This window comes from Flavobacterium sp. UBA7682, assembly GCF_002482945.1.
GTDB lineage: Bacteria > Bacteroidota > Bacteroidia > Flavobacteriales > Flavobacteriaceae > Flavobacterium.
The window spans coordinates 57672-173014 of the sequence record NZ_DLGY01000009.1; the positions used below are offsets into that span (position 1 = coordinate 57672).

A 115343-nucleotide genomic window follows, 5' to 3' on the forward strand; every position below is an offset into this window, starting at 1 on the left:
GAGCAATCTGAAAGTGTTTAATTATCCTTTGATTCAATATGTAGAAGATCCAACGCAAAAAAACAGTTTGATTGCCAACGTATATTTGACGCCGAGAAAAAAATACACTTTCGGATTTTCCACGGATTTTACGCATTCCAACATTCAGGATTTCGGGATAACCGGAAATACTTTTTTAGGCATTCGTAATGTATTCAATGGAGCCGAAACGTTTGAAATTGGGTTTAGAGGCAATATTGGTTCGTCTAAAGATTTGGCCAATCCAAACAATACTTTCTTCAATATTTCCGAAATCGGAGTGGATGCCAAGTTGAATTTTCCTCGTATCTTTTTGCCTTTCAAAACAGACAAAATCATTCCGAAAACAATGATTCCTTATACCACTTTGAGTGTCGGTTATTCTAAACAAACGAATATCGGATTAGACAAACAAAACTTTACAAGTTCACTCAGCTATAATTGGACACCTAAAAGAAACACCACATTCAAATTTGATTTAATCAACATACAGTTCGTTAAAAATTTGAATCCGTCTAACTACTTTAACATTTACAAATCTTCATACAACACGGTTAACGAAATAGCACAAAGTTATCCAACCGTAAATCCGGCGCATTTTGAAGATGGAAATCTCAGAATCGAAGACGGTGTTTTGTCGTTCTTTGATGATGTTGGTGACGGACTTGTACCGGTAACTTTAGCGGATGCCAAATCGTTATTGAGTATCGTAGAAAGGAGAGCAAGATTGATTGAGAACAACTTAATTTTTGCTTCGAATGTTACTTTTACCAAAACATCCAAAAAAGATTTATTCGACAACGAATTTTATGCCATCAAAGCCAAAGTAGAATCTGCCGGAAATGTACTGGCATTAATCGCAAAAGCTTCTGAGCAATTAAAAAATCAAAATGGCGCCAATACCTTTTTGGACGTCGAATTTTCTCAATACATCAAAACCGAATTTGAGTACATCAAACATTGGGATTTGAGTCGAAAAAAAGTGGTGGCTGTTAAAGCTTTTGGAGGCATAGCGATTCCTTACGGAAATTCGGATGACGTTCCTTTTTCACGAAGTTACTTTGCCGGAGGAACCAATGATATCAGGGCTTGGCAATCTTATAGTTTAGGGCCGGGTGCAAGTGGTAGCTTTTTAGATTTTAATGAAGCGAATATGAAACTGACTTTTAGTGCTGAGTTTAGATTTAACATTTTTCAAAAATTAAACGGCGCGCTCTTTTCTGATGTGGGTAATATTTGGAATGTATTGGACAATACTGAAGAAGAAGATTATATTTTTAACGGATTAAAATCACTCGAAAATATAGCGGTCGGTACCGGATTCGGATTCCGATACGACTTCAATTTCTTCATCATTCGATTGGATTTAGGATTTAAAACCTATAACCCGGCATTGGAAGAAAATGAAAGATGGTTCAGAGAAATACGTTTTAACAAATCAGTTCTAAATATTGGAATAAATTATCCTTTCTAAAATTAGAAATTATTATTTTTGTAACCTTAACTTAAAAACGACACAAAACAATGGCTCACAATATCAAACCAGGAGTTGCAACCGGAGATGAAGTACAAGCGATTTTCAACTATGCTAAAGAAAAAGGATTCGCACTTCCCGCGGTAAACGTAATAGGTTCGAGTACTATCAATGGCGTTTTAGAAACGGCCGCTAAATTAAACGCACCCGTGATTATTCAATTTTCCAATGGTGGCGCACAGTTTAATGCCGGAAAAGGATTGTCAAATGTTGGCGAAAAAGCAGCCATTGCCGGTGGAATTGCCGGAGCCAAACACATTCATACTTTAGCGGAAGCTTATGGCGCGACTGTGATTCTTCATACTGACCATTGTGCCAAAAAATTATTGCCTTGGATTGACGGTTTGCTTGATGCTTCTGAAAAACATTTCGCAGAAACCGGAAAACCATTATACTCTTCACACATGATTGATTTATCTGAAGAGCCTATCGAAGAAAACATCGAAATCTGTAAAGAATACTTAGCTCGTATGAGCAAAATGGGCATGACTTTAGAAATCGAATTAGGAATTACCGGTGGTGAAGAAGATGGTGTTGACAATTCAGATGTGGATAGCTCAAAATTATACACCCAACCTGATGAAGTAGCTTACGCTTATGAAGAGTTGATGAAAATCTCTCCTAAATTCACTATCGCTGCAGCTTTTGGAAACGTACACGGTGTTTACAAACCGGGCAACGTAAAATTGACGCCGAAAATCTTGAAAAACTCTCAAGATTATGTTCAAAATAAATTCAGCACCGGAACAAATCCGGTTGACTTTGTTTTCCATGGTGGTTCAGGTTCGACTTTGGAAGAAATCAGAGAAGCGATTTCTTATGGGGTAATCAAAATGAACATTGATACCGACTTACAATTTGCTTTCACCGAAGGCATCAGAGATTATATGACTTCAAAAATTGATTATTTAAGAACCCAAATCGGAAGTCCAGAAGGCGCTGATTCACCTAACAAAAAACACTATGATCCAAGAAAATGGATTCGTGAAGGTGAAGTAACTTTCAACACGAGATTAGAGCAAGCATTTGCTGACTTAAATAACGTAAACACATTATAAATTATGAGTTATGAATTATGAGTTATAAGCTGATGCTTTTAACTCATAACTTATAACTTTTAACTCATAACTATAAAATTATGGCTTGGTTTAAAAGAACAGAAAAAGGGATTACCACCGCAACAGAAGATAAGAAAGACGTTCCTAAAGGACTTTGGTACAAATCGCCTACCGGAAAAATTATTGACCAAGACGAATTGGCTAGAAATCTATGGGTAAGTCCGGAAGATGATTTCCACGTAAGAATTGGCAGTAAAGAATACTTCGAAATTTTGTTTGACAATAATGAATTCATAGAGTTAGATGCCAAAATGACTTCTAAAGATCCTTTGAATTTTGTGGATACCAAAAAATATGCTGACCGATTAAAAGACGCTATCGACAAGACAGGATTGAAGGATGCTGTTAGAACGGGCGTCGGAAAATCAAAAGGTAAAGACTTGGTCGTTTGTTGTATGGACTTTGCCTTTATCGGAGGTTCAATGGGTGCTGTTGTAGGTGAAAAAATTGCTCGAGGTATTGATTATTCCATCAAAAACAAAATCCCTTTTGTAATGATATCTAAATCGGGTGGTGCTCGTATGATGGAAGCGGCTTATTCTTTAATGCAATTGGCCAAAACTTCCGCAAAATTAGCCCAATTGGCCGAAGCTAAAATCCCATACATTTCATTGTGTACTGATCCAACTACCGGAGGAACAACAGCTTCTTATGCGATGTTAGGCGACATCAATATCTCTGAACCTGGTGCTTTGATTGGATTTGCCGGACCAAGAGTTGTTCGTGATACAACCGGAAAAGATTTACCGGAAGGTTTTCAAACGGCTGAATTCGTTTTAGATCACGGTTTCCTTGATTTTATCGCACCAAGAAAAGAACTGAAAGACAAAATCAACTTATATATCGATTTGATTTTGAATCAGGAGATAAGATAATAACTTCTAAAGAAGTAAAAAATAAAGGCACAAAAAATATATTTTGTGCCTTTATTATGCTTTATATTTGATTTACAGGAAACTGAAAACTGCAATTGAACTGTGAACACTCATCTATTGCCCACTTCTTATCGCTTCCACCGGATCTAATTTAGAGGCTGAAATAGCTGGTAAAATTCCGGAAATTAATCCCACTACTGCTGACAATCCGGTTCCGATGATTATATTGTTAAAGCCCAATATGAATTCAAATTCCAGCACATTGGTCATCAGCATGGCTAAAAGCCAAACAATAAGCAAACCAATCATTCCACCAATCAAACAAAGTATAATCGCTTCAAATAAGAACTGCAATAGGATAAACTTGTTTTTGGCACCCAATGATTTCTGAATTCCGATTAAACTGGTTCGTTCTTTTACCGAAACAAACATGATATTGGCAATTCCAAATCCGCCTACCAAAAACGACAAAACACTGATTAGAATTCCACCAACCCTTACTTGCCCGATAGCACCATCAATCAAATCAGCAAATCCGGAAAGCACACTGATAAAAAAGTTGTCAATATCGCCTTGTTTTACGCCTCTAAAATTGCGTAGTTTTTGAGTAATTTCACCTTTTAACGCTTCAATATCAATATCTTTTTCCGGTTTTATGATAATAATAGCTGACACTTTTGGGTTGTTATCACCATAAATTCTTCTCAAAAAATTAGAAGGTAAAAAAGCAGATGCATCATCGCCTCCACCAACACCGATAGCGGATTCACCTTTCTTTTTGGTGACACCAATTATGGTAAATTCTTGTCCATACATACGAATCGATTTCCCAAGCGGATCAACAGCTCCAAAAAGTGACTCAGCAATATCGTGTCCTAAAACCACCACTTGTTTCCCTGAATTGGACTCTGACTCGTTGAAAAATCGTCCTGAAGAAAATTCCATTCTTTGAATATCCGTAAACTCAGAAGTAACCGGAACCATATTTACATTATCCACTGTATTGGCTTCAAATTTTAAGGTTTGGTTTAAAGTAAAATATTGAAAACAAACGTCTTCTACATTATTCAAAGAATTCTTTAAATATTGGTATTCATCATAACTTACTTTTGGAAATTGGTCGCGCTTCCATCTCGGAATATCAGTTGGACCGAAAGACATGCTTGTCAAATAAATGGTATTTTTATCTAGCGAGCTTAAATCATCTTTTATTTTGCGATCTAAAGAATCTACTGCTGCTAAAACCGCAATGATGGAAAATATTCCAATGGTAACGCCTAATAAGGAAAGCATCGTACGCAATTTATTGTTTCGCAAAGCATTCATGGCAAAGGCAAAACTTTCTTTTAGCAGTCTTAGGTAGAGTAACATTTATCGCTGATTTTAGTCATGGTAAATTTCAATAAAAATATTGAAAATCCCTATTGTTTTGTACACAGACTTATTTGTGTCAAAAAACAAAATATTGTTACAATTCTTGCTTGAATTTTGCCATTAAAAAAACTACTTTTGTCCCCTTAAACACAACTACACAATGAGCACACAAAAAACAATCCAATCAGCCTTAATTTCAGTCTTTTCAAAAGACGGTTTAGAGCCAATTGTTCGCCAACTACACGAACAAAATGTAACCCTTTATTCAACGGGTGGAACTGAAGAATTCATCAATAAATTAGGAATTTCTGTAGTTCCTGTTGAAAAAATCACTTCGTTCCCGGAAATTCTTGGCGGAAGAGTAAAAACATTACATCCAAAAATTTTTGGCGGCATCTTAAATCGTCAAGACAATTCTTCGGATGTAGAACAAATGAAGGAGTTTGACATTCCTCAAATTGACTTAGTGATTGTGGATTTATACCCATTTGAAAAAACGGTAGCTTCAGGAGCAAGTGAAGCAGATATTATAGAAAAAATTGATATCGGTGGGATTTCTTTGATTCGTGCTGCAGCGAAAAATTTCAAAGACACTGTAATTGTAGCTTCGGTAAATGAATATGCTCTTTTGTTGGATTTGATATCGACTCAAAATGGCGCTACGACATTGGAACAAAGAAAAATGATGGCCTCAAAAGCATTTCATGTTTCTTCAAATTATGACAGTGCTATTTTCAATTATTTCAATACAGATGAAACGATTTTTAAAGCCAGTATTGATAACGGACAAGTATTGCGTTATGGAGAAAATCCACATCAAAAAGGATTTTTCTTTGGCGAATTTGACAAAATGTTCACCAAATTACACGGTAAAGAATTGTCATACAACAATTTGTTAGACGTTGATGCTGCGGTAAACTTAATATTAGAATTCAAAGAAAACGAACCAACCTTCGCCATCTTAAAACACAACAATGCTTGCGGATTGGCAACAAGAAGCACAATGAAAGAAGCTTATTTAGCAGCCTTAGCGGGTGATCCGACTTCTGCTTTTGGCGGTGTTTTGATTGCTAACAATAAAATCGATTCGGCAACAGCCAATGAAATCAACAGCTTATTCTGCGAAGTTGTAATCGCGCCAAGTTATGATGACGAAGCCATTGTCATTTTATCTGAAAAGAAAAACAGAATTCTTTTAGTGCAACATGATGTAGCATTGCCAAACCGTCAAGTAAGAACCTGTTTGAACGGTTTATTAGTACAAGATAGAAACAACATTACGGACAATAAAACACACCTAAATTACGTTACTACTACAAAGCCTAGTGAACAAGAAATTGATGATTTATTATTTGCTTCAAAAATTTGTAAAAATACCAAATCAAACACGATTGTATTTGCAAAAAACAGTACATTAGTAGCATCGGGAACCGGTCAAACTTCGCGAGTAGATGCTTTGAAACAAGCAATTGAAAAAGCAAACACTTTTGGATTTGATTTGAACGGTGCTGTAATGGCAAGTGATGCATTTTTCCCTTTTCCGGATTGTGTAGAAATTGCTCACAACGCAGGAATTACGGCGGTTATTCAACCCGGCGGTTCGATAAAAGATGAGTTGAGCATTAATTTTTGCAACGAAAATAAAGTTGCGATGGTATTTACAGGCACACGTCATTTTAAACATTAATTTGTTTAACTTTGTGCGTTAAAATTTTATATAAACGTTTAAACCCTTAAAAGACTTATGGGATTTTTTGATTTCATGACCGAGGATATAGCAATTGACCTTGGTACAGCAAACACACTGATAATTCACAATGACAAAGTTGTAATTGATAGCCCCTCAATTGTAGCTCGTGACCGAATATCAGGTAAAATCATAGCGGTTGGTAAAGAAGCCAATATGATGCAGGGTAAAACCCATGAAAACATCAAGACCATTCGTCCTTTGAAAGATGGGGTTATTGCTGATTTTGATGCATCTGAAAAAATGATCAGTATGTTCATCAAAAGCATTCCGGCTCTAAAGAAAAAAATGTTTACTCCGGCACTTCGCATGGTCGTTTGTATCCCTTCGGGTATTACCGAAGTAGAAATGCGTGCTGTAAAAGAATCGTGTGAGCGCGTAAACGGAAAAGAAGTATACTTAATCCACGAACCAATGGCCGCAGCCATTGGTATCGGTATCGATATTATGCAACCCAAAGGAAACATGATTGTTGATATTGGTGGTGGAACTACTGAAATTGCGGTTATTGCTTTGGGCGGAATTGTTTGTGACAAATCGGTTAAAATTGCCGGTGACGTTTTTACCAATGATATCGTTTACTACATGAGAACCCAACACAATTTATTCGTTGGGGAAAGCACTGCTGAGAAAATTAAAATTACTATTGGAGCGGCTACGGATGATTTAGAAACACCACCGGATGATATGTCGGTACAAGGCAGAGATTTATTGACCGGAAAACCAAAACAAGTTGAAGTATCCTATAGAGAAATCGCCAAAGCTTTAGACAAATCTATCCAACGTATCGAAGATGCGATTATGGAAACCTTATCACAAACACCACCTGAATTAGCTGCCGATATTTATAATACAGGTATTTATCTTGCTGGTGGAGGTTCGATGCTGAGAGGTTTGGACAAACGTATTTCTCAAAAAACAGATTTACCGGTATATATTGCTGAAGATCCATTAAGAGCGGTAGTTCGTGGTACTGGAATGGCGCTTAAAAATATTCCGAAATTCAGAAGTATTTTAATTAAATAATCAGCGGATAAGACTAATTATTTTTTACCTTTATTTCTGAGGATATTTACAACAAACATTATACAGTTTAAAAATGCAGCAAATTTTTAATTTTATACTTAAAAACAGTAATCGCTTACTGTTTTTGCTGCTTTTGGTAATATCCCTTTCTTTAACGATTCAATCGCATTCGTATCACAAAAGTAAGGTGATTAGCTCGGCTAATTTCTTTACCGGCGGAATTTATGAAAAGGTCAACAACATCGACGAATATTTTCATTTGAAATCTCAAAACGATGAATTGGCCCAAGAAAATGCCCGTTTGAAATCGCTTTTGTTTAATCAAAAAGACACCACTAAATTACCGCAAATTGACACAATCAAAGGCGTTAAGAAAACAGACATTATCGTTTCCAAAGTCATTCGCAATTCTTACAGTGTACACGAAAACTATCTGACCATCAACAACGGTTCAGCTTCCGGAATTAAACCTAACATGGGCGTGATTAACAGCGCCGGTATTATCGGAATTGTAGAAAACACCTCTAAAAACTATTCGACTATCATTAGTATTCTGAATGTCAAATCTCAAATCAATGCTAAAATCAAAAAATCGAATCACTTTGGTTCTTTAGTTTGGAACGGAAAAAGCACAGGGTTTGTTCAACTGATTGACGTCCCAAGATTGGCAGGTGTTCGCAAAGGTGATACCATTGTAACCGGTGGACAATCGATTATTTTCCCGGAAAATATTGGCATTGGCACTATCGACAATGTTTACGTTGACGACGAAACAAATTATTATACCCTAAACATCAAATTGTTTAATGATATGACCAATTTAGGCCATGTGTATATCATTAAAAACAAAGATGCAGAAGAAATTTCTACTTTAGAAAATAAAGGCAAAAAAAATGAATAGTGCGTTGTTAGGAAATATCGCTCGCTTTATCTTGTTGCTTGCAGCACAAGTTTTGATATTCAATAGAATTGACCTGTTTGGGTTTATCAATCCGTTTCCTTATGTTTTATTCATTATCCTTTTTCCTGTAAACGGAAACAAAACCGGACTTTTAATGGCGAGTTTCTTTTTGGGGATTTTGATGGATATGTTTTGTAATTCCGGCGGAGTGCATGCGGCTGCTTGTATCATGTTAGCTTATTTCAGACCGGCTATTTTTAAATTTTCCTTCGGATTGAGTTACGAATATCAAACCGTCAAACTGAACGATGTTTTAACACCTGAGCGCTTTTCATTTATATTAATAGCCGTTGTTTTGCATCACATCATATTGTTTGTATTGGAAGTGTTTAAACTAAGCTTTCTTTGGGAAATTTTATTACGCACGGTTTTAAGCACTATTTTTACTCTAATCACTTGTATTATTATCATCTACATCATTAAGCCAAGTAAGCGATGAGAAAAGTTTTGTTGCCCACAATCATTTTTATTGTTGCTATTTTATTGGTAATAAGATTATTTTATCTACAAGTAATTGATGATACTTTAAAATTAAAGTCCGACAATAATGCCATAAAAAAATTATACGAATATCCCGAAAGAGGTTATATCTACGATAGAAACAATAAACTTTTAGTAGCCAACCAACCCTCTTATGACATCATGGTAATTCCAAAAGACGTCAAAGATTTAGACACCACTGAATTTTGTTCTTTACTCAATATTACCAAAGAAGATTTTATAAAAAAAATTGAGAAAGCCAAGGTATACAGTCCTCGCCTTCCGTCGGTATTTTTAGCACAGTTGAACAAAAAAGAATATGCCGCCTTTCAGGAAATGCAAAGAAAGTTTATCGGGTTTTATATTCAAAAGCGTTCTTTGAGAGATTACCAAGTAGCTTTTGGAGCCAATGTTTTTGGCTTTATCACCCAAGTAAATGAAGGTATCATTGCCAAAAATAAATACTACAATAGTGGAGATTTAATTGGAAGACAAGGTGTTGAAGAGAGTTACGAAGACATTTTACGCGGGATAAAAGGGATAAAATACATTCAAAAAGACAAATACAATCGTGACATTGGTTCCTATAAAGAAGGCCGATTTGATACGATTGCCGTACAAGGAAAAGACATTACGCTAACCCTTGATGCCGAATTGCAAAAATATGGCGAAGAATTAATGATTAACAAACGTGGCGGAATCGTGGCAATTGAACCCAGCACAGGTGAGATTTTAGCCTTAGTTACAGCACCATCTTATGATCCTGCGATTTTGGTTGGAAGACAACGTTCCAAAAATTACACCATGCTTTATCATGATTCTATTGCCAAACCATTATATGACCGCGGACTTTTAGCAGAATACACACCCGGTTCTCCATTTAAAATCTTAACAGGATTAGTAGCCTTACAAGAAGAGGTAATCGATGAGAATACCAGTTTTGTTTGTCACCATGGTTTTAGTTATGCTCCGGGAAGATTTATGAGATGCCATGATTCAGGAGTATCTGTTTTGCACAATGGAATATACAATTCGTGCAACACTTACTTTGCCAGCATTTACATGAAAACCATCAATAAATTCCAAAGCGCTCCTGCTGGTGTTGATGCTTGGAGCAAACATTTAAAAAGTTTTGGGTTAGGACAATTTATGGGTTACGACTTACCAACCGGTAAAAAAGGAAGTCTTCCCACTTCTAAAACCTATAAAAAAATGTATCCCGGCTGGGGTTGGTCTAGTAAAACTATTGTTTCCAATGCCATTGGTCAAGGAGAAGTTTTGATGACGCCAATTCAATTGGCTAATATGATTGCGACGGTGGCCAATAGAGGTTTTTATTATACACCTCATATCATCAAAAAGATTAAAGGTGGTCAAATTGATAAAAAATTCACAACAAAGCACGTAACTACCATTGATAAAAAATATTTTGAACCAATGATTAGCGGTTTATTTGATGTTTACAATCTTGGAACTGCGCATGGGTTGAACGTGGAAGGCATTGACATCTGTGGGAAAACCGGAACGGCTGAAAATTACACCAAAATAAATGGTAAAAGAGTCAAGCTTCAAGACCACTCTATTTTTGTTGCTTTTGCACCAAAAGACAATCCAAAGATTGCGATAGCTGTATTTGTAGAAAACGGCTATTGGGGTTCGCGTTGGGCTGGTCCTATCACGAGTTTGATGATTGAAAAATACATCAAAAGAAAAATTACCCGAAAAGATTTAGAGAAACGAATGTTAGAAGGAAGTCTTCAAGCGGAATACAACAAGTACATTGTTAATCCGATTATTGACACTTTAATCAATAAGAGTATTAAAGCTCCGGTAAAAGCTGCCGTTAAAGACACCAACGAAATTAAAAAGAGTACATCTCCACAATAATTTCAACCAAAAATGAAAAATCAAAGTGTAACAAATAATTTAGATTGGATAAGTATCGTCATCTATATTGTCTTAGTGATAATGGGTTGGTTGAATATTTATTCGTCTTCCTTGTCTTCTATAGAACAAGAAACTTCGATTTTTGATTTTAGTCAGATTTACGGGAAGCAGTTTTTGTTTATCCTTTTTTCGATTCCTATGATTTTCGTGGTACTTTCGGTAGATGCCAAGTTCTATGAAAAATATTCCAGTATCATTTTTGCCGTTGCCTTATTGTCCTTGGCCGGATTGTTTCTCTTTGGAAAAACCATCGCCGGACAACGTTGTTGGTATGGCATAGGAAGTTTTACACTTCAACCTTCAGAGTTTGCCAAAGCCGCTACCTCGTTGGCTTTAGCCAAATATTTGAGCGACGTACAAGTCAATTTAAAAGACTTTAATCGTCAGATACAAGCACTAATTATTATTTTTCTTCCCGTAATGCTCATCTTGCCACAACCCGATCCCGGGAGTGCTCTGATTTATACGGTTTTCATTTTAGTGCTTTATCGCGAAGGATTGCCGGCATGGTATGTTTGGACCGGTTTTATAGCCATCTTATTATTTGTTTTAGCTTTAGTCATTAAACCTTTAGCACTAATTGGAATTGCGTTGGCTGTTATCCTTTTTATTTACTATAGAAGCCGAATAATAGACCGAAATTGGATTTTGAGTGCAATCATTTTAGTAGGCGTATCCGGATATGTTTTTTCTGTAGATTATGTCTTTGAAAATGTATTCAAGCAGCACCACCGCGACCGTTTTAATATTCTCTTAGGGAAAGAAGTTGATATGAAAGGCGTTGGATATAATACTAATCAGTCCGAGATTGCTATTGGTTCCGGTGGTTGGTTTGGAAAAGGATATCTGGAAGGAACGCAAACCAAAGGAGGATTCGTACCCGAACAACACACCGATTATATCTTCACCACCGTTGGCGAAGAATGGGGATTCACCGGTTCGCTATTTGTCATTGCCTTATTTGTCATCCTGATCACACGTATCATTTATCTCGCTGAACGGCAAAAGACCAAGTTTAGTCGGGTCTATGGTTATTGTGTTGCCGGAATTTTATTTATCCATTTCTTCGTAAACATTGCTATGGTTGTTGGGGTTTTTCCAACCATCGGAGTACCATTGCCTTTCTTCTCTTATGGCGGTTCCGGTCTATGGGGATTCACTATTTTGCTTTTCATCTTCCTCAAGATGGATGCTAATAAAGTAAATGAATGGTAATTGCGGAATGGTTTTTGTAACTTTGAGATTACACTAAATAGTCCAAGTCATGAAAACAAAATTAACTTTATTATCCTTACTCACTTTTTGCTGCAGCTTTTCATTAACTGCCCAAGTAGCCACTGATTCGGTTTACAGGCCTACAGACTCCATTGCTTTAAAACAAGTTGAATTGGTGAAGGCCAAAGAGCAAGCCGCTGCAACTTTATCCCCTGAACAAGCAGCCGCCATTAAGAAAGCAGCTTTAGCCAAAGAAAAAGAGGCTGAAAAAATGAAAAAAGCAGCTGAAAAACAAGCCAAGGCTTTAGACAAAGAGCAAAGAAAACTGGAGAAAGAGCAAAAACAATTCGCCAAAGAACAAAAGAAAATTGCTTCAGGAGAAAAATCTTTAATCAAAACAAAAGAAAAAATTAATAAAGAGACAAAGAATCTCGAAAAACTAAAAGCCAAGCTAGAGAAAAGTAAACGAAAAGGAAAAATTTCTGAGATTGATATCGAAAAAGAAAACATCAAAATCAGTAAAAAATTAATCAAAATTCAAGAGTTACAGGATGACCTTGATAAAACAGAAAAGAAAGTAAATAAACTCAGAAATTAAAAAAAGCCTCCAAATTGGAGGCTTTTTTATTATATAAATTCAATTAAGATTTAACTACTTTGTCCTTTTTCAATTTAGAAGACAAACCTTTGTTGTTTTCAGATTGCAAGTCATTTAAAATGTGAATCGCTTCTTCTATATAAATATCTTTTGACAAGCTTTCATGCCATCTGTCTCTTTTCTCTTTAAGTACAGGATCATTTTTCATGCTTTCCACTTCATAAGGAAGCGAATTAAAGTCGAAAGCATTTTTGTAATCTACAATAGGTTTGTACTTTTTATTCTTTTCTTCCAAAGATTTTTGCTCCGCTTTGAATTTATCTATGTTCAAACTATAAACGTTCTCTTTGTTTCTCTCGTCTAACCATTTGGCATTGTCATCAATCAATTGCAATTGCGGGTTATTTTGCATTCTGTTTTTGCTTTTAGATATGGTCAAATCAAAATTGTTTTGCTTGTCCCAAATTTTATAATCGGCAGCATCAATTTTGTCCCAAGGCATAGCATTTTCGATATCTCTTTCACCCATTTTTAGATAAGAATATCTGTCCGGAATAGCAATGTCGCTCTTTACGCCTTCTAGCTGAGTTGAACCACCATTAATTCTATAGAATTTCTGAGTTGTGGTTTTTAAGGCTCCTAAATCACCATAAGTACTACCGCGAACAAACTGATTCAAATCGATTACATTTTGAACTGTTCCCTTACCATAAGACTGCTTGCTTCCAATGACAACGCCGCGTTTGTAATCTTGAATTGCTGCTGCTAAAATTTCAGAAGCCGAAGCCGAAAACTCATTAATCATCACTACTAACGGTCCGTCCCATTGTACTTTTGCATCTCTGTCATACAACACTTCTTTTTTACCGGCAGCCGATTTGATTTGTACAATCGGACCTTGCTCAATAAATAATCCGGCAATATCAACAACGGTTTTCAAAGAACCGCCACCATTATCTCTAACGTCCATTACAATTCCTTGTACACCTTCTTTTTTTAATCTTTCTACTTCAATGGCCACGTCTTTCCCGGCGTCACGACTATTTACATCTTCAAAATCAATATAGAATTTTGGCAAATAAATGATGCCGTATTTGAAACCATCTTTTTCAACAACACTTGATTTCACATAGGTTTCTTCAATTTCCACTTCATCTCTGATGATGGTAATTACTTTTATGGTTCCGTCTGTTTTCTTAACGGTCAAACGAACTTCAGTTCCTTTTGGTCCTTTGATTTTTTTCACCACATCATCCAAACGCATGCCGACTACATCCACCGGTTCTCCATCGGCTTGTGCTACTTTTAAAATAACATCACCTGATTCTAATTCTTTTCCTCTCCAAGCCGGACCGCCTGAAATCAATTCAGAAATCTCAGTGAAGTCATTCTTCTTTTGCAAACGAGCACCGATTCCTTCTAACTTTCCGCTCATACTTAAATCGAATCGCTCTTTTTCATTTGGACCAAAATAAGAAGTGTGCGGGTCAAAACGAGAAGCAATGGCATTTACATAAACTGAAAACCAATCTTCGCGATCTAAATCTTTAATGAAATTGAAATTGTCATTCAAAGAACTCAAAGTGCTTTCACGCGTTTCTTTTTCTAATTGTTCGTATGTTTTTGGCGCTTCCGATTGTTTTTTCTTAGCATTCTCCACAAATTTATTTTCCAATTCAGGCGTTATTCTTTCCCCTAAACTTTCTTTGTATTCTTTGAGTCTTTCTTCGATTGATTTTTTAGAATCTTTGGCATAATCCTCTTGCAGTTTTTGCTTTTCAACCAATGAAGACAAAGCTGATAATTTGACTTGCAAACGCCATCTTTCCTTTAATTCCTTAACCGATTTTGCATAAGGCATAACTTCATAATCTGCATTGAAAGTCTCGTCTTTTTTATAGTCAAAAGGTTTTTCTAAAGCTTCTTTATAATAGCTTTTACTTTCCTCCATACGCTTCATTAATCGAGTGTAAGTCAAGTCGAAAAACGATAATTCTTTGTTTAAAATCTGATCATCGATTTGCGTTTCATATTTGGCAAAATCCTCAATATCCGATTGCAAAAAGAATCGCTTTGACGGATCTAAAGCATTCAAATAATCCTTGTAAACACCTTTTGAAAAGGTATCGTCAACAGTCGCCGGATCGTAATGTCCTTTTTCTATGACAAAAGCCAATAATTCAATTAATAACTTATCTTTTTCCGGGTCTGATTCTTTCTTACTCGGGAATAAACTAAACCCCAATAAGGCCACTGATAGTGTCAAAACTATCAATAGTGCTTTATAATTTCTTTTCATAAACTGCATTATAACATTCATTAATTATTGGTCTAAATTAAACAAAAAACCATGCCAAGGATTTACTGATCAGATAATTTTTTGTTAAAAATCATTTCATTCATTCACTTAAGAATCGCAATTGGTTCAAAGTTATAAAAATTTGTATCGCTGTAAAGCCTTAAAATGGTTAATTTTGCCTTAATAACAAGACAGTCAAAAACTGTGCTAAAAACCGGAAATTAAAAACATGATTACCAAACCTACTATTTTAGTTACCAATGACGATGGCATTAATGCTCCGGGAATTCGCGCTCTGATTGCCGTTATGGCTGAAATTGGCAACGTAATTGTTGTTGCTCCTGACAGTCCGCAAAGCGCCATGGGTCATGCCATTACCATCAACAGTACTTTGTATTTAAATAAAATTTCTGCCGAAAACGCAGCGATTTTGGAATATGCTTGCTCCGGAACGCCGGTGGATTGTGTAAAATTGGCAGTTAATGAAATTTTGAAAAAGAAACCTGACTTGTGCGTGTCAGGCGTTAATCACGGCTCTAACTCTTCTATCAATGTGATTTATTCGGGAACTATGAGTGCAGCAGTTGAAGCAGGCATTGAAGGTATTCCGGCAATTGGATTCTCTTTATTAGATTATGACTGGAACGCCGATTTTGAAACCATCAAACCATTTATCAAGAAAATTGCTTTAGAAGTTTTGACCAAAAAACTACCGGAAGGTACGGTTTTAAACGTCAACTTCCCGAAATTGAAATATGATGATATCAAAGGCATCAAAATTTGTCGCCAAGCGAAAGCCATTTGGATGGAAAAATTTGACAAAAGACAAACCCCTTACGGCAAAGATTATTATTGGTTAAGCGGCGAATTTGTCAATTTAGATAAAGGCGAAGATACCGATGAATGGGCTTTGTCGAAAGGCTATATTTCCGTAGTTCCGGTTCAGTTTGATTTGACGGCGCATCATGCCATTCAACAATTAAATTCTTGGGATTTATAAAATATTACGAATGACACGAGCGTAGCGACTGCATTTTTACCAATAGAAAATAAACACGCAAAAAATGAAATACTACATCATTGCCGGCGAAGCTTCGGGCGATTTGCATGGATCCAATTTGATGAAAGCGCTTTATAAAGAAGATGAATCTGCCGAGATTCGTTTTTGGGGTGGCGATTTGATGCAAAGTGTCGGAGGTACTTTGGTTAAACACTACAAAGAATTAGCCTTTATGGGATTTACTGAAGTAGTAATGAATCTGAAAACCATACTAAATAACATAAAATTTTGTAAAGCCGATATCGAAAAATTTAATCCAGATGTGATTATTTTTATAGATTATCCGGGATTTAATATGCGAATTGCCAAATGGGCGAAAGAACGCGGTATCAAAACCCATTACTATATTGCGCCACAAATTTGGGCCTGGAAAGAAAACCGAATCAAAGCGGTCAAAAGAGATTTCGACAAACTATTTGTAATTCTGCCTTTTGAAAAAGATTTCTTTGAAGTCAAACACCATTTCAAGGTTGATTTTGTTGGGCATCCTTTGATAGATGCCATTCACAACCGTGTAAAAACTGACGAAGTTACTTTTAGAAAAGACAATAATCTCGATGACAAACCTATTATAGCCATCCTGCCCGGAAGTCGCAAGCAAGAGATTTCAAAAATGCTCAGCGTCATGCTTAGCATTGTGAATGATTTTAGCGATTACCAATTTGTGATTGCCGGTGCGCCTAGCCAGGATTATCATTTTTACGAACAGTTTTTGACCAATAAAAATGTCAAATTCATTTCGAATAAAACGTATGATTTGTTGAGTGTTGCCAAAGCAGCGTTGGTAACCTCAGGAACGGCGACTTTGGAAACAGCCTTGTTTAAAGTACCAGAAGTAGTTTGTTATAAAGGTGGTTTTATTTCGTACCAAATTGCCAAAAGAATCATCACCTTAAAATACATTTCTTTGGTGAATTTAATCATGGACGAAGAAGTGGTGACCGAGTTAATTCAGGACAAATTCAATACAAAAAATCTAAAAAAAGAGCTTTCTAAGTTACTTAACGAAGAACACCGAAAATCACTTTTGGAAAAATACAACCAATTGGAAACCAAATTAGGAGGTATTGGTGCCAGTGAAAAAACTGCTAAATTTATCATAAATGATTTGAAGTAGTTTTGATTCCAAACTCTATTTTTTACTTTTGTAAAAACACTTTTATTTGAAAAACATAGTCTATATATCGCTTATCTTACTTTTGTTTACCGCTTGTAAACCTACGTCTAACATTGTAACTTCAAAGGAAGTTGCAGTTAAAAAAGGACTTTATACCGAACCAAAAAACCTTGCTGTTTCAGAAGTGAAGAGTGCTGAAAAGAAAAAGAAAAACCAAAACAAAGACCTTACTCAAAAGCAAAACACCTCCAAAAAAACCGGCGGCGTTAACCATAAAAATGACGAAGATATTGTCATCGAAAGTGAAGATGCGAGTTATTTAATCAAGCAACTTATCAATAGTGCTTCAGACAATTTAGGGGTTAACTATCGTCCCGGCGGCACATCAAAATCCGGTTTTGATTGTTCAGGCTTAGTTTATTCAACTTTTAAAAAATTTGACATTACTTTACCGCGTTCGTCTCATGAAATGGCGACTGTTGGTACTAAAGTTGACTTATCAGATGCCAAAAAAGGCGACCTGATTTTCTTCATCAATCGTGGGCGAAGAATCAACCACGTTGGTATGGTCGTTGAAGTCAGCCATGATGAAGTCAAATTTATTCACTCTTCTACCCAAAGTGGCGTTATCATTTCATCGACTAAAGAACCTTATTACAATAGAACTTTCGTACAAATAAATCGTGTTTTAATGTAATTTTCTTTCATATTTTAAAAATTTCATGTAATTTAGTTACATGAAAATCTTACAATTTCCATTAGCAAGAGTTACGCTAACTTTTATTCTAGGCATAATTTTCTATCAAAAGTACCAACCTGAGCCGTTTTTGGTGTTTATAAGTCTTTTGATTGGAATTCTATTTTTATTGTTTTTTCATTTTTTATCTAAAAAAAAACCGATTTACCGATTCATTTTTGGGACTTTAACTTTACTGATTTCATTCAATATTGGTATTTCGACTTGTATTTTTCACAAAGAAACTTTAAGCCAAAATCATTATCTCAATCAGATTGAAGATGATTCATTTCATGAAATCAAACTTGTTGTTCATGAAAAATTAAAAAGTACTCCCAAAAATTCCCGTTATGTCTCGGTAATACATACCATTGACAACCACCAAAGTTTTGGCAAAATCATTCTCAATATTAGAAAACCTAATCAGATTGAAGATTTCCCAATTGGCAGCCATGTCAAAGTTACAGGCAGTATTTATAAAAGCAAAAATCCATTTAACCCTAATCAGTTTGACTATGGTAAGTATTTGGAAAATCAAGAGATTTATGCACAAGTTTATATTGATGAAAAACAAATGACAATTGGTAAATTCGAGTCAACGCTTTGGTCAGGTTTTTCTAATTTTCGCACTAAAATCATTCAAAATCTGAAAGCTTCTCGTTTTAAAACAGAAGAACTCAATATAATGATTGCTTTGTTATTAGGGCAACAACAAGACATTTCACCGGAAGTTTTGAAAGATTACCAATTGGCCGGCGCTGTCCACATTTTATCTGTTTCCGGACTTCATGTTGGTTTCATTTTACTGTTTGTTACTTTTCTTTTGAAGCCAATGGCGAATACCAAAAGAAATGCTGTAATCAAACTTATTATTATTCTTTTATCGCTATGGAGTTATGGGATTTTAGCCGGATTAGCGCCTTCGGTAGTGCGTTCTGTGACTATGTTCTCCTTTGTAGCTGTTGGGAATCATTTCAGAAGAACCGTAAATAATTTTCATACGTTATTAGTATCTATGCTATTAATTCTCCTTTGGAAACCTTCATTTTTGTTTGATATTGGATTTCAGCTGAGTTATTTGGCCTTGTTTTTTATTCTTTGGTTACAACCTTTACTATCTGAAATTTGGCAACCAAAATATAAAATCACCCAATACATTTGGGACATCGTAACGGTTTCATTTGCGGCACAAATTGGCACCATGCCTTTAAGCCTATACTATTTTCATCAATTCCCCGGATTGTTTTTTGTAACCAATATCATCGTGCTGCCTTTACTCGGAATTATAATGATTGTAGGTTTGATCGCCATCATAACAGCTTGTTTCGGAAAAGTCTCTTTTCTTGTGGTGAAACCCTTGGAATTCCTGATAGAACTTCAGAACCATATTATTAATTGGATAGCTTCTTTTGAGGATTTTGTCCTCAGCAATATTTCGTTTACCACTGCAATGCTTTGGGTTTCCTATGTAATGATTATCGCTATAATAGTTTGGTTAAAAAAACCTGAATTCAAAAGATTGTCAATAGCTTTACTGAGCACTATAGCATTACAAATTGTTTATATTGACACTAAATTCAAAACAAACAACGTGAAAGAATTGATTGTTTTCAATACAAAAAAGAGCACTATTATTACCCAAAGGCAAAATAGATTTGTGACAGTTTACAGCAATGATAGCATATTGAAATCATTAGAAAACAATCTTGCTGTACAATCGTATTTGGTTGGCAACTTTTGTGAAGCCAAAGAAAAAAAGAAACTACAAAATGTATTCTATTTCAAAAACAAAAGAATAATGTTGATTGACAGTTATGCCGTTTATTCAGAGAAAATAAAACCCGATGTTTTAATCATTACCCATTCGCCAAAGCTCAATTTTGAACGCTTACTCACAGTATATAAACCCAAAGAAATTGTTGTAGATGGCTCGAATTTTAAAAGCTATGTAAGACTTTGGGAATCGACTTGCCGAAAAGAAAAAATCCCTTTTCACTATACTAATGAAAAGGGATTCTATAAAATTTAATGCTGATTAGTTATGCTTTTTTTGGTGCTAATATTTGTTTGGCACCTTCTAACCAAGGTGTTGGTCCACCGGCAACATAACCTGTACTTCCTAATTGTTCTAAGTTTATTTTTCCGTCTTTTTTAGTAGCATTAACAAACCAAACTGTTGGATAACCTCTTACCCCTAAAGCTTGTTGCAACTCCATGTTTTGTTTTTGAATCTCGGGTTGTTGTGCAGTTCTTCTAGGAAAATCTAATTCAACTAAAACAACATTGTCTTTGGCCCATTTAGCAAACTCAGGTGTTTTTAAAACTTCTTTTTGCAAACGGATACACCAACCACACCAGTCACTTCCGGTAAAAAATAACATTAATGGCTTTTTAGATTTTTTTGAAATTTCCATGGCTTTATTGATATCGGTTTGCCAGGTTAATTCTTGTGCTTGTATCGTTAATGACCCTAAAACCAGGAATAACGTAAGGATTAATTTTTTCATGTGTTATTATTTTTTTTACAAATATAAACAAAAACAGTACCAAAAACTGTCGGCTATTTTACATCTTGCCTTAATTTTTCTCTCAGAAAATGAAATTAATGACATCAATAAACAAAATATTAAAGTTATGGAATTAATTAATTCCTTTTTCTTTCATCACTTTATTCAATTTTTTCACCAAAGCAAACATCAATAAAGTAGCAAACATCAACAAACCGAAATTCACCCAAAAAAAGTCTGCTTTATCATCGTAAGTATCCCACATACTGGCCAAAACGCCACTCAATTTGTTTCCGATAGAAGTTGATAAAAACCAACCGCCCATCATCAAGGCAGTAATATTTTTTGGGGATAACTTAGAAACAACGGATAATCCCATTGGACTGAGGAAAAGTTCTCCAATAGTAATTACGCCATAATTAGCGACCAACCACCAAACGGAAACTTTCTCGCTTCCATTGTTACCAATATGAACCGCAGCGACCATTACTAAAACAGATAAGGCTGAAATTAATAATCCAAAAGCAATTTTTGTTGGTGTACTCGGCTCTTTTTTTCTACTTCTCAAATAGGTAAAAAAGGCGACTATCAATGGCGTCAAAATAATTACCCAACCCGGATTGATGGACTGACTCAAATTGGTGGCCCAAATACTGATTTTGTTTCCTTCTTCAGGTTTCTTTTCTTCTTTTACGTTTCTGAAATAAATTGGATAATCAACTACCTTTTTTACTTCTCCATTCTCTTTTTGAAGACGGAATCCGGAATCATACAACTCTGTAGAATCCTTTTTATATTCAACTTCTTTAGATAATTTCAAGCTGTTAAAAACCGTTTGCGTTGTACCTGTGATTTCTCTATCGGTATAACGGTCAGCCCAAGTATTTAGTGCAGAACCATTCAATTTGAATACTGCCCAAAATAAAATCACCACCGCAAAAATGGCCAACAAAGCGCCTATGGGTCTTTTGTCTTCGGCTTTGGCTTTGAAATACAAACTTCCGTAAAAGAAAATCACCGGAATACAAGCGAAGATAAACGCATCGGTACTATCCGAACCAAAGATGGAGCTATCCGGATTGGCCTCTGAAAGTACTCCTTTTAAAAACCAACCGATTACTCCGAAGATTACCGATGGAACCAAAATAAACAACACGATTTTATAAAATGGCATATCGCCTTCTTGAATCCCCTTTTTCTCGGTTTTATCTCCGTAATGTTTGGTTCCCATTAAGAATACCACAACACCGATAAGCATTCCGACACCGGCAGCCATAAAAGCGTATTGCCAACCTAATACTATTTGCAAAGCGGCTCCAAAGAAATTACAGATAAAAGCACCGACATTGATTCCCATGTAGAAAATGTTGTAACCTTCGTCTTTCTTGTCTTTGTATTGCTCGTCGTTGTAAAAATTCCCTAAAAGTGTAGAAATATTGGGCTTAAAGAATCCGTTTCCAACAATAACCAAAGTCATAGCGACATAAAGCATAGTAATGTCATGAATTCCCATCAGCATATATCCGGCACCCATCATCAAACCTCCAATCACAATTGATTTTTTATAACCGAAATAACGATCGGCAACCAAGCCTCCAATAAAAGGTGTTAAGAATACCAAAGCGATAAAAGTGCCATACAAATCAGACGCTTCTTTCTCGGTCATGGCAAAACCTGCCTCAACATCTTTAAGATACAAGGTAAAAATACCAATCATTAAATAGTATCCGAATCGTTCCCACATTTCGGATAAAAACAAATAAGGCAGCGCTTTAGGGTGACTTTTCCACATAATTTCTTAATTTAAAAAACAAACCTACAAGGGTTTCTTGTAGGTTTGAAAGATATAAAAAATATTTTTAATCTGTGATTATCTCACGCCGTGCATCATTTTTTTGATTACCGGTGTCAATAAGAATAAAATAATAGAAGCAATTCCACAAAGCACTACAAACACCATAAAGAATTCATACAAACTAGTAATTTCAAAGCCTGCAAATGATGGATAATGATCAGTAATTTGGTTTTCCGCCAATAATTTAGTTTGCTCTGCAGTTGGTATGACTGACTTGTCTAAAACACCTTGCAAATCAATCCCTAATTCAGACGCTTTTTTGAATTTATCTCCTGTTGCTGGTAAAATTGAGCCTAAAGTTCCGGATAAAGCATATCCGGCTGCACTCGAAATAAAGAAAACACCATAGGCTAATGAAGCAAAACGCTTTGGTGCTAATTTACCAACCAAAGACAATCCGATTGGAGATAAACACAACTCAGCAAATGTTTGGATTAAATATAACAAAATCAACCATTTGATGGCTAATAACCCTGAGTTCCCCAAATCTTTTACATTATTGGCTATGATAAAATAACTCAATGCAATTAAAAGCAATCCTATCGATTGTTTCACTGTTGAAAGCGGCTCTCTATTTTTGGCTCTTAACTTGTCCCAAAGCACGCTGAAAGGGAAAGCGAAGATTACAACGAATAAACCGTTAAAAATCTGAACCATTGATGGTGGCATATTCCAACCAAACATATTTCTGTCGGTTTGGTTGTCAGCAATGAATGTTAACGACGAACCTGCTTGTTCGAAAGCCGCCCAGAAGAAAATGATAAAGAACGACATAATGTAAATTACCCAAATACGTTGGGTTTCTACTTTGGTCAATGTACTATCTAACAATATTAAAGTGGCAAGTGAAACGCCACTAGCATAAATAAATGGATAAATGTAGATTTTTACCACATTTTCACCTTCAGTAAAATAATTAAAAATAAAGAAGACAACTGCAAAAACAGCAAGTGCAGTAACAATTGACTTCATAGAAAACACCGCTTTTTGTGATTCGCCTTCTTCATAATCTCCTGCATCATTTCCTGATGGAATACCACCAATTGGTTTGCCTTCCGGTGTAACTACATATTTATTTTTCAAGAAAAAGAAAATAGCCGTTCCAATAATCATCGCTATCGATGCTGCCAAGAATCCCCATTTGAAAGCATGAACATCTCTTATACCGCCCGGATCTTTTACATCTCCAATAAGCGGACAGATAAACTGACCTAAAAATGCTCCAATATTTATTCCCATGTAGAAAATAGTAAAAGCAGTATCCAATTTTGATTTTTCTTGTTTTGGATACAAACTTCCCACCATTGAAGAAATATTTGGTTTGAAAAATCCATTACCAAAAACAATTACACCTAAGGCTGTCCACATTAAGGTATTCGCCAAACCTAAATTGGTACTAAAAACGCTGGCACTAAAAAACAGCATCAATTGTCCAATCGCCATCATGGCACCTCCAAGCATAATACAATTTCTATTTCCGAAAAAACGGTCAGAAATAAAGCCTCCTAACATTGGTGTCAAATAACAAAGCCCAAGAAATCCTCCATAAATAATAGAAGCTTCCTCTTCTTTCATCATCAATGAATTCACCATAAATAAGGTTAGAATTGCTCGCATTCCGTAGAAGTTGAACCTTTCCCACATCTCGGTTCCGAATAATACCCAAAGTCCTTTTGGATGTCCTGTTTTTACTGTAGCTTCACTCATAAAATTGGTTTTAGTATGTATTGATTAGTTATAAATTCTCTTTGATAAAATTCGTCATTTTGTTATACAATTGGATTCTGGTTTTGCCACCATAAATTCCATGATTTTTGTCGGGATAAATCGCCCAGTCAAATTGTTTGTTGGCTTGCACCAAGGCTTCAATCATTTGCATCGTGTTTTGAACATGTACATTGTCATCAGCGGTTCCGTGAATTAAAAGGAATTTTCCCTTCAATTTGCTTACATGATTAATAGGTGAATTATCATCATAACCACTGGCGTTTTCTTGTGGTGTTTGCAGATATCTTTCAGTGTAAATGCTATCATAGAATCTCCAATTGGTTACCGGAGCCACCGCAATCGCCATTTTGAAAACATCAGCACCTTTAAAAAGACAGTTGCTACTCATAAATCCGCCATAAGACCAGCCAAAGATACCGATTCTGGCTTTATCTACATAAGTATAATTTCCGATGACTTTTGCGGCATCGATTTGGTCTTCAACTTCAAATTTACCTAATTCTTTTTGGGTACATTTCTTGAAATTAGCGCCTTTAAAACCGGTTCCTCTTCCGTCCACACAAGCTACAATATAGCCTTGTTGCGCCAACATCATAAACCACATGTCGTTGGTGTCTAACCAATTATTAGCCACTTCCTGCGAACCGGGACCGGAATATTGAAACATAAAAACCGGATATTTTTTTGAGGCGTCAAAATCTTTGGGTTTGATCATCCAAGCATTTAACTTGTGCCCTTTTTCGGTAGTTAACTCGAAGAATTCTTTATTTGGTAAATCGTATTTTTTAAGTTTTTCAGCTAAAGCTTTGTTGTCAACTATGGATTGAATTTGTTTTCCGTCTTTAGAACTGTTCAAAGTATAAGCTGTTGGTTGGGTCGCGCTCGAATAGGTGTTGATAAAATACTCAAAATTCGGACTAAAAGTCGCAGCATTCGTTCCTACTTGTTGTGATAATTTTACTTTATTTTTTCCGTCTAACCCAATTCGGTATACATCTCTCACAATTGAACCATTCTCAACCGATTGATAGAAAACTGTTTTTGTTTTTTCATCAAAACCATAATAAGACGTGACTTCCCAATTGCCTTTGGTCACTTGGTTTTTCAACTTACCGGTTTTGTCATACAAATAAATGTGATTGTAACCGTCTTTTTCGGATGTCCAGATAAAACTATTATCTTTTAAGAATGTTAGGTTGTCGGTTACATCTACATAAGCTTTGTCTTTTTCGTTCAAAACTACTTTCGCAGTTCCGGTAGTTCCGTCAATAAAAAGCAAGTCTAAATTATCTTGGTGACGGTTTAAGACTTGGGCCGAAAGAACATTGGCATCATTAGTCCATTTCATTCTGGCGATGTAGAAATCATTGTAATTACCTAAATTGATAGTTTTTGAAGCAGCCGAAGTCACATCGTAAACATATAAAGAAACTAAAGCATTCTTCTCGCCTGCTTTTGGGTATTTGAAGGTTTCCACCGTTGGATACAAATCTTTTTTGAAAACATTCATTGAAAACTCAGGGACTTCGCTTTCGTCAAAACGGATGTATGCCAGTTTTTTCCCATCGGCACTCCAATCATAAGCTCTCACGAAAGCAAATTCTTCTTCGTAAACCCAATCCGTGATACCATTAATGACACTGTTTTTCTTTCCGTCTCTCGTAACCTGAGTAACTTTTGCGGAAGCGACATCATAAATAAAAAGGTTGTTGTTCTTCGCAAAACCTATTCTAAAACCATCCGGAGAAAAGGTTGGTTCTTGGGCTTGCTCTAACACTTTGGTTAACTTTTTAGTCTCTAAATTGTAAAGGAAATAATCTGCGGTAAAGGAGTGACGAAAAATTGGGTTGGTATTATTAGCAATCAACAATTGCTTTTCGTCTTTGCTGAAAACGTAGCTGTCAATACCGTTGGCTAATTCTGAGAAGTTCTTAGTGTCAATTAAAGTATTGATTTTTTTTAGGGTTGCAAAATCATATAAATCGATTTGCATAGTTCTCGTGTTTCTGTCAAAGTTGAGCACGGTGTATTGGTTGGTATTTTTCATGGCAATGAGTTCGTCCATGCCTTGAGCTCTGAATGCTCCTGTGTAAATTTCTTCTACACTTATTTTTTGTTGTGCCGATACTGAAAAGCACGATAATAGGAACAGTACAACTGCTTGTTTTAATTTCATTGTAAAGATTGATTATAAAAGAGGTCAATTTTAGTGAAAAAATTAGAAACTACCTCATATTTTTATGTTAAATGCAGTTTCAGATGGGTTTTTGACTTGTAGAATTATCGAAAACAAAAAACCCCGATAATTTCTTATCGAGGTTTTGTGGTGGTATCTCCAGCCCCGAAGCTTAGGGGAAACCAGTGACATATGGATTAAAAATTATTTTTTGAAATAATATCTATCAAGATTTCTGGATTAACAATGATTTTTTCAATGAAGATTTTACTTTTCATTTTCTTTATAAATTTCTCAAGTCTAAAAGCTTGATCTTTTGAAATACATTCAAACAATAAAACAACTTTCCAGTCTCCAGCTATTTTAGTAAAAGAGCCATCATATGAGTGATTATTATGTTTCAATAACCTATTATCTATATCATTAGTTTCTCCGACATAGAATTTATTGGCTGAAGCGGAATAAAGTACATAAAGAAAATGCATATTGTAAAAATAACAAAAAACCCCGATAATTTCTTATCGAGGTTTTGTGGTGGTATCTCCAGGAATCGAACCAGGGACACATGGATTTTCAGTCCATTGCTCTACCAACTGAGCTAAGATACCTTGCTTTAGCTACGCTTCTTTCGGCTGTATGCCTTGGGTGTTGCGGGTGCAAATATAGAACGATTTTTAATTTATCCAAAACAAATAATAAAAAAAATCTATTCGTACCTTAGCCTCATTAAAAATCGATGTATGCTATTAGCCATAGATGTTGGAAATACTCGTATCAAAACAGCTGTATTTGAAGACAATACTCTTTTAGAGGTTTTTGTTTTTGACAAAAAAGAAATGATTGAAAAACTTGAATTTATTTTAGAACAATATTCGAAAATTAAGTCAATTGTTGTTGCTTCTGTTGGAAATATCGACAAATCGGTCTTTTTGACTTTTGAAAAAACCACTTCAATTCATTTTATTTCTCATCAAAGTCAATTCCCCTTTGATAATTTATACACTACTCCAAAAACACTTGGCATTGACCGATTGGTTTTAGCTACAGGCGCTACTTTGCAATTTCCCAATCAAAACCGATTGGTAATTGATGCCGGTACTTGTATTACTTATGATTTTATCGATGAATACAATCAATATTTGGGCGGTGCTATTTCTCCCGGTATTCGTTTGCGTTATGAATCGTTACATCAATTCACAGCGAAGTTACCCTTATTAACACAAGCCTATCCGGAATATGTAATCGGAAATTCGACAGAAGAATCTATACATTCAGGCGTTGTCAATGGCGTGACTCTTGAAATTGATGGCTTTATCGAACAGTATAAAGCGCAATACGCTAAATTTATCATAATTTTAACGGGTGGCGATGCAGAATTTTTGGCTAAACGATTAAAAAATACCATATTTGCCAATTCAAATTTTCTGTTGGAAAGTTTGAACCAAACTTTTCAATACAATCAAAAATGATTAAAAAAATTGCAGTAAGCCTTTGTTTACTTTTTTCATTCTCTGCCTTAGCTCAAGAGGGAACTTCTTCCCCGTATTCTTTTTACGGAATTGGTGATATTAAATTTAAAGGAACCATTGACACTCGCTCTATGGGTGGTGTTTCTGTTTTTCCTGACAGCATTCACTTAAATTTACAAAATCCGGCCCAATTAGCGAGTCTAAAATTGACCGTTTTTGCTCTTGGCGGTACTTACGCAAACACGACATCTAAAACAGAAACCCAAGAAGCAAAAGCCCGTAGAACTGCTTTTGATTACCTAGCCATTGGAATTCCGGTTGGAAAATTAGGATTTGGATTTGGTTTGATTCCTTATTCTTCTGTTGGATACAAAATCCAAACTTTGTCGGATGACGCAACTCCAATCTATTCAAGATACAGTGGTATAGGTGGTGTAAATAAAGTATTTGTTGGCGCAGGTTATCAATTGACAAAAAAAATCAACATTGGTGCAGACATCCAATATAACTTTGGTACTATTGAAACAACCAATTTAAGATACCAAAGTGATATCCAATATGGCACCAGAGAAATTAACACTTCAGAAGTAAGCGGATTTAATGCAAACTTCGGAGCAACTTATCAAACAAAAATAAACAGTAAATTCTCCTTTTTCAGCAGTCTAACCTACACCCCCGAATCGGAATTAAGATTGGGTAATGGGCGTACCATTGACATCATACAATTTTCAGGCTCAGGAAGTATCAACGTTATTGAAAGAGAAGAGGTTGAAGGCATTGGCGACACTAAAATTAAATTACCTTCAAAATTAGCTCTTGGCTCAGGTTTTGGCCAAGTAAAAAAATGGCTGATTGGTGGAGAAGTAACCTTTTTGAACACCAGTGTCACGTCAAATCGATTTACAGATATTGAAGGTGCTTCATTCGAAAATGCTACTCGATATAGCTTAGGCGGTTATTTTATTCCTAACTTTAACTCTTATTCAAGTTATTTTAAAAGAATTACTTACCGTGGTGGGTTGCGATATGAAAATACAGGCTTGGTCATTCAAGGTAAATCCATTACTGATACTGCTGTAAATGTTGGTTTCGGCCTTCCGTTAGGTGGTAGTTTTTCCAAAATTAACATCGGATTGGAAATGGGTAAAAGAGGTACTACTTATTACAACTTGGTAGAAGAAAATTATTTTAATATCAGCGTTGGGTTATCATTAAGTGACAGGTGGTTTGTGAAGCGTAAAATTGACTAAAAATTTCATTATGAAAGCATTTTTTTCTCTAATTGCTATCTTGTTCATTACCAATAGCAATGCTCAAAAGTTTGACTGTTCATCAACAATTACAACTTACCAAGAACTTTTCCAGGCGAGGAATATTGCAGATGCCTATGACACTTGGAGTTTGGTGAGAAAAAATTGCCCAAAACAAAGCGAAATCGTTTATACTGACGGAATCCTTATTCTACAATACAAAATCGATAATGCTGCTAATGCTGAAGAGAAAGAATCTTTGGTACGCGACCTGATGAAATTGTATGACCAATACAACAAAAATTTTCCGTCAACGACAACCGATTTTGAAGTCTACAAAGCGATGGCTTTACACGACAATAAGATGGAAGCAACAGACGAGATTTTAAGTTTACTCGACAACGCTTTTTCAAGAGCCTCAGACAGCATTACCAATGCGAATGCCATTTATACTTATTTCAGTTTGTGCCATGAAAAATACAAAGCCGGAAATCAAAAGTTTAATGCCGAATTGGTTTTGGACAAATACACCTTGGTTAATGCCATGCTTTCCAATTTACAGAATACAAATCCGGATAAAGCCAATGAATACAGAACAGCCCAACGCGGTATCAATTCTTTGGCAAAAGATTTAACAACCTGCGATAATTTGGCCACTTACTATGAAAATAAATACCAATTGAATTCCGACAATAACGATTGGATTTTAGGTGCTTTAACAAATCTTGGTGACAGGTGTAGCGCCAAACCGATTTTCAACAAAATGGCTCAAAATTTCTATGCGACCAAAGCTACTTCTCAATCGGCTTACTTTATGGCCTTAGCCTCTTTAAAACAAAAGAATTTTGAAGAAGCCATAAAATTCTACTCCCAATCAGCAGATTTAGAAGCCAATCCACAGGCAAGAGCAAAAATATATTACACTTTAGCCACCGGATTATTATTTGGTGACAAAGCCAAGTCTAAAGAAAGTTTGAATAAAGCTTTACAATATGACCCAACTTTGGGAAGTGCTTATTTGTTTTTAGCAGAACTCTACGCTAATGCTGCTGACGAATGTGGAAAAACTGATTTTGAAAAAAAAGCCATTAAGTATTTAGCTTTACAAACCGCTAAAAAAGCTATTGTAGCAGAGCCAAAAATGAAAGCTGCCGCTGACAAAGTTGTAGAAAGATTAGCTTCAAAATCTCCTTCTCAAGCCGAGATTAACAAAGAAAAAATGAATGGAAAATCGTTGACCATCGGATGTTGGATTAACGAAACAATCACTTTCCCTGCTAAATAATGAAACGCGCTATCAAAAATAGTATTCCGCTTTTAGCCCTATTGTTTTGCTTGATGATTGCTTCATGTGAAAGCAATTTCAAAGACGTTCAAAAAATGAGTGTTTCCGAATTTACCCCAAGCGGTGATGCAGATTCCATCAATTTAAAATATACCGATTCAGGTCGGATTACGGCCAATTTAATCAGCCCGAAAATGCTCGATTATGCCACAGTGGAATTCCCTTATACCGAATTTCCTAAAGGCATGCATTTGACTTTGTTTGACAAAAACGGAAAACAAACCCTAATCGATGCCAATTATGCCGTTTCGCACAAGGCGACTAATATCATTGACCTGCAAGGCAATGTAAGAATCTCAAGCCAAAACGGAGATTTGCTGGAAACAGAACAATTGTATTACGACCAAAAAAACGAATGGTTTTTTACCGAAAAAAAGTTTAAATTTACTTCTCCAAAAGGCGTTTCTTATGGCGAAGGAATCGATTTTAGCAAAGACTTTAAAAAAGTAAACTCACAAAAAATATCTGGACAAGTCCAATCATCAGAATAACTATGAACTATTTAAGATTTACACAATACGCTTACTTACTAGCCGGATTACTATTTGCCGTTGACGCCTTTATCAGTTGGAAAGATGGAGAAAACTTTATCATCAGCGCGCTATTTGCTGCTGTTTGTGTGTTTACGTTTTTCTTTAGAAGAAGGTTTGCCCGAAAATTTGCGGAGCGTAATAAAAAACCTTAATTCATGGAAATCGGAATCATCATCATATGTTTGATACTTTCCGCATTTTTTTCAGGGATGGAAATCGCCTTTGTTTCCTCCAATAAAATTTATCTTGAAATTGAAAAAAAACAAGATAATTTCATTTCTAAAATCCTTACCAAGCTAACCGAAAAACCCTCGAAATTCATTGCCAGCATGTTGGTAGGCAATAATGTTACCATGGTGATTTACGGATTCTTCATGGGCGATTTGCTAATGCGGTGGTTCAAAACTTTAGGTTATCAATTCTCCGATTTATCCAATTTGTTATTACAAACGCTTATTTCTACGCTGATTGTTTTAATGACTTCTGAGTTTTTGCCGAAAGTGTTTTTCCAAATTTACGCCAATAGTTTTCTGAAATTTTTCGCTTTGCCGGCTTATTTCTTCTACCGATTGTTTTACTATATTTCTTCTTTCATGATTTGGATTTCAGATTATATTCTGAAGAAATTTTTCAAAACTGAAGGTGACCAAATAACACTTTCTTTTAGCAAAATAGAATTGGGCAATTATATTTCGGAACAAATGAATTCCGTGCAAGACCACGAAACCGTAGATTCAGAAATACAAATTTTCCAAAATGCCTTAGAGTTTTCAGGTGTAAAAGCCCGGGATATAATGACACCGCGAACTGAATTAGTAGCCGTTAATTTGTACAGTTCTGTCGTCGATTTAAGAGAACTTTTTATAGAAACCGGATATTCTAAGATCTTAGTTTACATTAATACTTTGGATGATATCGTTGGTTATGTCCATTCCTTTGAACTTTTCAAAAAACCCAGAACCATCAAATCGGTTATGATTCCGGTAGAATTTGTACCTGAAACTATTTTTATTAAAGATGTTCTTAATTTACTTACAAAAAAAAGAAAAAGCGTAGCCGTTGTTCTTGATGAATATGGTGGAACTTCAGGGATTATAACTACCGAAGACATCGTTGAAGAACTCTTTGGCGAGATTGAAGACGAACACGATTCAGACGAAGCTTTAATCGAAGAACAACTTGAACAAGCTACTTATTTGTTTTCCACAAGGTTAGACGTAGAATATCTTAATGAAACTTATAAATTAAACATACCCGAAAGTGATTCTTATGGCACTTTGGGTGGATTTATAGTTGATTTTTCGAAAGAGATTCCACAAAAAGGAGATCAAATCACCATTGAAAACTTCCAATTTACCATCGAAGAAGCAACGAATAAGAAAATCGAATTGGTCAAAATGATAGTATTCGATTAGTTTCTGCAAAAAAATTAAAAAATAGTTGAAATTATAACTAAGTGAGTATTATTATTTCACAGATAATTGTATTTTCGCAAACTGAATTAAAAATTAACAAGATTAGAAATGGCAATTTTATCAAAAATTAGAAATCGCTCAGGCTTACTTTTAATACTTATAGGCTTTGCATTATTGGCTTTTGTCGTGCAAGATTTATTTAGCAACGGATTTAAAAGCATCTCAAAAGACGTGGGAAGCGTTAATGGAAAAGATATTGCTTATGAAGACTTTAGAGTAAAAGTAGCAAACGCTGAAAAAAACGGACAAAATGGTCAACAAGTGACTGCTTTGCAAGCTTCAAACCAAGTTTGGAATCAAGAAGTAAGCATTGCTTTACTTACAGCTGAGTTTGAAAAATTAGGTTTGCGCGTTGGCGAAAAACACATCGTTGAAGTATTCAAAGCAGATCCTAATATTGGACAAAACCCAGCGTTTTTAGATGCCACTGGTAAATTTGACGTAAAGAAATTCAAAGATTACTTCAAATCTAATCCGGAAGGAATTCAAATCTTGAAAGAAAGAGAAAAAGACGCAGAATTAAATGCAAAATACCAAATTTACAATTCATTAGTAAAAGGTGGTTTATACACGACTGAAGCTGAAGGTAAATTTAAATATGAAGCTGAAATGAACAAAGTATCTTTTGACTTTGTTACTGTTCCTTTCTCAAGCATTAAAGACAGTGATGTTAAAATTACTGACGAAGAGATTTTGGCTTACATGAAAACTAAGGAGAAAAAATTCAAATCAGAGGAAACTCGCGAATTGGATTATGTTCTTATTCAAGAAAAACCATCTGCTGAAGATGAAGCAGAAGTTAAAAACAAAATTAATTCGTTATTGACTAGTCGTGTTGAATTCAAAGACGGCAAAAACGATACCATTCCAAGTTTCCAATCGGCTACTAATGTAGCGGATTATGTAAACCAAAATTCTGATATTCCTTTCGACTCAACTTATATTGCCAAACAAGATTTACCGGCTGAACACGCAGATAAATTATTTGCATTGGCTACAGGTGAAGTTTACGGACCATATATGTTTAGCAACTACTACTGTATTTCTAAAGCTTTAGGAAGAAAAGCAGGCGCTAAATCAAAAGCAAGTCATATCTTAATTAGTTGGGAAGGAACTCAAGTGCCAAACAAAAAAGAGAAAAGAACTAAAGAAGAAGCAAAAGCTAAAGCAGAAGGCTTATTGGCTCAAGCTTTGGCCAATCCATCTATGTTTATGATTTTGGCGATGTCTAATTCTGATGATTCATCAGCACAACAAGGTGGTGATTTAGGGTATTTTGCTCCAGGCGCCATGGTAAAACCGTTTAATGATTTCGTTTTCAATAATCCGGTTGGAAAAATTGGCTTAGTAGAAACAGAATTTGGTTACCACATTATCAGCGTTACCGATAAACAAGACGCAATCAGATTGGCTACTATTGCTGAAAAAATTGAGCCATCTGAATCTACAAATGACAAAATCTATACGCAAGCTACTAAATTTGAAATGGATGCTGCCAATAAAGATTTCGCTGCTTTAGCCAAAGAAGCTAAATTAACGGTTAACCCATCTGTAAGAGTAAAACCTATCGATGAGAACTTTGGCCAAATCAGCAACCAAAGACAAATCGTTAAATGGGCATTTGCCGGTGACACCAATATTGGTGATGTAAAACGTTTTGAAATTGCTAATGTTGGTCATGTAATTGCCAAATTGAAAAAAGTAACTGAAAAAGGATTAATGTCTGTTGAAGAAGCCAGACCACAAGTGGAAGGTCTTTTGAAAAACAAAAAGAAAGCTGAAATGATTAAAGCGAAAATGTCCGGAAGTTCATTAGCCGCTATTGCAGCTTCAAACAAAGTTATTGTTATGAATGCCGTTGATTTAACGCTTGAAAACGCAGCAGTTCCGGGCGCCGGATTTGAACCAAAAGTGGTTGGAACCGCTTTCTCTTCAAAAGCAGGTCAGGTTTCAAAAACTATCGAGGGTAATTCAGGTGTTTATGTATTGGTAACTAAAACAGTTGCTAAAGCACCAGCGCTTCCAAAATATACAGACTATGTGAATAAATTAAAACCACAAGCTGTTGGCAACGCCGGAAGATTTATGCAAGCATTGAAAAATGATGCAGACATCCAAGACAACAGAGCTGATTTCTATTAATCGAAAATAACAATTATAAAAAAACCTGAAGCTAAACTTCAGGTTTTTTTATAATATCATTTCGTGATAAGGAATGACAATTTCAAAACCTCTTTCTTTAAAGTAATCGGTCGGATCTTCTTTGGAAATACTCAAGACAAAATCGCCGCCCCAAGCGCCCAAACTTTTGACAACACCACTAAAGTCATGAAACAGTACTTCTTTTACGGTAGCCAATTCTAAAATGTTGCTCAATTCAATTTCGTGTTGTGCTAAAGCCAAAGCAAAAGTTTTGGGTTGATCAGCTTCAACTACAATTTTTGTTAAATCATTTATAACCGGAATCGTTTTTCTAATATCGACTTGATTGCTGTAATAAGATGCAATCGCATTTTTGCTGTTCTGCTTTTTATTCAGATAAACAAAGAAGATTTTATCCGTAAAATCGGGATTGAAATCTACAATTTCCACAATCGGTTTGTCGTTGACAATTTGGTACAAAATTCCGGAGTTATTTTGAGCGCAAGCAATATCGTAACCACTACCGCCAAAACTCCTTTTCAGCAGCTCAAAGGCATCAATTTGCAACCATTGAGCAATATTATTGATTAATGTAGAAGATGTCCCTAAACCCCATAATTTGGGAAAAGTTAATTCGGTCGTAATTTTGTATCCTTTTGAAGTTGTTATAAAATCAGAATTCATCAAATAAGCTTCGTGCAAAATTTCGATTAAAGTGTTTTTAACGCTTTTGTCATCATCATGACGCTCTTTTCTAACGATCGAGGCAAATGGAATATTGTCTTCAAACCAAATGCTTTTATCACTGTCGTAACTCGTCCATTGGATGATGTTGTCTTCCGCTTCTTCTATGATTAGATTTTGACCGTATTTGGTAGGCAACGCAAAAGCCTTGGCACCATCAAGCACCACATATTCTCCTGTTATGAGTAATTTTCCGTTGCTATAAAATTTTTTTATCAAGAGACTATTTTCTTAGATTTTGAATCAATTCCACTACAGCGGAATGCGTCACGGTATTGTTTTCGAAATGCTTTGCGATTGCTTTTCGTTCTTCAGCGTTGGCTTCAAACTGGTTTAAAATGTTATTCAAATGCATTTTCATGTGACCTTCTTGAATTCCGGTAGTCGTTAATGAACGCAGTGCCGCAAAATTTTGTGCCAAACCGGTAACGGCAACTACTTGCATCAATTCTTGCGCAGAAGGTTTTCCTAAGATTTCCAAAGCCATTTTAACCAATGGGTGCAAAGACGTCAATCCGCCAACCGTTCCTAAAGCCAAAGGAATTTCCATCCAAAAGGTAAAAACTCCATTCTCAATTTTGGCATGTGACAAACTTGAATATTGTCCATTTCTGGAAGCATAAGCATGAACACCGGCTTCGACTGCTCTGAAATCATTTCCGGTAGCCAAAACTACTGCATCAACACCGTTCATAATGCCTTTGTTGTGCGTTACGGCACGGAAAGGTTCGATTTCGGCGATGCGAACGGCTTGCACAAATTTCTCAGCAAATTCCTGTGGGTTTTCGATTTTCTTTTCAGCCAAATCTTCTACTTTACAAGAAACTTCGGCACGAACAATACAATTCGGAACAAAGTTGGACAAAATGCTCATTACGATAGTAATGTTCTTTTCTGCTTCGTTAAAATCGGGATGATTTTGAGCTTCTTCTTTCAAACTTTTAGCCAATTGTTCCAAACAAGAATTGATAAAATTTGCGCCCATGCTGTCTTTGGTTTCAAAAGTTGCATGCAATTGGTAGTAATGCTCTAATTCTGAAGTTTTATTTCTGAGTTCCAATCCTAAAATACCGCCGCCACGTTTTTGCATATTTTTGGTAATGCTTTCGGTGGAATCGATTAAAGTTGCTTTAACTGAATTGAAAAACGATTGCAGTTTAGCGGAATCGCCTTTGAACAAAAAGTGAACTTGTCCAATCTTTTCTGTATTCAAAACGGTCGCTTTAAATCCGCCACGCGTGCTCCAAAACTTAGCTGATTTGGCTGCGGCAGCTACAACCGAACTTTCTTCAATCACCATGGGTACCGAATAATATTTCCCATTGATAAGGAAATTAGGCGCTATGCCCATCGGCAAATAGAAATTGGTAATCGTATTTTCTATAAACTCATCATGCAATTGTTGGAGTTTGTCATCATTGTTCCAATATTGTTTGATGGTTCTAATCGCTTCGGTTGGATTAGTGAAATATTCATTCGCAATCCAATTGATTTTTTCTTCTTTGGACAATTTGGAAAAACCGGCAACTGCATTATTCATATACGATGATAAAAGTTAAGTGGCTACAAAGATAAGTGATAGCGATTGAATTTGTTATCCAAAAACCAGTGGAAATTATTAGGGTTTTGGCTCCGAAGATATGGGTTTAGGCACATCGCCTTCGTATTCAGTTTCTTGTAAGTCTTCGGTTTGTTTGCCTAATTTGACTTTCGGATTGTCTTGCGTTCCGGTGACTTTAATCGGAATGCCCAGAATACCGAATGGCGGTAAACCCAAACGCATTTTGATATTCAGATTGCCGTCAAAACTGGTTTGCCCTTCAATTCTTGGGCGGAAACCGGCGACTTTGAATTTGAAACGTTCGATATTGATAATGTTGTTCTTGATAGTCGTTTTGATATCAACTTGCGATACATCCGGATTTTTGATGGCGTCTTTGCCTGTTTTTTTACTGACAGCGCCAAACATTTTAAATCCTTTCATTTTGACTTTCTTCACCGATAAAGTTCCGGCTCCGGTTAAAGACGGATAAATTGGTTGCATATTGGCATCGAGAATTCCGGCCACTTTGTAATCTAACGAAACAATTCCTTCGGCACTTTCAGCGGCGGAAGCCATTTCCTTGAACATTTTCACTTCGTTGTAAGCGCGTTTGATATCGAATTCTTTGGCCAAAATTTTAAAATCAAAGAAAGCTTTTTCAGCCGATTGACTTCCGTAAACCAAATCCATTTTGACATTGGAACCAATCAAATCAAAACCGGATTGTTTGAGTTCCAATTGACCTTTGTTGATTTTCATGTTGCCTTTCAGATGGTCAATCGCCAAACCATCAAAATTGATTTTGTTCGCTGTAGCATTAAATTGCAAGTCGAAATTAGACGGAATAACTATAACTCCGGCTGGCGTTGCACTGGTTTCCGTATTTTCGATAGTATCCCTAACAGTAGTTGTTTGCGCCATGAATTCATCAACATTGATGTAGTTCGCATGCAATTGAAAGTTGCCTTTTAAAATGGCTTTTTCGGTCAACACAAAATCGATTACGTTTTGCAAATAACCATTCATTTTAAAATCGGACTGACCATAAGCCGCTATGAAATCATTGAAATTCATTTTGTCTTGGTTAAACACAAACGTTCCTTCTTTGATTACAAACGGTTTTGGTAAATATTCTGAAGTGGTTTTGATATTTTTCAGCATTAAAGTGCCGCTATTTTGCAACTTATTGTATCGGCCGTTCATAGCATCTTCTTGCGAACCTTTGAAAGCAACATTGGCATTGATGTAACCATTGACATCAAGTCCTTTTTGGGAGAAAACTTTGTAGATTTTGCCTAAATTCAATTCACCTTTGGCTTTGATATCGTAGTTGATGTTCTCAAAATTCCGCAATTTGGCATTGACAAAAATTGGTTTGCCTTCAAACTCAAAAGACGCCGGCGTGATGTTGATACTCAAATCTTCGAGCGATCCCTTTTTGTCTAAAATGGTGGCGACTAAATTGATATTTTTAATTGGATTTGGGTAATAATCCGTTTTTACATAACCATTCTTCAAATTGATTTTACCATCGGTTACGGGAATCTTGTTGTTCTTTTTGTCGTAAACACCATTGGATTTGATGTCCATATTTAAGACACCGCGCAAATACATATTTTCCAATCCGAAGGCTTTGTCCATTTGGGCCAAATCGATTTTGGAATTGATTCTCGCACTGACATTTGGCGTCGATAAACCTTCTGTTTTGATTATCGCTTTGACATAATCTTTATCGACATTGAAAAAGATCGAATCGATGTTCACTCTCAATTTTTCGGTGTCCAATGAAGGTAATTTGGTATCGAAATTCAAGAAGATATTCGATACCGGAAACGGCGCATCTTTGTATTCAATTAAACCGTCACGGATTTTCATATTGAAAGCCACATCGGGTTTTTGATTTTTGGAAGCAATGTATTTTCCTTTTAGCGTAAAAGACAAATCGGCTCTTCCTTTGACTTTGGTTTTATCGAGCCAAGTCACATAAGCCGGTGGCAATGCGGTAAAGAAATCATTCAACTTACTGTCTTCTGATTTGATATTGAAATCCATATCGTAGCCATTACTCAAGAAGTCAAACTTACCGTTGAATTCTACCGGAAGTTTGTTGATTTTTAAGTTGTTTTGTTGGAAGACAAACGCCAAGGAATTGGTGTTGATTTTGGTAATCAAATCGGCTTTTACCTTTTTATTTTTTAAATATTGTTCACCGTCGTAAGTAAAGTCGAAATCTTCAATTTCAGCTTCGGTATAAATATCAAAAATAGCTTTGTCTAAATCACCGTTTCCAATGTAATTAAACCCATTCGCATCGATTAAAATTTTAGTCGATTGGTCATCATAAACCAAATGACTGTCTTCGATGGCGATTTTATCTAAGCGAAGTGAAGTGTTGCTGGTGGTGTCTTTTGGCTTTGTTTCGGGTTCGGCTATATAAACGTTATAATTGGCTTCCCCTTTGGCATTGACCTTTACATTGATTAGCGCATTGGACACATAAATCTTATCAATCGTAACACTTTTGTCAAAAATAAGAGAACCAATATCGATTCCGAATGATACTTCATTGGCAGAAATCAGCGTTTCTTTTTGGTATGGTGCAGAGCCTTTTAAAGAGAAATCCGTCAGCGTTAGAGTCAGTGACGGAAAGTGATTGAAAAACGAGAGATTGGCTTCTTTAAAATCGAGTTCGCCGTTCAGTTTTTTATTGGCAAAGGCTTTTACTTCTTCAGCAATTTTTCCGGGGAAAAGAATAGGCATCAAAAACATCAATAAGATTATCGAACCCAAAGTGATTCCTGTAATCTTTAAAATCCTGACTATGATTGGTTTTGATGGCTTTTTCATGGGTCAAAAATACAAAGGGTAAAAGAGACAAAAAAATTTATGATGAAAATTTTTATAAAAAACAAAAGCCACGCTTTAAAAACGTGGCTTCTGCAAAATAATTATATAACTAATCTAACCTTATTGTTTGATGACTTTCATGGTTTTTGAATTGTTATTTAGGTCGATTGCTTTCACTAAATAAACCCCATTGTTTAAGTCATTGATATCGAATTGGTAATCTTCAGATGAAATGTTTTCAAATGATTTAACCAATTGACCTGTGATTGAGTATACTTCTACTTTAGAAACTTCTCCTTTGATACTGAAACTTCCTGAAGTTGGATTTGGATATAAACTAACACTATTGACAGGACTGAATTCATCTGTACTTAAAGTTGATTGCTTATTTCCGTAAACTCTGAATTCTCCAGGAGGAATTGATATGTTCATGTTAGTATCGGTAACAGTAATAGTTGAATTATCCATTAAGTTATACCAAGTTCCGGCAAAAGGAAATCCAGCTCCGGTATTTAAAGTATTATCTGAAAAATTTGTTCTGACAAAAACATAACTTAAAGTAGGAGTTTGTGAAGTACTAGTCCAAATATCAAGTCTTGGACTACCGGTAGCACTTAGATTCCAGGCATATTGTCCATCTTCAAAAACAGTTTCAGTTTTTTTCAATTCAATCATTTTGGCCCAACTGTTGTAAATATTTAATCGAGCTGCATCGCCAAGCCAATTGTCAACCCATTGAGGTTGTGGCTTTGTATCCAATTTACAATCTGGTGCTGAGTACGAAACAACTCCGTTATTACAGGTCCACAAGGAAGCTGTATTTCCTAAATCTCCAAAATGCCATATCATTTTTGGTCCTGGAACCAAAAGATGAACTGCTCCCATAGCTGGAAATCTTTGCAAAATTTTAGGTAAATTTCCTTGGGTTTGTCCAGCTTCGTTAAAAGCCTTATAACCTACTCTTTCTTCGTCATGACTTTCGGCGTAGCCAATAAATCTATTGGTTGTAGCATCTGCTACTCCTGAAAGGTCAGCATAATTTCCTTTTAATAAATTAGCATAAGGATCAGTCATTTTTCTCCACTGCATGATTCCTTTGGTATCCCCTGAACGTAGGTAGTTTGCCCATTCCAATTCTTCTGAAGCCGAACCACCATTACCTAAATGTTCAAAAATTACTAAAAAATTAGGATCATAAGCCCATTGAATATCGGCATACTGTTTCAATTTTGCGACTCTGTCTGTAAGATAGCTATTGGTACATCCCTCATCTCCACTTGTACAACTATTGGTAAACCCTTTGGTTAAATCCCAACGGAAACCATCAATTTTATAATCTTGAATCCAAGTTCTGATGGTTTCAGTAACATAAGGAGTGATTACATCTCCACCTGGACCAGTTGTTCTAAAATGGTTGATATCGCCTCCGACATTATAAGAATGTTTCGCTTCTTGGTGAAGATAAGGATTTTCAGTTGTAGTTCTGAAACCTGTACCATTTGCCCAGCCATCATTGTCAGTATCTAACATCCACATTCTTTCTAAAGGGGAACGACCAAAGACGTGGTTTAAAGCAATATCGAGTATTACCGCTATTCCGTTTTGATGACATAAATCGATCAATTCCTTTAGTTTAGCAGGCGATCCATATCTTTTGTCTAAAGCCATGTGGTAAACTGTATTGTAACCCCAACTCATATTACCTTCAAACTCCATTACCGGCATAAGTTGGATGGCATTGATTTTTAAATTTTTGAAATAGTCAATTCTATTTATCAAATCCTGGTATGTTCTGTTGGCGTCAAAATCGCGAACCAAAACTTCATAAATAACTAAATCTTTCTTTTTAGGTTTAACAAAATTTGTTGTTGCTGCACTCCAAGTATAGTTCCACCATGCTGTTGGCCCAGTCTGTAGAACAGACACTTCTCGTTGTTGTCCCGGAGCGATGTCGTTATAAATCGGTAATCCAGGATAAACTCCTAAAGTTACAATTTCTGGATCATCAAAAGGAGATAAAACTAATTTTGAATAAGGATCCGCTGTCTTAACTATTGCTGGTGACCCAATTGGCACATTAACTACGTCACATACCCAATATTGATAAGCATACATTTGACCGGGTGTTAATCCTGTTAGTTCCAACCAATATTTAGTAGATCCCGATGCGGTATCTTTTTTCATTGCATATGTTGCATTGGGTTGCCAACTATTAAAACTACCAGCCACATAAACAAAACTTTTTGTTGGAGCATTTAACACCAAAGTTGCTTTAGTAGGATCTGATGGATTATAATTAATCCCATCAACCAGCCCAGCGGGCATTGCTAATGAATTTGTGCCTGGATTTATGACAACTGCAAATCTTGCTGAAAAGGTTGTTGTTCCTTGTGTAATTCTTAATTCGTAGTTTTTATTTACAGTAACATTGGTATCCGTATAAGAATAGGAAGCTGTAGTAGTTGTATTGATAGACACTCCATTTGCTAAAAGATTATAGGTAGCACTACCATTAGTATTGTTTGCTGTTACAGTTACATTTGACCCGTTTGTTATGATATTACTGCTGTTTAAAAGTGGTGCAGTTAAAGTATATTGAAAAGCTCCAACAGGAATAAAGGCATCAGAAGTTTGCATTGAAGCATCGGCACTTCTAAATATAATACAAATTTGTGTTATTGAGTTTGTAGTTCCTACACCGAAATAAGTGTATAAATCAGGTGAAATAGTAAGACTATAAGTATTACTCGTTACTTGAGTCATTGTAGGTTGCAGATTATTTCCCCAAGTGGCGCTTCCTTTAATATTTTGCCATTGTACTCCATTCACTGTTACACCAACATAAGCATAAATTGTTCCTGTATAAGATGCCAATGGTGTTCCGGTTTTATTAAATGTAATGGTAGCTGTTTGATCCGCAAGAACCGTAGTGGGAGATGTTGTTATCTGTCCGAAAGACAAATAAGTAAACATCATCAAAATTACTAATATTAAATAGTTCTTTTTCATAGCTTGAAGATATAAAATGGACTGAGAGCTTTATTTCTCAGTCCATTATTAAATTGTTAATGTTGTTTACTTAATCTACCGTAATTACTTTGGTAATAGTGTTTATTTTAAATGTTCTAAGTGCTGTTGGTCCAGTATATCTAATATTACTATCTCCATCAGCCGCATTTACTAATTCAGAATCGATTGTATAACCATTTGATTGGTAATAAGGATAATTTCTGCTTCCTAAGTCCCAGCTATCTCCTCCATTATTTCCTAAAAATATTCTGAATGCTTCACCGCTGGTCATAACAATTTTTGCTTCATAAACACCGTCAGAAATCAAACCGAATTCTGTTTCATTGTTACCGGCCCATGACCATCCTCCAGGAGTAGCAGCACCAACTAACCAGTTAGAACTAGCAGCTGTTGTACCTTGAAAAGCTGTTATTTTTTTTGTGTTAGCATCTATTTTAAAACGATAAGTACCCGGAGTTCCTATGAATCTGAAATTACTATCACCATCTCCGGCATTTTCGAAATTAGAGCTAATGGTATATCCTTCTGTAATGTAGTAAGGATAGTTTCTCCCTGTATTCCAATCTCCACTTACAGTGAAAATTCTGAAAGCATCATTGGCAAAATTTGTGGTCGCTGTTAAAACATTATCATCACAAATTAAGCTTAGTGGAGAATCCCAATTCCATCCCGCAGAAGGGATTCCGGCTCCTACAGCATATTGTCCTAAACAACCATAAGCCGTAACTAAATAGGTAATTGTAGAAGAATAAACTTCTTGAGTTCCCGTTGTTCCGGTTGTCGCTTTGATTCTAATATCTACCGGACTTTGCACAAAAGGAGTCCCTCCAGCAGTTAAAACAGCTAAATTCAAAACATCTGACTGAATGGTTGCAAAAGTACTAGTCGTTGAAGCTAGATCTTGAGCATTAGAAAAATCAGAACCATTTGGAGCTAATTGAACAGTATAAGTAACCTCAGTAGGTGTTGTGTAATCCATAGGAGACCACGTAAGTGCTATACCCGGATTGGTCGGCGTTGCTTCATTCAAAACTATAGATTCTCCTGATAATGGTGTTACGATTGAAAATGACCCTTCAGGTTCTGAAAATTTTAAATTATCATCATCTGTACATGAGGTAATCCCCATAAATGCAATTACTGCTAATACTATTTTATATTTGTTTTTCATCTTTTATACTTTTAAAATTTTTGATTAATAACCTGGGTTCTGTGTTAAATTAGGGTTTGAGGCTAAAGATTGAGCTGGTATTGGGAATAATTTTAAGTTATTTGAAATTGAAATTCCATTAACGCCATTACCTTTCCATGCCCAGTTATAGCTTCCGCCTGTATATTTTCCAAATCGAATTAAATCTTGTCTTCTGTGACCTTCCCAATGCAATTCTCTGGCTCTTTCATCGATGATAAAATCCAAAGTTACATCACTACTTGCTACATTCGCAAAATTTCCATCATTAGCTCTTTCTCTTAAAGAATTTAAATACACTAATGACTCGGAACTCACATTAGTAGTAGTACTACCATTTGTAGCGCCGTCTCTTCTCATTTGTGCTTCTGCATACATCAAATAAACATCAGCCAATCTGAACAGAGGAAAATCTGTATTTACAAAAGTTGAATTTCCACCAGGAATACCTGTCGAACTGATATTAGAAAACTTGGATAAAATGTACCCTTGATTTTTGTCGGCGATATCAGCAATATCTAGCGCTCTAGGACCGCCACCTGAAATTGTTTTTCTCGCATCAAAATCATAAGCTACTCCATCAAATTTTTGAACAAATTGCTTTCTTAAGCGTAAGGCACCACCCCATCCACCAGAACCAACACCAAATGAAGTTCCATTAGCTTCTAAAGAGCCTATTTGACCATTAACCATAACTGTTGTTGCTCCGTAACTTTGAGTTACTTGACCATCAGACTGAATAGTAAAAATCATTTCCTCTGAGGTATTATTATCTGCTTTAAAATTGTCTAGATAATTTGGTTTTAAAGCATATCCTCCGCTAATGATTTGTGTACATTGAGTTAAGCAGTCAGCATAGCGGTTAGCGCCAATATATACTTCCGCATTTAAATAAATTTTAGCCAGAACCATTCTAGCAAAACCTTGGTCTAGTCTCCCGCCTTCATTTGTTCTAGGAGCTTTCAAATTTGGCAAAACTTCAGTTAACTCACTCTCAATAAAAGCAAATAATTCAGCCCTATCATATTCGGGACCAACTGTATTTATAGGGTCTGCCTCTGTCAAAAATGGCGCTTTACCATACAAATCCATCAAGTTATAATAAGCATAAGCTCTTAAAACTCTAACTTCATTTCTATAATCCTCAATGTCGCTTAGCAAAGTAGCATCGGTAACGCCTCTTCCGCTTAGCTTAGCCGGAGTTGTTTGACGCAAATATTCATTTGCCAAAGCAACTTCAGCCATTGTTCTACTAAACATTCCTAAAATAAGAGGATTGCTTTCATTCCAAATATTTCTTTGTAATTCTCTAGTACCAGGGTCATTTTCATAACTCCAAATAACTTCATCTGTGGTTAAATTCTGTAAATACCACAAACATCTTGTAAACTGACTGGTTCCTGCATCAATTCCTTGAAGAAAAGAAGAACCCGCATCGCCAGCGCCCGTTAATGCCAAATTACCATAAACTCCCGCCAATCCGGACTTGTATGCTCCCGGTTGTGCGAAAAACTGTTCTGATAAAAATACATCATCATCTGTAGGCACTACATTTAGATCATCTGTACATGAATTAAGTACAAAGAAAAAACCTAATAAATAATACGCATTAATTTTTAATTTTTTCATAGTTTTTTTTTTAAAATTTAATATTTGCACCAAATAAGAAAGATCTTTGTCTAGGATAAATAGTATTATCTCTTCCATTATTAGTTATTTCAGGATCTAATCCTGAATAGTCGGTAATCAAAAGCGCATTTTGAACACCGGTGAACAATCTCAAAGAAGCTTTTCCTTCAATCCATTTAGGGAAAGTATACCCTAAAGTTACATTATCTAATCTGATAAAAGACCCGTTTTCAACATAGATGTCTGACAAAACCACATCTGCTGTAGTAGTAAATCCTGTGTTTAAAACTGAAGTTGGAACATTTTCAAGAACACCATTAATCAAAGAATTGTATTGGGCTCTACCTGCATTAACTGCGTTGTATATTCTAGCACCATAGCTTGCTCTGGCATTGAATGAAAAATCGAAATTTTTATAATTCATAGTTGAAGCAAAACCAAAAGTTACTTTAGGATCTGCGTTTTTATAAATATATCTATCATCTCCATTGATGATTCCATCTCCATTCAAATCTGCATAGGCACCTTCAATTGGAGACCCCGAAGCATCATACAATTGCTTGTAAACATAAAATGAATAAGGTGTATATCCTTCTCTTAAAATTTGAGCAGTTCCTCCTGTTCCGGCTCCGGTATCTCCTGTGAAAATATCGGCACCATATGCTAACTCATCAATTCTTCTTTTGAAAGCTGTTGTATTGAAGTTAACATTCCAGTTGAAATTATCATTTTTTATAACCTGTGCATCTAAAGAAAACTCGATACCTTTTGTAGAGAAACTACCAATATTTTGAAATCCGGCATTTGAGAAGTTACCGCCATCAGCAAAAGCTGCATTTACAATCAAATCATCTGATACTTTATAAAATAAATCTAATGCTCCTGTTATTCTATCATTAAACAAACCATAATCAAAACCAACGTTATAGGTAGTTGTTTGCTCCCATTTCAAAGCAGGATTGTATGGATTCGAAATTGCGATAGGAGTTGGTGAAGTTCCAAAAATATATTGACTAGATCCACTTCCTGTAGTATACTGTTGTAAATAGAAATTTCTTTCATTAAACCCACCAAACTCTTGTTGACCTGTTATACCATACCCTAATCTTAATTTTAAATCAGAAATGACCTTTGAGTCTTTAAATGCTAGATTTTTTAATTTCCATGCAAAAGCTGCCGATGGAAAAGTTCCATACTTTTCATTTGATGGAAATCTCGAAGAACCATCTCTTCTAACAGTAAATGTAAATAAGTAGGTATCGTTAATCGCTAACTTGGTTCTACCAAAATATCCGAGCAACACATTATCTGTAAAGATTGTAGTTTCAGGAAAATTTGAAGGTAAGTTAGGGTCTAAAATATTCCCTGTTGATTGAATTTGGTTTTGACGAATCTGATAAGAGTAACCAGCTTGTGCTTCAAAGTCTATTTTGCCAAAAGTCTTGGTGTATACTAAGTAAGCATCAAATAATTTATTTCTAGCAATACTCTCTTCGTATTCATTTTTACCATAAGGTAAGTTATTATTACTTGGTCCGGAGGCGGCATCAGCTCCCATTAATTTTGTTCTTTCACCATTTGCCTCATCAAATCCAAGGTTGATAACCGCTCTCAATGCTGGGAAAAAGTGGAATTTGTAATCAATCTCAAAGTTACCAAAAACTCGGTTATTTACACCTCTGTCATCGGTTTGTAACAATTGAGCAACTGGATTTCTTGTTCCTAACTGTAAAGTACCATCTGGATTGTAATACTCAAAAAACCCTCCAAAAGGCGAAGCAGGGTCATAAACTGGTTGCGTAGGGTTAAACCTTAAGGCAGAACCTTCAACACCATCGGCAAATCTGTTTTTCTCATTAGTATAAGTAGCATTCAATCTAATTTTTAAATGATCGTTAAAAAAAGAAGGATTCAATGCAGTCGAAACTGTATTTCTATTGAAAGTATTTGTCAATCTCAAACCTTCTTGATAGGTATTCCCAAAAGACAAACGTGCTGGTATTATGTTAAATAAATTCCCTTTAATAGAAATGTTATTGTCAACATAATCAGTTCTTCTGTAGATTTTATCCTGCCAATCAGTATTCGCAGTTCCCAACATTGAAACATCTCCTGGTCTTAAATCCGTAATTAAGTCACGATAAGCATCACCGTTAAAAACACTGATTTTATCTACTAATCTTCCGGAACCATATTGAAAATTATAGTCAACCGCTAATTTTTTTCCTCCTCTTTTAGTGGTAATGATAATAACTCCATTTGAAGCTCTAGAACCGTAAATAGCAGTAGCAGATGCATCTTTTAGCACTGTAAAACTCTCTATGTCATTCGGATTTAAAGCTGCCAGAACCGAAGTTGTACCTCTGTTGTTATCCGCATTATTTTCAATTGGCAAGCCATCAATTACAATTAACGGGTCATTAGAAGCAAACAAAGAAGAACCCCCTCTAATTCTTATTTCAGAACCAGAACCCGGAGCCCCACTCGTGTTGACTGTTAAACCCGCCACTCTACCGTTAAGTAAATTTTCTGCGGTTACATTGGAGCCTTTGTTAAAGTCTTTTGCGCCTACAGTAGTTACTGAACCAGTGGCGTCTTTTTTCTTAACAGTTCCATAACCAACCTGAACTACAACTTCTTGCAGTTGGTTAGCACTTTCCTCTAAGCTAATGTTTACCGTATTCTGACCTGAAAAAGTAACCGTTTTAGAGTCATATCCTATAAACGAAAAGACAACTTTGTCTCCGTTTTTTAGGCCTCCTAACTGGAATTTTCCGTCAAAATCTGTTGTGGTGCTGCTGTTTGCACCTTGAACAATTACATTTACACCTGGCAAGGGTTGGTTTGATTTACTATCAAGAACAACTCCACTTAAAGAGCTCTGTGCAAGAGCGCCAAAAGGCAGTAACAGGAATAAAAATAACAACTTTTTGTAAATTGTTTTCATACGTTTTGTTTAGGTTAAAAAATTTAATTTTGTGCTTATACTTTTACTTCGAATGTTAAATTTATGTAAAAAAATCAATTTTTGAAATTAACACTTGTTAAATCTATACCGAAAACGTTTTCGTGTTGAAAACTTTTCTGTTATTGTATTATTTTAAGGCTAAAATTGAAAGAATAAAAAATAACTTATATCTTTATTCAGAAATCATTATTTATCACATGAAAAGAAAAGTAACGCTTAAACAAATTGCCAGAGAGCTTGATGTCTCCATTTCAACCGTTTCAAAATCCTTGAGAAACAGCTTGGAAATAAGCGAAGATACCAGACAAAAAGTGCAGGCATTTGCCAAATTATACAATTACAAACCCAACAATATCGCCTTAAGTTTAAAGAACAAAAAAACAAAGACCATTTGTATTATTATTCCTGAAATTATCCATCATTTTTTTGCCACAGTAATCAGCGGCGTAGAAAATGTAGCCAACGAGAATGGCTACAATGTTTTGGTCTGTCTTTCCGACGAATCTTTTGACAAAGAAGTAATTAACATGGAAATGTTGGCTAACGGAAGTATCGATGGCTTTATCATGTCGCTTTCCAAAGAAACCCAACAAAAGAAAGATTTTCACCACATCGTCGAAGTCATTAATCAAGGAATGCCGGTCGTTATGTTTGATCGCGTAACCAATGAAATTCTTTGCGACAAAGTAATCATTGATGACAATCTTGCAGCTTTTAATGCTACCCAACATTTAATTGATAAAGGCTTTAAAAAAATTGCTCTGATTTCAACGGTTGATTATGTGAGCGTCGGAAAACTCAGAACCGAAGGTTACACCAAAGCCCTAAAAAATAATGACATCAAAGTAGATGACAATCTAATTTTGAAAATCGAAGACACTGAAAACTTCGAAGACAGTATAGCTAATCTCTTAGCGAACAATGAAATCGATGCTGTTTTTGCCGTAAACGAATTATTCGCCGTAACCGCTATAAAAGAAGCCAACAAACTTGGCAAGAAAGTCCCGGAAGACATTTCAATTATCGGTTTCACAGACGGTATTATCTCTAAATATTCTTCTCCAAGTATTACCACCGTAAGTCAAAACGGCGTGAAAATGGGAGGCAAAGCCGCTAAAATGCTGATTGAAAGACTAGAAGCCGAAGAAGAAGACGAAGAACAATACAGAACTGAAGTGATCGAAACCGAATTGGTAGAAAGAGAATCCACGAAATAAAAAGGTTTTTATCAACAAAAAACGTTTTCGTAACCAGTTGATGCCATTTTTTTTTAGGAGAATAGTCTCAATATAAATTCTTTGTTATCTTTACGATAATTATCAAAGCTTGTACTTTACTTCGAAAATAGATTAAAGTTTTGATAAGCAAGGCGCTTATCGTTTTAAAAATCAACAAATTACGATAATGGAAAAGCGTAAATTAAGTTTCTGGGAAATTTGGAACATGAGTTTCGGTTTCTTAGGAATCCAGATGGGTTTTGCCCTTCAAAATGCTAATGCCAGTAGAATTCTTCAAATTTTTGGTGCTGATGTCCATGAGTTATCATGGTTTTGGATTATTGCACCCTTAATGGGATTAATTGTTCAGCCCATAATAGGCCATTACAGCGATAATACTTGGGGAAGGTTTGGCAGAAGAAAACCATACTTTTTAGCAGGAGCTTTGTTGGCTTCAATCGGTTTGATATTAATGCCACAAGCAGAAATATTTATTGCCTTTATGCCCGCTTTATGGGTTGGTGCCGGAATGCTGATGATTATGGACGCTTCGTTCAACATTGCTATGGAACCTTTTAGAGCCTTAGTTGGTGACAATTTAAGAGCCGACCAACACACTTTAGGCTTTAGTGTTCAAACCGCTTTAATTGGAATTGGTGCTGTAGTAGGTTCGTGGCTTCCCTATGTTTTAAACGAATGGTTTGGTGTAAGCAATTTACCTACTGAAACTTCCGCTATTCCAAATAATTTGATTTATTCTTTCATCATAGGAGCCGCCATTTTGATTGCTACTATTTTGGTAACCATTTTTACTACCAAAGAGTATTCGCCTGAAGAATTAGCGCAATTTCGCGATGAGAAAGAGCATGAAGAAGCTATGGGAGAAACCAAAGAATCTAAACTCTCTGATATTTTTACAGACTTTGCCAAAATGCCCGAAACCATGCGCCAATTGAGTTGGGTTCAATTCTTCTCTTGGTTTGGTCTCTTCGGAATGTGGGTTTTTACTACACCGGCCATTGCTCAACACATTTATGGACTATCTGTAGAAGACACCAAAAGTCCTGAATTTCAATCTGCAGGAGATTGGGTTGGAATCATCTTTGGAGTTTACAATTTCGTATCTGCTATCGTAGCATTCTTACTTCCTTATATTGCAAAACAAATCGGAAGAAGAAAAACGCATGCTCTTTCCCTTGTATTAGGTGGAATCGGACTGATCTCTATGTATTTTATGCCCAATAAAGAATCATTGATATTTTCCATGATATTAGTCGGGTTTGCCTGGGCAAGTATTTTAGCGATGCCTTATGCAATTCTGGCAGGTTCAATCCACCCGAAAAAAATGGGAGTTTACATGGGAATATTCAATTTCTTCATCGTAATCCCGCAAATCATTAACGCTTTAATTGGTGGTCCGCTGGTGAAATATGTATATGGCGACCATGCTATTTATGCTTTAGTAATGAGTGGCGTAAGTTTCATCATTGCCGCATTTTTAGCCCTAAAAGTTAAAGACAGTAAAGACATTAATTAATGAGTAAAAAAGCATTCATTTTCGACCTTGACGGAGTAATCGTAGACACAGCCAAATACCATTTTTTGGCGTGGCAAAAATTAGCTCAAGAGTTAGGAATCGAATTTACCCCAGAACACAACGAAGAATTAAAAGGCGTTAGCCGCGTTCGTTCTCTTGAGATTATTTTAGCGCTGGGCAATGTTCAAGCATCACAAGAAGACAAAAACAAATGGTTAATCCAAAAAAATGAAGAGTATTTATCTTATCTGGTCGATATGGACGAAAGCGAATTACTACCGGGTGTAATCAACGTTCTTCAATTTATTAAAGAAAAAAAACAACTGATTGCTTTAGGTTCGGCGAGTAAAAACGCCCGACCTATTTTAGAAAAAACAGGAATCTTACACTTTTTTGACGCAATCGTTGATGGTAATGATGTAGCCAATGCCAAACCCGATCCGGAGGTTTTTCTAAGAGCAGCCAAATTGGTAAAAGCAAACAACAAAAACTGTATTGTTTTTGAAGACAGTGTTGCCGGAATACAAGCCGCCAATATTGCCAATATGATAAGTGTCGGCATTGGAGAAGAAGAGATATTGCATGAAGCAAAATACAATTTTAAAGATTTTACGTTTATGGACCTTTCTTTTATAGAAGCACTCCTAGACTAAAATTGAATGATAAAAGGACAATAAAAAAATTACAATGAACCAAGATTATATCAAACCAGATAACTGGTCGATTATTGAAGAAGGATTTGATTTAGAAAGAGTAAAATCCTCGGAAAGTTTATTCAGTATCGGAAACGGTGCCATGGGTCAACGAGCCAATTTTGAAGAATTCTATTCAGGAAATACTTTCCAAGGAAGTTACATCGCGGGTATTTATTATCCGGACAAAACCAAAGTGGGTTGGTGGAAAAACGGCTATCCGGAATACTTCGCTAAAGTGTTAAACGCACCAAGTTGGATTGGAATTCTAGTCGAAATCAATGGCGAAACGCTTGACATTGCGGCTTGCAAAATCACCAACTTCAAACGCGAACTGAACATGAAAGAAGGTTGGTACAATCGTTCTTTTTCGGCCACTTTGAACAACGGAATCGAAATCGACGTCAATGTTAGAAGATTTTTGTCTTTGGATATAGACGAATTGGGCGTAATCAAATACGAAATCACTCCAAAAAATAATGAGGCGACTATCGTTTTCAAACCTTATTTGGATGCCGGCGTACACAACGAAGACGCCAACTGGGAAGAGAAGTTTTGGGAACCATTGGAAACCCAACATAAAAACAACGAAGCTTTTGTCGTAGCGCGAACTTTCAAAACACATTTTGAAGTAGCAACGTATATGCACAATAGCATTTTCATCAATAACGAAAATCAAAACGCCGAACCAACATTCGTAGACACCACTTCAGACAAAGTGGTCTTCACTTATGAGCAATTGGTTTCAAAAGGTGATACTATAGCCTTTCAAAAGTTAGGCGGTTACACTGTTTCGATGAACCATTCTTCTGCCGAATTAATTCCGGCTGCACAAAAGGTAATCGAAAAAGCATTGGCTTTAGGCTACGATACTTTATTACAAAACCAAGTCGATTCTTGGGCAAAAATCTGGGAAATGAGCGACATCACTATTGAAGGCGATGTAAAAGCCCAACAAGGTATTCGTTTCAATATTTTCCAATTGAACCAAACCTATTTAGGCAAAGATTCTCGTTTGAATATTGGTCCAAAAGGATTCACCGGAGAAAAATATGGCGGTTCGACTTATTGGGATACGGAAGCCTATTGTATTCCGTTTTACATGGCTACTAAAGACCAACAAGTTGCGAGAAACCTATTGGCTTATCGTTATAACCAATTGGGCAAAGCCATTGAAAATGCCGAGAAATTGGGTTTCAAAAATGGCGCTGCATTATACCCAATGGTAACTATGAATGGTGAAGAATGCCATAACGAATGGGAAATCACTTTCGAAGAAATTCACCGAAACGGAGCGATTGCTTTTGCCATTTTTAACTATTACCGATTCACCGGAGATTACAGTTATATTCCTGAAAAAGGTTTGGAAGTCTTAATTGGTATTGCTCGTTTTTGGCACCAAAGAGCTACTTTTTCAACGTATAGAAATCAGTATGTAATTTTAGGCGTAACCGGTCCGAATGAGTACGAAAACAATGTAAACAACAACTTTTACACGAATTATATTGCCAAATGGTGTATCGATTATACCATCGAGCAAATCGAAAAAGTAAAACAAGAATACGCTGCTGATTTTGCTCGAATCATGAGTAAAGTAAAATTAGAAGCTACCGAAATCCAACATTGGAAAAAAGTGGCTGACCATATGTATTTCCCTTATTCTGAAGAGCACGACGTCTATTTACAACAAGACGGTTTCTTAGACAAAGAATTGGTCAAAGTGCACGATTTAGACAAATCACAACGACCAATCAACCAAAAATGGTCTTGGGACAGAATCTTGCGTTCGCCTTATATCAAACAAGCCGATACTTTACAAGGTTTCTACTTCTTTGAAGATCATTTCACCAAAGAACAACTAGAGAAACATTTCGACTTTTATGAACCTTACACCGTTCACGAAAGTTCATTATCACCTTGCGTTCACTCGATTCAAGCCGCTAATTTAGGCCGAATGGAACAAGCGTATACTTTCTATTTAAGAACGTCGCGTTTGGATTTGGATGATTACAATAAAGAAGTCGAAGAAGGTTTACACATCACATCAATGGCCGGAACTTGGATGAGTATCGTGGAAGGTTTTGGCGGCATGCGTATCAAAAATGACACCTTGCATTTCGAACCAAGAATTCCAAAAGAATGGAATGGCTATTCATTCAAAATCAATTTCAGACACCAAATTTTAAAAGTTTCTGTTCATCAAAACGAAACCAACTTTACCCTAGAAGGCGAAAAAGCGATTTCGGTTTTCGTAAACGGCACAGCCATTTTGGTGGAACCGAATAGTTTGGTGACTGTATAATTAAATCAACTAAAACCCTTTCGGACGCAATTCTGAAAGGGTTTTTTATTTATAAACCTATGAAAAAACTACTCTTCTCTCTCTTGATTTCTGTTTCAGCTTTCGCCCAAATTGACAAAGTTGAACCGCCGTTTTGGTGGAATGACATGACGCTTTCCGAGGTGCAAATTATGTTCTACGGTAAAAATATTGCTCAAAACGAAGTCACCGTTTCCAACGGCATCATCATCAAAGGCATTCAAAAAACAGAAAACCCGAATTATGTTTTTGTAACTATTGAAACGAAAAATATTCCGGCTCAGGATTTTGTCTTTACGTTTAAAAATGGCAAAAAAACATTTACCCAAAATTATTCGCTTAAAGCAAGAAGAGAAAATTCCCGCTTCCGCGAAAGCTACGACAGTTCCGATGTGATGTATCTTTTAATGCCGGACAGGTTTGCTAACGGCAATCCAAACAACGACAACAACGCTTTGCTAACTGAAAAAATGGACCGTTCAAAAGACAACGGAAGACACGGCGGCGATATCGAAGGCATCATCAAAAACTTAGATTATATCCAATCGCTTGGTGTGACAGCCGTTTGGCCAACGCCACTTTGCGAAGACAACGACGAAAGAGGTTCGTACCACACTTACGGTCAATCCGACGTTTATAAAATCGATGCGCGTTTCGGAACCAATGAAGAGTATGTTCGAATGAGTGCCGAATTACACAAACGCGGCATGAAAAACATTATGGATTACGTGACCAATCATTGGGGTTGGCAACATTGGATGTACAAAGATTTACCAACACGCGATTGGGTTCACCAATTCCCCGAATTTACGAATTCTAATTACAGAATGACTACGCAATTTGACACCAATGCTTCTGAACGCGATGCGAAATACTGCATGGATGGTTGGTTTGTAAAATCGATGCCCGATTTGAATCAGTCGAATCCTTTGGTCTTAAATTACCTGATTCAAAACGCCATTTGGTGGATTGAATATGCTGATTTAGACGGTTTCCGTGTAGACACTTATTCCTACAATGACAAAGTGGGCATTGCCAAATGGACCAAAGCCATTACCGACGAATATCCGCATTTCAATATCGTAGGAGAAGTTTGGATGCAAGACCAAGCCCAAATGGCTTTTTGGCAAAAAGATAGTAAAATTGGCGCCATTCAAAGCTATAATTCCTATTTGCCAAGTGTAATGGATTTCACTTTATACAATGCTTTGGAAAAAGTGTTCAACGAAGACAAAGGCGAATGGGACAAAGGAATGATTAGAGTATATGATAATTTAGCCAATGACTTTTTGTATCCCAACATAAACAACATCCTAATTTTTGCTGAAAATCACGATACCAATCGTATCAATCAAGCTTATAAAAACGATTTCAAAAAATACCAAATGGCAATGACCATATTGGCCACTGTTAGAGGAATTCCGCAATTGTATTACGGCTCCGAAATTGCGATGGCCGGTGACAAAGGCAAAGGCGATGGCGACATTCGTCATGATTTTCCCGGCGGATGGAATGGCGATACCAATAATGCTTTCACCAAAGCCGGAAGAACTGAAGAACAAAACAAATTCTATGATTTCACCGCCAAAATATTCAACTGGAGAAAAAATAAAGAAGTGATTCATTTCGGAAAAACAACACATTACATCCCGGAAAACAACGTTTATGTTTATTTCCGTCACAACGAAAAAGAAAGCGTGATGGTTTTGGTAAATAATAGCCCCGAAAAACAAACTTTCAAAACCAACAGGTTTCAAGAGAATTTAAACCATTATAAATCCGGAAAAGACGTGTTAAGCGATGCTTCTTTCGATTTGAAAAAAGATATGACTATTGAAGGAAAATCGGTTTTAGTCTTAGAATTAAAATAAATAAGTCTCGCAATCCCGTACCTTCGGGAGCAGAGACGCAAAATAAATAAAAAATGCCTTGTGCCTTTGTGCCTCTGCGAGATTAATTAAACAAAATGAGAAAGCTATTACTCTTATTATTAATTACCACATTTTCATTTGCTCAAAATGCGAATAGAAAATACCTTTCCCACAGCTGGAAAAACAACCTATTGGAAGTAAAAACCAGTGACGGAACTTATCGCATAAAACCTTATTCTGATAAAATTATTGAAACTTCTTTTGTCCCGAATGGGGAAATTTTCAATGCCAATTCGCATGCGGTAATCAAAACTCCCGAAAAAGTGAAAGCAACTGTTTCCAAAACAGACAATTCAGTTTTGCTTTCTACAAAAGACATTACGATGGTGATTAACAAATCGCCTTTCAGAATTACTTATTCCAACAAAGGAAAAGTCTTGTTGTCCGAGAAAAACGGCTACATTAAAAAAGACAGCACCGAAATTCTACAATTCAATCTTGACAATTCAGAAGTTTTATTTGGCGGTGGTGCGCGTGCCCTAGGCATGAATCGCCGTGGTAATCGTTTGCAATTGTATAACAGAGCGCATTATGGTTATGAAACCAAAGCCGAATTGATGAACTTTTGTATTCCGCTTGTTTTATCTTCTAAATTATACGCGGTGCATTTTGACAACGCTGCGATTGGCTATTTGGATTTAGACAATAAAAAGAACAATACTTTAGAATACGAAACCATTTCGGGAAGAAAAACTTATCAAATAATTGTAGGCGATACTTGGGAAGATTTGGTAGCCAATTATACTGATTTGACCGGAAAACAACCCATGCCGGCACGCTGGACCTTCGGAAATTTCTCGAGCCGATTTGGGTATCATACGCAAGAGGAAGTAGAAAAAACAATTAATAGATTCAATTCAGACGGAATTCCTGTAGATGCGATTATCCTCGATTTATATTGGTTTGGCAAAACCGTTCAAGGCACGATGGGTAATCTTGATTGGGACAAAGACCAATTCCCGAATCCGGAGAAAATGATAGCCGATTTGAATGCCAAAGGTGTCAAAACCATTCTAATTACAGAACCATTTATCTTAACAACCTCATCAAAATGGCAAGAAGCAGTCGATAAAAAAATATTGGTCACCGATAAATCAGGAAAACCCGCCACTTGGGATTTCTATTTTGGCAACACCAGCGTAGTCGATGTTTTCAAACCCGAAGGCAAAGATTGGTTTTGGAATGTTTACAAACGCTTAATCAAACAAGGTGTTGGCGGCATGTGGGGCGATTTGGGTGAACCTGAAGTCTTTCCTTCCAAAGCAATGACAGCAGCCGGAAAAGCCGACGAAGTGCACAATATCTATGGTCACCATTGGGCCAAATTAATCGCAGATGGTTACCAAAGAGATTTCCCAAACCAAAGACCATTTATCCTAATGCGCGCCGGTTATTCGGGTTCACAACGTTTTGGGATGATGCCTTGGAGCGGTGATGTTTCGAGAAGTTGGGGCGGATTGCAATCACAAATGGAAATCGCGATGCAAATGGGAATGCAAGGCATGGCATATATGCATTCGGATTTAGGCGGATTTGCCGGAGATTATTTCGACAACGAATTGTATTTACGTTGGTTACAATACGGCGTTTTTAACCCCATTTTCCGTCCGCACGCGCAGGAAGAAGTCGCTTCAGAAGTCTCCAGAAAAGATATTATCACCAAAGCCAAAGCCAAAAAATCGGTTGAACTTCGTTACCAACTACTGCCTTATAATTACACTTTGGCATTTGAAAATAACCAAAAAGGAACGCCATTAATGCGACCGTTATTCTTTGAAGAACCAACGAATGAAAAACTGCTCAACGAAAAGGAAAGTTATTTTTGGGGCAATGCATTTTTAGTAAAACCAATCACAAAATCAGGTGTAACTTCGACGGAAGTTTATTTTCCAAAAAGCAACAATTGGTTTGATTTTTATACCGGTAAAAAATACAATGCCGGCGCAACAGAATCGGTAAAAGTAGAAGAAACAACTATTCCAACTTTCGTTCGTGGCGGTAGTTTTGTGCCTATGATTGAAACGATTCAGAATACTACAAAATATTCATTAGCCAACTTCAATTTGCATTTTTATTTTGACGAAACCGTGAAAACTTCTTACGGTAAATTATACAACGACAACGGTGAAACGCCTCAAGCTTTTGAAAAAGGACAATACGAAATATTAAATTTCAATAGCAATAATAATGGCAAGGAATTGGTTCTAAAACTAACGTCAACTGTTGGTAAAAACTATTCGTTATCTGATAAAACGGTTTCGGTGTTAATTCACAACATCAAAGCCAAACGCATTTTTGTAAATGGTAATGAAATGTTGTTTAAAACCTTTAACGAACCTTTATTAATTCCGGTAGAATGGAAAAAAGGAACTGCTTCTGAAATTAAAATAGAATATTAAATTATGAAAAATATACTGCTTACCCTTTCGGCTTCACTCCTATTGTTTGGTTGCAATTGTACCAAAGAAGCGGCTACGAAACAACAAACTCAAGCTCAAACACCTTTCATTTGGGAAAGTGCCAATGTCTATTTCCTATTGATTGATAGATTCCAAAACGGCAATCCGGAAAATGACAAAATCATCAACCGTAACAAACCCACCGGCGTTTTGCGTGGCTTTGAAGGCGGCGATATTCGTGGCGTAATTCAAAAACTCGACGAAGGTTATTTTACCAATTTGGGAATCAACGCCATTTGGATGACGCCGGTCGTGGAGCAAATTCATGGTTCAGTAGATGAAGGCACCGGAAATACGTATGGATTTCATGGCTATTGGACCAAAGATTGGACGGCGGTTGATCCGAGTTTTGGCACCAAAGAAGATTTAAAAGAACTAGTCGAAAAAGCACACGCGAAAGGCATTCGCATCATGTTGGACGCGGTAATCAATCACACCGGTCCTGTAACCGAATTGGATCCTGCGTATCCGAGTGATTGGGTTAGAACGTCGCCGAAATGCACCTATAAATCATACGACACTTACATCAATTGTACGTTGGTAGAAAACCTTCCGGATGTACTAACCGAAAGCAATGCCAACGTAGCTTTACCGCCAATGCTAGTTGAAAAATGGAAAAAAGAAGGCCGTTACGAACAAGAAGTAGCCGAATTGGATGCATTTTTCAAAAAAACCGGTTATCCGCGTGCACCGAAGTATTACATCATGAAATGGCTTTCGGATTACATTACCGATTATGGCATTGACGCCTATCGAGTTGATACGGTAAAGCATACTTCAGAAGATGTTTGGGCCGATTTCAAGAAAGTCTGCGACCAAGCTTTTGCCGATTTCAAGAAGCAGCATCCTGAAAAAGTGTTAGACAATAACAATTTCTTTACTATTGGAGAAGTTTACGGTTATAATATCGGTGCCAAAAAACAATTCGATTTCGGCGATAAAAAAGTCGATTACTATGCCAACGGTTTCACCGGATTAATCAATTTCGACTTTAGAAATGAGGCCAAAATGAACTATGAAGATTTGTTTTCCAAATATTCTAACCTCTTGCAAAACGACCTAAAAGGCAATACAGTCATGAACTATGTTACCTCGCATGACGATGGTTATCCTTTTGACAAAAAACGCGAAAAAATATTCGAAGCCGGCACCAAATTATTATTGACTCCCGGAATTTCGCAAGTGTATTATGGTGACGAAATTGCTCGTTCACTCGAAATCGAAGGCGCACAAGGCGATGCTACTTTGCGTTCATTTATGAATTGGGATGATTTATCATTTGACAGAATCAAAAACCAATTGTTGATGCATTACAAACTTTTGGGAACATTCAGAAATAACCATCCTGCGGTTGGCGCAGGAGTTCACCAAATGATTTCACAATCACCGTATGTGTTCAGCAGAAGTTACAGCAAAGCTAATTTTAATGACCAAGTAGTGGTTGGCTTGGATTTACCAAAAGGCCCGAAAGAAATCTCAGTCGGAACTATTTTTGCCAATGGCACTAAAATCAGAGATGCCTATTCTAATTTATCTGTTATAGTAGAAAACGGAAAAGTAAATTTAGATACTAATTTTACGATAGTTTTACTCGAAAAACTATAACCATGCTCAAAATAGGTCATCGCGGTGCGAAAGGTCATGCTGATGAAAACACTTTGGATTCTTTCCAAAAAGCCATCGATTTAGGTGTTGACATGATTGAGCTAGACATACAATTGAGCATAGACAAAGTGCCAATGGTTATTCACGACACAACTGTTGACCGAACAACTTCTAGCGTTGGTTTGGTTACCGATTATAGTGCCAAAGAATTGCGAAAATTAGGGATTCCAACATTACGAGACGTATTTGAATTGGTGCACAATCAATGCGAAATTAATGTTGAAATCAAAGTGTTTTCGGCAACCCAAAGCGTTTTAGATTTGATTGACAAAAACATTTTCGACAAGAACAAAATTCTTATTTCGAGTTTCGATTGGAATGCATTGCAGGAAGTGCGTTTTCACGATGAGGATATACGCATTGGGGTTTTAACAGAAACCGATTTTGACTTAGCGCTGGCTTTCGCCAAATTTATTAAAGCCTATTCGATTCATCCTTATTATCATTTGATAACCGCTGAAAACATTCAAAAAATAAAAGAAAAGCACTTTAAGGTTTTTCCATGGACGATAAATGAGCCTACAGCTATTACCTTTGTCAAATCGTTAAACGTTGACGGTATTATTACAGATTTTCCGGAAAGACTATGAACTCAAACTATGACATTATAATTGTTGGCGGTGGTGCAGCTGGTTTTTTTACAGCTATCAATATCGTTGAAAACAATCCGAAGCTAAAAGTTGCCATTTTAGAACGTGGCAAAACGGTTTTGGAAAAAGTGCGTATTTCCGGTGGCGGACGATGTAATGTGACGCATGCCTGTTTTGTGCCGAATGATTTGGTCAAATTTTATCCGCGTGGGGAAAAAGAATTGCGCGGTCCGTTTCACCAATTTTGTTCCGGTGATACCATTGAATGGTTCAAAAAACATGGTGTTGAATTGAAAATTGAAGACGACGGCAGAATGTTCCCAACATCGGATTCCTCTCAAACTATCATCGACTGTTTTTTGGGCTTGACCCAGAAATTAAAAATCGATGTGCTTACCGGTCAAAGTGTACAATCACTTTTTAAAGGCGACAATTACTGGAAAGTAGAAACCCATCACGAAACTTATTCTTGTTATAAATTAGTCATGACTACCGGTAGCAATCCTAAAATTTGGGAACTGTTGGAAAGTATGAATCATACGATTATTCCACCAGTTCCTTCGCTCTTTACTTTTAACATCAAAGATGCTCGAATCAAAGATTTAATGGGTGTTTCGGCTTTTGCCAATGTGAAAGTCAAAGGCAGTAAATTAGAAGCTTCCGGACCATTGTTGATTACCCATTGGGGAATGTCCGGACCGGGAATTTTGAGACTTTCGGCTTGGGGCGCCAGAATTTTAGCCGATAAAAATTACCAATTCGTTTTAGAAGTCAATTGGCTCAACGACGTTACTTTTGATGAAGTTATAGAAACTTTAAAAGAACTCAAACAAGAACATGCAAAGAAAGTTGTGGGTAAAAAATCTCCTTTTGATTTTCCTAACCGACTTTGGGAAAGTTTGGTTTTGGCTTCAGGAATTGATTCAGACCCGAACGATAGCGAACAGGCGAAGCAGACGAAATGGGCTGATTTGACTAAAATACAATTGACAAATTTGGCGAACCAACTCACCAACGGGCAATTTCAAGTGAATGGCAAAAGTACTTTTAAGGAAGAATTTGTCACTGCGGGCGGCATTGATTTAAGAGAAATCAATTTTAAGACAATGGAAAGCAAGTTACACGAAAATTTATTTTTTGCAGGCGAAATTGTCAATATCGATGCAATTACGGGCGGCTTTAACTTTCAAAATGCTTGGACAAGCGGATTTTTGGCAGCGAATTCAATTACTTCATCATGAAAAAAACAATCACTATTTCAGTACTATTTATAGCTATACTTTTCCTAGAAAGTTGCAGTACACCAAAATCAAATAATTTTCAATTGACGAAAAATTACCAACCGGATAATCCCGAATTGTATAAAGCTATTGTGAAACTTGACAGTGCGTTTTTTGACGCTTACAATAATTGTGATACAAAATTTGAAACTTACGCCGATTTCTATGCTGATGATATAGAATTTTACCATGACCAAGGCGGCTTATCCAATTCAAAAAAAGATATCTTGGAAGGCACCAAAAAAAATATCTGCGGTAAAGTAACCAGAACATTGGTAAAAGGCAGTATTGAGGTTTATCCGATTAAAGATTATGGCGCGATTGAAATTGGTTTGCATTCCTTTAGCAACAAAACCAATCCACCGAATGAGCCAAAAAAGATCAGTCGGTTTACCATTTTTTGGAAAAAAGTGAATGACCAATGGAGAATTGCTAAAGTGATTAGTTTACATTAAAAAATTTCTTATGTTTATATAGTAGTTTGCTCAAAATCAGTTAAATTTGGGTTTCAAAATTACTAACGGATGAAAAAACTACTACTTCTATTGTTGTTTGCTGTTACGGCTAATGCACAATTTCTACCTTCATATCCAACGATTTCTCAATGTGATGATAACAATGATCAATATGCTGTTTTTGATTTAACCCAATTAACATCACAAATTTTAGCTGCTGTTGTTGAAAGTAATTACACCATTACTTATTATCCTTCCTATGCTAACGCTCTGAATAATACAAATCCGATTATCAATGCAAACAATTATAGTAATATCCAACCCGCTATCCAAACGTTGGGCATTAGAATAGTAAACAATTCAACCAATGATGTCAATGTGGCTACGGTTGATATTAGGGTTTTACCCAGACCTACTGTCAATTCGGCAATATTACAGTTTTGCGACACCAATGAGTTGCCTATATATAATTTGAATGATGCCATACCACAAATAATTAATGGCGATCCAAGTGTTACCATAACCTTTTATGAAACAATAGCTGATGCTGAAACTGGTTCTAACGCTATACTTGATGGCGGATATATCCCCTTAATTAGTCCCGGAATACAAATACTATATGCCAGAGTTGAAAATACTCAAAATGCCTGTTTTTCAGTTACAACATTAACATTGAATACATACAACTGCGGAGAAGCCTGTCCGGCGCCAAGTAATTTAATGGCAACCAACATCACTCCTACTTCATTTACTTTAAATTGGAGTAATTCGGGTGGCTTTATAGGTTACATTTTCAACCGAATTTCAATTGTTCCTTATGGCGCTCCTCCACCAACAGAAGACAACTCAATAGTCGTACAAGCTCCTTTAAATTCCTATATTTTCACAGGACTATTACCGGATGCCTGTTATTCGGTATATGTTAGAAAAGTTTGTGACATTGGAGTAAACAGTCCTTGGTCTGAACCTTTAACCATTTGTATGTTAGATTGTGTCAATAGTGGAAACTGTGCTGAAGCTTTAATATTAAACGCTTTCTTAGACAGTAATAACAATGGCATCAAAGACACCGGAGAGTTCAATTTTAATCAAGGTAATTTTGTGTATCAAATCAATGATTCAGGTAATAATCTTTATGGAAGTTCGAATAATGGTTCTTATTATATCTATGAAAATAACCCTCTGAACTCGTATGATATTAATTTCGCTGTGAATAGCGAATTGACCAATTATTATGTGTCCAATGCCTCTTATACAAATGTAACACTACCCGACGGAAGTGGCGCAAATTACTTGTATTTTCCAATTACTACCAACCAATCTTATATTGACGCCGTTTGTTATGTTTATCCACAAAACCAACCTAGACCGGGATTTACATATGATGTTGTAGTAAGCTATACAAACAATAGTTTTGGAACAATTTCAAATGGTACTTTGACATTTACCAAAGACCCAAATGTAACCATAGTTTCAATTTCGCAAACAGGAACAACAGCATCAAGTACCGGATTTACTTATGACTTTACCAATTTAGCCTATAATGAAATTCGTTATATTACTGTAACGCTACAAGTTCCAACGATACCAACTGTCAATTTAGGAGATTTATTAACCAATAGCGCTTCAATTCAAGTTGATGGTGATGCCAACCTCGCTAACAATTCTTCCTCTTTTACCCTAACGGTTGTGGGTTCTTATGACCCAAATGACAAAGCCGAATCTCGCGGGGGCAAAATAGTTTTTGACCATTTTACTGCCAATGATTATCTGTATTACACCATTCGTTTTGAAAATACCGGAACGGCCAACGCAGAGTTTATCAGAGTGGAAGATGTACTTCATGCCGATTTAGACGAAAACACTTTTGAAATGCTTAACGCCAGCCATACAGTAAACACAAGACGTGAAGGCAATCAATTGACTTGGCATTTCTTCGACATCAATTTACCGCCAAGCAGTATTAACATCAATGATGGTCATGGCTATGTTTATTTCAGAATCAAACCCAAAGCAGGTTATGCCATTGGTGATATTATTCCGAATACGGCTTCCATTTTCTTTGATTACAATCCGGCAATTGTGACCAATAGATTCGATACAGAATTTGTAGAAAGTTTGGGTATTCCGACTTTTGAAGCTAATAATATTATTTTGTATCCTAATCCGGCAAGCGAACTGGTTACCGTAAATCTATCCAATGTAGCCGAAAACCTCAAAGAAATTGTCTTCTACGACATTATTGGCAAAAAAATAAAAACAATTTCTTCTTTATCTGATAATCAAACAACAATTGATTTATCCGATTTATCAAAAGGAGTTTACTTAGTAGAAATCAACACCGAAAACAATTTTAAAACCGTCAAGAAATTAGTAATTCAATAATCGAATATTCATAGAAATAAAAATCCCGCCTTTTATTGAGACGGGATTTTTTTATCTATTCAACCACCAAATACTCGCATTGAGCACAGTGGCAAAACTGACCCAAGCCAAATACGGAACAAACAACATACCGGCGACTTTATCAATTTTCTTAAACTGAGTATACGTTTCAAATATCACTAACCAAAGCAAAATAATTTCAATCAAAGCCAATAGCGGATTGTGCAATCCGAAGAACAAATAAGACCAAAGCGCATTCAACCCTAATTGGTACATAAAAAACTTAAATGCCTTTTTGACATTTTCTTCATCAGTCTCTATTCGGTTCCAAATCATACCACCGGCAACACCAATCATGATGTAAAGTACTGTCCAAACCGGGGCAAAAATCCAATTCGGCGGATTAAAAACAGGCTTAATCAATGTCGGATACCAAGTCGTAATACTTTCACGAGTAACTACTCCGGATAAGTAACCAATAACCAAACATGTTGCTACAACGAGGACTATTCTTAAAATCTTTTGCATGGCGATAAGTTTTAATTTTAGTCAAATATACTAAAGTTTAACCACTAAGCACAAGAGGAAAGGACTAGGAACACTATGCTCTTTGTGAACTTTGCGTATCTCTTTGTTTCCTTTGCGGTTAAAATCAAAACTCCTTAAGTCTATTTGTCAATTCAAAAAAGAAAAAATTATCTTTGCTTACTCAAGACCAATTTTGGTCAAACTGAACGAAGTTAAAATCAAATCTATGCTTTCTTCCAGTAATTCGCTTAAGCTCTTGTCCGAAAAGGATTTTATGACAAAACCATTTTCAACAGTAATCGAAAACGGAAGTTTTCAATGGAGTGCACCTAGTAATATTGCTTTAGTCAAATATTGGGGCAAAAAAGAAAATCAGGTTCCGGCGAATCCTTCAGTCAGTTTTACTTTGAACAATTGTAAAACAATTACCAAATTGGCTTTCGCCAAAAAAGAGAGCAATAGTAATTTCTCTTTCGATTTGCTGTTTGAAGGCCAACCCAAAGAAGATTTCAAACCGAAAATCCAAAAGTTCTTAGAACGTATTGAAATCTATTGTCCTTATCTGAAAGATTATCATTTCACGATAGATACCGAAAACACTTTTCCGCACAGTTCAGGCATTGCTTCTTCCGCTTCAGGAATGGCTGCTTTGGCGATGAATATTATGTCTTTGGAAAAAGCTTTATCCCGAAACTTCGGGACTGAAATGACAGACGATTTCTTTAACCAAAAAGCTTCTTTCTTAGCCCGATTAGGTTCCGGAAGCGCTTGTAGAAGTGTAAAAGGAAGTGTTGTAGTTTGGGGAAATCATGCTGAAATCAATGGAAGTTCAGATTTATTCGGAGTGGAATTTCCATCGAAGATTCACGATAATTTCAAGAATTACCGAGACACTATTTTATTAGTAGATAAAGGCGAAAAGCAAGTTTCAAGTACGGTCGGACACGATTTAATGCACAATCATCCCTTTGCCGAACAACGTTTTGCGCAAGCGCATGAGAATTTATCCGCCATCAAAAAAGTCTTAGAGGACGGCGATTTAACCGAGTTTATCAAGATCGTCGAAAGTGAAGCTTTGACACTTCACGCGATGATGATGACCTCGATTCCTTATTTTATCCTAATGAAACCCAATACCTTGGAAATCATCAATAAAATTTGGAAGTTTAGAAACGAAACGAATATTCCTATATGTTTTACCTTAGATGCCGGTGCCAACGTACATATTTTGTATCCCGAAAACGTTAGAGTTCAGGCAATGCAATTTATTACTACAGAATTAGTTGGCTATTGTCAAAATGGTAACTATATTTGTGATGCCATTGGCACAGGAGCAATTAAAAACATATGAAAGGACCATTATTTTACTCAAAGATTCTTCTCTTCGGAGAATACGGAATTATAAAGGATTCTAAAGGTTTATCCATTCCCTACAATTTTTACAACGGCGCTTTGAAAGTGGACGAAAATCCATCCGAAGAAGCGATTAAATCTAACGCGAGTTTGCGTCGTTTTGTAACCTATTTGGACCAACTTCAAAAAGACCAACCCGAGTTAGTAACTTTCAATATTGAAGTTTTAAAAACCGATGTAGAACGCGGCATGTATTTCGATTCCAGTATTCCGCAAGGATATGGTGTTGGCAGCAGCGGTGCTTTAGTGGCGGCGATTTATGACAAATATGCCAACGACAAAATCACGGTTTTAGAGAATTTAACCCGTGAGAAATTATTGCAGTTAAAAACGATTTTTTCCCAAATGGAGTCATTCTTCCACGGAAAAAGTTCCGGTCTTGATCCATTAAACAGCTATTTGAGCATTCCGATTTTGATCAATTCCAAAGACAATATCGAAGCCACCGGCATTCCGTCTCAAAGTGCGACCGGAAAAGGTGCCGTGTTTTTATTAGACTCCGGAATCGTAGGCGAAACCGCTCCAATGGTGAACATCTTCATGGAAAACCTAAAAGAAGAAGGTTTTCGAAAAATGTTAAAATCACAATTCATCAAATACACCGACGCTTGCGTGGAAAATTTCCTCGGCGGCGATATGAAATCTTTGTTTGCCAATACCAAACAATTGTCTAAAGTAGTCTTAAACAATTTCAAGCCAATGATTCCCGAAGCGTTTCACGGCGTTTGGCAAAAAGGACTTGACACCAATGATTACTACTTAAAACTTTGCGGTTCCGGCGGCGGCGGTTATATCCTAGGATTTACCGAAGATTTAGAAAAGGCCAAAAAATCCCTGAAAGATTACAAATTGGAAGTGGTTTACCAGTTTTAAACATGAAATCCACTTTTGTCATCCTGAGCGCAGTCGAAGGACTAATGTACACAAAATGTTAAGCCGAAAAACCAAACACACCTTACTGAAAATCATCAGCATGTTTTCTGTAGTGCGCGGTTACAACATTCCCGTAATTGCTTTAGCCCAATATTTATCGGCCATATTCATTTTGGCTCCCGAAAAAAGAGCACTCGATGTTTTGCTCGATTTCAACTTGTTTATCATCGTTTTAGTTTCCAGTTTGACCATTGCTTCGGGTTATATCATAAACAATTTTTACGACAGCAAAAAAGACCTAATCAATCGTCCAAACAAATCCCAATTAGACAGATTGGTCAGTCAAAAAACCAAACTACAGGTCTATTTTTCAGTAAATTTCATAGTCTTCTTGTTAGCTTTCTTGGTTTCTTTTCGAGCGGTTCTATTTTTCTCCGTTTACATTTTCCTGATTTGGTTCTATTCGCACAAACTCAAAAAAATCACCATCATAGGCAATCTGACTGCTTCATTTCTAGCCGTTTTGCCTTTCTTCGCGATTCTTTTGTATTATAAAAATTTATATCCGCAGATATTTGCGCATGCCACTTTTCTCTTTTTATTAATTCTAATCAGAGAAATGATCAAAGATTTAGAAAACATCAAAGGTGATATTGCCAACGATTATCAAACCATTCCGGTGCTTTTCGGCGAAGCTTTTTCCAAAAAAGTAATCACGCTGTTAACCGTTTCCACCATCATTCCCATCTATTATTTGGTCGAAGTATTTGAAGTCGGTTACATGGATATCTACTTTTACATCAGCATGATTATCCTGATTTTTTTTCTGCAAAAACTCTGGAAATCCAACTCCAAACCCGATTATTTAAAACTGCACAACATCTTGAAATTCTTGGTAGTTTCGGGTGTATTTTGCATCGTACTCATCGATCCGTCGGTGTTAATTCACGGCAAAAAAATGGTGGAGACTATTGTTCGTTAGGAGCCAAACTTTGGTACAATTGCTAAACCTTTTTCCCGCTTTCCACAATAACTTTTTTATTTGTCACATCGAGCGCTCCCGAAGCTTCGGGAGAGATGCTTTTGTCGGAAATAAAAAAGGATATTTTGTTACAATCGGGGCTAAAATCCAACCATAGCATTTTAATCGGCGGTATAAGCCACTGAAATACGTATCTTTGCACCCACCCGAGGCCAAAATGGCCGAACGGAACGAAGTTAAATTACAGAATTTATGAACAAGAATGAAGGCAATAATAAAAGAGGTGGTTCTCGTCCGAACAGTTCGAGACCAAGCTCTAATAAGCCTAAACCCGCCATGCAGAAAAGAGCGCAAGGCCCGAAAAAGGTTAAGCCAACCACTGAAGATGCCGCTGCAAAAAGAACAGCTAAACCTGCCAAAGCAGTACAAAACAATGTCGCAAAACCCTTAAAATCGGATGACATTCGATTAAATAAATACATCTCCAACTCAGGCGTTTGCTCGCGTCGTGATGCCGATATTTACATTCAATCAGGAAATGTGAAAGTGAACAATATCGTAATCACCGAAATGGGTTACAAAGTAAAACCGGGTGATGTGGTCAACTTTGACGGCGCGACTTTAACACCGGAACGCAAAGAATACATTTTGCTTAACAAACCTAAGAATTTCACCACTTCTAACGAAGACAATGATGATTACAGAAATGTATTGGAATTGGTTCGTGGTGCCACGAACGCCAAAATCCAACCGATTGGACGTATGGACAAAAACACTACCGGATTGTTGATCTTTACCAATGATACCGATATGGTTAGAAAATTCAGCTTACCCAATCAAAAATCAGCTAAAATCTACCAAGTTTCTTTAGACAAGAATTTGAAATTTGAAGATTTAGAGAAAATTTCCAATGGTGTAACTTTAGACGGACACAAATTATACGTAGACGAAATCTCGTATATCGAAGGCGAACCTAAAACAGAAATCGGGTTAAAATTGAGAACTCCTAACGTAAAAGTGGTTCGCGCTATTTTTGAAAATTTCAAATACGATGTCTTGAAAATCGACCGTGTGGCTTTCGCCGGTTTGACCAAAAAGAATTTACCGCGTGGCAATTGGCGTTTCCTGACTGAACAGGAAATTATCAATTTGAAAAACGTTTAAAAAAATTATCATACATTTACCATTATAAAAATTCTCTCGTTCGATTAACGAGAGGATTTTTTATTTCTAATAATATGTCAGCAGAAAAAAATCTCTCAATTGCCCATCTTTGGTTTGAAGCTTTCAACGCACACAACCTCGAAAAATTATTGTCCTTGTACGATGACGAAGCGGAACACTTTAGCCCTAAACTAAAAATCCGCCATCCGGAAACCAATGGTTTAGTCACCGGAAAAGACGCTTTACGCACGTGGTGGCAAGACGCTTTTAATCGTTTACCGACTTTAAACTATAAAGTAACTTCCTTGACTTCCAATTCGGACCGCGTTTTTATGGAATACATTCGAACCGTAGAAAACGAAGCCGATATGTTAGTCGCCGAAGTATTGGAAATCAAAGAAAACAGAATCATTGCTTCACGAGTATATCACGGATAATTTATCATTCTGTTAACAATTCAATTGACCAAAAACCAATAGCTTTACTCCAACTAAACCATTAACTATGAGAAACTTATATTTATTTTCTTCGGCAATTTTATCGTCACTTTTTTTTGTAAGCTGCAAAACTGAAGAAAAACAAGGTGATATCAATGCCATTGCCAAAACCTATTTTGATTACAAAAATGCGCTAAACCCTTTAGAAGCTACTCAAAACGGTCAAAGCCAATTCAATGACCAACTGGTTTTTGAAATGACTGATTCCCACCGAAAAAAGCAAGCTGAATTTTACGCCAAATATGAAAAAGAACTGGCAAGTGTTGATACTACTTCATTATCAGAAGAAGAAAAAAACAGTTTCGACATCATCTCATGGGAAATTACCATTGGTAAAGATTTATTAAAACAAAATGCCAATTTGACGCCGATTCATCAATTTTGGGGAACGCATTTAACCATGGGCCAATACGCCAGTGCCGAAAGTGCCCAACCGTTTAAAACCGAAAAAGACTATCAAAACTTCCTAAAAAGAATGGATGCCTACACGGTGTGGATTGACTCGGCAATGGTGTATATGAAAAAAGGAATTCAAGAAAAAGTAGTCTTGCCAAAAGCTTTAGCAGAAAAAATAATTCCGCAATTTCAAGACGTAATAACGCCCAATGTTGAAGATAATTTATTCTATTCAAGCTGCAAAAAATTCCCGGCTGATTTTACGCAAGAGCAAAAAGACCAATTTTCCAAAGCTTATGCCGACTTAATTAACACCAAACTTACACCACAATTTCAAAAGCTTATTGCTTTTATGAAATCCGATTACGTTCCGGTTTGCCGAACCACAAGCGGAATTGGTAGTTTGAAAGGCGGAGCTGACTTGTATAAAGTCTATGTAAAACAATGGACGACCACTACTAAAACGCCCGAAGAAATTCACGAATTAGGCTTAAAAGAAGTGGCGCGTATTAAAGCTGAAATGGAAAAAGTAAAAGCCCAAGTAGGTTTCAAAGGCACCATCATCGAATTCTTTGATCATGTGAGAAACAAGCCCGAATTAAAACCGTTTAAAACGCCGGAAGAAGTAATTGCTAATTTTGAAAGAGTACACAAAATCATTGAACCTAATGTGAATAAATTTTTCTCTTTACAACCCAAAACCGCCTTCCGAATTAAAAGAACGGAAGCTTTTAGAGAGAATACCGCAAGTGCCGAATATTCTCAAGGCGCCGCCGATGGCAGTAGACCGGGCACGTTTTACGTTCCGATTCCGGATGTAGCCAATTACAATTATTATGGCGATGAGGATTTGTTTTTGCACGAAGCGATTCCGGGACATCATTTCCAAATTTCACTCCAACAAGAGAACGAACTTTTACCTGATTTCAGAAAGTTCAATTGGTTTGGCGCTTATGGCGAAGGTTGGGCTTTATACACTGAAAGTTTAGGAAAAGAATTGGGATTGTACAAAGATCCGTATCAATATTTCGGGATGTTGGGTAACGAGATGCATCGTGCGATTCGTTTGGTTGTTGATACCGGAATACACAGTAAAGGTTGGACACGCGAACAAGCTATCAAATATTCATTGGAAAATGAAGCCGAAAGCGAAGCCAGTATCATCGCCGAAATTGAACGCTATATGGCTATTCCGGGTCAGGCATTGTCGTATAAAATTGGGCAATTAAAAATTTTAGAATTGCGCAAAAAAGCAGAAGAAAAGATGAAAGATAAATTCGATATCAAAGTCTTCCACCAAAAAGTATTAGAATCGGGCGTGATGCCTTTAGCCTTATTGGAAAAGAAAATTAACAACTGGATTACCACCGGAAAATAGGGCCGAAAGTAAAAAAATGTTCTGTAAACATTTCTAGTGAAGTAACCAGCAGGCGCGCTGGAGTTTTTAAATTTTAAATAAAAAGCCTCTCGACTGAGAGGCTTTTTTTATTAGTTACTAATGTTGTTTTCAAGATTATTGAAATCAATCGTATTCCCATTGACATCAAAAAATTCATAATTGTATTTTAACTTTCCGTCGACTTCATCAATCTTGATAAACATTTGGTAAAACCCTTGACTCCATTCTACAATCACATGGTATTGATAATCGGCAACGCCAAAACTACTCGGCAAATTACTGGTGTAAAGTAGCTTCTTCGATTTTAAATTAAGCGTATTGACTTCAATATTTTCATACTCGCCCATTTCCGCATCATTCACTTTTTTACCCAAATAATCAACACTCGCCACGGCTTTGGCCATTTTCTTTTTTTCTTTGCCTTTGTTGTAATCATCTTTTATAGAGAATATTACATCTTTCAAGGAACTTTTTCCGGCATTGACTAAGGAGAATTTGATTTGGTGATTGTACATTAATTTATGTACTTTCTTATTGCCGTCTTCAGTCGAACTTTTTTCACTTAAATCGTTATCCACAATTTCTATAATGGGAATATTTTGCCCGGCAGATAAGGTAAAAGTATCAAATCTTAGGGTTTTTATTTTTTGCTCTGCTTCGTCAACAATTTTATCCTTTTCAACAATTTCCGCATTCAACACCTCAATTTGCTTAATAGCTTCTTCCAACTGTTTTTGTTTTTCCGCCGAAATGGAATTGGAACTATTTCTATATAGCAAATACCCCGACAGTGCTAACAAAACAAATCCAAAAATTCCCAGTACCACAGTTATCATAAGCTTTTTCCCTTTCATTAGAATAAAAGATTTACCTCAAATTAGTATTGATGCTGTAAAAATAATCGAATTTTCAAAAATTAAAACACTCTAAAAGAACAAACTGTAAACATATTATTAACCAATTGGTAACAATAAAAAAGCCCCAACTTTCGTTAGAGCTTTATTGTGCGGGTAATAGGACTCGAACCTACACGCCTTGCGGCACCAGATCCTAAGTCTGGCACGTCTACCAATTTCGCCATACCCGCAAAATCGTGAGTGCAAATATAATCATAACTTCAAACTTTCAAAGGAAAATTATTAAAAAAAATAACGCTCAATTTTGTACTTTTGAAGCACAACAAATTTAAACCCATGGACAACATCAAAAATTACGTTCAACAAAACAAAGAACGTTTTATAAATGAGTTAATTGAACTCCTAAAAATCCCTTCCGTAAGTGCCGACAGCGCTTATGCCCAAGACGTAATCAACACCGCCGATGCCGTAAAAGCCAGCTTGGAAAAAGCCGGTTGTAACTTTGTAGAAATTTGCGAAACGCCGGGTTATCCAATTGTTTTTGGGGAACATATCATCGACAAGAATTTACCAACGGTTCTGGTTTACGGTCATTATGATGTGCAACCGCCGGATCCAATTGATTTATGGACTTCGCCTCCATTCGAACCGGTAATCAAAACTACTGAAATCCATCCGGAAGGAGCGATTTTTGCCCGTGGCGCTTGTGATGACAAAGGTCAGATGTACATGCACGTCAAGGCTTTTGAATACATGATCCAAAGCAATTCGCTTCCGTGTAACGTGAAATTCATGATTGAAGGTGAAGAAGAAGTGGGTTCCAAAAGTCTAGGCTGGTTCGTAGAAAAAAACCAAGACAAACTAAGTTGCGATGTGATTTTAATTTCTGATACCGGAATGATATCCAACCAACAGCCATCAATTACAACCGGTTTGCGTGGTTTGAGTTATGTAGAAGTAGAAGTAACCGGACCAAATCGCGATTTACATTCCGGTTTATACGGCGGCGCTGTGGCCAATCCGATTAATGTATTGACCAAGATGATTGCTTCGTTGCATGACGAAAACAACCACATTACCATTCCAGGATTTTATGACAAAGTAGAAGAACTTTCGGCAGCCGAAAGATCTGAAATGGCGAAAGCACCATTCTCTTTAGACAAATACAAACAAGCCTTAGACATCGCCGATATTTATGGTGAAACAGGTTATGTAACCAATGAAAGAAACTCGATTCGTCCAACCTTAGACGTTAACGGAATTTGGGGAGGTTATACGGGTGAAGGTGCCAAAACAGTTATTGCGAGCAAAGCTTACGCCAAAATCTCTATGCGTTTGGTTCCGAATCAAGATTGGGAGGAAATCACCGAATTATTTAAAAAGCACTTCGAAAGCATCGCTCCAAAAGCCGTGAAAGTAAAAGTAACACCACATCACGGCGGACAAGGTTATGTAACGCCTATCGACAGCATTGGTTATCAAGCCGCGAACAAAGCCTATACAGAAACCTTCGGCGTGCAAGCCATTCCGGTGCGTTCCGGCGGAAGTATTCCGATTGTGGCTTTATTTGAAAAAGAATTAAAATCAAAAACTATCTTGATGGGATTCGGTTTAGATTCTGATGCAATTCACTCGCCTAACGAGCATTTCGGAGTATTTAATTACTTAAAAGGGATTGAAACGATTCCATTGTTTTATAAATATTTTGTGGAGTTGAGTAAGTAATATTGCTCGCAAAGACGCAAAGTCACAAAGAAAATCCGTTTATTCCTTTTTTGAATAAACGGATTTTTTATTTGTTGGGCGTTCACTATTGCAGAAATTCTTTCTTAAACAGAAACCAAACACAAGCAATAGCGGCGGGCTTTACGCACTCGCTTCCCGATAAAAATCGGGAGAGCTCAAACAATGCTTCAATCCCTAACGCAAACCATAATAAATTAGACGTAAATGTTAAATTTTTACTCTACAGTTGTAGAATTGATTTTTTATTCTACATTTGTAGAGTTAATGTTAAAAACCTCAGCACAATGCAGTTATCCAATTCAGAAGAACAATTAATGGAACATTTGTGGAAATTGGAGAAAGCCTTCATGAAAGATTTATTAGAAGCCTTTCCCGAACCCAAACCGGCAACGACAACCGTGGCAACACTTTTGAAAAGAATGATTGACAAAAAGTTTGTGGCTTATAACGAATTTGGAAACTCACGAGAATATTATCCATTGGTCAAAAAATCGGACTATTTCTCCAAACACGTAAACGGATTGATTAAAAACTTCTTTAACGATTCGGCTTCTCAGTTTGCTTCCTTCTTTACGACTTCAACCAATTTATCGGAAAAAGAATTAGAAGACCTAAAAAAAATTATTGATGTTGAACTTCAAAAAAAGAAAAAATGACCGACTTCCTAATTACATCCAGCATCAGCCTGACTGTCTTTCTTGGCTTTTATCATTTGGTCCTTGAAAGAGAAAAAATGCACCAATTCAATCGGTTTTACTTATTGTTTTCGATTGCAATTTCACTCGTGCTTCCGTTTATAACTTTTGAAATAATCAAAGAAATTCCGGTTACAGCAATTCCAGAACCGATTTACATGCCGATTCCAATTTCACCTGAAATCGTTCCGGCAACCGAAACCATCAATTATACTTCACTTTTTTTATGGGGTTTATATGGATTGACAACACTTATTCTTGTGTTCAGATTCGGTAAAAACATTTGGAAACTAACTTCAAAATCAAATTCCAATCCAATTATAAAATACAAAAACGCGCAATTGGTTTTAATTGATGAAAAAATACTTCCACATACTTTTTTGAATTCTATTTTTATCAATTTTGACGACTACAATCTGCGAAAAATTGAAGACGAATTATACACCCACGAATTGGTTCATGTTAATCAAAAACACACATTAGACATCTTGTTTATTGAGTCTTTGAAAACCGTTTTTTGGTTCAATCCGCTATTTTACTTTTATAAAAAAGCCATCCAACTCAACCATGAATTCCTCGCCGATGAAAAAGTGGTGGTAACCTATAATAATATTCCGTTTTACCAAAGCTTGCTATTGCAAAAAGGAAGCGAGAACCCAACGATTTGCTTGGCCAGTAATTTGAATTATTTAGTAACCAAAAAACGCTTAATCATGATGACTAAAAACACTTCTAAAACATTGGCTTTGCTAAAAAAAGCAACCATTTTACCCATAATTTTCGGATTGATTTATTTATGCTGTGTGGAAATTGTGGCGCAAGAAACAGCATTACCGACAACAAATAAGGCTGAAAAAAGCATAACTAATGAAGATAAGATTAGAGATCGTTATTACTCCAACGTCAGAGTCATTTTGAAAGATGCAAGGAACGGTACAACGATTGACAAAATGTATGAAGAACTAACCCTTGAAGAAAAAAGAAAGTATTTGAGTTGGGTTCCCGATATGATCATCGAAAAAGAAATTCCGGAACCTTTGTTTCAGAAAATGAAAACCAAAAATATGGCGGTGTGGATTAATGGCAAAACAAGTAGCGCAGCCGAGATTCAAAAGTACAAGAGAACCGATTTTTCGCATTATACTTATAGTTTTGTGCACAAAAATGCTCGTTCAAAACGTTTTCCTCAAGAATACCAATACACGTTGTATACCAAAAAATATTTTGACGAAAATCTAAAAAACAGCCATTTGCATTTCGGAAATGACACTTTAAAAATGGTCATCTCAAATTACAAAAAAAACAAAGTCGATGAAATCCTAAACCAAAGCAATCCGGACACAATCGTTTGGCATACCAAAGGAAAGGAAGAGTATAATTTGTATATCAAAGATACAGTCAAAAAAAGTAAAATTATCGAGAAACCAAAACCAACCTACAATCCGGAAGTACCCATAAAAAAAGACAGTAGTGATGTTAAATCGGTAGCTGAATTGACTGAAAAACCCGAGTTTGAATTAGGACTGGAAGCCTTTTTCAAATACATTGGCGCCAACTATAAAATACCGGAAGAAGTAACCAAAAACAAACTAAAAGGAAAGGTTTTTGCCAGTTTCATCGTGGAGAAAGACGGAAGTTTATCCAACATAAAAATCCTCAGAGACATGGGTTACGGTACTGGAGAAGAAGCCGAAAGAGTCTTGAAAAATTCACCCAAATGGAAACCGGGAAAAATAGACGGAAAACCGGTGAGAACAATGTACAGTTTGCCAATTTCCATAAAATCTGAGTAGATGAATTGGAGAATTCTATCCTTTTTGATGCTTTTTTTATTGGTTTGCAGTTGTAAAATCAATAAAACGGTAAATCATGACCGCGTTGGAAAATGGGTTTACAAAGACACGGTAAACGGCATTCAATACAAATCAAAAGGACGATACAAAAAGAGTATAGAAATCAAAACTTGGAGATATTACCAAAACCGAAAACTAGTTAAGACCGAGAGATATTTGAATGGCATTTGTCATATCAAAACTTTTGACCACAAAGGCAACATTACTTCAACCGGTCAATCGATGATGGTAGAAGAACAAGACGGAACGCATTGGTATATCATTGGAGAATGGACTTTTTTTGATCCAAACGGTAAAGTTATTGGCATCAAAAAATACGAAAAAGGCGAATTGGTTTCGGAAATAGCAATGTAAAATACTATTCTTTTAAAAACTGCTTCGAATAGCTGGAATCATCTGTTTTGATTTTCAAATAATAACTTCCCTTTGCCAGTCGTGAAACGTTGATGGTTTGTTTATTTCCAATTTCTTTTTGGACAATTTGCCCTAAGTTATTATAGATTTCAATCGCTTTGACATCTAAGTTATCCATTGTCTCAATATGCAAAATATTTTTAGCCGGAACAGGATGAATCGTAAATAGATTATCTGCCTCAAAATCATTTTGCCCTAAAACGGCAATTACAGAACTTGTAGTATTGGTAACAATCGGAAAATTATAATCAAAGAAAATACTCGCTTGATTGCTAAACGTCACGCCTTGAATTACGCTCGGCAACAATTTTATTTTGAAAACCAAATAGCCATCATTGATAGAATCATCAAATGGCAAGTTGATATTTTCAAAAATAAATTCAGCGGTATTTCCCGTAATTCTTGTGAAGAAACTATGGCTTCCGGTGATTGGCGTTAAAGTTGAAATATCAAATTTGGTAGCATCAATAACATCTTTTACCACTATGTTTTGTGCCGGAAAAGTGCCTGTGTTTTCAAATCTGATTCGATAGGAAACATAATTCCCAATAAAATCATTGCTCAACGATTCTCCTTCTAAACAAATTTTATCATTTGGATCAAAAGAATTCACGACAGTCTGATTCAATGAATGGGTATTAAGATACGGTATTGCTGCATCGGTTTCGCTTATAGAAGTTGTATAACTCAACACATCATTGCTATTCAATGGAGGCGTTTCCATCGGACTGTTAAGATTGAACGTTAAGTTTATTGTTCGGGTTTCAAACGGCAATAAATTCGCAAATGACCAACTCAAAGCTCCACCTAAAATGGCTGTTGGAGTGATTGAAGCAGCAACAAAATCCAAAGTTGCATCGGGAAAATTTAGTAATATCATTCCACTGTCAATAGTGTTTCCGGTATTCTTGTAGACTATTTTATAATTTGCATCAAATCCAGAAACCGCTGGACTTAGCGGAATTAAGGTAATATCAAAATCATGTATTGCTGCGCCTGCGGACAAACAAAAGTTTTGATTCAGCGGACTGTTTTGGGTTGGAAAATTGACCGTGACATTGGCTGGTGTGATTGCAAATGCTGCTGAATTCTCAAGAACCGGTGTTATGGTGTGCGTTCCGAAACCAACATTTAGTGTATAATTCCCGGAAGCATCAGAAATTATAGTGCCTGTTTCACTGCCATTGGTAATGGTAAACTCTTGATAAGGAATTGGGAAATCATTAATATCACACCCATTGGCATTAAAATCAAATTTTGTTTCTCCGCTTACCGTATAATAAATGCCACCAGGAGTGAATGTGCAATAAGAATTGACCTGAACCTGATTTTGCAACCCCAATTGGTTGATTCTTGATTGAATATTAGGCCTTTCGCCATCGTCCACACAGATAAAGGATAAATTAGGACAACTCCAAATACTCAAGCTTAATGCAGGATTTTGAAAAATATCACCTCCTTCATTACAACTAACAGTAGTATGATTGAATCCGTTTTTTAAAATGACATATTCCAAATTTGGACTATTAGAAATACTGAGATGCCCTTGATCTTCCGGATCACAAGAAGTAATCATCCTAAAATTTCCTAAATCAAAAAAAGTGTTGTTGGAGTTATAATAAATATTCCCCGGTTGTATGTAATTTTCACTAAAAAGGACTCTGTCAACCATGTTATTTCCAAGAAAAACATCACACTCATTGTTAAAACTAAAAAGTGAAAGATCTAAAAGTGAAAATTGATTATTCCTAAAATCGGCACTGGAATAAGCAGAAGTAGTTCCATTAACTTGAATGGTCGTTAAATTATTATGACTGACACTGAAAAACTCAAAAGTAGCATTATCAATGACTAAACTCGTAAGCTGATTGTGACTCAGATTAACGGTTTCGTAATAAGTACCGCTTTCAATCGTATAAGAGGTAAGATTGTTATAACTCAAATCAAGACCTTCTTTAAAGGAATCCCAATTTACACTAACTGAAGTTAAGGCATTGTGATTGGCGTACAACATTGACAAAGCTGTCGGCGCCAATATAGAGATTGTAGTCAGTAAATTGTTATTACAATTGAGGTATTTTAAACTGGTAAAGTATTCTATCCCTGTTAAATCTGAAATGTTCGCATTGGACACATCCAGTTGCCAAACATTGTCAACTTCACTCACTTCAAGCTCACCATCGTTATTGGAATCAAGATATATATCATTTGGATTATTGGTCACTGCTACATAAGGCTGCATCAATTTCGCTTTAAAATTAGCATCCGGAAAATTGATGATTTGTCCATTAACTAAACCGCAGAAGAGTAAGCAAAAGAATAAGTAAAAATGTTTCATAACCAAATATTTACCATTTAAAAGTAATCTTTTATTTTAATTTACCAATATAAAAACAAAGTTTTTAAGTCACTATCAAATTACTCTCAACCCATCATTAAATTAATTATCAACGTCTTACAATAAACCAAAAGTTTTGGCGTTATATTTGTATAATCATCATAATCAAAATCTTCCGAACCCGTTTCGGAGTAAAATCAATCATCATGTTAAAACGTTTCTTCCTTCTTTGTTCCGGTGTCGACAGTGACATCGTGAACTCTTGTTCCAATGGCGAACAAAACAAATACGCAGGCATTGGCGCTACCGTATTTTTTACAGCAGTAATGGCATTTATTGCCGGCAGTTATGCGCTTTATACCGTTTTCGACAATATTTATACCGCGGTTTTCTTTGGATTGATTTGGGGATTTTTAATCTTCAATCTCGATCGGTTTATCGTTTCTACCATCAAAAAAAGAGATCGTTTTTTAGACGAATTTATTCAAGCTTCGCCTCGAATTTTGTTGGCCATTATCATCGCCATCGTGATATCGAAACCCTTGGAAATAAAAATTTTTGAAAAAGAAATCAATACCGTTTTATTAAAGGAGAAAAATGAAATGGCGATTGCCAATAAAAATCAGGTGTCTAATTATTTCAAAGGCGATGTTGATAAAAACAAAGCCGAAATGGACAGCTTAAAGTCATCGATTGCCAAAAAAGAAAAAGAGGTTTCGGCCTTATACGATTCCTATATTACTGAAGCTGAAGGTTCAGCCGGAACGAAAAAAATGGGCAAAGGTCCAATATACAAAGAGAAACGTGCCGCACATGATTTGGCCATCAAACAATTGGATTCGTTAAAAATTTCGAGTGCGAATGCTATAGCCGAAAAAGAAACCCGAAGCAAAACACTTCAAGCTGATTTGGATAAAAAAGTTTCAGAATCTCAACCTATCATTGACAGTTTCGATGGTTTAATGGCAAGAATTAATGCTTTAGGAAAATTGCCTTGGTTGCCATCCTTTTTTATCATGTTGTTGTTTTTAGCCATTGAAACTTCTCCTATTTTCGCCAAATTATTATCCCCCAAAGGCGAATACGATTTGAAACAAGAAGACCAAGAAATGGGCATCAAAAATGTCATTGAACAAAACCGTTACCAAAGCGAATTGCAAAAGAAAACCGATGCCGAGATTTACGATAAGGTTTATGCCGACATTCGCGACGACAAAGAATTATACCACTACAAGAAAAAAGGTGCTATCGAATTGCTCAAACTTCAAGCTGATGGTTTTGTGGATAAGCAGAAGAAATCGATGTAGGATTAGGTAGGCATTAGGCAAAAGTAAAAAAGGCAATAGTTAGAAAATTTAACTATTGCCTTTTGCCTTATCACTATTGCCTTAAATTACATATGGCTTAGAATCTCTTTTTTGTAATTATCATATTCACCTTGAAGAATCAATCCGTTGTCTAGTAACTTTTTGTAGTTCTGTAGTTTTTCGAACAGTTCGTCTTGAGACAATTCTGCCAAACCCGATCTGTCATCCGGAAATTGTTTTTCGTCACGGTAACCTGATTGCTCCACCGGAATAATTTCTGCATAATTGATTACTTCTACAGTAGCTACTTCCTCAATTACTTCGGGTTCTTCGATGACTTGTGGCTCTTCAATAACCTCAACGGCTTTGGGTTGCTCAACAATTGGCGTGTCTACTTTTGGATGCTTTAATAAATCCAATTGCTCTTTGGCAAAAGTGTATAATTTACGCGCTTGATTTTTAGGTAAATAATCAACGGTATGCGTCAAATCTGACTTGGTAGAAAATGTAAAATCAGCCCCTAAAATCCCTTCTTTTACAAAACTCGCTTCAATATCATCCCAATCATAATCGATAAATTCCATTGACAAGCCTAAGTTTTTAGGTTTGCAAAGGATGATTCTTTTATTGGTCACGACAATGCTGTCGGGAAACATGTTTACAGCTGGTTTTTTTTGAACAGCGATGTATCCGATTTCTTCGTTTGACATTAGTAAATTATCCAACTTGGCGGTGATTTTCTCAATCGCCTTTGGATCTTGGTCTTCGTTTAATATCTTTTTTAAATTATCTAACATGGTTTGGTGTTTTAATTTGACGCAAAATTTTTAGCAAAAGTAATGCCTAATTCTCATTTTCGAGAATTTCGTTTTGAATTTTTTTAGTCAAACTTTTGAAAACCAATTCATAGGAATGATTTATCAATTCGCACATCATTTTATCCGAAACATCGCCATGGAAATCAACCGTATTCCAATGGATTTTACTCATGTGATAACCGGGCTTAATGGCGTCGTATTCGGCACGTAATTCTTCGGCGCGTTCCGGATCACATTTTAAATTGAGTGATGGTGTTTCTTTTTCCCATTCCTTAAGCGAAGTTAGGCAAAACATTTTGCCGCCGACTTTAAACACCAAAGTGTCTTCATCAAACGGAAAGTGTTCAGTTACACCTTTTTTAGAAAGGCAAAATTCGTAGAGTTGTTGTATGTTCATGGTATTACTTTTTCCATCATTTTTTCGGGATGCGCCAAGGCTGTAAATCCAAATTTTTCATATAAAAAATGGGCGTCAGACGTTGCCAAACGCCAAATCTTGACTTGTTGTAATTGGGGTTCTTTCATCATTGTTTCAATCAACAGAGAAGAATAACCATTTCCCCTATGTTGTTCGTCAATAAATACATCCATCAAATAAGCAAAAACGGCATAATCCGTAATCACTCTGGCAAAGCCAATTTGTTTGTCATCCAAATAAATCCCGAAGCAAACCGAAGCATCAATCGTAGTTTGTACCTCTTCAATCGTTCTTCCGGCTGCCCAATAAATATCTTTCAGGAAGTTTTGGATAAATGGAACGTCAAGCTTATTTTTATCGGTTGAAACAGTGATCATTAGTGGTCAGTGGTCAATTTTTAGTAATCAGTTAAATCGTTTAAGTTTCAAATATTGGGTTTTGTTCTCTACGTTATTCTACTGAACACTGAATACTATAAAGAACAGGTTTACTTGGCGATGCATCATTTTCAAAAGAAGCAATTTGCAAATTCAGCATATAACTTCCATCTTGAACTTCGTCGTTTACATAAATCATTTCGGTAATTGTACAATCCAATCGAGCATCTGTATTGAGATTGTTGACATTTTTGACATTCCAAAAGGCTTTGTGTGCTAATAATTTCCCTTCGTCTTCTTCCCTATCGACACTTGGCAAATCAATCAGCAAATGTTTGATGCCGCTTTCTCGAATGAAAATCGAAGCCTCTTCTGATAAATAGGGCGGATTAGTGCGTGAATAATTTTTATTTTTTTTACTTATTTCATTGGGCAAAGTCCGAATGACAATGGCTTCTGGTGTTTTACCAGCCAAAGCGGAGGCTATTTGAAATTTAGTGATAATTAAATCATCAACTATCCTTTCGGGCTCAATTGAAATCAATTCTGCCGTAAAGAAAAACTGCTTCAAACATTGATTGATGCTGTAAAATTCTTTGGTAATATGTCCGAGACATTCGGTGTGCGTACCGTGTCCGTGTGGATTGAAGAAAATATTGTTGAAGTTGGTCGAACTGCCTTCGGATACTTTTCCAACCCAATCGCCAAATTTAACCGGTTCAATTTCGGGTTTTTCAATATACCACGCAATCGGATTGGCATCGGTATTGGATAATGGAATAGAGATATCAATGGGTTTTGATAAGTCGATTTGGAAGTTGTTTATTATTGCTATCATATTGTTTAACCGCAAAGCTCGCAAAGAATTACGCAGAGCTTGCAAAGGTTTAAAGATTATTTACAATTCTTTTTATTCCGTTTTTTTATCATTTCACAAAACAAACACCCTTAGTAATTGTAATCTAAAATGCTAGTATACAATGTTTTATAAACAAAAAAGCAAAGTCAAATACACTTCAGACAATCCATTCTCTATCATAATTATCTTATTCTTTGCGTAATCTTTGCGAGCTTTGCGGTTAAATCATTCCAAATTTAGCAAAAACAAATCACTTGCAATTCCGTCTCCTAAAAACTTACCGCTTTTGGTAGTTCGCAAAACATTGTCATCTACAAAAAGCAAATGATCTTCGATGTATTTAGCAGATTGTTGATTCAAATAGTCAAGGTATTTTGGCCCAAATTCGGTTTCGATTCTATCCAAAGAAACGCCCCAAATGGTGCGCAAACCGGTCATGATGTATTCGTTATACCGATCTGTTTTGGTTAAGGTTTCGGTTTCAATCGGCAATTGATTTTCGGCTAAAGATTTTAAGTAAAGTGAATTATTAGACACATTCCAACCGCGTTTTTCGCCATCATAACTGTGTGCTGACGGACCGATTCCGATATATTTTTTGCCCAACCAATAACTGGAATTGTTTTTAGAAAAATAGTTCTCTTTTCCAAAATTGGACAATTCATAATGTATGAATCCGTTTTCCTCTAACTTGTCTACCAAAATATTGAAGTGTTCTTGTGCCAATTCGTCATCCAATTGCGGAATGATGCCTTGCTTGATGAATAGGTCCAAAGCCGTTTTTGGCTCGACAGTCAAAGCATAACTCGAAATGTGTGGAATATTATAAGACAAAGCCATTTCGATATTCTGAAGCCATTTTTCATTACTCATGTTCGGCATGCCGTAAATCAAATCGATGGTAATATTGTCGAAATATTGCGTGGCGATTTCCAAACACTTTTTGGCTTCTTCCACATTGTGCGCGCGATTCATCAGCTTTAAATCATCTTCAAAAAAAGATTGGATTCCGATGGACAAACGGTTGATTCGGTTATTGGATAATTCAGTTATTCGTTCTTCGGTTAAATCATCGGGATTGGCTTCGACAGTGATTTCGGGATTGTCGACAACAGTATAATTTTGATAAACGGCATCAATCAACAACTCTAAATCTGCAATGGACAATATACTTGGTGTTCCGCCGCCGAAATAAATGGTTTCGACAACCTCATCTTCAAATTCACTTTTACGCATTTTTATTTCTTTGGCCAAAGCCAAAACCATTTCGTCTTTTTTCTTTAAGGAAGTCGAAAAATGAAAGTCACAGTAATGACAAGCTTGTTTGCAGAAAGGAATATGGATGTAGATGCCGCTCATGTTTAGTGGTCAGTGGTCAGTATTTAGTGGTCAGAACTTTTTACTGAGCACTAAATACTGAACACTATTTTTTTATTCGTTCTTCATTCTGTTTTACAAAAGCATCCCAACCGGTATAACTTTTTGTTCCGGTTACTTTACCCGAGTTGAAAAAATGACAAACCGCCGCCGCTAAACCATCGGTTGAATCGAGATTTTTGGGTAATTCTTTCAAGCCTAAAAGCTGTTGGAGCATTTTAGCCACTTGCTCTTTGCTGGCATTTCCGTTGCCGGTGATGGCCATTTTTATCTTTTTGGGTTCGTATTCGGTGATGGGAATTTGACGTGATAAACCTGCGGCCATTGCCACGCCTTGCGCTCTTCCTAACTTCAACATCGATTGCACATTCTTTCCGAAAAATGGTGCTTCAATCGCTATTTCATCAGGATGATGGGTTTCGATGAGTTCGATGGTGCGCTCAAAAATGACTTTCAGCTTGGTGTAATGGTCATCATATTTGCTCAAAATGAGTTCGTTCAACTGAAGGAACTCCATTTTTTTGTTGACTACTTTGATTAACCCAAAACCCATAATGGTTGTTCCTGGGTCAATTCCTAATATGATGCGTTCGTTCATTTTCGTTGTCAGTTGTCAGTTGTGGGTTGTCGGTTTAATTTATTTTCAAATTCTCAAATCTTCAAATCTTCAAATCCATTTACCTACTTTTGCAACAATGATTGCAATTCCTCACAAAGCTAAACAATTCGTCGTTTTTTTAATCAAACTTTTGATTGTAACTGCTGCTTTTTATTTTATCTATGACCAATTGGCGAATAATGACCAACTCGATTGGAAAAAGTTCAGCACTTTAGTCAAAGAAAAACAATCAGTTTTAGGAATACTGTTCTTACTTTCCTTTAGTGTTGCCAATCGTTATTTAGAAATCTTGAAATGGCAAAATCTGGTTTCTTTCATCAAACCGATTTCCGTAGGCGAATCGACTAAACAAGTGCTTGGTGCTTTAACTGCGGGAATTTTTACGCCCAATGGGTTAGGCGAGTATGCCGGAAAAGCGTTGTATTTTGACAAAAAGAAAACCAAAAAAATCATTTTCCTCAACTTGATTTGCAACGGAATCCAAATGATTTTGACAGTTATTTTCGGGACGATTGGTTTATGGATTTTGGGTTATAAGTTTTGGGCTTTAATTATTGTTGGATTTTGTATTTTATTTTTCGGAATCTCTTTTTTGACGAAATCAATAAAAGTCAAGGGCTATTCCATTGAAAAAATTTTAGCCAAAATCAACGAAATCCCGAAAACCATTCACAGCAAAAATATACTCTTGGCTATTGGGCGTTACTTGGTTTTTTCGCACCAATACTATTTTTTATTTCTGGCTTTTGATGTAGATTTACCATATCTAACAATGATGGCATCGATTGCGGCGGTTTATTTTTTGGCTTCTTCTTTACCGAGTTTTCAGTTTTTAGACTTTGCTGTAAAAGGAAGTGTCGCGATTTTTTTCTTCGGAAAATTGGGTGTTAACGAATGGATTGTTGTTTTTATTTCCACTTTGATGTGGTTTTTAAATGTCGTTTTACCGGTGGTTATCGGAAGTTATTTTGTCTTAAAATTTAAACCGAAATGGAATTAATTACAATTGCGCTTTACTTGGTATTATTACTTTATGTCATCCTAATGGTTCAATTGATTTTGGGTTATGACAAAGTGAAATCTTTTAAAAGAACGGATGTTGAACCCAAAACGGCTTTTTCCATTATTCTTCCGTTTCGCAATGAGGAAAAGAATTTGCCTAAATTATTAGCATCCTTTTCGAAGCTCAATTATCCCTATAAATTAATCGAGATTGTGATGGTCGATGATTTCTCGACCGACAGTTCGGAGCGTGTTTGTATCAAATGGCGATTAGAGCATGAGTTTTTGGATACGACACTTTTAGAGAATTTACGTTTGTCGAATTCACCCAAAAAAGATGCGATTGGACGCGCGGTTCCGATTATCAAACACGATTGGATTATTACCACTGATGCCGATTGTACTGTACCTAAAAATTGGTTGCTGACTTTAGACGATTACATTCAAAAAAACCAACCCGAAATGATTGTTGGCGCTGTCGCTTATAAAACAAAAAACAACTGGTTTCACAAGTTCCAACAACTAGATTTATTGAGTTTGCAGGGCACAACGATAGGCAGTTTTGGGATTGGGAAACCGTTTATGTGTAATGGCGCTAATTTTGCCTACACCAAAAAACTCTTCAACGAATTGGATGGTTTTAACAGCAATGACACAATGGCGAGTGGCGATGATGTCTTCTTATTGCAAAAAGCGACAAAGCATCATTTGGACAAAATTCATTACCTAAAAAACACGGAAAGTATCGTTAAAACCAAACCTGAAAACGATTTGTTTCACTTCTTTATGCAGCGCGTTCGTTGGGCAAGCAAAACTACCGGCTACCAAAGTACTTATGCGAAGTTTTTAGCGGTTATCATACTAATGATGAATGTTGGGTTGGTTGTCGGTTGTCTGTTGTCTGTAATCGGGATATTTGACTTACGCCTATTGCTTGGTGTGTTTTCGGCTAAATATTTGGTGGATTATTGGTTGCTTTATAAAACCAACCGCTATTTATTAAAAGGAAAATGGATTTTGCCTTTAGCGACCAGCATTATTTATCCTTTTTACTCGAGTTTGGTTGGGATTTATTCTTTGTTTGGTAGTTTTTCTTGGAAAGGCAGACAATTTTCTAAATAGCCCGGATAGCAGTGAAAATCCTTTTTATAGTTTGTAAAAAGCCCTTCGACGGCGCTCAGGGTGACAAACTATAAAAAGATTGTAACGTAAAGCCGGAAAAAGCTCCTAAAAAAATTATTCCTGCTTAATAATCACCGGAAGCACAAACTGTGTTTTGACCGGAATACCTCTTTTTAAAGCCGGATTTACTTTGGGAAAATCGATTAGACGCGCACGAAGAATACTGTCGATTTTGATGGTGTCGTAGGCTACGGAATCTTTTGGGAATTCGGGTTTGAATTCTAAAGTGGCATCGGGTAAGACAGTCACTCTGACTTCTATCGTGTCTAATTTTGGAAACATTGTCGCCAAAGTATCAATGGCTAGTTTTTGTTCGATTGTAGCGGTTAAAAAGTCGAAAAAACATTGTTTGCGTTGGTTGGCATCTGTTAATTTTTCACAATCGCCTACAGAAGGATATTCATCGACTTCTTTCCAATTGATTTCTTGCATTTGCTTGTCTAACAATTCTTGTTCGGAAGGCACTTTCTTCTCCAAGTATTGGCAGGAAATACATAAGGTTAGTAAAAATAAAGCGAATGCTTTTTTCATGTAAGGTTTCCATCGGATTAACAGTTTCAAAAATAAGAAATTATATTCACGAAGCTACGGTTTGCCCAAAAAAGAAAAGCCTTCTCGAAAGAAGGCCTTGTTATTTAGAACTTAAAAATTATTCTACTATCAATTTCTTCACTACTTTCAAGTTAGCATCGGTTGTCACTTCTAAAAGATACATTCCTTTGGAAACAGAAGACAAGTCTAACATTTGAGTGGATAAAGAATTAGCGGATTTTTGCGCCATAATCATTTTACCTGACACATCGTAAACGGCAATGTTATTGATTGTTCCATTGTTTTTAACGGTAATGGTTACGATATCTGACACCGGATTTGGATAGAATACAAAATCTGCATTTTCAAATTCGCCAACGCTTAATTGTTGTACAAATTCAGTATTGAATGTATTGGTAACAATCGCCGGATTGAAATCGAAGTAAATCGAAGCCGTATTCGGAATGATATCGCCTACGGCATAACCCGGCATTGGTTTAACCATAAAAGTAATATAACCTTTTCCTATGTTCGTATCGGCTACAGATGGCGGCAACATAATGTCATCAAAATACCAATTGATATTATTCCCTATTCTGTCCATAACATACGAATGGCTGGCGCTAATCATTCTAACGCTATTCACATCCAATTGCGAATTTAAAACATCGTTAATTCTAACGTTAATCGCATCGGCAGTTCCGGTATTTTCAAAACGAATCGTATACGTTAAGAAATCGTTTGGTGTAAATGTCGAATGCAGTATTCTTTCGCCATGGGCTTCCATTTTGTCATTCGGGTCATAAGCTCCAATAATGATTTGGGTGTTGGCTGCCGAATTATTCTCCGGAACTACATCACCGGTAAGCGGAACAATAGAAGCGGTATTGGTTAATAATCCGTCAATGTTTACCGTTGGTATCGTCGGCACTTGCATCACAACCGTCATTTCTCTTGACTCGAAAGGCAACAAGTTGGTGAAACTATACGTAAAACCATTTGCAATTGGCGTTGTTCCCGCTTGTGAATTTGCGATGATTGAAACTAAAGCATCGTGATTGAAAGTCACTGTTCCGGAAGCAATAGTTTGATTTCCATTATTGGTATAAACTATTTTATTCGTATAATTAAATCCTGGTCTTGGAGCATTTATCGGAACTATCGTTACCGCCAAATCATTATAAGTTTGCGTTATCGTAATCGGGAAATTATAGGTTTGCATGCCGGCACCGATTATTACATTTACATTGCTGTAAGAAGCGGTTGTAATACCATAAGAAGCAATATAGTTAGGGTCAATCGCATAACTCAAATCATAGGAATTTGATCCATTAGTATCATAAATATTATAGATTCCGGTTGGAGAAACTATATTGTGAACATTTCCATTGTCGTTGATTTCATAAGTAAATTGTCCTAATGGGAAATTTTGTTCACCGTTGTCGTGTGTTCCGTTATTGTTAGCATCTAAAAAGGCATTCAATGTCAAACCGGAACAATCTATGGCACCAAGAGAACTGGAGAGTTCATTTATAGTTATTAATCCCTGTTGATTACTAAAATTAGTGACCATCAATAAATAGTATTCTCCCGGTTGTCCATTTGGAATTATAGGATATTCAATTGCTGCAGTTGAGTAACTACAACTAACTATGTTATTTGGCGATATTTGACTACAAGCATTAGACAAAGAAGAAAATGGGCCGTAAACGATATAATCCACATCTGATTGTACTCCATTTACAGAAGTTTGTGAAATTTGTAAATTAATAGTTCCTGCTCCGCTTATTGGCAAATAAAACCAAGTTTGATTTGGCGTGGTAACTAAACAACCAAAAGCTCCAGTCGAACTCATCATGGTTGTATTCTGAAAAGGAACGCCCAAAGAATTACACAAAGAATTTGCACCAACACAAGTAGAGGCTAAATTACAATTGGCATAGACTTGCAATTGGAATGTATGAATAATATCACAACCATTAGGCACAATTTCCCGAACAAAAACATTGGTAATTGGACTTTGAATCCCAATATTTAAAGATGAAGGATTGGTAAACGGCACGACTTGATTTTGGGCATTGGCTAAACTCGGATAATATTCCAAAGCATTGGTGGAATTGATTTGCGCCTGAACCGAAGTTAAATCAAAAGTGACTATGCTGTCATTATTATCGTCACACTGTTGCATGTTGCTAAGTAAAAGGACATTGTTTGAAAAAGTTTCTACGACTAATGCAAACCCAAAAACTTGATGTTCCATTGTGGCATTATCTTCCAGTCGCGCATAAATAACCTGACCATGTTGGGCGCAAAAATTAGCCGGATTAGAAATAGCAGCTGCATCATTATCGGCGTCAGCTTGAGATAAATGATAAGTGATGGTGTATTCTGAAGGATTTAAAGTACCCATGATATAACCATCATTTGAAGTGAGATCAAAACAGGCTTGAGCAGTATCTCCACATTGAATTAAATTAAAAGGTTGCCCGGCTTGAGGTGCACAAGGTCCAATATCAAAAGTAATCCATTCTGCATAGGCACTCGTTCCATTATTGTCACAATTGGCACTTACTGAAAAGACATAGGTTGAACCACAAGCTAAATCGGTTAAAACAAATGGATTTACTTGAGTAAAAATAGTTGCCGTTGTTTCGCCATTGGTAGAAATCATGATATTCCATGAAGACTCATTGGCATTGGCTGTCCAACCAATTACTGCTGAAGTCGGTGTAATACTGTTTACTATTAACTGCGTTGGTGCAGGACAATTTGTGTTTTCACAGGTAATGGTAATCAATTCAATCATACCGACAGAAAAACAACCACTCCCGGCAAAAACTGATCGGTAATAAACCGGTGGTTGATTTGGAGCCATAACCGGACTGAGATAGCAACTTGGATTTTGAATAGGATTATTTCCAGTTTGGGCATCGGCTAAAGTTTGATAATATGTAACAAACACCGAAACTTGCCCTTGAACAATTTGAGCCTCAACAGTAGTTAAATCCCAACAAGGAAAACTAGTAGTTACGCTGGCGCAATTGGTGACTGTTACCGTTGGAGCTTGTGGTCCTGAATTAACATTCAGGTTATAAGTCAAAATCATAACTTCACTGGTAGCAACAGTCACTATTCTAACAAAAATGGTTTGTGTAAAAGGATTTATATTCATGTAAGGACTTGACAACGCATTGGTTCCTACGGTCGCATCCGTTTGCGTTTCGTGATGGGTAATCAAATAGTCTTGGGCATTTAAATTGCCAAGGATTTCAAATGAGATTTCTCCAAGCCAAAAAGAGGCTATTCCATCATTGTTATCATCGCAGACATTGTTGAATTCTGTGGGTTGATTAAAGTTTTGGGCTAATAAAATTGCAGTTGAAAAAAATAAAGCAAGGGTTAGTAATAGTTTTTTCATCGGTGAAAATTGGTTTGGTTGATTGATAATTGCCCGCAAATATCATTATACTCAAAAGGCAAGACAAGTTACAAATTTTCAATCAATTACAAGAAAAAAACAAATTATTGAAGCCTATGATGTTTACTTTTATGCTTAAAGCCAAAAAAACAAGTAGCCTAAAGTGGTATAAAGCAAAAAAGCCATCCACAATAAAGTGGAAAGCTTTTCATTGGTCTAACTACTAAACCTGCTACGAGTTACAAAGTCGTAGCGAAACAACACAACTAATCTTAGATACTTTATTGGAACCTAAACAGATTTTTCAAAAACCTATTTTGGGCAAAAAAGGTTTTCATCTCTGAAAACCTTTCCCAATTTTAGCGGTCTGGACGGGACTCGAACCCGCGACCCCATGCGTGACAGGCATGTATTCTAACCAACTGAACTACCAAACCATCGCTTAATTGCGGTTGCAAATATACAACTGATTTTGATTCCTGCAACTTTTTTTATCAAAAAAAACAAACTCTATTTCTTAATTCTAACCAAACATTTGTTTTTCAACCAAGTATGTCGTTAAAATTTTTTCAAAACTTTCCTCTACAGCGACCGGAACATACTTAATTTTGTTTTGCGCACAAGTCATCGCTAAAGATTTGAAATAGTCATTAACCTTTTCTTCGTAGGCTTCTTTTACCGTATCGGCAAAAATATTAATGGCTTCACCGGTTTCTAAATCGATGAATTTCCTCGGCGCATTGTCGAAATTGAAGTTGATTTCCGTTTTTTTATCAATTACGTGAAAGACAACCACTTTATGTTTGTTGTGTTTCAAATGTTGTAACGCATTAAAAAGCGCTTCATTATTACCCGTTTGAAACATATCGGTAAACAAGATTATCATCGAACGACGGTGAATCTTTTCGGCTATTTGATGTAAAAAGGTAACGGTATCGGTGTTTTTAGATTCCTTTGGTTTCTCTAAAAGATTCTCCAAAGTATTTAAAATCATTCGATGATGACGATCACTGCCTTTTTCGGGCGCGTAATATTCATAGGTATCCGAATAGACACTTAGTCCAACTGCATCGCGCTGCTTCTTCAATAAATTCATTAGAACAGCTGAAGCCAATACCGAAAAGCCAATTTTATTGTGGTAAAATGGCACGTCACTTTTCAACTTCGGATAATGCATTGAAGACGAATTGTCGATAATTAAATGGCATCGCAGATTGGTTTCTTCTTCAAATTTTTTGGTGTACAATCGGTCCGTTTTGGCAAATAATTTCCAATCGATATGCTTAGTACTTTCGCCTGCATTATAGACTTTATGCTCCGCAAATTCGGCCGAAAAACCATGAAATGGTGATTTGTGCATGCCCGAAATAAATCCTTCCACTACTTGATTGGCCAGTAATTCGAGATGTTTAAATCCGGAAACGAGTTCTTTTTGTTCTTCAATCTTCATAATTACTTCGTCAGTTCGCCATGCTTTCGCAAGGCTCGTGTCAAATATAGCGAAAATTGAAAGAACTGAAAAGTTTAAAAAAGTTATCCTGTAAATGGTAAAATGTGAACGCTAGCCCCGATGGGAGCTGGCTACCGTGTAGCGCGGACAGCGGGTCTATATTTCCTAAAAAAAGCTATCGTTTGCTTCTAATCATAAAAAAAGGCCTAACTCTCGTTAGACCTTGATTTCTTTTTCATTGTATATTACAACAATGCATCGATAGCATCGGTATAAGTCTTTTTAGGAGCAACGCCTACTTGACGTCCTACTACTTCTCCGTTTTGGAAAACCAATACTGTTGGAATGTTACGAACGCCATATTTGGCAGCGAACTCTTGGTTTGCATCAACGTCAACTTTTCCAACGACTGCTTTCCCTTCGTATTCTGAAGATATTTCGTCGATAACCGGACCAACCATGCGACATGGACCACACCAAGCTGCCCAAAAATCTACTACTACCGGTTTATCTGATTTTAATACTACTTCGTCAAAAGTAGCATCTGTAATTGCTAAAGCCATATTTTATATTTTTAAATTACTTTATTTATTTGAGCACAAAATTAGACATTTTATTTTGGTTTTCTACACTAAAAAAATCAGTTTTGGCTATCAAATCATTATCAGAACTGATACCTAATTCAAACTGAATTTTACGTTCATTTTTTCTAATTCGAGTAATAACTCATTGGATATTTTTATTTTCAATCTTCTGCTTGGCATTTCTAAAGTGGTTATTCTTCTTATTTCCTCAGTGATGACTGGTGCGGTTTGCACCATTTCTTCTTCAACAATTTCATTGCTGTCTAAGTTTTCTATGTCAATTTCACTGTCAGTATCCGCCATTAAAATCGGCGCTGTCGACTTTACAATCTCGACTGGTTTGGCCACAATCTCCGTTTCTATCACTTCAAAATTCACAGATTTATCACCTTCATTGCTTCTGAAAATTTCATTCAATTTTTGAATCAAACTCTGTTGCAAATCGTTGATGTCCATCTGAATACTTAACTTTTTGGCATACTGAGACAAAACATCCTGTAGTTGTTTTACATCCAAAAACTGCAATCTTGGTTCCGATTTGTTTCCGGTTTCTCTGTTCACCCAACCGTCTTTTACACCGACTTTAAAATAGACAAATTGATTGTTGACCAAGAAATGTCGGAACTTCAAATACTCTTCATCGAAGATTCGGAAATCGTGGCTTTCATCATAACCCTCTAGAGTAAACATCGCCCAATCTTTACCATTTTTGGCGGTTTTGTATTGCACATTGGTTACAATTCCGGCGAAGGTTAAATTCTTGCCGATGTAGTTATTGAGGTTTTTTAAATGCTCTAATTTACTATTGCAGAAATATTTCATTTCAAATTTAAAGTCGTCCAAAGGATGTCCGGAAATGTATATACCAACCACTTCTTTTTCTTTGGCCAACTTCTCCATCGTGCTCCATTCATCGCATGGTGGCACTATGGGTTCCGCGATTTGAACTTCACTTGCTTCTCCAAACAAACTTACTTGCGAGGAATTTTCATTCTCTTGAAATTTGGAACCATATCGAACCGCTTTTTCCAAAAAAGTAATTCCTTCGCCTTCAATGTGGAAATATTGTGCACGATGGGTATTTTCAAAACAATCAAATCCACCGGCTAAAGCCAGACTTTCAAATGCTTTTTTATTCGCGGCACGCAAATCTATTTTTTTGGCCAAATCAAATATCGATTTGTACTTTTCTTCTTTTCTGTTTTGAACAATGGTATCTACAGCATTGGCACCAACACCTTTCACTGCACCCATTCCGAAACGAACAGCATAGCTTTCATTAACCGTAAATTTATAGAAACTCTCATTAACATCCGGACCGAGCACTTGCAATCCCATTCGTTTACATTCTTCCATAAAGAACGAAACCTGTTTGATATCATTCATATTATTGGACAAAACCGCCGCCATATATTCCGCCGGATAATTGGCTTTTAAATAAGCCGTTTGATAGGCAATCCAAGCATAACAGGTTGAGTGCGATTTATTGAAAGCATATTCAGCAAAGGCTTCCCAATCTTTCCAAATTTTTTCTAATTTATCAGCTGAATGTCCATTGGTTTCCGCTTGCGCAATGAATTTTGGCTTCATTTTATCCAAAACATCCTTTTGCTTTTTCCCCATCGCTTTACGCAACACGTCGGCGTCACCTTTGGAAAAATTGGCTAACTTTTGCGACAAAAGCATTACTTGCTCTTGGTAAACCGTAATTCCGTAAGTATCGCTAAGCAATTCTTCACAAGCCTCTAAATCGTACTCTATCGGTTCTTCCCCATTTTTTCGTTTGATAAAACTTGGAATGTAAGCAATTGGTCCCGGTCGATATAACGCATTCATCGCAATCAAATCTCCAAAAACCGTAGGCTTCAATTCCTTCATGTATTTTTGCATTCCGGCACTTTCATACTGGAAAATCCCGACTGTTTCTCCGCGCTGAAAAAGCTCATACGTTTTAGCATCATCAATAGGAAACTCATCCGGATTTAGCTCTTTTCCGGTTCTGTATTTTACTAATTTAACCGTATCTTTTATCAAGGTTAGGGTTTTCAACCCTAAGAAGTCCATCTTTAATAAACCCGCGCTTTCTACGACCGAGTTATCAAATTGGGTGACATATAAATCAGAATCTTTGGCCGTGGCCACGGGAACGAAATTGGTGATATCACTTGGCGTAATAATTACGCCACAAGCATGAATTCCGGTATTTCTGAGGTTTCCTTCTAAAAATTTGGCTTGATTTATAGTTTCTGAACAAAGCGAATTTTCTTTAGAAAGCGAAATCAATTCTTTTACTTTATCAAACTCTTCCGGACGTAAAACTTTTTTAATGGCGGCTTCATCTTCAGATAAAAGTCGGGCCAAATTCCATTTGGATGGCATCATTCCCGGAATCAATTTGGCTACTTTATCGGCTTCAAAAAGCGGTAAATCCATAACCCTTGCGGTATCACGGATACTCGATTTTGTGGCCATCGTTCCATAAGTGATAATCTGTGCTACTTGTTTGGAACCGTATTTATTGATTACATAATCCATTACACGACTTCTGCCTTCATCGTCAAAATCAATATCGATATCGGGAAGTGAAACCCTGTCCGGATTAAGGAAACGCTCAAAAAGTAAATTGTACAACAACGGATCAATATTGGTAATCCCGAGACAATACGCCACTACAGAACCGGCTGCTGAACCACGTCCGGGACCAACAGAAACGCCCATTTTTCGAGCTTCGGCAATGAAATCCTGCACAATTAAGAAATAGCCCGGATATCCGGAATTTTCAATTGTTAATAATTCGAAATCAATACGCTCCTGAATTTCAGGCGTAATTTCGGCGTAACGTCTTTTGGCGCCTTCGTAAGTTAAATGATGTAGATATTTATTTTCTCCACGTTTGCCTTTATCAGCTTCATCTTCTGCGACTAAAAATGCTGACGGAATATCAAATTTGGGCAACAAAACTTCACGAGACAAATCGTAAATTTCAATCTTATTGACTATTTCAGCTGTAGAAGCAATTGATTCAGGCAAATCGTGAAAGAGTTTTTTCATTTCATCACCCGATTTGAAATAGTATTCTTTGTTATTCAATCCGTAACGATAACCGCGACCGCGACCAATAGGTGTTGATTGTTTTTCGCCATCACGAACACACAATAAGATATCATGCGCATTAGCATCTTCTTTATTGATATAGAAAACGTTATTCGTAGCAACGGTTTTGACTTGATGTTTCTTGGCCAAAGCTATCAACGACACATTCACCCGATTTTCGTCTTCTTGATTGTGGCGCATTAACTCGATATAAAAGTCATCTCCAAATTCTTGTTTCCACCAAATCAAAGCTTCCTCAGCTTGGTTTTCGCCAATATTTAAAACTTTACTCGGAATCTCTCCATAGAGGTTTCCTGAAAGCACAATAATATCTTCTTTGTATTGCTGGATGGTTTTTCGGTCAATCCTAGGTACGTAATAAAATCCTTCGGTGTAAGCGATAGAGGATAATTTTGCCAAATTGTGATAGCCTTTTTTAGTTTTGGCCAAAAAGACAATTTGATAACCATTATCTTTTCGAGACTTGTCTTTTAAGTCGTCACAAACATAAAACTCGCAACCAACAATAGGTTTTACGATAGTTTCTGTTGGTGTTTCACCGTTTTCTTCTGCTTGTTTATTTTTGGCTTGCGCCGATTTATTATGGTATAAAATATCACGGACAAAGTGAAAAGCTCCCATCAAATTCGCATGATCAGTCATGGCTACGGCGGGCATTTTGTTTTGTACTGCTGCTGCCACTAAATCTTTAACACTAATGGTAGATTGTAACACCGAAAACTGAGTGTGATTATGCAAATGCACAAAATCAACATCAGCTAAAGCCTCGTGAATTTGCTTTTCATCATTGGCTGGATCAACAACTTCTTCTTGTTTTTGAAATTGCTTTCTGATTTCATCCGAAGCTTGTTTCAGATTGATATGCTTTAATCCTATTAGTTGGATTTCCTTCGGATTGTTTTCGCCAAATTCTCTGAAATAATCAGTCGGAACATCAAGTTCTTCTTTGGTAAAAATTTCCCTTCTAATCAACTCTAAAAAACAACGCGTAGTGGCTTCAACGTCGGCAGTCGCATTGTGCGCTTCCGCAAATGGAACGTTGAAAAGATAGCTGTGTAATTCGGTTAGCGTTGGTAATTTGAACTTTCCACCGCGACCTCCTGGTAATTTTAAAAGCGATGCGGTAACTTCGGTACAAGTATCCAATACCGGCATAGAAGCCATTGGGGAATTCACTCCTAATCGGTAAAATTCACAACCCATGATGTTGACATCAAAGCCAACGTTTTGTCCGACTATGAATTTGGCTTTCGCCAAAGCGATATTGAATTTTTCTAATACTACTGCTAAAGGTATTCCTTGTTCTTGCGCTAATTCTGTTGAAATTCCGTGAATTCTTTCGGCATCATAGGGAATATTGAATCCTTCAGGTTTAACCAAATAATCTTGATGCTCAATCAAATTTCCCATCGCGTCGTGCAACTGCCAAGCAATTTGAATACATCTTGGCCAATTGTCGGTATCGGAGATTGGAGCACCCCAACGCTTTGGTAATCCGGTGGTTTCGGTATCGAAGATTAAATACATTTAATAAGGGATTAAGCAAAAGGCATTAGCCACTCGAGGCAAAACCGAACAGAGTGAAGCTAAAAGCAGCTTTATGATTAAAACAAAAATACGTTTTAGCCATTAAGAAATCAATTTTAGTTATCAACAAAAAACAAAAAAGCCAACTCAAATTGAGTTGGCTTTTAAATATCTATAAAGTATATAACTTAGTATCTTCCTCTATTTCCACCACCGCTGTTTCCACCACTGTAGCTTCCGCCACCACGTGAGTTTCCACCGCCGTTATAACCTCCACCACTACCGCCTGAACGGTTGTTGTTAAAAGTTCTTCTTTCGCCTTCCGGTTTTGGTTCAGATTTATTTACCACAATAGTACGACCTTCAACAGTAGCACCGTTTAATTCCTGAATTGCTTTTTCAGCTTCTGTGTCATTTTCCATTTCCACAAAACCGAAACCTTTACTTCTTCCAGTAAATTTATCAGTAATAATTTTAACGGAATTAACCGTACCATAAACCCCGAAGGATTCTTTTAAATCTGCTTCGTCAATACTAAACGGAAGACTTCCAACAAAAATGTTCATATTTTAATTTTAAAATTCAGCCACAAAGGTAACTTAAATAAAACGTAAACCGCTATAAATTTGGACTTTATTATAAATAAAAAAAAAGCCATCCGAAGATGGCCTATATATTTTAAAATTAATTGATTCTTAAAGAGATGGATAAATAGGGATTTTATAAAATTCTCCATATTGAAAATTCAAAATCGGCCCACCAAAAGGGTTGTTATTAGCATTAGCCGCATTGAATTTAAATTTCCCCGACACAGTCATATTTTCATTGTCAAATTCTGTGATCTTAACTTCACCATTACTGTTTTGAACATTTAAAACTCTGAATGTACAATTGACATTACCACCTGTAACCGTGATTAAATCACCCGCTGTGTAGGCATTCCCCCTAGAAGAAAGTGTCAATGCGGTAACAACTCCTGAAGCATTTGCAGTCACATTTACAGTCAAACCACTACCTGTTCCGCCTGTAGTTGCCACTGATGTTCCACTACTATAACCTGTTCCGGCATTAAACAATGCTATTTGAGAAACCGGTCCCGGAACTGCTATTGTTGCATACTCTAAGTCAACCTCATTAAAAGTGGAAGAATAAGTGGCAGAATTGTTAGTATTGGTTGTACCTAAAACGTATGTACCAACATTGGCACTAGCGGTATTTAAAGTTATAAGTTCATATTCAGTGTAAGCTTCAACAGAAAGTTGACCAGTAGGCGAAATGTAAGCTCTTGTGTCATTGGCTATCCAAAGCACATCATCTTTCAATCCTTGAAAACCGGGATTATTAAATTTAACATCTTCCTGACAAGATGATAGCACTACTGCAACTAAGATAAGGGACAAAAATCTTTTCATTTTTTCAATGTATTTCTCCACAAAAATAACTTTTTAATATAAAAATGCTAATTAAATTTTAAAAAAATAACGTTAAAGTTGATGAAAACAAGAACTTAGCTTTAAAAATACAATCCTCAATTAGTTTGTTTACAAAAAATAACTATCTTTGCACCCTTAAATAATCGAGGTCGAGTACCTCAAATTAATCAAAAAGATTATGTCAGTAAAAATTAGATTACAAAGACACGGTAAAAAACAAAAACCTTTTTACTGGATCGTAGCAGCTGATGCTCGTTCAAAAAGAGATGGTAGATTCTTAGAAAAACTAGGAACTTACAATCCAAATACCAATCCTGCCACTATTGATTTAAACATTGACCAAGCGGTTCAATGGTTACACAATGGCGCTCAACCAACCGACACTGCAAGAGCTATCCTTTCTTACAAAGGTGCCTTAATGAAACACCACCTTGATGGCGGCGTTCGCAAAGGAGCTTTAACGCAAGAACAAGCTGATGCTAAACTGGCTCAATGGTTAGAAGACAAAGCAGGTAAAGTAACTGCTAAAAAAGAAGGTTTATCAAAAGCACAAGAAGCGGCAAGAGTTAAAGCCTTAAAAGCAGAAAAAGAAGCTAATGACAAACGTGCTGCTGCCGCTGTTGAAGCTGCAAAAGTAGAAGAAGTGGCTGAAGAAGTTGCGGTTGAAGAAACTGAAGCTCCAGAAGTAGTTGCTGAAGTTGCAGTGGAAGAAACTGTTGCTGAAGTTGCTGTAGAAGAAGCTCCTGAGGTTGTTGCTGAAGAAGCAACGGCTGTAGAAGAAACTCCTGCTGCTGAAGAAACCAGCGAAGAAAAAGAAGCTTAATATTTCCGGCAATTATGCGTAAAGAAGATTGTTTCTATTTAGGTAAAATTGCAAAAAAATTTAGTTTCAAAGGGGAAGTTCTTATCTATTTAGATACCGACGAACCCGAATTATATGAAAACATGGAATCAGTATTTGTTGAGTTCAACAAAAATCTGGTTCCATTTTTTATTGAAAACAGTTCCTTGCATAAAAACGACTTTCTTCGCGTACAATTTGAAGATGTCGACTCCGAAGCAGAAGCCGACACCCTTCTCGGATGCGAAATTTATCTTCCGCTTTCTATGTTGCCAAAACTCGATGGCAATAAATTCTATTTCCACGAAGTAATTGGCTTCGAAATCGAAGACAAACGTTTGGGTATTTTTGGTGTTATTCAATCCATCAACGATACAACAGCCCAACCGCTTTTTGAAGTATTGAATGGCGAAGTGGAAATGTTGATTCCGATGATTGACCATTTCTTAGTCGAAATTGACCGCAAGAACAAAAAAGTCGTGATGGATTTACCGGAAGGCTTGGTTGAAATGTACCTTTAGATTTCTAGAATCGCTGCGCTTTTAGATTGTTAGAAACACCTGCGGCTTTGGCTTTTTTAGAAGCTAATCCTGCTATCCGCTACAATCTTTTTGTTTTTATAGAAAAAACAAAAAGGATTTTCACTACTATCAGGGCTAGGACATTATTTTTCAATCAGCAAAATATAAATCTAAGAGCGAAGCGATTCTAAAAATCCAATAATCTAACATGTCCGCATTCCAATTCAAAAAATTCTCCATTAACCAAGACCATTGCGCTATGAAAGTAGGTACTGATGCCGTTTTACTTGGTGCTTGGACGCCAATTGACAATCAGCCTTTTTCGGTTTTAGATATTGGTGCCGGAACCGGAATTTTGGCTTTAATGTTAGCCCAAAGATATTCCGCCGAGCACTCGAGCCTGAAAGGCGAACCGGCGCAGCAAATTGACGCCATAGAAATCGACGAAGAAGCCTTTGAACAATGTGTGGAAAACTTCGAAAACTCACCTTGGTCAGACCGATTGTACTGCTATCACGCCGGTTTGGACGAATTTATGGAAGAACCCGAAGATGAATATGATTTGATTATTTCCAACCCACCGTTTTATAGCGAAGATTATAAAACTGAAAGCGAACAAAGAGATTTAGCGCGTTTTCAAGACGCATTGCCTTTTGAAGATTTGGCTGAGGCAGCTTCAATGTTACTTTCAGAAAACGGAATTTTTGCCGTGATTATTCCATATAAAGAAGAAGCAAAATTGATTGGCTTAGCCAAAGAATGCAACTTATTTCCTTTCAAAATTACTCGTGTAAAAGGAACACCAACCACAGAAATCAAAAGAAGTTTACTCGCTTTTTCATTTGCCGAAAAAACAAACTTCCCTATCGATGAACTCATTATCGAAACGGCGCGACATCAATATACTGAAGATTATATTGCTTTGACTAAGGATTTTTACCTGAAGATGTAAAATTAGTCCGAAAGTAGAAGTTCAATATTTAAAGAATATCCGAGACTTTGCTTCCATTCCTCTTGAAAATACCAACTATCCGTAAATTCTTTTGTTTTGTCAATAGAGATTAACGGTTCATAAAAAAAGCCATTGGGATGATTGCTATTTTTACTGTAACTTTTATTTTGTTCCAATAAAGGATGCTGAATGATGATAAAAATCCCATTGTCCGGAAATTCAATATTCAAAAAATTTAAATCAGCTTCCACTTCATTTGTGCCTTTTTTAAGTTTGTAAATAAGATGCTCTGTATTTAGTATCTCGTTTGGTTTACCATCGTTCCCGACCGAATAAATCGAAACGCTTATCAGACGGTTTTTCGCAGTGGTCGTAGTAAAGAATTTGGCTTTGCCAAGATACTTTCCTTGGTTACTGTTATTGGGGAAATATTTTGCCGTCATGGCTATTTTAGTATCCCATTGCACACCATAGTGACTATCTCCTCTTTTGGCCTTACCTAGTTTTACTGTTTTTGCAAATTTACGTTTGACCAACTTTACTTCATCCAAGTCAATCTTATTCGGGCGAAGATATATTTCGTCCGTAATTTTCGCTATCGTATCGTGATAACCAACGCAGGTGATTTTAAAATAGTTTGCCCTGTCTTTGGCATCAACACTAAAAACACCGGAGGAATCTGCGGTTCGATAAAGTGATTGGGCTTTCCAAATATTGGCATAAGCGACTGGCATTTTTGACTCTTTATCTTTTAAATGCACTGTAGTTTGCGCCTGAAGCAAAACACACATAAAACAAAACAACACGACAATTTCTTTTTTCATGATACAAATAAAAAGGAGTTACAATATACTTTTTTAAGTTTAACTTTTTGTCATAAAATATTTAACAAAATCTTCGGAGTTTACCCAAGTCGCTTTATTTAATTTAGTTCTCTAGGTTTTTATCTTAAAGCATATGGCAAAAATTACTTCTGGTTTCTTTTTATTGTTTTCTCTTTTAAGTTTTGCACAAAGCGAAAAGTTGCTTCATGGAAAAGTGTTGTCAGAAGGAAAAGCTATTGAAAATGTTGACATTGTCAATATGAATTCTAAAAAAAACAGCAAAACCGACGGTGAAGGAAACTTTACTATTTTAGCCAAAGTAGGCGACGAACTTTTTATCATCACCAAAGAACACACTGACCAAAAGATTGTATTAACACTAGAACATTTGAACCAGGACAACCTCATCATTCGTTTAGAAAAAAAACCAATTGAATTGGAAGATGTTGAAATTTTAAAAAAAACAAGCCTTAAAATAGAAATCAAACAAGCAGACATTGACGCCATAAAGCTAGCCAAACAAGCCAACGCATTGAAAGTACAGAATGTATATGACGGCACCATTGAAAACGGCATTGACTTTGTCAGAATGGGCAAAGGATTGCTCAATTTATTCAAAAACAAAAATAAAATAAAGCCCGAAAAACCATTGTCTCCAATTCCTTTTAAAGAATATATCACCTTAAATTTTGACCGTGATTTTTATATCGAAAAGCTTAAATTGAAACCCGAAGAAATCGATTTGTTTATTGCGTTTTGCGAAGCAGATCCGAAAGCCAAAACTATTTCGGAACAACAGGATGTATTGGTCGCTTTAGATTTTTTGCTGGTTAAAAATGAAGCATTTAAAAAATTAGAGCGTTAGTCTTTAGTAGAAATAACCTTAGCCCGGATTCCTTCGGCAGTCGCTTCGCTCGTGTGCAGTGAAAATCCTTTTTGCAAAAAAAAGATTGCAACGCATAGCCGGAAAAAGCTTCAAAAAATTATAACAATTGTTAATGTCGTTTTTAATTAAGATTATGTAGCTTTGCAAACGTTTTCGTAAACCAAATTTAAGACTATAAAATCGACATATGAAACCAGATTTATTTCAAGCTCCTGATTACTATAATTTAGATGATTTATTAACGGATGAACACAAATTAGTGCGTGATTCTGCTCGTGCTTGGGTGAAACGCGAAGTTTCTCCCATCATAGAAGATTATGCGCAACGTGCAGAATTTCCAAAACAAATCATCAAAGGTTTGGGTGAAATTGGCGGATTCGGACCTTATATTCCGGAAGAATACGGCGGTGCCGGTTTGGACCAAATTTCATACGGTTTAATCATGCAAGAAATTGAAAGAGGTGATTCCGGTGTGCGTTCAACGTCATCAGTACAATCGTCTTTGGTGATGTATCCAATATGGAAATTCGGAACCGAAGAACAACGTCAAAAATATTTACCAAAATTGGCTACGGGAGAATTAATGGGTTGTTTCGGACTGACCGAACCTGATCATGGTTCGAATCCTTCCGGCATGACCACCAACTACAAAGATATGGGCGACCATTATTTGTTGAATGGTGCCAAAATGTGGATTTCAAACGCACCATTTGCGGACATCGCTGTAGTTTGGGCCAAAAATGAAGAAGGCAGAATCCACGGCTTAATCGTAGAAAGAGGTATGGAAGGTTTTACCACACCGGAAACGCATAACAAATGGTCACTTCGCGCTTCGGCAACAGGCGAATTGATTTTTGACAACGTAAAAGTACCCAAAGAAAACTTAATGCCGGGCAAATCTGGTCTTGGGGCACCAATGCAGTGTTTGGATTCAGCGCGTTACGGAATCGCTTGGGGCGCTATTGGTGCTGCAATGGATTGTTACGACACGGCTTTGCGTTATGCCAAAGAAAGAATACAGTTTGACAAACCGATTGCCAGTTTCCAATTGCAACAAAAGAAATTAGCCGAAATGATTACCGAAATCACCAAAGCACAATTATTGACTTGGCGTTTAGGCGTTTTGAGAAACGAAGGAAAAGCGACAACCGCTCAAATCTCAATGGCGAAAAGAAATAACGTGGATATGGCGATTCACATCGCTCGCGAAGCCCGTCAAATGTTAGGCGGAATGGGAATTACCGGAGATTATTCAATTATGCGTCACAGTATGAACTTGGAATCCGTGATTACTTATGAAGGAACACACGACATTCACTTGTTGATTACCGGGGCGGATATTACAGGAATTCCGGCTTTTAAATAAAATTAAACAATCAATAAAATTTATACAAAATGCTTCTCTGTTTCGGGAAGCATTTTTACTTTTGTGTTGTAGTGAAACCAAAACGGTTTTACAATACGTAAATACTAAAAAAAGCTATGACCATATCTATCATCAACGAGAAAATTCAATCACAGAAAGACATTTTACTCCAACATCCGTTATACGAAAAAGTAAAAACTATTGACGATTTACATCAATTTTTAGAAAGTCACGTGTATGCCGTTTGGGATTTTATGTCGCTGTTGAAAGCATTGCAGCGCCAATTGACCAGCACTACAACACCTTGGTTTGCTACAGCAAATCCGGAAACCAGGTATTTGATTAACGAAATTGTTTTGGCCGAAGAAAGCGATTTGACTTTAGACGGAAAACGTTTAAGTCATTTCGAAATGTATGTCGATGCCATGCAAAGTTGTGGCGCTTGTACCCAAGAATTAGACGCTTTTCTTCAAAACGTAATCGATACTAAAAATGTCTTCATCGCCATCAAACAAAGTGATTTACATACGGACGTAAAAGCATTTTTAGACTTTACTTTCCGCGTAATTGAAGAAGGTAAAGTGCATAAAATTGCGGCCGCATTTACTTTTGGCAGAGAAGATTTGATTCCGAATATGTTTACCGAAATCCTGAAAAACTTCCAGCAAAATTTCCCTGATGTTGATTTGTCTAAATTGATTTACTATTTCGAAAGACACATCGAATTAGATGCCGACGAACACGGACCAATGGCGATGCAAATGATTAACGAACTTTGTCAGGACGATGCTCAAAAATGGAAAGAAGTCGAAGAAGTTTCCATTTTAGCTTTAGAAAAAAGAATTGGGCTTTGGAATGCCATTGAAGAAAAAATAGAAGCCAGTTTGGCATTGGCTTAAACCCAAAGCAGTTGCTTTGCCGTAAATGCTTGTATTGAAATAATCCTTATGAAATACTTGGCTAAAATATTTTCATCGCTCTTTCTTAGCTTATTGCTTATAGGTTGCAGTTCGGATGAAAACGAAATTGTAATTGCTCCGGTAAACTATAAATATTTAGCCTTAGGCGACAGTTATACCTATGGTCAAAGTGTTTGTGCCGATTGCAGATTTCCCGAACAACTTAAAGACAGCCTTAGCCAATACTTAAATACAAGTGATACTTTTGACATCAAACTTATTGCCGAAACCGGTTGGACAACCACCAGTTTAAAAGCTGTTATTGCCGGCGAACCGATAACAAATGACTATGACTTGGTTACGCTTTTGATTGGCGTAAACAATCAATTTCAAGGGAGGCCTTTCTATATCTACGAACAAGAATTTCCCGAATTGATAAATACTGCCATTTCAAAGGCCAAAGGAGATAAAAACAACGTCATTGTCGTTTCGATTCCAGACTATGCTTACACACCTTACGGACAAGGTTCAATCGCCATTTCAGAAGGGGTTTATTCTTATAACGAATTTGCCAGAAATTATTGTTTGGCCAACGATATTACTTTTGTCAATATCACTGACATTACCAGAGCCGGTTTGCTCCAACCTGAATTAGTTGCCAGCGACGGCTTGCATCCATCGACTATTGCTTATTCTAAATTTGTAGAAAGGATTTTACCTGAAGCGAAAATAAAGTTAGGACTTTAATTATGCTTCCGGTGCCAATTCTATTTCGAGTCCGTTAAGGTCTTCTGTGATGTGAATTTGGCAACCCAAGCGGCTATTATCCTTAACATTAAAGGCTTCCCAAAGCATAGCTTGCTCATCATCACTTTTCTCCGGTAACGGGAAATCATTTAAAACATAACACTGACAAGAAGCACACATCGCCATGCCGCCACAAATCCCGATGGTTCCTTCGGGTGCCAATTCGTAAGCACGAACGAGTTCCATGATGTTCATGTTCATATCAGTTGGTGCTTGTACTTCGTGACTGATGCCTTCGCGATCAGTTATGGTTATGGTAACGTCGTTTGCCATGTCAATTTATTTTTTGCAATATTGGTTGGATTGTTCCACCGGGTATTTTTTGTCTAAATCAATATCGTTAAAACCTTTGCCGGTTCCCCATGAAAAAAGCTTTTCAAAAAAAGGAAGCAGTTTACTGTCTTTTATTTTGTCCAGAAAATAAATTTCGTGTTCTTTCTCTTTGATGCCCATTTCGTACAACGCTTGGTCGTATTTGGTAATCCCTAACGAATTAAAAAAATGCATCATTCGGAAATACTCGCAAACGTTACCGCTTTCCAATCTTCCGGCAAAATAGAATGGCATAAACCAACCGATAACATAACAACTGCCCGAAATCACTTTGCCAATCACATGAAATTTAAATTCATACCATTTGGAAATGGAAATGTCAAAATCGTTCATGATTTCCAGCACTTCTTTTCTATGATTCCACTCGTCAATTTCAATTTGGTGAATGGCGGCTTTTTGCACTTTATCTTTTACTGAACCGGCATGACCTTGATAGGCGAAAGCAGCTGCTTTTTCGGCAGAATAAGCTTTTTTTAACAGGTCTACTAATTCAGGATGGTTTAGCATTTAGTCTATCGATTTTACTACCGCTTTTTCGGCTTCTTTCCGTGTTCCGTCAAAACCATCAATCCCGGAAACTGTGGTGTATTTCAATACATATTTTTTGCCCGGATTTACTCTTTGGTAAACACTTTGGCACATCAAAGTCGCTTCGTGGAAACCACAAAGAATCAACTTCAATTTGCCCGGATAAATATTGACATCACCGATGGCGTAAATACCTTCGATATTGGTTTGATAGTCTAAAGCGTTGTTCACTTTAATCGCATTCTTCTCGATTTCTAATCCCCAATTGGCGATAGGCCCTAGTTTTGGCGTCAACCCAAAAAGCGGAATAAAATAATCGGTCACGACATTCATGCGAGCGCCGTTAACTTCAATATCTACAGATTCGATTCGTTCTGAACCTTTGAATCCGACAACCTCTCCGGGAGTAATTAACTTTATTTTTCCTGCCGATTTCAATTCTTGCACTTTTTCAACAGAGTCTAAAGCGCCGCGAAATTCATTTCTTCGGTGTACCAAAGTCACTGAAGACGCTACATCAGAAAGGAAAATACTCCAATCCAAGGCAGAATCGCCACCACCGGAAATCACGATGTTTTTTCCTCGGTATTTTTCAGGATCTTTGACGAAGTAATCCACGCCACGATCTTCTTTTTCGTAAAATTCTATGTCTTTCAGAATTGGTTTTCTTGGTTCAAATGTTCCCAAGCCACCGGCAATCGCAATCGCTTTAGCTTTATGCTTAGTACCTTCATTGGTGGTTACAATAAAACTGCCATCTTCCAATTTTTCAATGGTTTCGGCGGTTTGTCCTAAGGTAAATCCGGGTTGGAATTGTTTGATTTGCTCCATTAAATTGGTCACCAAATCACCCGCCAATACTTCCGGATAACCGGGAATATCGTAAATGGGTTTTTTGGGATACAATTCTGCTAATTGTCCTCCGGGTTGTGGCAAAGCGTCAATTATGTGGCATTTTAATTTTAATAATCCTGCTTCGAAAACAGTAAAAAGTCCTGTTGGACCGGCACCGATTATTAGTATATCTGTTTCAATCATTTTTTGAGGTTCTGAGGTTCTAAGGTTCAAAGGCGCTAAGGTCTTTAAACCGGAACTTTTATTTTATGATTTTTGTCATGTTCAGCACGAATGCGTTAGGGATAGAAGTGGAAATCCTTTTTAGGATTGCCCTGAAGCGTAGCGAGAGGGAAATCATGAAAAGATTGCAACGAATAGCCCGACCCCGATAGACAAAAACAAGTTTGTAGAACGTAGTTTTTGCTAATCGTGGGTAACGCCCAACTAAGCTACGTTCTCCACTGTTTCTATTTGTGGTGCGTATTTTTTAATCGTTGTTTCCACACCGGCTTTCATCGTGCTGATGCTCAAACTGCAAGAAGTACAAGCGCCCTGAAGACGCACTTTCACATGTTTATCATCCTCGATGGAAACCAAACTAATATCGCCGCCATCGGAATTCAGAAACGGTCTGATTTCGGCGAGTGCTTTTTCGATGTTTAAAACCAATTCTTCGTTTGTCATAATTTAGACATTTTAGATTTTCAGATGGTTAGACATTTTAGAGGGTTAGATTTTTCCTAAGAAGTCTAACCCTCTAAAATGTCTAAGCAGTCTATTTTTTATTTACTGCCGAACATCCGGCCATCGTTGTGATTTTGATTGCTTCGGTTGGTGGTAAATCATTATTTCGGTTTACCGTTTCCTGCACTACATTTCTGGTGATTTCTTCAAAAACTTTTTCAATTACAGAAGCCGTTTGCAACGCTGCCGGACGACCGTAATCTCCAGCTTCTCGAATGCTTTGTACCAATGGCACTTCGCCAAGAAATGGTACTTGCAAATCTTCCGCCAGGTTTTTAGCGCCTTCTTTTCCGAAAATATAATACTTGTTGTTTGGCAATTCTTCCGGTGTGAAGTATGCCATGTTTTCTATAATTCCCAATACCGGAACGTTGATGCTGTCTGATAGAAACATCGACACACCTTTTTTCGCATCTGCTAAAGCTACGGCTTGCGGTGTACTAACGACAACAGCGCCGGTAATTGGCAAAGATTGCATAATTGACAAGTGAATATCTCCTGTTCCCGGAGGTAAATCGATTAGCATGAAGTCTAATTGTCCCCAATCGGCATCAAAAATCATTTGGTTCAACGCTTTCGAAGCCATTGGTCCACGCCAAATCACTGCCTGACTCGGAGAAGTAAAGAATCCGATGGAAAGCAATTTGATTTCGTAGCTTTCGATTGGTTTCATTTTAGATTTTCCGTTCACTTCAATCGAGATTGGTTTTTCATTTTCAACATCGAACATAATCGGCATTGATGGCCCGTAAATATCCGCATCAAGGATTCCAACTTTGAAACCCATTTTGGCTAAAGTCACGGCTAAATTTGCAGTAACGGTTGATTTTCCAACGCCGCCTTTTCCTGAAGCTACCGCAATAATATTGCTGATACCCGGAATGGCTTTGCCTTTGATCTCATTAGGATTTTGTGTTGGCGTTTCCACTTTGATATTGACTTTTACGTCAGCATCCGGAGAGAATTTTTCGTGGATTAATTTCTTAATATCGTCCTCGGCACGTTTTTTAATGTGCATCGCAGGCGTTGAGATTACTAAATCAACTACGACTTCGTTGCCAAAAGTGATTACGTTTTTTACCGCGCCGCTTTCGACCATATTTTTTCCTTCGCCTGCAATAGTAATGGTTTCTAAAGCCGCTAAGATTTCTTTTCTATCTAGTTTCATTCGAATTATAATTATGCTTTCAGTTGCGTTTATTTAAACTGAATTTAGATTGCAAAGATAATACGAAATGTTTGGAAACAATCGTTAAAGAATTGAAAATATTGATGGAAAGATAAGCAAATAACGTTTACAGTACATTTCCTTGAATGAGGCTTATTTTAAGCGCAATGTATTGTTGTTGGAGCTCATTTTTAAGCAAATCATACTCGGTGGAAAGCCATTGATTTTTCACTGCCGAAAAGACTACGGCATCGATAGTTCCCGAAGTAAATTTGGCCTGCGAAGTTCGAAAAGAAGCCTCGGCAAAGGTTTTCATTTGCTGTAGTTTGGCATACAATTGCGCGTAATTGTTTTTGTTTTGGTTCTCGATATCGATTTGGTTTTTGACTTTTAGCTTTTCTTGTTCAATGACAAATTTGGATTTTTCGGATTCGATTTTGGTTGCAGAAACTCTTTTATTATTTCGGAAACCGTTGAAAACAGGCACATTTAGTTGAATGCCGACTTGGTGATTTTTGTTATCACTGATTTGTTTGTTGAAATTATCCACAATAACATCCGGCTGATTTAGCGGTTTGTAGTAGAAAGTAGAAAAACCGTAATAAGTGGTCAAACTCGGCAAATTATTGGCTCTTTCGAGTTTGGTTTCTTTTTGACTGCTTTGGTAATTGAGTTCAGCAAACTTGATTTTCGGATTGGAAATTGCCGTTGTTTCCGCTAGATTATTGGTTCCGATAAAGTTCTCTAAAACGACCTCAGCCACCGAAATGTTTTCCACATTCATCAACTGAAAAAGTTGTGTTTTTTGAAGTACCGATAACTGTTCGGTTTCCATTATTTTCATTTCCTCTTGGGCAAAACTGAGTTGCATGTCGTATAAATCGCTTTTGGGTTTACTCCCAATGCTGACTTCCTTTTGCACTCGATCTAAATTGAACTGCGAGTTTTTGAATTGCTCTTTTTGAATCTTTAATAATTCCTGAGTAAACAATGCTTGATAATAGCTTTCAAGGATTTGGAGTTGGTATTCGTTTTCAATGACGGCTAATTGGGCTTTTGATTTTTCGATATCAATTTTAGTTTTTTGCGCCGTAGCGAAAGCTTTGAAATCGATTAAATTCATTTGGGCATTCAAAAAGAAATTATCGTTTTGGATATTGGAACTCACTCTTCCGTTGGTTGACGGATCGATGGTTGAACCAAAATTATAGCTCTGATTTCCGGTAAACGAAACCGATGGCAACATTTGGTTTACCAAAGAATTGTGTTCTTTGTGCGCCTTTTTGACACTGAGTTGCTGTAGCTTAATTTCAATGGAATTCTTCATCGCTTCAGCAATGCATTTCTGCAATGGCCAGGCATTATCCTGACCAAATACAGAAGGGCAAAACGTATAAAGTAAAACGATTAAAAAAGCTTTTTTATTCATATTTCAAGTATTTCAAAACGTCTAATCTTGTGGCTTGATAAGCTCGGGAAAGCACAACTATCAAGGTTAAAATCAATAAAACAATAAATCCAACAACAAACGGAATAAAACTGATTTCTATTCGGTAAGCAAAATTGTCCAACCATTTATTAAGCAAATAATACACCGGAAATAAAGCGATTGCAAAACCTATCAGACAGAAAATGATATATTGCTTGGACAGTTCTTTGAGCAAAACAGCTGTTTCGGCACCTAATGTTTTTCGGATGGCGATTTCTTTCATTCTTCGTTGGATTGAATAAGAGGCTAAGGCAAACAATCCAAAAAGAGCAATCAGAATGACGATAAAATTCAATAGCGAAAAAAGGTTTCTCTGCTTTACATAAGTTTCAAATGTTCGTGCGAAGGCTTTATCCACAAAATCATATTCAAAAGGATATTCATTATCTACATTTTTTAACCAAAATTTTTCAATATCGGCAATAGTTTGTTCCATGTTTTCACCGTTTACTTTGACATGTATTCTACTGGCATTTCCCAACATCCAATCGATAGTTTTAAAATGAAAGAAAACCATCGGTGGCACTTCAGATTGAGGACTGAAAAGATTGAAATCTTTGACTACTCCAACAATCTTTAACTTCTCCCCATTCCATTCAACTTCCTTCCCTATTGGATTTTTCTCCTTCATCATTTTTAAAGTTGTTTCATTGACCAACATTGCATTAATGGTGTCAGAAGCAAACTTGTCGGAGAGATATCTTCCTTCTTTTAGTTGTATTTTCATCATTTCGAGCATCCCGAAATCAATACCCATATTTTGCCCTTGAATGGTTACCTCATTGTATTCAAAACTAGACGAAGAACTTGAATCACCTCCGAAAGAAAACGAGCCAGTGGAAACCTGTTCAACACCTTTTATTTTTGACACTTCATTTTTGATGGTATAATATCGACTGAATAATTTTTTCATATAATCTTTTTCTCTCCAGTCATAGGTGTTTCTATATCTAACCGAAAGTACTTGTTCTCCTTTAAAACCTAAATCTTTGGTGTTCAGATGTTGAACTTGCTGGTAAACAATGTAAGATCCGATGATAAAAAAAGTAGCAATAGAAAACTGTAGAATCAACATACCATTGCGCAACCAAACGCCGCTTTTACTTCTGCCAAAATTACCTTTCAACACTTTTAATGTTTCAAAATTGGCGACATAAAACGCCGGAAAAACGCCGGCTACTGCTATAGTAAAGAAAAATATCCCTATTAATTGAAGGTAAAACTGTTCGCCGTGAATGATTAATTTTTTATTTAAAAACTCGTTGTAATAAGGCAAAGACAACTCAACGATAACTAAAGCTAACAATATTGAAAACAGCGTTATTAAAGTAGTTTCGAATATAAACTGTTTGATAATGTTAACTTTTGAAGCACCTAAAATTTTTCGAACCCCAACTTCCTTGGCTCTTTTGATAGCATTGGCAGTAGCCAAATTGATATAATTTACGATAGATAAAATCAAAATTAAAATTGACAATCCAACCATAATTAATAGGAATTGATAATTGCCTCTTCCTTCGGCATAACCGTCAACAACGGAATGTAATCGTGCGTTCGCCAATGGTTCTAAAATTATCCCTGTACTTTCACTTCCATTTTTTTTAATCCATTCTTCTAAGGTAATCCCTTCATCTTTGGCCCATTTTACGGCTCTGTTTTCAAACAAAATCTTTTCCATACGGGAAATAACCTTGTCTTTGTCTGCTGGATTTTTAAATTTCAAAAGCAAGCCATGATTGAAATTGCCCCAATGATTTGCATTCTCTTTTAATTTCGGTTCAATAAGATTAGTAACTGCCATTGGTGCCATCGAGGATTTTCCCGGAATAGTGTAAACACCTCTAACAACAAGAGTTCTGCCGGAGTAACGAACTTCTTTTCCCATAGGATCATCGGAACCAAAAAGTCGTGCCGCGGCATCCTCAGAAATAGCAATAGCGTTATTGTCTTTAAGAGCCGTTTTTGCTGATCCTTTTGAGAAATTGAAAGGAAAAAACTCAAAAAAAGTATTCTGCGCATCTGTAATTCTTAAAATTTCCTTTTTGCTTTTGTACTGTACAATCTCCTCATAATACCAATTTTCAAGGTAACAATACGCTTCTAACTCAGGAAAAGATTTTTTAAAATAGGGTTCAAATGCCGCAACATTGCTAGCCCAAACCATATCTTTTGAAACCTGACTAATCGATTGAAAGACTGTATCTTTTTCCGGATTCCAGTCGTTATAACTTTGTTCGTCATTCCAATATAGTATCGCAAAAATTAATCCTGCGATTCCGATACTCAATCCCAAAACATTTAAAGCTGTGAAAAGCTTGTTGTTTTTGATTTGGAATAAAAATATATGCAACCAATTTTTAATCATGATTATGTTCGTTTTTTGATGATGATTTGATGATGATTATCTTTTATTCACAGAACCCGATGAACTTTTTTCTACATTTACCTGTAATGGATTGCCGTAATAATTGATATCGGCACTCGACGAAGCTTTTGCTTCCAGCGATTTTGAAGCATATACATTAATGTCAGCCGAACTACTGGCCGTTGCCAAAACTTCTTCTGCCAACAATTTATCAGTATTACAAGTTGAGGAACTGCTCGATTTAATGTTAAGCTGGATTGTTTTTCCGTTAAGGTCAACATCTGCCGAACTACTGGTTTCTACTGCTACAGTTTTAGCTTCGACTTCACCTTTAAAATCCCCGCTGGAAGAAGCATCAATCGATATACTATTGCAATTAAATTTGCCCGAAACACTTCCCGATGAACTTACTGCAATGTCAACTTGGTTGGCGGAATTTGTGTTTTCCATTTTAATATTGGCCGAAGAACTGGCCTTTATTGATTGCAAAGACGGACCGGAAACAAAAACCTTTAACGTCTTAAAATTTACATTGTTGTTGTAATT

General features: G+C 36.5%; 91 protein-coding genes and 3 tRNA genes (2 of these 94 cut by a window edge). 52 read left to right on the top strand and 42 right to left on the bottom strand.

All coding sequences use genetic code 11. The features are described 5' to 3' along the window. From B3C16_RS01970 to accD, 3 genes are all read left to right on the top strand, one after another. Nucleotides 1-1492: the 3' portion of a BamA/TamA family outer membrane protein gene (locus B3C16_RS01970; RefSeq protein WP_291128228.1), read on the top strand. 1052 nt of this gene lie to the left of the window's left edge; only the last 1492 of its 2544 coding nucleotides appear in the window; the start codon falls outside the window, past its left edge; it ends in the stop codon at nucleotides 1490-1492. Between the two features lie 50 nt (nucleotides 1493-1542). Further along, the gene (gene fbaA, locus B3C16_RS01975; protein ID WP_121312635.1) at nucleotides 1543-2610 is read left to right on the top strand and encodes a class II fructose-bisphosphate aldolase; all 1068 of its coding nucleotides are present in this window, start codon (nucleotides 1543-1545) and stop codon (nucleotides 2608-2610) included. A gap of 80 nt (nucleotides 2611-2690) precedes the next feature. Continuing rightward, nucleotides 2691-3545, top strand: a complete 855-nt coding sequence (accD, locus tag B3C16_RS01980; RefSeq protein WP_291128232.1) for an acetyl-CoA carboxylase, carboxyltransferase subunit beta — start codon at nucleotides 2691-2693, stop codon at nucleotides 3543-3545. Between the two features lie 114 nt (nucleotides 3546-3659). Here the strand turns inward: accD and B3C16_RS01985 are convergent, their stop codons facing one another. Further along, nucleotides 3660-4916, bottom strand: coding sequence for an ABC transporter permease (locus B3C16_RS01985; protein WP_291128235.1), 1257 nt, complete (start codon nucleotides 4914-4916; stop codon nucleotides 3660-3662). Between the two features lie 163 nt (nucleotides 4917-5079). Between B3C16_RS01985 and purH the strand changes: the two genes are divergently transcribed. From purH to B3C16_RS02020, 7 genes are all read left to right on the top strand, one after another. Then, complete coding sequence (gene purH, locus B3C16_RS01990) at nucleotides 5080-6606, top strand: bifunctional phosphoribosylaminoimidazolecarboxamide formyltransferase/IMP cyclohydrolase (protein WP_291128238.1); 1527 nt, start codon at nucleotides 5080-5082, stop codon at nucleotides 6604-6606. 57 nt (nucleotides 6607-6663) lie between these two features. Then, complete coding sequence (locus B3C16_RS01995; protein ID WP_121312631.1) at nucleotides 6664-7692, top strand: rod shape-determining protein; 1029 nt, start codon at nucleotides 6664-6666, stop codon at nucleotides 7690-7692. 73 nt (nucleotides 7693-7765) lie between these two features. Then, nucleotides 7766-8593, top strand: a complete 828-nt coding sequence (gene mreC / locus B3C16_RS02000; RefSeq protein WP_121312630.1) for a rod shape-determining protein MreC — start codon at nucleotides 7766-7768, stop codon at nucleotides 8591-8593. Further along, nucleotides 8586-9092, top strand: coding sequence for a rod shape-determining protein MreD (locus tag B3C16_RS02005; RefSeq protein ID WP_291128247.1), 507 nt, complete (start codon nucleotides 8586-8588; stop codon nucleotides 9090-9092). Before mreC ends, B3C16_RS02005 begins: the two co-directional genes overlap by 8 nt. Beyond that, entirely contained in the window at nucleotides 9089-11020 is a 1932-nt protein-coding gene (gene mrdA / locus B3C16_RS02010) for a penicillin-binding protein 2 (protein ID WP_121312628.1), read from the top strand. Before B3C16_RS02005 ends, mrdA begins: the two co-directional genes overlap by 4 nt. Before the next feature lie 12 nt (nucleotides 11021-11032). Beyond that, entirely contained in the window at nucleotides 11033-12295 is a 1263-nt protein-coding gene (rodA, locus tag B3C16_RS02015) for a rod shape-determining protein RodA (protein WP_121312627.1), read from the top strand. A 49-nt stretch (nucleotides 12296-12344) separates the two neighbouring features. Continuing rightward, nucleotides 12345-12893, top strand: a complete 549-nt coding sequence (locus tag B3C16_RS02020) for a hypothetical protein (protein WP_291128253.1) — start codon at nucleotides 12345-12347, stop codon at nucleotides 12891-12893. 43 nt (nucleotides 12894-12936) lie between these two features. Here B3C16_RS02020 and B3C16_RS02025 read toward each other — a convergent pair whose 3' ends face one another. After that, a complete protein-coding gene (locus B3C16_RS02025) occupies nucleotides 12937-15213 on the bottom strand; it encodes a carboxy terminal-processing peptidase (RefSeq protein WP_291128256.1) in 2277 nt (758 codons plus the stop codon). 208 nt (nucleotides 15214-15421) lie between these two features. On the opposite strand from B3C16_RS02025, the gene surE reads away from it, so the two are divergent. The 4 genes from surE (at nucleotide 15422) to B3C16_RS02045 (ending at nucleotide 20134) form a co-directional block, all read left to right on the top strand. Then, nucleotides 15422-16192 carry a 5'/3'-nucleotidase SurE gene (gene surE, locus B3C16_RS02030; RefSeq protein ID WP_291128259.1) on the top strand — a complete coding sequence of 257 codons (771 nt, stop codon included), beginning with the start codon at nucleotides 15422-15424 and terminating at the stop codon, nucleotides 16190-16192. A gap of 64 nt (nucleotides 16193-16256) precedes the next feature. Beyond that, nucleotides 16257-17369: a lipid-A-disaccharide synthase gene (gene lpxB / locus B3C16_RS02035; protein WP_291128262.1), complete on the top strand. Its 1113-nt coding sequence runs from the start codon at nucleotides 16257-16259 to the stop codon at nucleotides 17367-17369. Nucleotides 17370-17415: 46 nt separating this feature from the next. Beyond that, complete coding sequence (locus tag B3C16_RS02040; protein ID WP_291128265.1) at nucleotides 17416-18066, top strand: C40 family peptidase; 651 nt, start codon at nucleotides 17416-17418, stop codon at nucleotides 18064-18066. A gap of 40 nt (nucleotides 18067-18106) precedes the next feature. Then, complete coding sequence (locus B3C16_RS02045) at nucleotides 18107-20134, top strand: ComEC/Rec2 family competence protein (protein WP_291128270.1); 2028 nt, start codon at nucleotides 18107-18109, stop codon at nucleotides 20132-20134. A gap of 10 nt (nucleotides 20135-20144) precedes the next feature. On the opposite strand, the gene B3C16_RS02050 is transcribed toward B3C16_RS02045, so the two are convergent. The 6 genes from B3C16_RS02050 to B3C16_RS02075 form a co-directional block, all read right to left on the bottom strand. Then, nucleotides 20145-20612 carry a thioredoxin family protein gene (locus B3C16_RS02050; protein ID WP_121312622.1) on the bottom strand — a complete coding sequence of 156 codons (468 nt, stop codon included), beginning with the start codon at nucleotides 20610-20612 and terminating at the stop codon, nucleotides 20145-20147. A gap of 133 nt (nucleotides 20613-20745) precedes the next feature. Beyond that, nucleotides 20746-22404: a peptide MFS transporter gene (locus B3C16_RS02055; protein WP_291128273.1), complete on the bottom strand. Its 1659-nt coding sequence runs from the start codon at nucleotides 22402-22404 to the stop codon at nucleotides 20746-20748. A gap of 78 nt (nucleotides 22405-22482) precedes the next feature. After that, nucleotides 22483-24174: a peptide MFS transporter gene (locus tag B3C16_RS02060; protein ID WP_121312620.1), complete on the bottom strand. Its 1692-nt coding sequence runs from the start codon at nucleotides 24172-24174 to the stop codon at nucleotides 22483-22485. 28 nt (nucleotides 24175-24202) lie between these two features. Beyond that, nucleotides 24203-26371 (bottom strand): S9 family peptidase, encoded by a 2169-nt coding sequence (locus B3C16_RS02065; protein WP_291128277.1) that lies wholly within the window; start codon nucleotides 26369-26371, stop codon nucleotides 24203-24205. 197 nt (nucleotides 26372-26568) lie between these two features. Then, nucleotides 26569-26856, bottom strand: coding sequence for a GIY-YIG nuclease family protein (locus tag B3C16_RS02070; RefSeq protein ID WP_121312618.1), 288 nt, complete (start codon nucleotides 26854-26856; stop codon nucleotides 26569-26571). 47 nt (nucleotides 26857-26903) lie between these two features. Next, nucleotides 26904-26979, bottom strand: a tRNA-Phe gene (locus tag B3C16_RS02075). A gap of 132 nt (nucleotides 26980-27111) precedes the next feature. On the opposite strand from B3C16_RS02075, the gene B3C16_RS02080 reads away from it, so the two are divergent. The 7 genes from B3C16_RS02080 (at nucleotide 27112) to B3C16_RS02110 (ending at nucleotide 34585) form a co-directional block, all read left to right on the top strand. After that, nucleotides 27112-27840: a type III pantothenate kinase gene (locus B3C16_RS02080; protein WP_291128282.1), complete on the top strand. Its 729-nt coding sequence runs from the start codon at nucleotides 27112-27114 to the stop codon at nucleotides 27838-27840. After that, the gene (locus B3C16_RS02085; protein ID WP_121312616.1) at nucleotides 27837-29090 is read left to right on the top strand and encodes a hypothetical protein; all 1254 of its coding nucleotides are present in this window, start codon (nucleotides 27837-27839) and stop codon (nucleotides 29088-29090) included. Before B3C16_RS02080 ends, B3C16_RS02085 begins: the two co-directional genes overlap by 4 nt. Nucleotides 29091-29100: 10 nt before the next feature. Continuing rightward, complete coding sequence (locus B3C16_RS02090; RefSeq protein ID WP_291128286.1) at nucleotides 29101-30375, top strand: tetratricopeptide repeat protein; 1275 nt, start codon at nucleotides 29101-29103, stop codon at nucleotides 30373-30375. Beyond that, nucleotides 30375-30926 (top strand): LPS export ABC transporter periplasmic protein LptC, encoded by a 552-nt coding sequence (lptC, locus tag B3C16_RS02095; RefSeq protein WP_291128289.1) that lies wholly within the window; start codon nucleotides 30375-30377, stop codon nucleotides 30924-30926. The genes B3C16_RS02090 and lptC overlap by 1 nt, the downstream gene beginning before the upstream one ends. A gap of 2 nt (nucleotides 30927-30928) precedes the next feature. After that, nucleotides 30929-31120: a hypothetical protein gene (locus B3C16_RS02100; protein WP_121312613.1), complete on the top strand. Its 192-nt coding sequence runs from the start codon at nucleotides 30929-30931 to the stop codon at nucleotides 31118-31120. A gap of 3 nt (nucleotides 31121-31123) precedes the next feature. Next, nucleotides 31124-32383, top strand: coding sequence for a hemolysin family protein (locus B3C16_RS02105; protein ID WP_291128292.1), 1260 nt, complete (start codon nucleotides 31124-31126; stop codon nucleotides 32381-32383). Nucleotides 32384-32491: 108 nt separating this feature from the next. After that, a complete protein-coding gene (locus B3C16_RS02110; RefSeq protein ID WP_291128295.1) occupies nucleotides 32492-34585 on the top strand; it encodes a peptidylprolyl isomerase in 2094 nt (697 codons plus the stop codon). Between the two features lie 48 nt (nucleotides 34586-34633). Here B3C16_RS02110 and B3C16_RS02115 read toward each other — a convergent pair whose 3' ends face one another. From B3C16_RS02115 to B3C16_RS02145, 7 genes are all read right to left on the bottom strand, one after another. Beyond that, entirely contained in the window at nucleotides 34634-35548 is a 915-nt protein-coding gene (locus B3C16_RS02115; protein ID WP_291128298.1) for a GYDIA family GHMP kinase, read from the bottom strand. 4 nt (nucleotides 35549-35552) lie between these two features. Next, nucleotides 35553-36869, bottom strand: coding sequence for a hydroxymethylglutaryl-CoA reductase, degradative (locus B3C16_RS02120; protein ID WP_291128301.1), 1317 nt, complete (start codon nucleotides 36867-36869; stop codon nucleotides 35553-35555). 78 nt (nucleotides 36870-36947) lie between these two features. Then, on the bottom strand, nucleotides 36948-39719 hold the full coding sequence (locus B3C16_RS02125; protein ID WP_291128305.1) for an AsmA family protein: 2772 nt from the start codon (nucleotides 39717-39719) through the stop codon (nucleotides 36948-36950). A 120-nt stretch (nucleotides 39720-39839) separates the two neighbouring features. Continuing rightward, nucleotides 39840-42728: an alpha-amylase family glycosyl hydrolase gene (locus B3C16_RS02130; RefSeq protein WP_121312607.1), complete on the bottom strand. Its 2889-nt coding sequence runs from the start codon at nucleotides 42726-42728 to the stop codon at nucleotides 39840-39842. A gap of 70 nt (nucleotides 42729-42798) precedes the next feature. Then, nucleotides 42799-43920 (bottom strand): SusE domain-containing protein, encoded by a 1122-nt coding sequence (locus tag B3C16_RS02135; RefSeq protein ID WP_121312606.1) that lies wholly within the window; start codon nucleotides 43918-43920, stop codon nucleotides 42799-42801. A gap of 24 nt (nucleotides 43921-43944) precedes the next feature. After that, entirely contained in the window at nucleotides 43945-45567 is a 1623-nt protein-coding gene (locus B3C16_RS02140) for a RagB/SusD family nutrient uptake outer membrane protein (protein WP_121312605.1), read from the bottom strand. A 10-nt stretch (nucleotides 45568-45577) separates the two neighbouring features. Continuing rightward, nucleotides 45578-48514: a SusC/RagA family TonB-linked outer membrane protein gene (locus tag B3C16_RS02145; protein ID WP_291128312.1), complete on the bottom strand. Its 2937-nt coding sequence runs from the start codon at nucleotides 48512-48514 to the stop codon at nucleotides 45578-45580. 218 nt (nucleotides 48515-48732) lie between these two features. Here B3C16_RS02145 and B3C16_RS02150 point away from each other — a divergent pair, with 218 nt between their 5' ends. From B3C16_RS02150 to B3C16_RS02200, 11 genes are all read left to right on the top strand, one after another. Further along, entirely contained in the window at nucleotides 48733-49752 is a 1020-nt protein-coding gene (locus B3C16_RS02150) for a LacI family DNA-binding transcriptional regulator (protein WP_121314980.1), read from the top strand. A 187-nt stretch (nucleotides 49753-49939) separates the two neighbouring features. Then, nucleotides 49940-51289 (top strand): MFS transporter, encoded by a 1350-nt coding sequence (locus B3C16_RS02155; RefSeq protein ID WP_291128317.1) that lies wholly within the window; start codon nucleotides 49940-49942, stop codon nucleotides 51287-51289. Beyond that, the gene (gene pgmB, locus B3C16_RS02160; RefSeq protein ID WP_121312602.1) at nucleotides 51289-51942 is read left to right on the top strand and encodes a beta-phosphoglucomutase; all 654 of its coding nucleotides are present in this window, start codon (nucleotides 51289-51291) and stop codon (nucleotides 51940-51942) included. Before B3C16_RS02155 ends, pgmB begins: the two co-directional genes overlap by 1 nt. 34 nt (nucleotides 51943-51976) lie before the next feature. Then, on the top strand, nucleotides 51977-54283 hold the full coding sequence (locus B3C16_RS02165; protein ID WP_291128320.1) for a glycoside hydrolase family 65 protein: 2307 nt from the start codon (nucleotides 51977-51979) through the stop codon (nucleotides 54281-54283). A gap of 59 nt (nucleotides 54284-54342) precedes the next feature. Then, a complete protein-coding gene (locus B3C16_RS02170) occupies nucleotides 54343-56172 on the top strand; it encodes a glycoside hydrolase family 13 protein (RefSeq protein ID WP_121312600.1) in 1830 nt (609 codons plus the stop codon). 95 nt (nucleotides 56173-56267) lie between these two features. Further along, the gene (locus B3C16_RS02175) at nucleotides 56268-58631 is read left to right on the top strand and encodes a TIM-barrel domain-containing protein (RefSeq protein WP_291128324.1); all 2364 of its coding nucleotides are present in this window, start codon (nucleotides 56268-56270) and stop codon (nucleotides 58629-58631) included. A 3-nt stretch (nucleotides 58632-58634) separates the two neighbouring features. Beyond that, a complete protein-coding gene (locus B3C16_RS02180; RefSeq protein ID WP_291128328.1) occupies nucleotides 58635-60296 on the top strand; it encodes an alpha-amylase family glycosyl hydrolase in 1662 nt (553 codons plus the stop codon). 2 nt (nucleotides 60297-60298) lie between these two features. Next, on the top strand, nucleotides 60299-60946 hold the full coding sequence (locus B3C16_RS02185; protein WP_291128331.1) for a glycerophosphodiester phosphodiesterase: 648 nt from the start codon (nucleotides 60299-60301) through the stop codon (nucleotides 60944-60946). Continuing rightward, complete coding sequence (locus tag B3C16_RS02190) at nucleotides 60943-62187, top strand: NAD(P)/FAD-dependent oxidoreductase (protein WP_291128335.1); 1245 nt, start codon at nucleotides 60943-60945, stop codon at nucleotides 62185-62187. The genes B3C16_RS02185 and B3C16_RS02190 overlap by 4 nt, the downstream gene beginning before the upstream one ends. Next, a complete protein-coding gene (locus B3C16_RS02195) occupies nucleotides 62184-62681 on the top strand; it encodes a nuclear transport factor 2 family protein (protein ID WP_291128338.1) in 498 nt (165 codons plus the stop codon). Before B3C16_RS02190 ends, B3C16_RS02195 begins: the two co-directional genes overlap by 4 nt. A gap of 69 nt (nucleotides 62682-62750) precedes the next feature. Continuing rightward, nucleotides 62751-65066: a DUF7619 domain-containing protein gene (locus B3C16_RS02200; RefSeq protein WP_291128341.1), complete on the top strand. Its 2316-nt coding sequence runs from the start codon at nucleotides 62751-62753 to the stop codon at nucleotides 65064-65066. Between the two features lie 51 nt (nucleotides 65067-65117). Here B3C16_RS02200 and B3C16_RS02205 read toward each other — a convergent pair whose 3' ends face one another. Beyond that, complete coding sequence (locus tag B3C16_RS02205; protein WP_291128344.1) at nucleotides 65118-65594, bottom strand: TspO/MBR family protein; 477 nt, start codon at nucleotides 65592-65594, stop codon at nucleotides 65118-65120. Between the two features lie 274 nt (nucleotides 65595-65868). On the opposite strand from B3C16_RS02205, the gene B3C16_RS02210 reads away from it, so the two are divergent. The 6 genes from B3C16_RS02210 (at nucleotide 65869) to B3C16_RS02235 (ending at nucleotide 72297) form a co-directional block, all read left to right on the top strand. Then, complete coding sequence (locus B3C16_RS02210; protein WP_291128347.1) at nucleotides 65869-66945, top strand: diphosphomevalonate/mevalonate 3,5-bisphosphate decarboxylase family protein; 1077 nt, start codon at nucleotides 65869-65871, stop codon at nucleotides 66943-66945. Then, complete coding sequence (locus B3C16_RS02215; protein WP_121312591.1) at nucleotides 66942-67880, top strand: mevalonate kinase family protein; 939 nt, start codon at nucleotides 66942-66944, stop codon at nucleotides 67878-67880. The genes B3C16_RS02210 and B3C16_RS02215 overlap by 4 nt, the downstream gene beginning before the upstream one ends. A 55-nt stretch (nucleotides 67881-67935) precedes the next feature. After that, nucleotides 67936-68862 (top strand): geranylgeranylglycerol-phosphate geranylgeranyltransferase, encoded by a 927-nt coding sequence (locus tag B3C16_RS02220; protein ID WP_121312590.1) that lies wholly within the window; start codon nucleotides 67936-67938, stop codon nucleotides 68860-68862. A 252-nt stretch (nucleotides 68863-69114) separates the two neighbouring features. After that, nucleotides 69115-70026, top strand: coding sequence for a pseudouridine synthase (locus B3C16_RS02225; protein WP_291128353.1), 912 nt, complete (start codon nucleotides 69115-69117; stop codon nucleotides 70024-70026). 74 nt (nucleotides 70027-70100) lie between these two features. Then, nucleotides 70101-70463 (top strand): nuclear transport factor 2 family protein, encoded by a 363-nt coding sequence (locus B3C16_RS02230; protein WP_291128356.1) that lies wholly within the window; start codon nucleotides 70101-70103, stop codon nucleotides 70461-70463. A 67-nt stretch (nucleotides 70464-70530) separates the two neighbouring features. Further along, on the top strand, nucleotides 70531-72297 hold the full coding sequence (locus B3C16_RS02235) for a DUF885 domain-containing protein (protein WP_291128359.1): 1767 nt from the start codon (nucleotides 70531-70533) through the stop codon (nucleotides 72295-72297). A 110-nt stretch (nucleotides 72298-72407) separates the two neighbouring features. Here the strand turns inward: B3C16_RS02235 and B3C16_RS02240 are convergent, their stop codons facing one another. Continuing rightward, nucleotides 72408-73172 carry a hypothetical protein gene (locus B3C16_RS02240; protein WP_291128363.1) on the bottom strand — a complete coding sequence of 255 codons (765 nt, stop codon included), beginning with the start codon at nucleotides 73170-73172 and terminating at the stop codon, nucleotides 72408-72410. 151 nt (nucleotides 73173-73323) lie between these two features. Beyond that, nucleotides 73324-73405, bottom strand: a tRNA-Leu gene (locus B3C16_RS02245). A gap of 106 nt (nucleotides 73406-73511) precedes the next feature. Between B3C16_RS02245 and B3C16_RS02250 the strand changes: the two genes are divergently transcribed. The 4 genes from B3C16_RS02250 to B3C16_RS02265 all read left to right on the top strand — a co-directional run bounded on the left by B3C16_RS02250 (nucleotide 73512) and on the right by B3C16_RS02265 (nucleotide 77823). Beyond that, a complete protein-coding gene (locus tag B3C16_RS02250; RefSeq protein ID WP_291128366.1) occupies nucleotides 73512-74900 on the top strand; it encodes a dipeptidase in 1389 nt (462 codons plus the stop codon). A 305-nt stretch (nucleotides 74901-75205) separates the two neighbouring features. After that, the gene (locus B3C16_RS02255) at nucleotides 75206-75577 is read left to right on the top strand and encodes a BlaI/MecI/CopY family transcriptional regulator (RefSeq protein ID WP_176307016.1); all 372 of its coding nucleotides are present in this window, start codon (nucleotides 75206-75208) and stop codon (nucleotides 75575-75577) included. Beyond that, nucleotides 75574-77409: an energy transducer TonB gene (locus B3C16_RS02260; protein WP_291128371.1), complete on the top strand. Its 1836-nt coding sequence runs from the start codon at nucleotides 75574-75576 to the stop codon at nucleotides 77407-77409. Before B3C16_RS02255 ends, B3C16_RS02260 begins: the two co-directional genes overlap by 4 nt. Continuing rightward, the gene (locus B3C16_RS02265) at nucleotides 77410-77823 is read left to right on the top strand and encodes a hypothetical protein (protein WP_291128374.1); all 414 of its coding nucleotides are present in this window, start codon (nucleotides 77410-77412) and stop codon (nucleotides 77821-77823) included. A gap of 4 nt (nucleotides 77824-77827) precedes the next feature. Here the strand turns inward: B3C16_RS02265 and B3C16_RS02270 are convergent, their stop codons facing one another. Next, nucleotides 77828-80221, bottom strand: a complete 2394-nt coding sequence (locus B3C16_RS02270) for a DUF7619 domain-containing protein (protein WP_291128377.1) — start codon at nucleotides 80219-80221, stop codon at nucleotides 77828-77830. Between the two features lie 206 nt (nucleotides 80222-80427). Here B3C16_RS02270 and B3C16_RS02275 point away from each other — a divergent pair, with 206 nt between their 5' ends. Then, nucleotides 80428-81528, top strand: a complete 1101-nt coding sequence (locus tag B3C16_RS02275) for a DUF4407 domain-containing protein (RefSeq protein ID WP_291128380.1) — start codon at nucleotides 80428-80430, stop codon at nucleotides 81526-81528. 86 nt (nucleotides 81529-81614) lie between these two features. Here the strand turns inward: B3C16_RS02275 and B3C16_RS02280 are convergent, their stop codons facing one another. The 6 genes from B3C16_RS02280 to ruvC all read right to left on the bottom strand — a co-directional run bounded on the left by B3C16_RS02280 (nucleotide 81615) and on the right by ruvC (nucleotide 85975). After that, nucleotides 81615-82325, bottom strand: a complete 711-nt coding sequence (locus tag B3C16_RS02280; RefSeq protein WP_291128382.1) for a PH domain-containing protein — start codon at nucleotides 82323-82325, stop codon at nucleotides 81615-81617. Nucleotides 82326-82371: 46 nt separating this feature from the next. Beyond that, nucleotides 82372-82743, bottom strand: a complete 372-nt coding sequence (locus B3C16_RS02285; protein ID WP_121312579.1) for an MmcQ/YjbR family DNA-binding protein — start codon at nucleotides 82741-82743, stop codon at nucleotides 82372-82374. Continuing rightward, nucleotides 82740-83141, bottom strand: coding sequence for a GNAT family N-acetyltransferase (locus B3C16_RS02290; protein WP_291128385.1), 402 nt, complete (start codon nucleotides 83139-83141; stop codon nucleotides 82740-82742). The genes B3C16_RS02285 and B3C16_RS02290 overlap by 4 nt, the downstream gene beginning before the upstream one ends. 73 nt (nucleotides 83142-83214) lie before the next feature. Next, on the bottom strand, nucleotides 83215-83979 hold the full coding sequence (locus B3C16_RS02295) for a cyclase family protein (protein ID WP_291128387.1): 765 nt from the start codon (nucleotides 83977-83979) through the stop codon (nucleotides 83215-83217). A 246-nt stretch (nucleotides 83980-84225) separates the two neighbouring features. Beyond that, a complete protein-coding gene (gene hemW / locus B3C16_RS02300) occupies nucleotides 84226-85359 on the bottom strand; it encodes a radical SAM family heme chaperone HemW (RefSeq protein WP_291128390.1) in 1134 nt (377 codons plus the stop codon). Nucleotides 85360-85423: 64 nt separating this feature from the next. Next, the gene (gene ruvC / locus B3C16_RS02305) at nucleotides 85424-85975 is read right to left on the bottom strand and encodes a crossover junction endodeoxyribonuclease RuvC (protein ID WP_291128392.1); all 552 of its coding nucleotides are present in this window, start codon (nucleotides 85973-85975) and stop codon (nucleotides 85424-85426) included. 97 nt (nucleotides 85976-86072) lie between these two features. Here ruvC and B3C16_RS02310 point away from each other — a divergent pair, with 97 nt between their 5' ends. Both B3C16_RS02310 and B3C16_RS02315 read left to right on the top strand, forming a co-directional pair. Continuing rightward, nucleotides 86073-86996, top strand: a complete 924-nt coding sequence (locus B3C16_RS02310; protein WP_121314977.1) for a lysylphosphatidylglycerol synthase domain-containing protein — start codon at nucleotides 86073-86075, stop codon at nucleotides 86994-86996. Next, nucleotides 86987-88120, top strand: a complete 1134-nt coding sequence (locus B3C16_RS02315) for a glycosyltransferase family 2 protein (protein ID WP_291128396.1) — start codon at nucleotides 86987-86989, stop codon at nucleotides 88118-88120. Before B3C16_RS02310 ends, B3C16_RS02315 begins: the two co-directional genes overlap by 10 nt. Before the next feature lie 114 nt (nucleotides 88121-88234). Here the strand turns inward: B3C16_RS02315 and B3C16_RS02320 are convergent, their stop codons facing one another. The 8 genes from B3C16_RS02320 to B3C16_RS02355 form a co-directional block, all read right to left on the bottom strand. After that, nucleotides 88235-88711 (bottom strand): hypothetical protein, encoded by a 477-nt coding sequence (locus B3C16_RS02320; RefSeq protein WP_291128398.1) that lies wholly within the window; start codon nucleotides 88709-88711, stop codon nucleotides 88235-88237. A gap of 118 nt (nucleotides 88712-88829) precedes the next feature. Next, a complete protein-coding gene (locus tag B3C16_RS02325) occupies nucleotides 88830-92129 on the bottom strand; it encodes a DUF7619 domain-containing protein (RefSeq protein WP_291128401.1) in 3300 nt (1099 codons plus the stop codon). Between the two features lie 363 nt (nucleotides 92130-92492). Then, nucleotides 92493-92566 (bottom strand) — tRNA-Asp (locus B3C16_RS02330). 86 nt (nucleotides 92567-92652) lie between these two features. Then, a complete protein-coding gene (locus B3C16_RS02335; RefSeq protein WP_291128402.1) occupies nucleotides 92653-93579 on the bottom strand; it encodes a DUF58 domain-containing protein in 927 nt (308 codons plus the stop codon). A 245-nt stretch (nucleotides 93580-93824) separates the two neighbouring features. After that, a complete protein-coding gene (trxA, locus tag B3C16_RS02340; protein ID WP_121312549.1) occupies nucleotides 93825-94142 on the bottom strand; it encodes a thioredoxin in 318 nt (105 codons plus the stop codon). A gap of 114 nt (nucleotides 94143-94256) precedes the next feature. Next, nucleotides 94257-98804: a DNA polymerase III subunit alpha gene (gene dnaE, locus B3C16_RS02345; protein WP_291128405.1), complete on the bottom strand. Its 4548-nt coding sequence runs from the start codon at nucleotides 98802-98804 to the stop codon at nucleotides 94257-94259. 188 nt (nucleotides 98805-98992) lie between these two features. After that, complete coding sequence (locus B3C16_RS02350) at nucleotides 98993-99370, bottom strand: RNA recognition motif domain-containing protein (protein WP_121312547.1); 378 nt, start codon at nucleotides 99368-99370, stop codon at nucleotides 98993-98995. Between the two features lie 129 nt (nucleotides 99371-99499). Next, a complete protein-coding gene (locus tag B3C16_RS02355) occupies nucleotides 99500-100237 on the bottom strand; it encodes a DUF6252 family protein (RefSeq protein ID WP_291128408.1) in 738 nt (245 codons plus the stop codon). 178 nt (nucleotides 100238-100415) lie between these two features. Between B3C16_RS02355 and B3C16_RS02360 the strand changes: the two genes are divergently transcribed. The 3 genes from B3C16_RS02360 (at nucleotide 100416) to B3C16_RS02370 (ending at nucleotide 102551) form a co-directional block, all read left to right on the top strand. Beyond that, nucleotides 100416-101060, top strand: a complete 645-nt coding sequence (locus B3C16_RS02360; protein ID WP_291128410.1) for a 30S ribosomal protein S16 — start codon at nucleotides 100416-100418, stop codon at nucleotides 101058-101060. Nucleotides 101061-101074: 14 nt separating this feature from the next. Further along, nucleotides 101075-101599 (top strand): ribosome maturation factor RimM, encoded by a 525-nt coding sequence (gene rimM / locus B3C16_RS02365; RefSeq protein ID WP_291128412.1) that lies wholly within the window; start codon nucleotides 101075-101077, stop codon nucleotides 101597-101599. Between the two features lie 208 nt (nucleotides 101600-101807). Then, nucleotides 101808-102551 (top strand): tRNA1(Val) (adenine(37)-N6)-methyltransferase, encoded by a 744-nt coding sequence (locus tag B3C16_RS02370; protein ID WP_291128414.1) that lies wholly within the window; start codon nucleotides 101808-101810, stop codon nucleotides 102549-102551. Nucleotides 102552-102553: 2 nt separating this feature from the next. Here B3C16_RS02370 and B3C16_RS02375 read toward each other — a convergent pair whose 3' ends face one another. After that, entirely contained in the window at nucleotides 102554-103375 is an 822-nt protein-coding gene (locus B3C16_RS02375; RefSeq protein WP_291128416.1) for a hypothetical protein, read from the bottom strand. 133 nt (nucleotides 103376-103508) lie between these two features. Between B3C16_RS02375 and B3C16_RS02380 the strand changes: the two genes are divergently transcribed. The 4 genes from B3C16_RS02380 to B3C16_RS02395 all read left to right on the top strand — a co-directional run bounded on the left by B3C16_RS02380 (nucleotide 103509) and on the right by B3C16_RS02395 (nucleotide 107273). Continuing rightward, entirely contained in the window at nucleotides 103509-104240 is a 732-nt protein-coding gene (locus B3C16_RS02380) for a hypothetical protein (protein WP_291128418.1), read from the top strand. 208 nt (nucleotides 104241-104448) lie between these two features. After that, nucleotides 104449-105627, top strand: coding sequence for an acyl-CoA dehydrogenase family protein (locus B3C16_RS02385; protein WP_291128419.1), 1179 nt, complete (start codon nucleotides 104449-104451; stop codon nucleotides 105625-105627). Between the two features lie 116 nt (nucleotides 105628-105743). Then, nucleotides 105744-106526, top strand: a complete 783-nt coding sequence (locus B3C16_RS02390) for a DUF3050 domain-containing protein (protein ID WP_121312539.1) — start codon at nucleotides 105744-105746, stop codon at nucleotides 106524-106526. Nucleotides 106527-106574: 48 nt separating this feature from the next. After that, complete coding sequence (locus B3C16_RS02395; protein WP_291128421.1) at nucleotides 106575-107273, top strand: SGNH/GDSL hydrolase family protein; 699 nt, start codon at nucleotides 106575-106577, stop codon at nucleotides 107271-107273. Here the strand turns inward: B3C16_RS02395 and B3C16_RS02400 are convergent, their stop codons facing one another. The 8 genes from B3C16_RS02400 to B3C16_RS02435 all read right to left on the bottom strand — a co-directional run. Continuing rightward, nucleotides 107274-107606 carry a 2Fe-2S iron-sulfur cluster-binding protein gene (locus tag B3C16_RS02400; RefSeq protein WP_121312537.1) on the bottom strand — a complete coding sequence of 111 codons (333 nt, stop codon included), beginning with the start codon at nucleotides 107604-107606 and terminating at the stop codon, nucleotides 107274-107276. A gap of 6 nt (nucleotides 107607-107612) precedes the next feature. Further along, nucleotides 107613-108173: a ferritin-like domain-containing protein gene (locus B3C16_RS02405; protein ID WP_121312536.1), complete on the bottom strand. Its 561-nt coding sequence runs from the start codon at nucleotides 108171-108173 to the stop codon at nucleotides 107613-107615. Next, nucleotides 108174-109232, bottom strand: a complete 1059-nt coding sequence (locus tag B3C16_RS02410) for an NAD(P)/FAD-dependent oxidoreductase (RefSeq protein ID WP_121312535.1) — start codon at nucleotides 109230-109232, stop codon at nucleotides 108174-108176. 243 nt (nucleotides 109233-109475) lie between these two features. Continuing rightward, nucleotides 109476-109715 (bottom strand): NifU family protein, encoded by a 240-nt coding sequence (locus tag B3C16_RS02415; RefSeq protein WP_291128425.1) that lies wholly within the window; start codon nucleotides 109713-109715, stop codon nucleotides 109476-109478. A gap of 91 nt (nucleotides 109716-109806) precedes the next feature. Continuing rightward, nucleotides 109807-110943: an Mrp/NBP35 family ATP-binding protein gene (locus B3C16_RS02420; RefSeq protein WP_121312533.1), complete on the bottom strand. Its 1137-nt coding sequence runs from the start codon at nucleotides 110941-110943 to the stop codon at nucleotides 109807-109809. Between the two features lie 127 nt (nucleotides 110944-111070). Further along, nucleotides 111071-112372 (bottom strand): TolC family protein, encoded by a 1302-nt coding sequence (locus tag B3C16_RS02425; protein WP_291128428.1) that lies wholly within the window; start codon nucleotides 112370-112372, stop codon nucleotides 111071-111073. Beyond that, nucleotides 112365-114797 carry an ABC transporter permease gene (locus tag B3C16_RS02430; protein ID WP_291128430.1) on the bottom strand — a complete coding sequence of 811 codons (2433 nt, stop codon included), beginning with the start codon at nucleotides 114795-114797 and terminating at the stop codon, nucleotides 112365-112367. Before B3C16_RS02430 ends, B3C16_RS02425 begins: the two co-directional genes overlap by 8 nt. Nucleotides 114798-114833: 36 nt before the next feature. Further along, a protein-coding gene (locus B3C16_RS02435; protein ID WP_291128432.1) for a head GIN domain-containing protein crosses the window boundary here: on the bottom strand, nucleotides 114834-115343 show its 3' portion. It continues 276 nt past the right edge of the window; 510 of the gene's 786 nt are visible here — the last part of the coding sequence; its start codon lies beyond the right edge, outside the window; it ends in the stop codon at nucleotides 114834-114836.

Coding starts and splice junctions, on each gene's coding strand:
- fbaA (WP_121312635.1), top strand. CDS start 1,543: ATGGCTCACAATATCAAACCAGGAGTTGCAACCGGAGATGAAGTACAA.
- accD (WP_291128232.1), top strand. CDS start 2,691: ATGGCTTGGTTTAAAAGAACAGAAAAAGGGATTACCACCGCAACAGAA.
- B3C16_RS01985 (WP_291128235.1), bottom strand. CDS start 4,916: ATGTTACTCTACCTAAGACTGCTAAAAGAAAGTTTTGCCTTTGCCATG.
- purH (WP_291128238.1), top strand. CDS start 5,080: ATGAGCACACAAAAAACAATCCAATCAGCCTTAATTTCAGTCTTTTCA.
- B3C16_RS01995 (WP_121312631.1), top strand. CDS start 6,664: ATGGGATTTTTTGATTTCATGACCGAGGATATAGCAATTGACCTTGGT.
- mreC (WP_121312630.1), top strand. CDS start 7,766: ATGCAGCAAATTTTTAATTTTATACTTAAAAACAGTAATCGCTTACTG.
- B3C16_RS02005 (WP_291128247.1), top strand. CDS start 8,586: ATGAATAGTGCGTTGTTAGGAAATATCGCTCGCTTTATCTTGTTGCTT.
- mrdA (WP_121312628.1), top strand. CDS start 9,089: ATGAGAAAAGTTTTGTTGCCCACAATCATTTTTATTGTTGCTATTTTA.
- rodA (WP_121312627.1), top strand. CDS start 11,033: ATGAAAAATCAAAGTGTAACAAATAATTTAGATTGGATAAGTATCGTC.
- B3C16_RS02020 (WP_291128253.1), top strand. CDS start 12,345: ATGAAAACAAAATTAACTTTATTATCCTTACTCACTTTTTGCTGCAGC.
- B3C16_RS02025 (WP_291128256.1), bottom strand. CDS start 15,213: ATGAATGTTATAATGCAGTTTATGAAAAGAAATTATAAAGCACTATTG.
- surE (WP_291128259.1), top strand. CDS start 15,422: ATGATTACCAAACCTACTATTTTAGTTACCAATGACGATGGCATTAAT.
- lpxB (WP_291128262.1), top strand. CDS start 16,257: ATGAAATACTACATCATTGCCGGCGAAGCTTCGGGCGATTTGCATGGA.
- B3C16_RS02045 (WP_291128270.1), top strand. CDS start 18,107: ATGAAAATCTTACAATTTCCATTAGCAAGAGTTACGCTAACTTTTATT.
- B3C16_RS02050 (WP_121312622.1), bottom strand. CDS start 20,612: ATGAAAAAATTAATCCTTACGTTATTCCTGGTTTTAGGGTCATTAACG.
- B3C16_RS02055 (WP_291128273.1), bottom strand. CDS start 22,404: ATGTGGAAAAGTCACCCTAAAGCGCTGCCTTATTTGTTTTTATCCGAA.
- B3C16_RS02060 (WP_121312620.1), bottom strand. CDS start 24,174: ATGAGTGAAGCTACAGTAAAAACAGGACATCCAAAAGGACTTTGGGTA.
- B3C16_RS02065 (WP_291128277.1), bottom strand. CDS start 26,371: ATGAAATTAAAACAAGCAGTTGTACTGTTCCTATTATCGTGCTTTTCA.
- B3C16_RS02070 (WP_121312618.1), bottom strand. CDS start 26,856: ATGCATTTTCTTTATGTACTTTATTCCGCTTCAGCCAATAAATTCTAT.
- B3C16_RS02080 (WP_291128282.1), top strand. CDS start 27,112: ATGCTATTAGCCATAGATGTTGGAAATACTCGTATCAAAACAGCTGTA.
- B3C16_RS02085 (WP_121312616.1), top strand. CDS start 27,837: ATGATTAAAAAAATTGCAGTAAGCCTTTGTTTACTTTTTTCATTCTCT.
- B3C16_RS02090 (WP_291128286.1), top strand. CDS start 29,101: ATGAAAGCATTTTTTTCTCTAATTGCTATCTTGTTCATTACCAATAGC.
- lptC (WP_291128289.1), top strand. CDS start 30,375: ATGAAACGCGCTATCAAAAATAGTATTCCGCTTTTAGCCCTATTGTTT.
- B3C16_RS02100 (WP_121312613.1), top strand. CDS start 30,929: ATGAACTATTTAAGATTTACACAATACGCTTACTTACTAGCCGGATTA.
- B3C16_RS02105 (WP_291128292.1), top strand. CDS start 31,124: ATGGAAATCGGAATCATCATCATATGTTTGATACTTTCCGCATTTTTT.
- B3C16_RS02110 (WP_291128295.1), top strand. CDS start 32,492: ATGGCAATTTTATCAAAAATTAGAAATCGCTCAGGCTTACTTTTAATA.
- B3C16_RS02120 (WP_291128301.1), bottom strand. CDS start 36,869: ATGAATAATGCAGTTGCCGGTTTTTCCAAATTGTCCAAAGAAGAAAAA.
- B3C16_RS02125 (WP_291128305.1), bottom strand. CDS start 39,719: ATGAAAAAGCCATCAAAACCAATCATAGTCAGGATTTTAAAGATTACA.
- B3C16_RS02130 (WP_121312607.1), bottom strand. CDS start 42,728: ATGAAAAAGAACTATTTAATATTAGTAATTTTGATGATGTTTACTTAT.
- B3C16_RS02135 (WP_121312606.1), bottom strand. CDS start 43,920: ATGAAAAACAAATATAAAATAGTATTAGCAGTAATTGCATTTATGGGG.
- B3C16_RS02140 (WP_121312605.1), bottom strand. CDS start 45,567: ATGAAAAAATTAAAAATTAATGCGTATTATTTATTAGGTTTTTTCTTT.
- B3C16_RS02145 (WP_291128312.1), bottom strand. CDS start 48,514: ATGAAAACAATTTACAAAAAGTTGTTATTTTTATTCCTGTTACTGCCT.
- B3C16_RS02150 (WP_121314980.1), top strand. CDS start 48,733: ATGAAAAGAAAAGTAACGCTTAAACAAATTGCCAGAGAGCTTGATGTC.
- B3C16_RS02155 (WP_291128317.1), top strand. CDS start 49,940: ATGGAAAAGCGTAAATTAAGTTTCTGGGAAATTTGGAACATGAGTTTC.
- pgmB (WP_121312602.1), top strand. CDS start 51,289: ATGAGTAAAAAAGCATTCATTTTCGACCTTGACGGAGTAATCGTAGAC.
- B3C16_RS02165 (WP_291128320.1), top strand. CDS start 51,977: ATGAACCAAGATTATATCAAACCAGATAACTGGTCGATTATTGAAGAA.
- B3C16_RS02170 (WP_121312600.1), top strand. CDS start 54,343: ATGAAAAAACTACTCTTCTCTCTCTTGATTTCTGTTTCAGCTTTCGCC.
- B3C16_RS02175 (WP_291128324.1), top strand. CDS start 56,268: ATGAGAAAGCTATTACTCTTATTATTAATTACCACATTTTCATTTGCT.
- B3C16_RS02180 (WP_291128328.1), top strand. CDS start 58,635: ATGAAAAATATACTGCTTACCCTTTCGGCTTCACTCCTATTGTTTGGT.
- B3C16_RS02185 (WP_291128331.1), top strand. CDS start 60,299: ATGCTCAAAATAGGTCATCGCGGTGCGAAAGGTCATGCTGATGAAAAC.
- B3C16_RS02190 (WP_291128335.1), top strand. CDS start 60,943: ATGAACTCAAACTATGACATTATAATTGTTGGCGGTGGTGCAGCTGGT.
- B3C16_RS02195 (WP_291128338.1), top strand. CDS start 62,184: ATGAAAAAAACAATCACTATTTCAGTACTATTTATAGCTATACTTTTC.
- B3C16_RS02200 (WP_291128341.1), top strand. CDS start 62,751: ATGAAAAAACTACTACTTCTATTGTTGTTTGCTGTTACGGCTAATGCA.
- B3C16_RS02205 (WP_291128344.1), bottom strand. CDS start 65,594: ATGCAAAAGATTTTAAGAATAGTCCTCGTTGTAGCAACATGTTTGGTT.
- B3C16_RS02210 (WP_291128347.1), top strand. CDS start 65,869: ATGACAAAACCATTTTCAACAGTAATCGAAAACGGAAGTTTTCAATGG.
- B3C16_RS02215 (WP_121312591.1), top strand. CDS start 66,942: ATGAAAGGACCATTATTTTACTCAAAGATTCTTCTCTTCGGAGAATAC.
- B3C16_RS02220 (WP_121312590.1), top strand. CDS start 67,936: ATGTTAAGCCGAAAAACCAAACACACCTTACTGAAAATCATCAGCATG.
- B3C16_RS02225 (WP_291128353.1), top strand. CDS start 69,115: ATGAACAAGAATGAAGGCAATAATAAAAGAGGTGGTTCTCGTCCGAAC.
- B3C16_RS02230 (WP_291128356.1), top strand. CDS start 70,101: ATGTCAGCAGAAAAAAATCTCTCAATTGCCCATCTTTGGTTTGAAGCT.
- B3C16_RS02235 (WP_291128359.1), top strand. CDS start 70,531: ATGAGAAACTTATATTTATTTTCTTCGGCAATTTTATCGTCACTTTTT.
- B3C16_RS02240 (WP_291128363.1), bottom strand. CDS start 73,172: ATGAAAGGGAAAAAGCTTATGATAACTGTGGTACTGGGAATTTTTGGA.
- B3C16_RS02250 (WP_291128366.1), top strand. CDS start 73,512: ATGGACAACATCAAAAATTACGTTCAACAAAACAAAGAACGTTTTATA.
- B3C16_RS02255 (WP_176307016.1), top strand. CDS start 75,206: ATGCAGTTATCCAATTCAGAAGAACAATTAATGGAACATTTGTGGAAA.
- B3C16_RS02260 (WP_291128371.1), top strand. CDS start 75,574: ATGACCGACTTCCTAATTACATCCAGCATCAGCCTGACTGTCTTTCTT.
- B3C16_RS02265 (WP_291128374.1), top strand. CDS start 77,410: ATGAATTGGAGAATTCTATCCTTTTTGATGCTTTTTTTATTGGTTTGC.
- B3C16_RS02270 (WP_291128377.1), bottom strand. CDS start 80,221: ATGAAACATTTTTACTTATTCTTTTGCTTACTCTTCTGCGGTTTAGTT.
- B3C16_RS02275 (WP_291128380.1), top strand. CDS start 80,428: ATGTTAAAACGTTTCTTCCTTCTTTGTTCCGGTGTCGACAGTGACATC.
- B3C16_RS02280 (WP_291128382.1), bottom strand. CDS start 82,325: ATGTTAGATAATTTAAAAAAGATATTAAACGAAGACCAAGATCCAAAG.
- B3C16_RS02285 (WP_121312579.1), bottom strand. CDS start 82,743: ATGAACATACAACAACTCTACGAATTTTGCCTTTCTAAAAAAGGTGTA.
- B3C16_RS02290 (WP_291128385.1), bottom strand. CDS start 83,141: ATGATCACTGTTTCAACCGATAAAAATAAGCTTGACGTTCCATTTATC.
- B3C16_RS02295 (WP_291128387.1), bottom strand. CDS start 83,979: ATGATAGCAATAATAAACAACTTCCAAATCGACTTATCAAAACCCATT.
- hemW (WP_291128390.1), bottom strand. CDS start 85,359: ATGAGCGGCATCTACATCCATATTCCTTTCTGCAAACAAGCTTGTCAT.
- ruvC (WP_291128392.1), bottom strand. CDS start 85,975: ATGAACGAACGCATCATATTAGGAATTGACCCAGGAACAACCATTATG.
- B3C16_RS02310 (WP_121314977.1), top strand. CDS start 86,073: ATGATTGCAATTCCTCACAAAGCTAAACAATTCGTCGTTTTTTTAATC.
- B3C16_RS02315 (WP_291128396.1), top strand. CDS start 86,987: ATGGAATTAATTACAATTGCGCTTTACTTGGTATTATTACTTTATGTC.
- B3C16_RS02320 (WP_291128398.1), bottom strand. CDS start 88,711: ATGAAAAAAGCATTCGCTTTATTTTTACTAACCTTATGTATTTCCTGC.
- B3C16_RS02325 (WP_291128401.1), bottom strand. CDS start 92,129: ATGAAAAAACTATTACTAACCCTTGCTTTATTTTTTTCAACTGCAATT.
- B3C16_RS02335 (WP_291128402.1), bottom strand. CDS start 93,579: ATGAAGATTGAAGAACAAAAAGAACTCGTTTCCGGATTTAAACATCTC.
- trxA (WP_121312549.1), bottom strand. CDS start 94,142: ATGGCTTTAGCAATTACAGATGCTACTTTTGACGAAGTAGTATTAAAA.
- dnaE (WP_291128405.1), bottom strand. CDS start 98,804: ATGTATTTAATCTTCGATACCGAAACCACCGGATTACCAAAGCGTTGG.
- B3C16_RS02350 (WP_121312547.1), bottom strand. CDS start 99,370: ATGAACATTTTTGTTGGAAGTCTTCCGTTTAGTATTGACGAAGCAGAT.
- B3C16_RS02360 (WP_291128410.1), top strand. CDS start 100,416: ATGTCAGTAAAAATTAGATTACAAAGACACGGTAAAAAACAAAAACCT.
- rimM (WP_291128412.1), top strand. CDS start 101,075: ATGCGTAAAGAAGATTGTTTCTATTTAGGTAAAATTGCAAAAAAATTT.
- B3C16_RS02370 (WP_291128414.1), top strand. CDS start 101,808: ATGTCCGCATTCCAATTCAAAAAATTCTCCATTAACCAAGACCATTGC.
- B3C16_RS02375 (WP_291128416.1), bottom strand. CDS start 103,375: ATGAAAAAAGAAATTGTCGTGTTGTTTTGTTTTATGTGTGTTTTGCTT.
- B3C16_RS02380 (WP_291128418.1), top strand. CDS start 103,509: ATGGCAAAAATTACTTCTGGTTTCTTTTTATTGTTTTCTCTTTTAAGT.
- B3C16_RS02385 (WP_291128419.1), top strand. CDS start 104,449: ATGAAACCAGATTTATTTCAAGCTCCTGATTACTATAATTTAGATGAT.
- B3C16_RS02390 (WP_121312539.1), top strand. CDS start 105,744: ATGACCATATCTATCATCAACGAGAAAATTCAATCACAGAAAGACATT.
- B3C16_RS02395 (WP_291128421.1), top strand. CDS start 106,575: ATGAAATACTTGGCTAAAATATTTTCATCGCTCTTTCTTAGCTTATTG.
- B3C16_RS02400 (WP_121312537.1), bottom strand. CDS start 107,606: ATGGCAAACGACGTTACCATAACCATAACTGATCGCGAAGGCATCAGT.
- B3C16_RS02405 (WP_121312536.1), bottom strand. CDS start 108,173: ATGCTAAACCATCCTGAATTAGTAGACCTGTTAAAAAAAGCTTATTCT.
- B3C16_RS02410 (WP_121312535.1), bottom strand. CDS start 109,232: ATGATTGAAACAGATATACTAATAATCGGTGCCGGTCCAACAGGACTT.
- B3C16_RS02415 (WP_291128425.1), bottom strand. CDS start 109,715: ATGACAAACGAAGAATTGGTTTTAAACATCGAAAAAGCACTCGCCGAA.
- B3C16_RS02420 (WP_121312533.1), bottom strand. CDS start 110,943: ATGAAACTAGATAGAAAAGAAATCTTAGCGGCTTTAGAAACCATTACT.
- B3C16_RS02425 (WP_291128428.1), bottom strand. CDS start 112,372: ATGAATAAAAAAGCTTTTTTAATCGTTTTACTTTATACGTTTTGCCCT.
- B3C16_RS02430 (WP_291128430.1), bottom strand. CDS start 114,797: ATGATTAAAAATTGGTTGCATATATTTTTATTCCAAATCAAAAACAAC.